Raw genomic sequence first — 104,780 nt, forward strand, 5'->3', positions numbered from 1 at the left:
CGAACACGGCCATTGGCGGCGTACCGCCGAAACAGAAGTTGCCCATCGCGGCATGACCTCTACTTCTGAACTCCGTTAAAAGCGGGGGGACTACCAAATGTCGAGCAGGTAAATACCATGCCATCGACTTGACGGTCATACCACGTCACGGGGTGTTGGCATTTCCTCAACATTGGCTGCGCAGATGTCAGGTAATAGCGGCTTTCGTGGGACGTGATTCGGACGAGTAGTCGTTCACCAGCGTCCGTTAGCATCCATCCGGAAAAGACGAGATACGCGAAGACAAAGAGCAGGAAACCGATCATTTGGCGCTTGCTAATCCGCCTGCTCGAATTTACCCGTTTTACCAACATTCGAGTCAGCATATAGATCGCGGCGACAACGAAGGTGGCGACGCCAAACCCGATCCATACAGGATCGAATCGGCCACGAAGCGCACCATTTGCAAAAGAATCAGAGACGGCGCCGGACAGGACGAAAGCGACGGGGAAAATCGAAATCAGTCCGATAAACAGGGTGTACGCGATGACCGACCGGATTTTCATTTTTTTCTCCAAGGATCGTATGCATCGCAGCGTAGTACCTGCGCTTGATGCGGACTAGATTGTTAGCGATCCATGCGTCAGTGTCGACTGTCCGAAAGTGGCCGCCCCCTGCCTGTCAATGTTCGGCGACACGCGACTCGAACCAGTCTCTCGACCGCCCCCATTGCAGACAGTCGATGGCCGCGTCACGAGCGTTGCATGGTCTTAGCGGCCAACGGGTGCTATTCTCCTTTCCGCACGAGCGTAGCTATTGAGTCAGGGAAATCAGCGACGAACGCATCACGCGCGCGTAGCCCAACTGGCTCTTGTCCCGGTAGTGCACCGTCGTCCTGTATAAGGCGCGCAAAGACGAGAGTCTTGCCGTTTCGCGACGCCCAGCCCACAAACCATCCCCAGCCGTGGGCTTCATCGTCTGAACCGTCAGCGTTTTGAGGGAACCCTGTGCCAGTCTTGCCATGAATATCCCACCCGTCGGATAGCTTGGTAACTTCGGTGATTTCGCTCGTCATGGCAAATGCATGCTCGCTAACAGGCAACTTGCGATTGACTAACTTTGTCAGAAATGCCACCTGCTCCAATGGAGAAATCTGAAGAGACGAGTCGATCCACGCATGCGTCAGTCCGTCGTGCCTGCTATCACCGCGGACATCGGCGTTGCCGAAACCAAATTCCTTTGTGTAGTTCGCAAACCGCGCCATGCCCAACGATCGTGTTACTTGTTGGGAGAACCACACGACCGAATATTTGATCCACCTGCTTGGGTCGGTCGGCTGCCGCCAAGCCTCTCCGCCCCAGTCCGGATAGCCTGCGCGGTACTGAAGGGTGGGGGTATGAGCATCTTTCAAAAAGCCTGCGTCGAAGCCCATCAGGCTTATCGCGATCTTGAATGTTGACGCGGGGGTCGTGCGCGTGGAACAGTCGCCTTCTTGCAACAATATCTTGGCATTGGCTGCGTCGGCAACGGCAACGGCAGTACATACAGTATGCGCACTGACCGACGTGCCCGCAGAGGCAATCGCCGCAGCTAACGCAAGCGTTCGCAATTTCATCACTTCTCTTTTCCTTCGTTTGGATGGAATGTAGTTGATTTGGGTGCGGACGTATTCTTACGCGATTGCGAGCTTTGGAGAACGATGTGCGGGAGTTCGAAAGTCGAGTCGCTATCGCGTGCCGTCCCGGTGTATCACGAACGTTTGCGTGCGTGAACCATGGAACTTCGTGACTTCAGCGTTGGTCATCAACGTGGATGATTTCAGGACTGGACTCACCACAACATACAGTCGATCGGGATCGGGGCCGTACATATACAAATAGCCATCATTGCCGTCAAGGTGAAATTCGGTCTCTCCGAGTTCGCCAACACCCGCTCGCTTTATCGCGTTTTCCAGCCGATGTTCCAGGACGCGAATTCGCGCGTCGTCCTTGGGGTAGTAATCGAAATGGACCATCATTACCGGTCCTGGTGGCCTCTGTGGTTCTTCCGGAGCAGCGTTGCCCGCGAACAAAGCGATGCATACAAACGTGGTGAATGCTCTTCTTCTCAACATGGGCGCGGGATTATCAGCGAAAGAAAGACCAATTGTCGACGACGTAGGCAGTCCAGTCGAGCGTCCCTTCGTGGCCGCGTGCCGCCCGACGCGACCAGCGCAAGGTGCCCCGTTCCTTACCGAATTAAACCGCGAGTCGAGCGAGCAAGAAATTCGTAGAAAGGCTTGACTTCGGCGTGAGCCGTTGCAATTTCCGCGATCTCCGGCCTCACTTCATCAAGGGTCTTGCCGCTCCGGTAGAGGAGCTTGTATGCATTTCGAATCGCTTGTATTGCTTCTTTGCTGAAGCCGCGGCGTTGTAGCCCAGTGATATTCACTCCGATCGGTGAAGCGTGATTGCCTTGGGCAATGACAAACGGTGGCACGTCTTGCGCGACGCCAGAACAGCCTCCCACCATAACGTGCGCCCCGATGACGCAGAATTGATGGACCGCGCACATACCGCCGATGATCACGTGGTCATCCACGATAACGTGACCGCCGAGCGTTGCGTTGTTTGCCAGGACGCAATGGTCGCCAATTGTGCAGTCGTGGGCAACGTGAGCGTTGACCATCAGAAGGTTGTCGCTTCCGACCTTGGTAATGCCACCGCCTTGGACCGTTCCGCGATGGATCGTGACACTCTCCCGGATTCTGTTGCGATCGCCTACTTCCACGAGAGTCGGCTCTCCGGCGTACTTCAGGTCCTGGTTGTCTTCTCCGATCGTGGCGAACGGATAGACTATGTTGTCTCGGCCAATTCGGGTGTGCCCGCTTACGACGACGTGAGACTTGAGTACGGTGCCCTCGCCAATCTCGACATCGCCGCCAACGCAGCAATACGGACCAATGCGGACGCGAGCGCCGATGGCAGCGCCTTCTTCAATAACTGCGGTCGGATGGATGACAGCCGTTTTTTCGATCACAAATGTAACCTCTCGGGAGAGACAGAATTGGACTTGTAGTTCAAATCGAATGCGAGAGCAGCAAGCCGCAATTCGCTTTTCGGGCCGATTATATGAGTCTTCGCTTTCGCTTGCCGCCGACCTTTCAGCTAGCTAGTCGGCCCTGAACAATTCGTCCTTTGTGCCGCCGGCGTCACACCATCAGGTCGGCGGCGATGCTGAAGTTAAGCAAAGCAGCAAGAATGAAGGCATAAAGAAGCCGCAGCTTCCTGAGGATCTTCCGCAGGTTGTAGCCAGCGCCGCACAGCACCGCATGGATCGCATCGCCCAAGGCGCCTTTGAGCCAGTTCCGATTGAGCTTCCCGTCCGCCTTCATGTGGCCAATGGCAGGCTCGATTGCACTTCTCCGTTTGATCATCGCGCGTAGTCCACGTGTGATGCCGCGCCGCAGGCCGGGGTGATAGACCTTCACGCCATCAATCGCGACGCCCTTGTAACCACGGTCCACAACGGCGACTTCTGGCGTGACGTCGCTGAGGATCGCCGCCTGCTCCAACGCCTCAGCCAGCGTGTGGCCGTCGTATGGGTTGCCCGGCATTGAGCGCATTCCCACCACGAGCCCTTCCTTGTGAGTCGTCGTGATCGACACCTTCACGCCGAATTCGTATGGCGTGCGCGCTTTGCCCTTGGCCAGACACTCGACTTCCGGCGCGTGCAGCGCATACAGCTTGTTCTTGTCCTTCGGCTTCTGCGACAGAATCCGCTTCGTGCGGCCAATCAGTTCCTGCAATCCCGCGCGGCTGCAATCGGCCACCGCGTCCAGTTGCCGCTCGACGTCGCGCATCACCCGGCCCACACGCGAGCGCAATGTGCGCAGGGCCTTCTTCATGCGCTTGTACTGCTTCGCATGGGCGTAGCGGCCAATCTGACGCGCCAGGTGTGGTGCCTCGCGGTTGTAGTTCTGCCGCAGCTTCAATCCGTGCCGTGCCGCTGCCTTCACCAGGTGTTCGCGACACCGCTCGAGCAGGCGTGAATCGGTCGGATGCGCAATCGCCTTCTCCATGACCGTCGTGTCGACGATTACGCGTTTCACGCTCGAGGCCTTGATCACGCCTGCACGCTTTGCTGCCTCGATCGTCTCGGCCAGCAACTCTTCAACTCCGGCTTCGCCCAGCCGCTTGCGCCAGCGTGTCAGGCTCGATGGGTCGATTGGCGGCTCCGTCTGCAGGTACGTCTCGCCGGTGAACACCTGCCAGTACGGATTTTCCACCCATTGCCAGACGACATCTTCGTCGGACAGGTCGAAGGCGTGTTGCAGGTAGAGCAGACCCGCAATCAGGCGCGGTGACGTCGCAGGGCGCCCTTTGCCGGAAACGAAGCTCTCACTCATCGAAGCGCCCAGCCGATCCCAGTTGATCAGATCGGCCAGACGTACCAGCGGGTGCTTCAGGTTGATCTGCTCGCGCAGAGGATGTCGAAACAAATCGCCTTCGCTCACCGCTGTCTTCGGACCCATCCAGACCTCGACAGAATTTGCAGGAAACTACCCGTAATCTGCCAGGTTCCTGCAAATGCATCAACCACTTTCCGCTTCAAACCCTTGTTGTACAAGGCGCTTCGAATTGTTCAAGGCCGACTAGCTATCGTCCCCTGAAATTCGGGTCGATTGTCGACGATCGTGGCGCGTTCCTCGACCTTCCGTTCCTGGCCGAAGCTCGCCTGCCACACCACATCTTTCGCTCCTAGCCGACCGCCGATTGGTTAGGTATTCGGTAGATGACGGACATGTATTTGGGTGTTTCGCGCCGCTCCACGACGACACCACCAAGAGATTCGGCGATGCGGCGACTCGGGTAATTTTGTTCAGCGACTGGGTAAGTGAAGCTCTCGATGCCAAGTGCGAAGCTTGCCCACGTCGCCACAAGACCCACAGCGTCACGACCAAAGCCTTGCTTTTGGAAGTCCTCCCGAATCCAAATGCCTAATTCCGCGCTTGCGTTCCGAACACGATGGAGTCCGGCCAATCCAAGGAAACTCCCGTCATCTCGTTGGCGGATTGCAAATACAAAGTCCGTCCCCTCGGCTATGGTCGGCAACCAACCCCGCCAGACGCGATCAAAGTCGCCTCTGCTAGCGGGTGGCTCCCATGACATGAAACGAGTAAGTGAAGGTGTGATGCAGTGGAACGTGGCGTCAGCATCGTCAGCCGAGAACGGCCGAATCGAAAGCCGCTCTGATTCAATTTGAATTTCTTCCGAGCGTAGCGGCATTTTTTCCCCTGTTTGCCTGCTGGTGCCGTCGGATTGTGGACGATCTATGTCTCTCTGTCGAATGGCTCTTGCTGGCCGACCAGCGCCCCACCGCCGAGCACGACGATCATCTCGGTTGCCCGTTCGATGCAAAAGGCATAACTCGACCCAATTCGGCCGGTCAGCAAATACCGCTGATGGGCAGCTTTCTGCGCGAGATCAGCCGTTCAGCCACGAACCAGATCGCTCCGGCCAAGGCTATTTGCGCTGGCAGTCTGCCTGTTTCGTTGAGCGCAAGCGGGGACGCACCTTTGCTTTCTAACCACTTATCGTGAAAGCGGGATTTTCCTTCACGATCTTCAGCAAGAAATCCATGACTGCCCGTACTTGCGGTGACCGGCGTAGGTCCCGATGGATGGCCAGCCAAATATCTCGCGAAAACGGTTCGCCGTCGTATGCAACACGCTGCAGCTTCGCATCGGTATCCGCCAGGAAGCCTGGTAGGCCAGCCACGCCAGCACCTGCCTGAGTTGCTGCCAGATGGCCATTAATATCGCTGATTTCGCAAGCGACCGGTCTACCGTTGGCAACGCTCATCAACCACTTTTGCTGTGGCATGTCCGCGAATCCGGCATCGTAGGAGATGAACTCCCAAGCAGACGGATTGTGCAGGTGCGGATAGTCCCTGCTGGCGTATAGGTCGAACGACATACGCCCTAGCTTGCGCACGACGCTGGTCCCTTCCTCAGGCCGAACCAGTCTCAGAGCGACATCCGCCTCCCTTCGACTGAGGGAAATCTGCCGCGCCTCGCCCGAAACAGATAACTGCACGCCGGGATGTACGCGTCGAAAGTCCGCGAGATGCTTCACCAGAAAGTTGGCCACTAGCACCGGCGGTGCGCTCAGCGAGACCTTAACGCTCAACGGAGAGCGGCTGGCATCCAGGAATCGCTCAATCGCGTACGCATCTTCTTCCATTCCCTGCGCTAGTTCGAACACACGCTGGCCAATCGGAGTGAGCTTGCACGCCCTGGGAAGGCGTTCGATCAATCGCGTCTTGATTTCGTCCTCCAGCGCGCTCACGTGTCGGCTCACCGTCGCGTGATCAACCTTCAGGCTGCGAGCGGCGCCGGACAACGTGCCGATGCGCGCGACGGCCAAGAAATGGCGAACGTTTTCCCAATCGAACATCTGTGCATTTCCTCAAGGATGGTGTGCAGGTATGTGGAATATTCACACAAAGCCAATATGCCTAACATCGGAGCTACTTCAGCCGATAGGGTTTATTCCACATGAACATGCCTATGAGCCGTGATCAACGCGGCGCTCTCGCCGCCGCAGGACTGGGCTTTGTCGTCGTTTTGCTTGATGTCAGCGTTGTGAACGTTGCGCTCGACGCCTTGCGAGCCCGCTTCGCCACCGACGTGACCGGCCTGCAATGGGTTGTCAATGCCTACACGCTCGCGTTCGCGTCGTTACTCCTCACGACGGGCGCCTTAGGCGACCGCTTCGACGCAAAGCGAATCTTCACCGCAGGATTCGCAGTCTTTACGCTGGCATCGATTGGGTGTGGAATTGCCGACTCATTGCCACTTCTCGTGGCCGCACGCGTCATACAGGGCATTGGCGCCGCGCTGCTGGTGCCCAATTCACTGGCGATGCTGCGCCAGGCGTTCCCGGATACGCAGCAAAGAAGCCGCGCTGTGGGCTGGTGGGGCGCGGCGGGAGGAATTGCGCTTGCGGCTGGACCGGTCTTGGGCGGCCTCCTGGTATCGCACGTGGGTTGGCGCAGCATTTTCCTGATTAACTTGCCGATCGGCGTCGCGGGCCTGACACTTACTCTCCGTCACGCTGCAGCCGCCGTATCTACGCATAGCCGAAGCATCGATCTTCCAGGCCAACTGGCGGCTATTGTCGCGTTGGTAGCTTTGACCGTGTGCCTTACAGAAGCCGCCCGGCTTGGATGGCGTCACCCTTTGGTCTATGGTGCGCTGCTGCTTTCACTTGTTGCCACCCTGGCTTTTCTCTGGCTAGAGTCACAAAGCACGCAGCCGATGCTCCCATTGTCGCTGTTTCGAACGGCTACGTTCTCTGTGGCATCAGCCGCCGGCGTGATCGTGAACTTTGCTTACTACGGTTTGATCTTTGTTTTCAGTCTCTTCTTTCAAATAGAGCAGAACCTATCAGCTCAATGGACCGGCCTCGCATTTTTGCCGATGACAGTTGTTCTGATGGGCGTGAACATCCTGGCAGGCCGACTGCTCAACCGAATCGGTGCAAAAAAACTCATGGTTGCCGGCATGGTGATTGCCGCGTCGGGTTATCTGCTTCTCATGCCGGTCAGCATAAACGGTTCGTACTGGATGCTGGTCCTGCCAATGCTCGTTGCCGCAAGCGGCATTGCCCTAATGGTGCCAACCGTGACAAACGTCACACTGTCATCCGTAGATGCCTCCCGCTCCGGTGTCGCGTCGGGAATACTCAACTCAGCGAGGCAGGTAGGCGGCATGTTAGGGGTAGCGGTGTTCGGTTTTTTCGTACGCGATACCAGTCATGATGGATTTATGCAAGGCATGCATCTTTCCATCATGACCGCCGCGGCGCTCCTGCTGTGCGGCAGCGTGATATGCCTGTACGGAATTAGAACGCCACGACCCACGCACATTGAGACCACTCCCAAGATTCTGGCTTCTGACAGTTAAGGCCGGAGTCTGCATGGTGGGCAGGCGCGCGGGAATGGCAGTGACTTATGTCGGCCTATAAGCGGACACGCCGGAATTTGAGTTGAACGGCTCCAATTGGCCCGACTACCGACCGACGTGGAGGACCGTAGCCGACCCACATCAGCCAGTCGCTGTTTCCCATAGCAGTCGTTCGATCCGCTGCCTCTGCATTCGACTCGCCGGAGACTTTGAACCCGCTCAGTCAGACAATCATGGCAAAATCAAGCTGACGTCTTCAAGCCTTCCAACAACTGAGCGAACAACGAATGTCCTTTCATACTTGGGTTCTTTTCGCAACGGCATATCTCGTCACTACAATTTCACCCGGTCCCAACGTTCTACTCGTCATCCGTAACACGGTCAGGTACGGAAGCCGGGGGACCGCTTCCACCATTGCCGGGAACCTGCTGGCTCAGTTGGCGGTGGTCGTGCTTGTCGCACTGGGCGTGGGCGCTGTGCTGGCTGCGATGCCGCCGCTGTTCGTCGGCATGAAAGTCGTCGGTGCGGTCTATCTCATGTACCTCGGCCTGAAGCAGTTGAGAAGTCAGGCACCTAAGCCGACTCCTTCTGCCAACGCGCAGTTTGCGCACGTATTGAACAAAGGAAAGATTTTTCGGGAAGCGATTCTGGTTTCGGGCAGCAACCCCAAGACACTTATTTTCCTTTCAGCCTTCATGCCACAGTTCATCACACATGACCGTCCGTTGCCCGAGCAGTTCATCGTCATGTATTTGACCGTGGCTGTAATCGTGGCGCTTGTGCACACGATCTACTCGGTGAGCGTCCGTGGAATTCACAACGGGCTTGGGAGCAACCGATGGGTAGGGCCAGTGAAACGCAGCAGCGGAGTGGTCTTTTTCGCTCTTGGTATCAAGCTGTTGACGGCCAAGCGCGCTTGACGCCTACTTCCGTCGAATTGAACGATCTATGTGACGAGGTCGAGTGTCCCTTCGTGGCCGGCTGCTGTCTCACGCGATGAACACAAAATGCTGTGATCAGCAGCACGCGAATCGGCCTGCGGGACAATTTATCTGAAGCCAGGCCTCGGTTGTTCAATTAGGATACGGGAGATCGATACGTCACAAAGTGCTCATCTTTTGTCGCGACGCAGAAGCCGAGATTCTGATAGAACCGCATTGCCCCTTGATTGCACAAAAAACAAGACAGCATCAATGGCCGGCCGGACTCGGATGCGCGAGACAACAACGTTTGCATCACTTGCCGACCAATCCCGCGACTGCGATATTCCGGTTGCAGAAGTAACAACGACAAATGAACTTCGTCGATCTCATCCTCTAGCGCAAGATACCCCACCATTACCGATCCTATACGAAGCGGCGGTTGCGTAACTCAACCCAAAGGCCGTTGGGCTGTCAAGCAGCGCGGCAAGCCGAATCGTCTTCAAGATTTCCCAGTCTTCTTCGGTGGTAGGCCGAATCCGGAGAGGGTTCAACTCTGTAGTCATAGGGGCACTCGGGCAAATGCAAATCGATTACACGACAATCTCACGGTTGAGATTGTCAGCGATTCGGGCGGCGGAGTCGACTGGCCGCTCATGGCCGGTTACTGCCTCGTGCAAGGAGGCCCAGGCGAGCTAATAACCTGACAGAGGCGACACTGGGGAAGACCGCGCCGTTTGCCTCCGTCGACCACTCGACCTGAAACCTAGCTGCGCTCGGACTCGATTACGAATCTCGACACCGGATTCTTTCGAATTGTTGAGATCACCAGACTGTCGCGTGCACGAGTCATGGCTACGTAGAACAGGCGACGCTCTTCGGACTCAGGACTCTTTTCGTCGGGCACCACCCCCTCTTCGGCGCGAGTGATCCATACGTGATCCCACTCCAGCCCTTTTGAACTGTGCATCGTCGTGAGAATGAGCGCGCCTTCGACAGGTTTGTTATTGTCGCGCTCAAGGAACTCGATCCGGTCGTTGAATGGTCCGTTGAGCCGCGAGATGACGTCATAGGTCGCCTGGATCGCCCGGATCGCGGTGTCACCCTTTGCGTACCCAAGCATCCATTCGAGCACACCCTCAAGCGCCAGAGAGTAGGCCTGGCGCGAAGTCAGAGCCTGCCACTCCGACAGCCGCTTCATGAACCCGCGGTATGCGGTGGCGGTGTCTTCGGACAAGCCGATCGCAACCAGTTCCTTCTTTTGCTGCTGCACCAGCGTTGCACCCATCAACCTGTGAATGGCGCTCAGGTCGCCCGTACTCATCCCACTGTGGGCGAGTACAGCATCCAGTCCGTTGTGCTTCGTACCCTGCACTATCTCGAGCAGATTGCACATTAACGCGCCCTGCGGACGGTTCAGTACCGACTGGCCCGAGGCGCGGTAATAGTTCACGCCGTGCGACCGGCAGACCGATTCAATCGGATCCAGTATGCGATTCGTGCGCGCGAGAATCGCGCACGATTGCCCCGCAGCGAGTTTCGGCTGCAGTGCCTCGACAGCGGCCACGGCGTCAGCGTACTCGTCGTCAAACCGCTGCGACTGCACGGCTCCGCCTGCACCGCGCTCGGCGACGAGACGCTTTGGGATGCGATCGACGTTATTCCGGATTACCCGATCTGCAGCGCTCAGGATCTCGTCACGGCAACGGTAGTTGCTGCCCAATACCACCCTGCGAGCTTCAAACGACGAGGCGAAGTTTTCCATCCCACGGAAGCCAAGTGCCGCCCGGAAGCCGTAGATGCTCTGATCATCGTCGCCTACCACCGTGACGTGGGCACCCGACATCGCGTGCAACTCTACCCAGCGGTACTGAAGAGGATCAGTGTCCTGAAACTCATCGACAATCAGATCTGTGAACGCGTAGGGCTTGATATCGCCGGATTCCATTCCCGCGACCGATAACCGGAGCATGTCCTGGAAGTCGATCTTTCCATTGCGCTCCAGCGCCTGCTGGTATGCGTTGTAGAGCACCGCCTCCTGTGTACCTGCCGTGACCCTGCCGAAGTTGGTCTTGATCTTTTCGATGACGGGCACGGCTTCTTCGACTTTCCAGTTGAAGCCGTGCTCGGCCAGCACCCGCGCGAGCAGGCCCGTTCTGTCGCCGTCCGATGCGATATCGCACTTCGCACCTCCAGGCTTCCTCAGTTGCCTGAATGCCAACGAGTGAAACGTGCCATCAACAAGGCGGCGCTTTGCGTCCGGACTGGATAGCTTCAGGATGCGGTGACGCATCTCCACGGCCGCATCCTTGCTGAACGTCACGGCACCCACCAGCGACTCTGGATCCGAAAGCAGCAGCGCGACCTTGGTCGCAATCGTCTTGGTTTTGCCCGCGCCAGGGCCGGCGACTGCCAGACAATGGCGACGGGTTTCGGCAACCTCACGTTGCTGCGGGTTCAGGCCATCGAGCATGATAGGGGCCTATCGACCGCGCACCGTTGTCATGAGGCGCAGGTGCGTCATGTATCCGCGCACGCCCACCGGGTGGAACTTACGCAGGAAGCGCGCGGTTTCCTCGTCGACGTCCGACTGGTCACGGATGCCGTTCCACACCAGAAAATCGAGGTGGTCCATTACCCGGTCGAACTTCATGACGATCGACAGCAGGCGCATCGAGAACCGCGAATACGTTTCGACCTCGATGTCGAGCGAGGGCAACGTAACCGTCGGGCTGAAGACGATTTCCCCCCGGGACTTCATTTCGATCTCTGAGCGCGTGCGGAAACCTTCAGCTACTTCAAACTGTTCGTTGACGTAGGCCTCAAGCTCGCCAACCTGCTTTTCAAACCAGTCGGTAACAGCGCCCTGGTCCTGCGCGCTGAACGTCGAACGACCGAAGCGCTGCATGTTGATGCTCATGCGGTTCAGGTACGGCCACCATTGTTCGAAAAGCGGCTTGAGTCGCGTATGGTTCAGACGCACCGCGGCAGGCACGATTGCGGCGCCAGAAAGTTGCCGGTCGAGCAGCTGACGGCCAATTCCGCGGCGGCGGCGAACGATCGCGGCGCGCTCGGCCGGCGGCAGGTCGCGGAACAGTTTGCGTGTACGTGCGACCTGCTCGCGCTTTTCCTGCGCTTCGGACTCGCTGATCATTCCTTCTTTCTGAAGGGTCGCAGCGTCGTCCTCCATCTGCTGGAGTTCACGCTCGAGCTCGCCATCATCAGCGCCATCGGTCGTGGGCGTGCCCTGCCCGCCCGGTGCCGGGGTATCCCCGTTCAATGGCGCAATGGCCGGCGCGGAAGCGCCCTTTGCGACCACCTTGGTGTCTTCTGCGACTGTCGTTTCTTCGTTGATCGTGCTCATGGATGTCCTTGTCGAAGGCGCTCGCGCGTCGGCGCGGCATGAACCTATTGTTCCGCCTTCATGATGCTCGGACAGAGCGAAACCTAGGTCATTTCAGGCGTCTTTCGCCAAGTGGCATCGTCAGCGTGCGCGAACGCAGAGCGGACGCGAACAAGAGTGCCGGGGCAGGCCCAACGCATTAAGACGTTAATCGGGAAGGGAGAACAATGACGACTGGTGGCCGGTCGCTGATCGTAACGGGGAGCTACGCGGGAGAAGATGACGACTTGCGGGCGGCTGGATCGTGCCCGTAACCGGTTACGGGCACTTTTCCGAAATGATGCTGGTTTTCGTGTAGCTTTTCGACGGAAATCCTTACTGGAAGATTCGGATCACGCAGCGGCGGTCCGGTAAGCCGCGCTCGATGCCTTGAAGCGGCTGCGGCTGGAGGAGAAGGTGCCGAAACCAAACACGGCCCCAACACTCATGAACACCGTCATCAGGTACAGCTCCCACAACTGCTGCTGCACAGATCTCGCCAACGAATCAATTGAGCGCTTCTCCAGACCCCACGTCTTGCAGGTCGTGGAAGGCAGTGCGACTGATCCTGTCAGCACCGGTTTCGGATCCTCGCAGCTGCGAACCATCAGATAGCCTGGTGGCGCAGCGGGGCGTTGCGCCGCCTCGGACGCGTACTGGAATATTTCGCGCGGGATGGTGGCAAACGAGAAGTAGCTGGTGTACGCGAGTACTGCACAGAAGACCACGCTCGGAATCACGAAAATGACGTAGAAGGCCCACTTCGCCCAGAATGCGACGTGTCGCGCTGCGCGCCAGGCGGGCAAGCCCCGCTGAAGAATACCTTGCATGACTTACCTCACTCAAAATGGTTAGCGACAATGGTCAGGCCTCAGACCCAGCCCCATGACGGTCAAAACCCGAAAGGTATTGCGGCGCGAAATCCCTGTTGCACGGTTCTGCCGACTTCGCCAGCCAGAGCTAGCGCTGAATGCAGATCGGCCGTTACCGTCGCGCAATGACCGTTCATGGCGACCATCAGGCACACGGCGGCAGCAGGAATCGCAACCATGACGGACAGAGGTCCCCGTTCGTCAATCCGAAGCGCTGCACGGCATGCCAGAAGCGCTGCGCGCGTTGCTGCGTGACAAATCCGTTCATTCAGATTCCTCCCTTGTGGTCACTGGTGATGCGAACAGATTGCAATCTACTGGTACGACGATGCGGCCCGCCACAGCAGCATCGAGAGAACCACAGACACGCCCACCCAATACTGTGCGAGGACCGCGACAGGCACGATCAGCACGGCGAACGTGACGCCGAAGATCAGCAGGATGCCGTGCGCGGCCAGATGGAATGACAGCGGACTGGCAAAGCCGGCAGCAGCAGCCTTGATCTTCCGTCGCACCGTGCCGTCGACAAATGCTGCAGCGCCGAACGCGAGGGTTCCGATCAGCCAGAGCTTCATGACCGTGAGGCGGTAGGTTGCCCGGTACACAAGCATCCAGAAGTGCTTCACCCAGGTCCGCGCGAAGTCATTTGCACCGGCGTCACCGATATCGGAGGTTGCGGTTGCCTGAAGCGTCTTGCGTACGAGTCCGGTCTCAACGAACGTGTCCTTGAACAGCGCGTTGGCATGTTCAGTCGCCTCGTCCGCGCGCGCCTGCCCGAGCGTCGCCGTCACCGATTGCACTTCGGTTTCGGGCACCTCGAAAAGCTCCGGCGATGGAATAACTGGCATGACGCACACGGCCATGATCGGCACGGTGAAGAACCACCATTTGACGTGCCCAAAGAACCGGCTACTGGCCATAAAAGTGCTCCGCGAGCCGCGTCAGCAGATAGACCGGAAACACGGCAAGACCAGACAGGCCAACGTAGAACTGCAGGGGCCGGCGCAATGCAAACATGGCCATCGCGTACACCATCGCGCCCGGCCCCGTTGCAAACTCTGCCGGTGGCGGTGCGTCTGGTTCATCCTGCGATCGCGCCGTCGAGATCGCGCGCCGCACCGTGACCGGGTCAACCCGCGTCAGCTTCGCTATCAGAAAAGCAGTGGGCGACATCGTAGTCCTCGAAGTACATGCGGAAGTTTTCGCCGGTCAGTGCGCGCGCTGCGAGCTGCATGGCGGCCGAGCGCTGCGTGATGTGTTCGGGGCACCGCTCATCGACCATCCCGGTTTCAAGCTCCGCATAGCGTGCCTCGAAGACCGGAACTGGCTCGAACATCGGTGACCACACGTGATACCGCTCGCCCTGTCGCGCGACATAGCGCTTTGCATAGAGCAGATGGGCATGCTCGAAAAGCCCCTGCATGAATGCGATGTGCGAATCGCCTGTCTTGCGCACGCGCTTGAACCCGGCGAGCGCGGACGTCAGCATCTCTTTGACAAGCGGCTCCTGCGCGCCCATGAATCTCTCGCCAACGAATTCAGCCACGCGCGAGCATGCAAGCTCGAGCTCAGGCGCGAGCGTGAACACCGGTACCAGGCGGGTGGACAGCTTGTAGTCGCGGATGACTTTCTTGAATACGGCGGACATGCGTTGGTTTTCAGCCTTGAAGGATTGGAATGCGGCCCTGATAGACAGCACCACCGGAGATGCGCATGAAATATTGCAGGTTCGGCAGTCTGTGAATCAGATCAGTTGGAATGAGCGGTACTTTCTCCAGTTGTAGCGAGCGTGAGACGCCTCCAGTGAATTCGCCTATGTGCGCCTCGCTACCCGTACTCGTTGAACTGCTCGTCACGAGGTTTCGGATCGCGGTCTCCCCTACCTTTTCGGAGAACCACTTTGCCGTGTCACTGTCCTCCAAGCGTAAGACGATCTGGTTGTTCAGATTGCCCAAAACCTGCAGCATTTTTGCGGCATTTCCGAGCCGCGCCTCAAGGTCGGCACGCGCCTGGAATGCGACGAATGCCTTGAAGCCCGCTCCGCGCCCCTTGTTGAGCACCTGGATCACCTGCTCGTTGATTGCTTCGGCGATCTCATCGATGATCAGCACCACTTCGGGCGGCGCGTCGTAGAAGTTGTAGATCGACCCGCACACGGCCGCGACGTCGGACAGGATCATTGAGGCGATCGCCTTCTGCACGATGCTGTTCGACAACGAATCGAGCCCCATGTACAGGACGGCCTTCTGCTTGATGATCTTGTCGATGTCCCAGATCTCGCGCTCGTCCTCGAAGTCGTCTACCTTCGGTGCAAGCATCAGGCCGGTCTCGCCGGTGGCCAGCATCTGCAGGAGCGGCAGCGCCGAGGCGATGATGCGCATGTAGTGCTCGCGATCGTGCACGTGCGTCGCGATCAGGCCGTCGATCGTTTCGTGTCCCTTGTCGAACACCGCGAAACGCGAGTTATAGAGCGCTACCATCCCATCGACGCGCGACGCGCCCGGCTTCTGGCCGAGCTTCGTCAGCTCGGTTGCAACCTGCGTTTCCCAGTCCTCAAGACCGTTCAGCCGGAAATAGCGGTCGAGCGCCTTGTCCAGCAACGTGGTGATGCCTGACTGTGCGTACTTGAGGATCGAGCGCAACGTCGGCTTGTCACCGATATACAGCTCGCCCTTCACGGCGCGGTCGATGAACAGGAACGCGAAATCGCGGAACGGCCCCTCCTCCATCAGCTGTGCAATACGGCTCGGAATTTCCGAAGGCTGCGACCAGTTCTCGATCGGGTTCAGACGGATCGACCCGGAAGGTTTGGCCTGATTGAAATAGAGGAACTTGCGGCCCGCGCGTGCGCACTCCTTCTCGACGCGCCGCTTCCACTCGGCATCATTCCTGGGGTCGACGATGATCAGCACGTCCCCGAGATGGATCACCTGGGTTGAGATCACCTCATAAGTGCGGGTCTTGCCGGCGCCGGTCGTGCCACCCACCAGCGTGTGACCTCCCATCGCCTTGTAGTGAAACGGGACGAGTCCTTTTTTCGGCTCCAGTCCGTGGAGCCACGACGAGCCCTGCGGCATACGATCGCGGATGCTGTCATCAGGCGCAAAAATGGATTCGATCACGTCTTCAAGCTTGCGCCCGGTTCGGGTTTTCGAAAGCCATTTCGGCATGCCGGGAATGTCCGTCGACGGCATGCGCATGATGTCGTGCGCAATCTGGCTGTGCTTCTGCGTCCACTCATAGCCAATGCCAAGATACATCGAGTTGACTTCGGTGCGCATGCGCTGCTGGATCGACAGCAGCTTTTGCACGTCGAGCGTTGTCAGCCATTTGGTGGAAATGGCCATGCGAAACTTGAGCGCCCGCCATACCTGGGTGCTGCGCAGTAACAATGCGAGAAGCGCGACGAGGACAAACGCCCACCAGTACGGCATGCCCGAGAACGGCAAGACGGCAATCGCGGCGAGCCAGAGCGCGGCGGCACGAACCTCGAAGATCGGGCGGAAGTGGTTGATATAGCTGTTCATGAGCTACCCCTGGCGAGAATGAGTTCACCGGCGCGCGGCCCAAAAATGATTTCCCCGTTGCCGTTCGAGACCAGCAGGCTGCGCTTGCGAAGGTGTTCAACGAGCGTGTCGCTCGCTACACCGTAAGAGCCAACGAGACGCTTGGAAACCACGAGCCCCTGCTCATCCCACCTGACCGCTGCCTTGCCGGCCGCTACGTCCTCGCGCAGCACCCTGAACAGTTCGCGGATCATGTTCGGCACGTCCTTGAGCACCGTGGCGAAATCGTCTGAATCGGCCTGACGTTCGCGTGTGGCGGTCGGAACATCAGCAGGATTGATCGAGGCCGGTCGTGCCGCGGCGAGCTTGGCCGGATCGTCGGAGAGAAACGGTAGCCCCAGCTGGTCGACGCCCGGCGCGGCTTCCGCCAGATCCGGTGCGACAACGGGCGAGCGGGGCGTCGTGTCGATGTCTCCCACCGGTTGACTCTGAACGGAACCGGCGATCTCCACCGAAACGGTACCATCTGCTACGGGCGGCGAACTGGGCAAGGCCTGCGCCGTGCTTGCGGGAGGCGTTGCGACATGGGGGTGCGTCGCCGCCGCTCCGGCTGACGGCGCCACGCTTGCGCCAGTCGAAGGCGTCACAGGTGCAGGTGCAATCGGCGCCGTGGCTGGCTGTACGGCGGCCGCGACATGAACTGCGGACGGTACCGAAAACGCGACGGGCTCAAACACCTGTCGCTGCGCCTTACGGTCAAAGTCTGCCGCCACCTCGATGGCGTGCCGCACCACCTTATGGATGAGCGACTCGGCGCCGTCCGGCCGGGGACTGGGATTGATCGCGCCAAGCATCTCCGAGAGCACGGCCGCATCCAGGCCAGCCAGTAATTCCTGTCCGATCAGCATCTGCGCGAGCATCGCCGTTCTCATCCGCTCGATTGCGAAAGGCGCGGCGCGCCGACGTACGACGTAGGGGGACCCTCCCAGCCATGCGGCCGCACCGCCATGCGCCGACGGATTCCACTCAGCCTGATCGCGCTCGCGAACGATTTCGAAGTGCCGGTACGGTTCGTCCAGACCCGAGCACACCGCAGCCAGAAATACTGCGTGGTTGTATTGCGGTTCGATCCGGCGACGCTGCTCCGAGGACAGGGTCGCACCGAATTTCTGGCCGCCGGCGAGGCGCATCGCATAGAACGCCGTCTCCACCGTGAAGCGGAACGCCCCGCCGGGCTCGCGGTAGAGGTCCGCGTTTAGCGGGACGGTCGAAAACCACTGCGCGCAGCGCTCGAGCACTGCCAGCCACCGGCGCTCAAATTCGCTCTCGCGGGCCTCGTTCGCACACTGGCGGATCAGGTCAATACGCCGCTGGTTCTGTGTCTGCGCGAGCAGCTCCGCGGCCGGCAGCGGCTGATGCAGGGTCACGCCACTCACAGCAGCCCCCCGCTTACGATCTTCGCCACCTTGCCAAGGGCCGAGCCAGAAGCATTGGCGCCACCGCCGAACATCCCGGCGATCTTCGGGATCTCGAAGGAGAGCAGGAACACAAAGATCGACAGATCCATAACATAGGTCGCACCCTCGGGCGTACTGAGCCCAACCCCGGTACCCGCCGCAATCGCTTTCAAAAGCGATCCGGATACCAGTTTCATGAGGATCGCGGCCACTACGGTGTACATGCTCGCACTGACCATGTAGTCGAGCCACGATTTGAAATAGCCCCGCGTGAAGGGTGAGAAACCCAGCGCAACCGCAATCTGCCCCATCACGATCCCGGCGGCCGCCTGAAGCTGGCCAATGCTGGAGAAATACGCGAAGACCAGCGACGTGATCATCAGGACCACGTACGCAATCAACAAAGGACCGACCATCAACAATGCCTTGATGTATTCGTACCAGGCCGCACCGTTCAGAGACTTCACAATGGCGTCGTACAGCTCACTCGCGGCGGCCCCGAGTCCGGATGCTCCGTTTGCGACATCCGCCCCGGCAATATCGTTGGCGAGCGTTCCGAACCAGCCATAGAAGCCTGGCGCAAACGTCGCATAGCCAACATAGATCGAGGCAAAAATGCCCAGCATCCCGAGGTCCTCGAAGACGCCGAGCCATGCCATCGTAGGATGCGGCGTCGCGGCATACCTCGCGAAGGCCAGCACGAGCGTGATGACAGCCAGACCCCCTGCGAGTTTGTCGGCTTCGGGCTTCACAAGCTGGCTCGCGGTGACGGCCGTCGCAATGACGGCGTTGAACATCGACGTGATGGCGGACAGCGCCCTGGTACTACCCGCGCCGATTTCCCCCGGGGTGTACGAGGTGCCGGTGGTTCCCGTCGGAGTGGTCGGCGCAGTCGGAGCACCCGCTGGAGTACCTGCTGGCAGCGCCGGATACGTCGAGCTTTGTGCGAGGGCGATTCCCGGCGAAACCACGACAAACAGGACGGCCAGCATTGCGACTGCGGTACGAATGAATCTGGATAGGGTTGTCATGCTGATATTCAGTTTGAGGGCAGCGCGTTGAACTGTGCGCGCTCGACTTCCTGCTGGGTCGTGAAGCTCTGCATCGCCTGCATTTTTGCCTGCTGCTGGGTGTTCGCAAGCGACCGGTCCTGCGCATCGGCCTGCTGTCTGGCGGCGGTCATCTGGATCAGATCGGCGTTCTGGCTCGACACGATGTCCAGATAGTGCGTGGTGAGCGTCGCGGTAGCCTGCGCGGTTGGCGTCAGGGCAAGCTGCGACTGCAGATCAGCGCGGCGTTGCGCCAACTGCTGTGAATGGGTAAAGACGTTATTACCTGTCTGGAAAAGATTGGTGGCGACCGAATTGCCCTGGTTGTACAGCGCGTTCATGTCCGAATACCACTGCGTGGGTGTTTTGCCCGACGACGATATCAACGTCTGCGCCTGCCCGAGCCAGGTGCTGCCCTGCTGGAGACTGCCGTACAGTTGCGTGAGCGTGTCCCTGTACTGGTTGAGCTGTGAGATATCGCCCGTAATCTCGGTGTACTGCGCTTTCATCGCCGTCGGATTAAGACCCGTCGACTGCAACAGCTGGTTCGCCTCCATCTGATACTGATAGATGATGTTGGTATCCTGGTAAATCTCACCCTTCACAGCCTTCGCCGCAGTGACCACGTTCTGCGCGTAGTTCGATGGATCGAACACGACGTCCCACGCATAGGTGGATTGAGTCGTTAGCGTGGCCATGGCGACGAGCGTCGCGATACGCAGGCATTTCATTCTCATCGTTGCACTCCTCATCAGTCGGCCGTCATGATTTCGTTGATATAACCCTCGCGCCAGTCTGTGCGGCCTGACGCAAAATGCCTGTCGAGCACCGCCTGCGCGCGCCCGTCTGCGCGTAGCATCGCAAGCGTTTCCTTCGGAAAGGACGCCTGCAGCATGCGGCAATGGTCCGGCGACACCCACAGGTAGTCGCGATTCGGTACCGCGTCAGAAATCATGTTGACCTGATCGCGTGTGAGCCCGAACACGTCGCAGTAAAGCGCAAGGTTGTTGCGCGCATCGCGGTTGGGCAGATAGAAGAAATTCGGAATGTTGTCTTTCAGAATTTCGAAATTCTTGATGCGCGCCAGCTGTCCCAGCGATTGGGTCGCCAGCACCACGGTTCCGTTAAGTCCGCGGATGGTGACAATCCAGATTTCGAGGCGCCTGTAGAAGCGTTCATACTGGAAGAAGAAGCCGCATTCTTCGACCTCAATGATCGTGTAGCGCTTGCCGTCAAGCCATTGGGCTATCCGGTAAAACGCATAGTCGATGAACAGGGCCGCTGCGACCGGATAGTTTTCGAACAGGTCGCCCATCTCGATGGCGATGTCGTCGGTAAGCGAAAAGGCGTCTTCGGCGTGGTCGAAGAAGTGTCCGTTCTTGCCGCCCTTCGTCCAGAGTCCGAAGCGCTCCCGCAGCTCAACGGGCAGCAACGTGTTCAGGTTGGAAAGCGTCCAGAATTCCGCGCCGTAGCCGGTACCCAGCGTTTCGACCGCCTCGAAAAGCTGGGTCTGTTGCTGTGGCGAGCAGCTGAAGTCGTCATCCTCAATGGCCATCTGCACCCACTGGGCAACGTAGGCAAAGTGGCGCCTGTCATGCAGGAGCGACAACGGATTGACATGGGTGGCCGCTGCGAACCGGCCCGTCACGTCGACAAACTTGCCGTTGGACAGCACCGTCGGAATTCGCGTGGACCGGTTCTTGTCGAACTTGATCCGACGCGCACCGTACCGCCCGGACTGCGACATCAGGAAATTCAGCATGATCGTCTTGCCGGCGCCGATCGGACCGATCACCATGGCGTGCGACTTGCCGCCCGGCTGATGGAGGGTGACCCGCTGCAGGGTTTTGTACCGCGTGGGCAAGAGGCTAAGCGGCCCGGTTTTATGGCCCGACTGCTGCGTCAGCCATTCGTTGACGTCGGAGCCTTCGGCCACGCTGCGTAGCGGAGCGATATCGGATACAGCCGGCGTTTCAACAAATTGCAGACGCTTTTGCTGGTCCCAGCGCCCCGGCAGCGTGGACGCCCAGGAGGCCGCCAGGTTGTCGCGCTCGAGGATGACGCCAAACCCTGCATTGCCAATCAGACCGATAACCTCACTGGTCGCGTCATCACATTCCTGGGCGGTCGCGCCGTAGACAACAACGGAGATATTCGCGAAGCCGTACTGCTGGCCGTCCGCAACCAGCTTCGCCAGCGCCTTTTCAGCTTCCTTGGCCAGCTGCTCGCGCCCTTCGTCGTTCTTCGGGTCTTCCTTCGTGAAGTAGGCCTTGAGCATCGCGACAGGGTTGAAGGCGGCGACCTTGTAGAACTTCCGGATCTTCTCGATGTAACTGGTCGCCTTGTTGCGGTCGAGGAACCTGAACATCACACAGATGTCGAGTTCCGCGTCCACTTCGGCGAGGACGTCGAGCGCCGCCTCCTGGAAGCCCATCCACTCTTTTACGCCGATGATCTTTGCGTATCGGTTGCCGTGGGCTGATTCGAACAGCAGGTGCTCCGCGCCGACAGTCATGTACGACTCCGTGAGGTGCGTATCGAGCATCGTCACGGGATACCGGACCCGGCGCGGCGGCACCGACGGATTGGCGCTCTGATGCAGGAACGCGAGCGCGCGCTGCAGTTCCAGACGCTTCGCCTTCAGGCGCGTAACACCACCCTTGAAGGCGTCGAGAACCGATTCGAACCGCCTGATGTCGGACGTCAGCTTCTGCACGTCGAAGGCGAACGCGCTACGGGCGAGTATCTGGTCCTTGATCGTTTCGTAGATTGCAACGAGGACGGATTTGCCGCCCACCGACATGTGATACGCGACTTTTTCGAAGACCTTGTTGATCCCCGTTTCTGGCGTGTAGGCGAGCGCGAGCGAATGCGAGTTGCGAAAGTGCCTGCCGCTCGTCGCGACCTGCTGGTTAATACGGTCTATCCGCTCGTCGACGGGCGCGGCGAACGCCCCTTCGATGCTGCTGCGCACGCGCCGGTGCGACAGACGCCACCACGCGGTGATCCGGTGATCGAAGTTTTTGCACGCATGGTCGAGGTTATCGCGCGCAGCCGAGATATCGGCCGCGTTCGGCGAATCCGCGTCCACGCCTTCGAACGTGAAGACGGTCAGCAGTGAACCGTCCTTGTCGAGGACAAGCTCCGGTGTGACCATCGTTGCCCACGGCGCAATCTCCTGGATCGGCCGGCGGGACAGTTTCCACTTCAGCATGGCAGGTCCTGATCAAATCCGTAGGGTCGTTTGAACCTCGCCGCAAAGCGCGTCGACGGGCCCGGTTCGTAGATATCGGCGTAGCGGTTGTAGACCTTCGAAACCTCCCGCCACCACGGATCCTTTGAACTCTTCCAGCGCAGCAGCCAGTGGAGCCCGATGCCCACGGGGAGAAATGCGGGCGTCATGCTGCTGTAGCAGAGCAGCAGCGTGATGGTTCCATTGGCGATGGCTAGGCTGCGATCGGCACCACCCATCTGACGGGGCTGCGATAGCGAGCGACTGACTTTCCTGGGTTCACGCACGGGTTGATGGCACCGTCAGAGGGTTGATGACTTACGAACAGGTGTAGTTGATCATCAGGTGATTCTTGACGATCGGAATGGCAACAGAGGCGAGACCAAGACCAACAAAGACCGTGGAAATCATCTTGCCGATGGTGCTCTCGGAATTACCGATTGCCACCGCACCGACGATGATCAGCACAACGCCGATCGCGTAAAGCCACGGACCGCTGATGTAGGCGGAGATGAGACAGACGATGCCGGTGGCCGAGCCAAGGTCGGACATGTCGACCGCCGAGGCCATTGGTGCGACCGATGCAAGCGCGACGGCGACGAGCGTCGAACGGATTTCCTTGCGACCGAAGAGGAACTTCGCGGCGCTGAACGCCCGCGTATGCAGTCTGACGGACAGGTTTTTGAGTGTGGACTTCAATGGGTGCTCCAGTGGTTAAAAGACGCGTTTGAGGATGTAGTCCCCGTCACTGAAACCCTTGATTTCAAGGATTTCCGAAACGTGGCGAAGCTCGCCTGTGCGACGCAGATGCACGACGTAGTGAAAGCAGCTCGCGATGTTCTTGCGCAGATCGGCGAGATCCCACCGGGTGCCGGAGGGAACGCCAAGCATCGCGAGACTCTCGAGACGATCTAGCGCGCCGCGCGCGTCGTTCGAGTGGACGGTTCCGAGGCCCCCGTCGTGGCCCGTGTTCAATGCCTGGATGAAGTCATAGGCTTCGCCCCCGCGCACTTCGCCCACGATGATCCGGTCGGGCCTGAAGCGCAGGCACAGTGCGACCAGCAGGCGGGTCGACACTCCCTTTTCCTCGTTGGAAAGAAAGCGCACGCGGTTGGGCACCTGAAGCTTCAGTTCCATCGTGTCCTCGATCGAGATCACGCGGTCCTCGTGCGGAATCTCCGCGACGCACGCGTTCAGAAACGTCGTCTTGCCGGTCGAGGTACCCCCTGCAACCAGGATGTTCTTTCGGGCAACGATGAGTTGGCGCAATGCCTCGGCCACTCCGTCGTTCTCGATCCCCTGTGGGAACTCGATATCGCGCGCACTCTCGTCAAGCGCGTTGACTCGCGAGAAAGCGCCCATCGACACGTAGTCGGCGAATGAAAGCGTGCTGTCGCGGTGTTTGCGGATCGACATGGCGTGTCCGTCGATCGCAGTCGGCCGCATGACGGCCGCGATACGCAGGTTCGAATGCCCCGCGTTGATGATCCCCTGGGCAGTACCCGCACGCGCCGACTTCTCTACCGAGGTCGCGAGCGACAGGATGGCGCCGTTGAGCGTGGACTGGTTCAGCTCGAGGTCCAGGCGATGCATCTTGCCGCGGCTTTCGATGAACACGTTCCGAAAATCGTTAATCATGATTTCAGCCACGTCGGGCGCTTCGAAGTATTCGCGCAGCGGTCGCACGGATTCAAAGAACATTTTGACCGCGCTCTCTTCGAGAGGGCGCAGCTTGAGCAGGGAGTTTTCGGCAGCGTCGGACATGCAGTTATTGTTCCGGCTGTCCGGTACGAGCGACGAGCGAAAGCGACGCTAATTCGGGCAGCTTTCGACGAAGTGCCTGACCCGTAGTCGAGCGACGATGACGACATGGGCAACGGAAAAGTCAGAAGTGCCTATAACCGGTTACAGCCTGTTTTCCGGAAAGCTCCAGAAAATCGTGTAGCTTTTGAATGTTTTCCCGCTGGATAATTGTGCGATGGGTTTTGAACACAACGAGGCGAGCGTATGCGCGTAGGCCGACCGGTCAAGGCATTACCGCAACCAGTTTGCGATTACTGCGACGCGAAAGCGGTGCTTGCGCGTGCCGGAGAAGAGACTTACCCCTATCGGGAAGATCACGGACCAATCTGGATCTGTACGGCATGCCAGGCGTGGATTGGCACCCACTCACGCAGCACGCGCAACGTGCCGCTAGGCCGGCTTGCTGACGCTGCATTGCGTGAAGCCAAAAGCCAGTTGCACGATGCGCTGGAACCGTTGATCGCCGCCAAGGTGCGTCGCGATGCGGTCAATCCGTTTTCGGCACGAGCCAAAGCGCTTCACTGGCTCTCGACTGAGCTCGGTTTCGATCCCGCCCCCGCCTCCATCCACGACATGTCGCTTGACAACTGCCAGCAGGCAATACGCTATGTCGAAGCGTTCGTGCAGGCTCGCCGGCAGCGGGGCCAGGAATCGACTTGATAAAACGTCGCCGCGCGCCGATATAGCCCGCGCGATCAACACACACCTCTACTACCGCAATTGACCGATGGCAAAAGCAATCCCGTTCCGGCAAAGCCCACAGGCTGCACGAGCACGAAAAAACCGCACCCTGCTGCTGCCCATGCCGCTGGCGACCTGCGACGATCTCGCGCTGCGCGTGCATATCGCGCTTGATGCGATGCGCCGGCGGCAAGGCAATGTTCATGCAGCACAGACGCTCACACAGACCATGATCCTGACCGGGTTTCTCGCGGAAGCCGGTTATGGCGAAGCGACGTTCGAGCAGATGCGGCAGGCCGAGGCCGACGTTTCTGCAGCGTTTGACCGTGGGCGCGACACCGGCGAATGGCGTCTGGACAACGATGCCGTGGACCGGTTTGCTGTCATCGTCTCGACCTACGACGGACAGTTGCGACAGGCGCCGCTTCGGGCGGTAGCCGAAGCGAGCGATCGCCTGGAGCGCTTTCGCGCGGGCGAACCGCCAGCATCGATGGCGAGAAGACGGGCCTGATGGCGAATCCGCCACGATGCACTTGCCAAAATCGGTTAAGGGTTTATACTTAGCCCGTCTCCTCCATGTCTCCTCCGATATGGATTCAGCCCGCCACCGCGCGGGCTTTTTCTTTTCCTGCGCAAGCTTCCCGCGATTCTGCCGGGCAAAAAAAAGCCCGACTGCAATAGCCGGGCTTGGGTCAAGGAAACGGGCGAACATCCTGCCCCACTAACAGATCACTTCGACTACCTCACCGAACGGCGCCTGTCTGGCGCGCCGCAGCGGCGTCGTTGACGCCCACAGCACCGGATAGGACGGCTCCTCATCGGGAAACCGGCCGTCCATGTCGGTCAGATAGACCAGGAACGCAGGGTGAATGCCGTCGTCCGCGAGCCGCCTGAACGGATCGACGAACGATGTTCCCCCACCACCAAGAACCGGCTGCAGGTCAATGGCTTCACCGCGTTCGAACGTCTGGATCTGCGTGACCCGCGTATCGCAGTCCATCACGATCAACCGGCGCGGCCGCACGGCGTCGTTCACAGCAAGGATTTCCGCTGCGAACTGCGCCTGGGTCTCATCCCAGACCGAACCGCTCGAGTCCCGCACGAACACCGCGTCGCCAACCGCCGGTTCATGCAGCGACGGCAGGTACAGGCGCATATGCAGATAGCGACGGTTCGGGATCGCGAAGCTGTAATCCGTCGGCGACGAATCCTGCGCAAAGCGATGCAGGATCGGCCGCCAGTCGACAGCAGGTTCGACCGCCTGCGCGATCATCCCCTGCAGACCACCTGGCATGCCGCCGCGCATCTTGGCCGCTTTCGCGGCCTGATGCACGGCAACTTTCCATTCCGCTTCCTGCTTCGCGCGGTCGTCGGCTACGTACTGACGGACCTCGCCACAGGCTGGAGCGGCATCGGAAGACGCAGCCGCAGCCGCAGCCGGATCTGGACTTGCGGACGGTGTGTTCGCGCCGTTCGCGGATTGCGGCGGGCTACTGCCCCCGGTCGGATCGTCTGGCTGCTGGCCAGACTGCCCTCCCGGTTTGCCACCATCCTGTTGCCCTTTCCCCTGCTGCTGTTGCTGCTGTTGCTGTTGCTGTTGCTTCTGCCGCTTCTCCTGCGCAAGGATGCCGTAGATTTCCTCGGCCGACTTGCCGCGAAAGCGCGCGTCGATCAGCGAACCCTTGGGTAGCAACATGCCGTCATCAATAACGATCGGATTGATCGCGTAGTCGCAGGCACGATTCCACAACTCGGGATCGCGATCGCCGCGGCGCCAGCAATGGCCGTTAGCCACATGCAGGACCTCATGCGCCAGCGAGCCGCGCGTTTCGAGATCGTTCAGCCCCGCGAGGAACGCCGGGTTGTAGCCGATCGATACCGAGTCCGTCCAGAACGTCTTGCAGGACGGATCCTCGACCACTTTCAGGCGCAGGGACAGCGCGCCAAAAAACGGCTGGTCCAGCACAAGCGCAGTACGCTGCTTCGAGATACGCGGATCCATGGCCACCTCAGGCGACGAGTCGCAGAAGCGGTGTCTGTTCCTGCGACACCGGCGCCTGGTCGATCATCGGCTCTGGTGTACTGCCCATGAACGCCGCCATCAGCCCCTCGATTTCCTGGGCTTTGGACGCGACCTGCGAGCGCAGCACACGCGATTCTTTCAGATCCGCACCGGTATGAACCGCAAGGTGCTTTCTGGCCTGATCGAGAATGTGTGTGAGCTTCGGGTCGTTGCTGAAATTCAGCTTCGGCAGCAACTCGCACAGTTCGCGCACCTGGTTGGTGACGTCGAGCCGCACATTACCGACCGCGTACAGCCGGTCAGCCAGCTTCGAGGTGGCCTCGTACAGACGGCCGACCAGGTCGCTATTGGCCGTCGAGATCGAAGCCACTACATGCTGGTCGATTTCAGAGCGCAGATCGGCGAGAACGTCGTCGGGCAGATCGATACCAAACTGGCTTGCGTCCGGAAACGGCAGCACGGCCATCTTGATGCCAAACTTCCCGGACATCTGCGCGAGGCTCGGATAATCCGCCTCGTTGAACAGCCCGTTCAGCTCCGCGCGCGCCTTTTCCTTCAGGTCAAGATAGTCCGTCAGGAAGACCGACACGGCCAGATCAAACTCGTCTTTCAGCTTGCGCATCTGGTCGGCGAAGTCCATGTAGATCATCGTCGGCAGCAGGCGCACGCCAAGCTGGTCGTACTTCAGCGAGTGGTCGTAGTAGTACGAGCGGATTCGGTTGCCGATCGACACCACTTCCTTGTAGCTCGGCGCATGCTCGGGCATCAGACGCTTGTTGAAGCGTCCAATTCCCTTGGTTTCATGCGACTTCTCGACTTCCTCCGTCGCCTTTTCGTCGAAGCAGCGGGCCTGCCACATGGAGATGGTGACGGACGCGAGCATGACTTTCGATTTGATATCGGTAATGTTCATGGAAAAACTCCTGAATAGAAAAATAGGATGGATGCAGCGGAAAGAAAAAAGCCACGGCGCGCGCAAGCGGGCCGTGGCAAAAAAAAGCACCGATGAAGCGGGAAAGACCTGCCGGTCAGCCCCGGATGATTTCTCCGAGGGAACCGGTTTGCGCACGGATGAATGCGTGCGTGTTCTGCAGGGTCGGCGTGCGCCGGATGGCATCACGCGCGAGGAGCGCGCCGAATTCGCGGTGTCCCGCGTCGATCAGCCGGTCGTTGTAGGTCAGCACGCGGTCGAAGTTGCCTTCGGTCGCGTGTGCCGCCAACGCTGTCGTTGTCGCATAGAGCGCCGCGGACGTTTCCGGAATGATCGCCGTCTCGGGAGACAGCAGGATCGCATCGGGCGATGGCAACTCGCGATAGATGCCGAGGAAGGCGAGCAACTCGGTCGCGGCGCCCTCTCCTACCGAACCTGCATAGGAGGTCAGTTCGAGCGACTTCGGCACCACGTTCATCGATTTGCCGACGAAGCCCCAGCTGCGCGGGCTTGGCGAGTTCTCGATGTCCCGGCTGGTTTTCTGGACAGACAGCAGATCTGGCCGGAAGCGCAGGAACGCGATCAGCTCGGGCGGCACGTTGTTACGTACTGCCCACGTCGACCAGTCCTGAATCGTCGGGATCAGCTGAACAACAGTCGCAAACCGCGAGATGACGGGATCCAGAATCCCCGTCACCCCCGCGTTGTCGGTGCGCCGGTTGGTGGCCGCAATGAAGGTGACGTGATCGGGCAACACGTGGTTGCCGATTCGCCGCGCGAGCAACAGTTGCATCTTCGCGGCCTGAACAGCCGGAGAGGCCTGTCCGAGGTCATCGAGAAACCAGATCAGAGGCAAGGCGCTGTGCACCGCCCGTTCAAGGTCGCCAAACGGCAGGTGGGAGGCCGTGCTGCCGTCGGGCGACGGAAATGGCAGACCCTTTGAATCCGTCGGGTCTTCCACCACCGGATGGCTGATGAGCAGTTCGTGGTCGGTTGCTCGCGCAACCTGTTCCACGATATCGCTCTTGCCAATACCCGGACGGCCGGTAATGAGCACCGGCAAACGCGCCGGAACATAGGCGGTAAGCAGTTCGACCAACTGGGATGAAGTCACCTGGTTTGCAGGTGCCTGATTGGCGGTGTTCGCCACAGTGGCTTTTACGGATGCATTCATGGGGTTCTCGCAAAGGAAAACCCGCAAGGACATCCCACAGGGACGTGTCCCCGCGGGAAAGGTTGAGTGCCGGAAGCCGGCGGATCGATGCGTCGTTCGACGCTGGGAAAAGGTCGAGGCTTATGCCTCAGCGGCGGCCAGGGCGTCCCGCTGGGTCTGCGAGAGCGCAGCCAGCGGAACGCTTGTCCATCCGTTGTAGATCATCTGGCCGTACAGGTCGGCAAGACACCGGCTCTCACTGTCGAGCACGAGTATTTCGCCTGCTTCTGGAACGGTGAACTGCGCATCGCGCCAGACGTTGATTGCCGCTTCGAGACGTGCAATCGAAACGCGACTGGCGTCTGCGGGGTTTGACGGGTTCAGGGGTTCCTCGCTAAAAGGTGCCCAATTGAACGACGCCCCGGGGACGTGGTCCCAACGGGCAAAATGATGCCGGAAACCGGCGGATCGATGCGTCAGGGACGCGGGTGATAACCACCAGTCTAGGAGGTCCCGTTTGCTGCATTGACTGGAAAGGTTGCGATTTCGATCCAGCTTAAATCCAGCGTCTCAAATCGCAAGCGAAAAAAATCTATGGTCACCCCCGTTTTTGCAACCTTGATTTTTGACGTTGTGGTTGGCTTGCTTAAATCTATCCGGCGTCGTTGTGCGGATATCTCCCCGCGCCACGATGAGAGTCGCGCCTGACGATCCTGAAAAGCCCATCGGCTTCGAGAGCCAATTTTTTTGGCAGGTTGTTCGTCAGGCCGGTGTGCCGTTCACGTCATCAAATTTCAGCGATCGCAAAACCAGATGGGTAGACTTCGGTAAAGCCGGAAGCGGGGGCGGCAGATCCGGCATCGAATGTCGAGTGACGGGTCGCCAGCGCCCACGCGGTGCGCGCCAGCTTGTTCGCCAAGGCGCAGGCCACCACGTTCGGGTGTCGGCGCGTCAGCATCGCGCGGACCCAGTCTGCCAGACGGCCCGACTGCGTATCGAGCCGCTGCATTTACGATCGTGCGCCCTGGACCAGCAATCTGCGCAGGTTCTTGTCGCCTCTCTTGCTGATCCCCAGCAGGTTGGCCTTGCCGCCGGTGCTGTACTGGCGAGGTACCAACCCGATCGACGCGGCGAAGTCCCGGCTGCAGCCGTATTGCTTGCCATCGCCCATTTCGGCGGCTAGCACGCTCGCCGTGATGGGACCGACACCCGGGATGGACGGGTACGACCGACGCGATCAAGTCCGAACGTTGCCAGGCCGTGGCCGTGGTTGGCAAGCCCGGTTTCCTGATCACCACTTCCTGACCCTCGTCGTCGCGTCGAGGATAGAGAGCGGGGTCCGAGCGCACCTTTGTTCCCACCGCACCTTTCGTCTCCGATCCGAGAGTGCGCAGCCCCTGCCATACATCATGGTACGTGTGAGCGCGCGTCGCACCCTGTCGACGCGCCACCTCGCTCTTGAAGTTGAACGCGAATGCTCCTATGACCGAGTGCGGGGTTGCAGCGACGTACGTGGAAAAATTCAGGCTGGCAAAAGGACCGAGGTCTCTTTTTGATGAGGACGCGTGGCAGGTACTTCATCGGGCGTTCGCAGCGCGCCCCGCTCTTCGAACAGATGGTCTTTCTCCGACCATGGCCAACAACAGCAATCACACGCTCGCACGGGATGCGACTCCAGCACTAACCGCGGCGGATTTGGGGTCCATATCACTCCCTGTGCTGCACCGAGAGGTACTGGCATTGCTTCGCGGATAATCAGCCGGTATAGCGACAATCCATCTTGGACGGTAGTAAGGAGTCGGATGCGGTGTAGGTTGGCAAGGCAAGCCCTAATCAGGGTTCAGAGGCGAGCAGTCCTTGTCGCAATGCAGCGCTAATCGCCGCGGCACGATTTTCAACCCCTAGCTTCTGAAAAATCTGCTTGAGGTGAAACTTTACGGTATTTCCGGAGATATCAAGCGCCAGTGCGATCGCCTTATTCGATTGGCCTCTGCAAAGTAGCACCAGGACTTGAGTTTCCTTGCCGCTGAATTGAGCTCGCGGTCGTACTGGGTGCGCCTGCCACCCCCGCAGCTGGGTTATCGCCGTAGATACAGCCACAGGCAGTCCGCCTTCCATCCGCTGTACGATCGGCAGGATGGAAGGGCCCACCTCAAGAAGGAGGCCAGGGACGTTATGGGTAATCACCAGCGAAAGGCCTTCGCTGACCTCCATCTGTGCAATTTCGCCTCCTTGTACTTTTCGTTTGGCAACCAGCATCAGCATCCGCAGGCGGAGCGCTGGCAACCGCAATCCTGCTTGCTCCATCAATTCTGCATTGCGTTGCAGACGTGAGAGCACAGCGGTTGCTGCTCCCGTCGCCAGTTGCATGCGCCCCAGTGCTAGTGCGCTGGCCTCTCGAATACGCCAATCGAAGCCGGACTCGAAAGAGGATGGCCACGTAGCATCAAGATTCGCGGCTCGAGCCTCATGCTGCGCTTCGGATGCGAGTCCGCATTGAGACAGGAGGTCCACGCGCCACGCATGTACTAAGCTCGTAAGCCGGCGCAGATGACGGTCTCTGGCTATCTGAGCCGTATGATCCAGCACCGACAACGCATGTTGCATTCCGTGGTGTCGAACACCCACACGCCATGAAACTTCAGCGGCAGCGGCAAAAACATCAAACCATCCGTCAGTATTTTCAAGCGTGTCTTGTCCCTCCTGTATCAATCGCGACGCCTCCGTCCACGAGCCTCCCCAGTAAAGATGCTGAGCCTTGAAAGCGCCGACAATCGATTTCAAGGAACTCTCGGTGCCAAAGTTCGCCTCTGCCATTGTCAGGGCCTCATCGATTAATTGCCTTGAGGCCGTAATTTGTCCAGTCATGGTGAGCGCCAAGGCACTATGCATGAGGCAATAGTTTTCGCCCAAGGGACTCCCGACCAGACGCATCTGCGCGCGCGCCTCACTGGACGCCTGGATTGCTAGGTCCATTCGGCCTCGCGCCAACGAACCTACCGCGCCGACGGATAGCAAGGTGCCTTGAGCGAGGGGATCGTCGGGCATACGGTTGCTTGCCTCGGTTCCAGTCAGCGGCCAGGACGCCGGGTCTTCAAAGTTATCAAAATAGAGATCCGCCAACGCTCGTATGATTTCAAAGTCGCGCTCCAGACGCGCGTCACCTTTCACGGCAACCTGCGCTAGACGGAGAAGTTCCGAAACCAACGCCTCGTTGCCTAGCTTGGCCTGCAGATAAGCCTGCATGAGGATGAGGTGGGGTTCGCTGCGCCGGGCAAGGTCATCGAACTGCTGAAGCAAACCCTGCGCATAGCCGATTCCTTTCTTTAGCACAACCTCCCATCCCCCGGCATGAAGGACAAGTCTTACGCCAAGTTGTGTGTCATTCGCTCGTAGCGCATGTGAGACCGCCATCACCCAATCGCCCTGCTCCGCCAGCCACCCGGCAGCTGCACGGTGGATTTGCTGCGCCCGGGGCATGTCCAGCCGCGGCCGTAAGAAATCTTCCAACAACAGGTGATAACGAAACCAGCTATGATCAGCATTCAAAGGAACAAGCAAGGCGTGGAATTGCGTCAGACGCATCAGCACGCCAGCGCTGTTTGTTCGGCCCCGGGCGACATCCGCAAGCTCAGCATTGAAGCGCTCCAGTAGCGATGTTTCTAACAGGAATTCGCGACAATCTTCCGGCATGTTGTCGAAGATCTGCTCGGCTAAATATTCCGCCATCTCCGCCACGCGCCCAGAAAATGACGGAAATCCGAATGCCGACCCGCTGCCGCGCGCCAGCCAGAGACGCGCCAATTGCACAGCCACAGCCCAACCTTCCGTCTTCGCATGAACCGTGGCAAGCGCCGACGGGCCCAATTCCGGGCCGAGAATCTGAGACGCCTCAGGAAGCGAAAGCACTAGATCGCTGGCCTCCACCTCGTACACCAATCCACGAGCCTTTAGCGTGGCAATGGGCCATGAAGGGCGAGAACGGCTGCCCACGACCAGATGCAGCCACTTGCTACCGCGCTCGAGCAGTGTCAGCAAGATTCCGTCGATTGCGTCGCACTCCGCTCGCTGATAGTCATCAAGCATTAACGTGATGCGACGCCCTTCACCTGCAAGGGCTTGCAGCAACGCAGTCACGGTGCGTTGAGGGCTAGCATCCAGGGCCCGCGAGTGAGCCTTCGGGGATAGCCCCCCCAGATTTATTCCGGCACCTTCGAGCGCCAGCAAAAGATAGGTAAGAAAGCGGTTCGCATCAGCGTCAGCCTCGTCCAGCGACAACCAGGCGACGGGTAGACGGTCTTTGCCCAGGAGTAGCTCCGAGCGAAACTGTGCCAGCAATGTCGTTTTGCCGAAGCCGGGCGCCGATACGACCAACGTCAACGGCCTAACCAAATGGTGCCGAAGTTTGCAGAGCAAGTCGTGGCGCGGCACCGCTTCCAGTTGCGTCTCGGGCGGTGCGAGCTTGCCCACCCACATCCAGGTGTTAGGTGATTTCGATTCTTGCGCTTGCTGGTTCATGCCAAGGTCCATGCTAGAACGCTAGGGTTAAGATTTTCCTACGCTGTGCGTGTTGTGTTGACGTGGCTCACGCCCTGCACCAACCCCAAACAAGCACAATATCGTCGCGATCACGCCGCACACGATTAGCATTCCGCCAAGCGCTTGGGTCGACGCGGCTAACATCATTCCCACGCCGATCGCCAGGTAGTACATCAAACCGAACAGCGCGCCCGCGGAGCCCAGCCTGTCCTTGTAGGCGACAAGCGCGTGGCCGAGCACATTGGGGATGGCGACACCGAACGCCACTACAACTAGCAGCATTGGTGCGAGGAACCACGCGCTGTCCTGCAAGACAGCGACGCCAAGCGCGCTTCCCAGCATCAACACGCTTGCCATTCGCAGCATGCTTTCGGCCTGACTGCCCGCCTTGAGCCTGTGCCGATTGATCCACGCACCCAGCGCTGAGCCTAGCGCCAGCAAGGCTCCGCTGTACCCGTACATCTCGGTGCCAAGATGGAGTCGCTGGAAAACGAATGGGCCGAGATCGTAATAGCTATAAAGCGCGACGTTGAATACAGCAACCAGCAGGGCGGCACGCCAGATGAGCGGATCCCGAAGCATCAGGTTCAACGTTGCGGAAAGCGGCTCGGTCGTACGACGCGGCGGGCGAGTTTCGGGCAGCGCGGTCACGGTCCAGACAATCAGCACGCACGAGAGTACGAATAGAGCGGCCACCACACCTTCGTAGCCGAAGCTGCGCACCAGCGCCGCGCCCGCGAACAGCCCGATGGCGGGACCAGCGGAGAGCACCATGCCCGCCATCGAGAAAATTCTGGCTAGCTCTGCCCCTGCGTAGCGGTCCCTGAGCACCGTCTGCGTGACAACCGAGCCGACGGCCGCGCCGAAAGCAGCAGCGGCCTGAGATACCAGCAAACCATCGAACGTGGTGACAACAAACGCGGCACAACAGGCGATTGCATAGACGAACAAGCCACCCAACATCGCCAGCTTGCGGCCGATCCGGTCGCATGCGCGTCCCCAGACCAGTACGCCGAAAGCAAACGCGACAAAGTAAACCGCAAGGGCTTGGCTCGCCGCTTCAGGAGGAACCGAAAATGCCCGTGAAAAGTCGGCTAGAGCCGGGCTGAACAGGGTCTGGGCGATTTGCGGAAACATCAACAACGCGATGGATAATGGGAGCAGACCTCTCGCTTGCATGACACCGTCCTCCTGACGAAAGACGCTATGGTCGATCATTCTCACCAGTCCGGTTACAGGTTTTTGGACAAAAAATATCTGAAATGGGACAATGGCTTGCATGCCCTATCTCGACGCAACTGACGCAACTGACACGTTCGACCCCGACACCTTCGATGCCGAGGTCATTGGTCTTGCGACCTCGCTGGGCGATCACGATTCAGGCTCGCATCTGCACCAGCGGGGGCAATTGCTATACGCGCGGCGTGGCTGCATCCGGATCACCCTGACTGACCGGTTGTGCCTGCTTCCGCCATCGCGCGCCGTCTGGATTCCACCGCACACGGCACATCGCGCGGTGATGCAGCAAACGGTCGATTATCGGTCGCTCTGGTTCAGGCCAGACCTGAGCACGTCGCTACCGGACGTTGTTCGCGTGATCGACGTCCGCCCATTGCTGCGCGCGGTCCTTGAGTCAATCGCACTGGCGGATTTTCATGAAGACTGGCGCCATGGTCGGCATGCGCACCTGCTCGGACTCTGTATTCACGAAATAAGCGATGCGCCGCAGGAGGCAATGTTGCTGCCGTTACCCTCCGATCGCCGCCTCGTGAAGCTGACCTCCCAGCCGGATCGCATGCCACCGGAATTGCAGGTGCTGGAAGAAGCGGTCGGGGCAAGTGGGAAGACCATTACCCGCATTTTCCAGAGAGAGACCGGGATGGGGTATCAACAGTGGCGTCAGCAATGGCGTCTGATGCGATCGATAGAACTCCTGGCCACCGGGCACAGTATTTCGTACACGGCGGGGGAACTGGAGTTCTCCAGCGACAGCATTTTCATTTCCTTCTTTCGAAAAATGCTCGGCGACACCCCCAGGTCATATATCGATCGATCGCAGCAAATCTAGCCACCTTTCACTTCGGTGCGTCGCTTTTAGCGCCTGAGCGGATCCGGAAACATCCCCTTACCCGGCAGGCCTGGCTGACTTTACCTGGTTGCCGGGTCAGTCCGGGCATACCGACCTTGGCGCGGACGACCTTCTGTTCCCGAGTCGTGATGGACTCCTTGCGGTTAGCCGCGCGCATTCCCGCTTCGGTCTATGTCCTCCGCGCCACCGCGCAACAGCACGAGAAGCCGACCACCGTCAGATTTAGCCCAGGCCATTGCAGATCAGAGTTCGAACAATGCGCCCCTGGCCTTCAAACTATTGGCTAACGCCTAATCGATTTTTGACAGCCTTTACGCCCGGCACAATTGCCGCTGCTGCGGAAGCCGCCTGAACCTGATCGGCGTCGGGCACCGAGCCTCGAAGCGTCACGACACCCTTATATGCGCGAACCTTGAGTTTCGAACCATCAACGCCGGCGCTGACAATAGCCGAAAAAACTTTGGCCGATGTCTGTTTGTCACTATTTTGCCGAGCGATTATTTCGGAGGCCTGTGCGGGTGAAACCGGACCTCCGCCACTCTGTGCGTAGACGCCAAACGCGGCGGCTAGAAGCAGCAATCCCATGCATCCTTTAAAAGCTTGGGCACGCATTTTTGATTCTCCTATCGATTGATTTTTCATATGCATCCGCTTGTCCATCTGAAACGTAGGGTCACCAACTAGGAACAGTAAAAAGCTTCTCAACCGAATGGCGCCCTGTGGCACGGGCAGTTTCCTCATGTTAAAGCGGTACAGCTCCTGCAAGTAACGTCGTGTCACAGAATCCATCTTCTATCCGATAGATGAAAAACGAACAGGCGCACTTGATTCGCTAACCCAGCGATCTAACACTGATAGATCAGGACTAAGCAACATTGAGGCACGGCGTCAATCCTAGATCGATGCACCGCCCCACTGTTCGGCCAAAACTGCTGTGGGGCGCATTCCGGCGCTATGCGAGATCCTTCCCCTCAGTCTCCGGCATGAACAGGGCCATCATGGCGGCCGCAGCATTGAACAGGTTAATGAAAGTGGTTGTGACGTTGAAAGAGTAACCCTGGGCAATCAGAAGGCCGATGGCCGAAGGAGCAACCATATTGGCAAGCCGCTGTGCAAACACCGCCCAGCTATAGCCGACTGTGCGTAGTTGAGTAGAGTACATTTCGGCGATCCATGTGTCCCACACTCCCCAAGCACCCAGGCTGAAGAATGCAAGCGAGAAATTGCTGGCATAAAGAGCCGTCATCGTTTGCGAGTTTGCAAATGCATACCCTGCGGCCACAGCCATTGCTATATAAGCAATCATCACTTTCTTTCGTCCAAACTTTCCCGTCAGGTACGACGCACTCATGCCACCCGGGATTGAACAGGCGGCTGAGAGTGCTATAAAACCGTAGCTTTGCGGCAAGCTTAGGCCCCGCTGCTGCAACAGCGTAGGTAACCACGTCTGCAATCCCCAGTAGCCCCAGGATAACGTAAAGTTGATGGCAATCTGAAGCAACGTCATCGGCAAAACACGGCCAGAAAAGATGTTCCGCCAAGCACCACGCGTGACCTTCTCAACATGCAGGTTCTGTTGCGGCGAAATCACTGTCGCGCCTCGGCTGAGTCGCAAAATCGAGGCTCGTGCCTGCTCTGGGCGTCCCACACCAACCAGCCAGTAAGGAGATTCGGGTACCAGCCAGGCGACCACGAGAGCCCAGAGCCCTGCGAGCGAACTCATACCAAGCACCCAGCGCCACCCCATCGGCGTCAACCAGATTGTGGCTCCGAGAGCAAAAAACACGCCGACTGGCCAGCCAGCTACCAGGTAGGTGGTAAAGGGGCCGCGTGAGCGAACAGGTAATAATTCAGTAAAGTAAGGAAACACCACGACGAACACGCCAGCTGCCGCCACCCCGCACATCAACCGTAGCGCGTACAGAGTCGAATAGTCCGGCGAAAATGCGCTTGCCAAGGATAAAATACCGTAAAGCATAAAACTGGAAATGATCGTCTTTTTCCGGCCTATGCGGTCCGAAATAGGGCCCCAGATGACTGAGCCTATTCCCATTCCGACAAACATCGCCCCCATCAGGTTACCGACGGCAACGGAACTGAGCTTGAACTCCCGTGCAATAAGTGGGGATGTATAAACAATGATCATCATCTCCCAGGCCTCCATCACGAAGACGAAGAACAAAGCAAAGCAGCATTTCAGATGCTCTCTCGTCAACGGAAGCGATTCGAAGATTTGACCGACAGAAAGCGAAGTGTCTCTTGGAGCACGCCCTATAGAAGTGGACGGGTGTTGCGAAGAATCAGGAGGATAGGTCAACTGTGGGATTACTTCAACGTCTTGCGAAGGGCTATTCATGAAATTGTCCTTACCGATAGGTTGTATTTGCTCAAAACACCAACGCGTTTCTAATGGGTAGCGGTCCCCTGAAAGAGCCCGAAGTCATTCGAATAAAACAAGCGCAGGTCTACGGCTTTACGCGCGACTTGATGCCCAATTAAAATGTTTTTTTAAACGTGGCGAGCGATCCGGACATTTTGAATGCCCTTATCACCAAGTCGATCGGTAGCACTCCGACTGCTTGCTGCATCCATGGAGAAGGCCAGATTCACGCGTACATCTGAGGATCATTTCCTCGGTTCGATCCCCGCCCACCGCCCATCGTGCCTACCTAATGATCCGATGGCATTTGACATCCCCTCATAGGGTTTTCGATATCGACATCGTCACTGAAATAGAGTGCTTCAGGTTAGAGGACGTGTAGTAGTCGAAGTTGACGTTTCCGGAAACATACAGTCCGTACCTGGCCAACCCGAGGTATGTGAAGCTTGGACCAATCTTGCCCTCTCGCTCCTCAGCGAAATCTGAACCTTTCCAACTATAGATGTCGTATGCGTGATGAATACCCAGGAAAAGATCGTCGCGAACTTGATAGCCGGCCGCTACGTCCATCAGCGTGAGGCTCAACCCGCCACGTAGTTTTTCCAACTGACCATTGCCGATGTCAGTCGCATTCAGATTTCGCCCCGCGTAATACAACTCAATCGGATTAAAAGTGATGCCAATCTTGCCATTCTGGAGGTAATTTCCTACGTTTAATCCATAGGAATACTGGTTGGCTCCGGCGCCGTATCCTGCACTTTTCGAACTTCCGTTCGGGAAAACGACGAAGAGCGTTGGGCTGGTCCAAAAGGTCTTGTAGCCTGGCGAACCGACTGGCTGGTCGGCATCGGGTACGAGAACATTGAAGTAATACTCGACTGCCAGATTGGGAGAGGCAAAACCAAATGCGCTTCCTCCTGGAACCCCGTGGGTATTCGAATAGCCTGGCGATCCGGCCGCCCACAATTCGAACTGGTCGCGATGTGTCTCGGTAAAACCCGTTTCCGTGAAGTACGCCGGCTCGATCGACGAATAAACCGTGTTGGAGTTAGGTCCTGTATGCTGAAATACAGGAAAAGTCTCTAGCGCCCAAGACCCTGGCGCTGCTGCTTGACCGAATCCGATAAATTCGTCCGCGTTCGCGTGCAACGGAGCCGAAATCAGCGCGACTGACGACATGACCGCGAATGCGCCATAAAGACTGCACGGTTTCACAATGTTTCGTCCTTCTAAATATAAAGGTTAACTACATCCCAGGTTTATCAATCTCAGAAGTATTGATGCCAGAATCTCTCCACTTTCCGCTTGCGTGTTCGCCGAACGATGACATTTAGTGATGACCAACTGAGACATTTCAGCGGATCATCACGCTTTTCAATTACGCAGGTGCTTTGAGTGTGCCTGGCCCCATCAGACGAGCGTCGATAACGGTGACGTACTTGATCCTCGACAGGCATTCCATCAGAATCGACGTACTCAGAAAACAGACAGTAGCTGATAAACTGATCGAAATAACGGTCTTCGTTCCGTTTGCAAATCAACGGGCGGAACTTCTCGCGAAAAATCCTTTTGCCTCTCAGCCTATACATCGTCTTTAGACGTGATTGCCGCTCTCCGCAACTGTGACGCCATAAATTTCGGCGGCCAGTTCAATGCTTAGATAGCCGTTTCGTACGTCTTCGATGACCAGGTTTCGTTCACGCTCGGCGGGATCACCATATCCACCACCACATGCAGTCCGCACGCGGATGATGTCACCCTGGTTTAACTTAAGTCCGCTAACCATAGAATGGCGTGCGTTGCCACCGTCTGCGTGGATAACTTCGATATAGTTCAGCGATCCGTCCTTCCCGCCCTCTAGCCCCCATGGCGGAATTTTCGCGCGCGTGTAGCCACAAGTCAGGAAAGCGCCGTCGGATCGCACGACGTAGTCAAGTCGAATCCCGCGGCCGCCGCGATACTTCCCGTGGCCGCCTGGCTCGTCATTCAGTTCCATCCGGTCGACGAAGAGACCATAACGAGACTCGGAGACTTCGACAGGGCAGTTGTAGGTTTCACCATGCACCCCGGAATAGACTGCACTATTTCCATCGCGGCCCCGATCAGCACCCCAGCCGCCAACAGCGGGTTCGATCAATGTGAACATGCGGCCGGTATCGGGATGGACTCCGCCAATGATAGTCGCGCAAACCGACGAGAAACTGCCAGCGGGCAGTCGATCTGGCAGATGCCGCGCAAGACAGCGCAGGATGAGATCGTAGACACGGATCACCATCTCGAAGTAGAACCCTTCAGCGGCCGAGTTACCCGCTTCGAACACGCTTCCGGGACGAGTCAAAACCGTAAGTGGGCGAAAGCTCCCGCCATTGGTGAAGGCCTGAGGCGCGGTCACTGCCTTAAAGGCCATTTGCGCCGCGATGACTGCGCCGTCGCGACTTAAATTGTGTGGGCCTGCCGCCTGGTCCGGGTTATCGCGCAGGTCGATAACCATTGCGCTGTCCGTGACTTCAACCTGCACCTTGAATGTCTGGCCATCGTCTTGAGGCTCCTGCATGACAAAGCGCCCGTGCACTCCATCCTTCAAGGCTTTCAGCGAAACTTTCTCGCCAACATCCATAAAGTCATCCACAGCCCTGAGGAAAATTTCAGTCCCATATTTTTCTGTCAGTTCAACGAGGCGATTTGCACCGCTTCGTACGGCCGCGATGCCCGCCCACAGGTCGCCTTCCATGAAGTCCGGCATGCGCGTATTCGAACGCAAAATCTGCATGACGGAACGGATTGGCCGTCCCTTCGAGACAAGCTTTACGCACGCGAGTCTCAAGCCTTCCTGGTACATATCGCGGGCGTCTGTCGACATGGAACCGGGTACCATTCCACCCATGTCGTTCCAGTGGGCAATGTTGGCGGTCCAAGCGACAAGTGTTTCGCCTGAAAATACGGGCATTGCGAGCACTACGTCGTTAAGATGCGTTACACCGCCGCCATTGTGCGGATCATTCGTAATGAAGATATCGCCTGGCTCGATTTCGCCTGGTTGCGCATGTTGTTCCAGAATCTTTTTCACTGCCTTGTCGAGCACACCAACAAACAGCGGCATACCGGCACCGGAGCTAGCGAGATTGCCTCTGGCATCGGTGATTCCCGTTCCCATATCAAGAACTTCATAAATGATAGGGCTCATTGCCGTCTTGCGCATTGCCGCGAACATCTCGTCGGTAGTCGCCTGCAACGCGTTTTGGATGATCTCGAGGGTGAAAATATCGATCTGACTCATTTCGGTTTTCCGTCTTTCTCAGATGGTGATATGGATGTTACCGAGGCGATCAACGCTGACATCGTTGTTCGGATGAACAACGATAGTCGTGCCGGAGTCTTCGATAATTGCAGGGCCGACGAAGGTCATACCAGGTTCGAGCATTGCATTGTCATAGATAACTGCTTTGTGAACTCCCTGCAGAGCGTAATCAACGGATCGACGTCCCTTAATCGCCGATTCCAACATCACGCCTGTTACCGGCATCTCGTCCAGATCCAACTTTCCTATCTCAGCCGTCGTGACAATATGAAACCCCACGATTTCGAGCGGGGCGTCCAATCGATAGGTATATTGCTGCTCGTAAGCCGCGTGGAATCGTTTGACGATCTCATCCCAATGCGTTGCAACTTGCTCGCCCATCCGCAAGGGAATCTCGACTGAGTGTTCCTGGTTCTGATAGCGCAGCTTGCAATTGATTGTGAGCTTCACACGGTCGGGAGCAATATCTTCGGCTGCGAATTGTTCGACCGCCGACGCCTTCAGATCATCAAGCAGAACCTGCACTTCGGCGATCGCTCCCTCGCGATCAGCCTCGAAGAACCGATTCACGAACAAGTCACGTCGCAGGTCGGACATAGTCATTCCCCATGCGGAAAATACCGAGGCGCCGCGGGGGATGACAACCTTCTTTACACCCAGCTCTTGTGCTAGTGCGACGGCATGCATCGCGCCACCACCGCCAAACGCGACAAGCGTAAAGTCGCGTGGATCATGGCCACGACTCAGGGACACCATCTTCAACGCGTTGACCATGTTGTCATTGGCGAGACGTACGATTCCGCGGGCAATCTCTTCGCGTGACATGCCAAGAGAAGCCGCCAGCGGATCCAGCGCCCTGTCGACGGCATCCATATCAGCGACGAGTTCACCACCGCAGAAGTAGTCCCTATTGATGCGACCAAGCGCAAGATTCGCATCCGTGGTCGTCGCGTCCGTGCCGCCGTGTCCATATGCAGCCGGCCCAGGAACCGCGCCCGCAGACTGCGGACCGACATGCAGCTTACTGAATTCATCGACCCACGCGATCGATCCACCGCCGTTGCCGATTTCTACCAGGTCCACGACCGGCACCATGATCGGATAACCCGCATTGAGTCGATCTCTCTCAATCCAATAGTCAGTTTTGAGAGCTACTTGGCCATTTTTTATAAGCGAGCATTTAGCAGTGGTGCCGCCGATATCCAGCGCCAACACGTTTGGCTCACCAATTAGACGGCCAAGTTCCGCTGCGCCCCAAAAGCCGCTCGCCGGACCGGATTCGACCATCGTAATCGGAATTTCCCGCGCATGAGATACAGTGTCGACGCCGCAGTTCGACTGCATCACGTATAACGGCGCCTTGTAGCCACCCGCGCGCAGCCCGTGTTCCAGACTATCCAGGTAGCGAGATGCGAGCGGTTGAACATACGCGGAAAGCACCGCCGTGCTCGACCGTTCATATTCCCGCCATTCACGAGTAATTTGATGGGACGCTACGACTGATACTTCGGGCCAGTGCCGTTTTGTCTCGGCAAGCACCGCCTGTTCATGCGCGGGGTTTGCATACGCATGCAAAAGGCAAATTGCGACTGCTTCGACACCCTCGCGCCGGAAATCATCAAGAGTCTCGGCAAGTCCACGCAAATCGAGCGGCTCACGTTCCTGGCCATCAAAGTGCATGCGTCCGGCCACTTCACGCCGCAAATGGCGCGGTACGAACGGAATCGGTTTGATCCACTGCAGGTTAAAAAAATCTGGTCGATTCGCACGAGCAATTTCCAGCACGTCCCGAAATCCGGTCGTAGTTATCAAACCGGTTCGAGCTCCCCGTCGCTCCGTCAACGCATTGATGACAACCGTCGTGCCGTGTGCAAGAAAGCTGACGTCTTCGAGGCGAACGTCTGCCTTTCGCAACACATTCAGAATTCCCTGTTCGAAATTAGGCGGTGTCGTATCGGACTTCGCCGTTCGTATCGTCTGCTTCCCGCTGACAGGGTCGATCTCGAAGTACACAAGATCAGTGAACGTTCCGCCGACGTCCGTTGCCACACGTACGGTCTTTGCATTTCTGGTCACAACACTTCTCCTTGCGTCACTGTCCCAAGCCGATGGCCTGATTCGCGAGTTGAAAATTCCATCGAGCTCTTCTAAAGCCTACGCAGCGATAGACTGTTCGTCGGCTCTTCCTACAACGTTCGGAATCCTATTTTTCAAAGTTTTCTCCGAGGCTCATTTCTTCGCCCATAACTCAATCACGCGGCCGGCGAAGGTACCGACCTGCATACGCTTATCTCCAGAGAGAACGCATACGATTTACCAATGCGAGACACCCAATCTATTAACATGTCGGGTACGTTTACTGCCGGAGATAGATTATCGAATCTATATCTTAATATCCGATAGTCTGACGTTGAACAGCGTAACCCGTCCTGATTCTTGGACAGACCGCGTTCACATTGCGCCCCACAATTTCATGCCAATCGAACCGCTGTTGGAGCGAACTTTATGGAGACAATAATTACGGTTCAACGCCGGCGATGGGTAGGGAATGGTACAAGGAGGGAAAATCCTACCCAAACAGGTAGTTTGATCGGGGTGCGCCCTACGCCTAACGTTCAGCGCCGCACGCTTCCTCGAAAGGCTCCAGTGCTTTCCCTGCCCGCTTTACGGCGTTGTCTGTCTCGACATATCCGTTCCATTGCCTCCAGAACGGCAACAGGTCCCGAAGGGTCTTGCGCGCTTGCTGAGGCTCCTTTGCGGGCTCCTCGGTCGGGAGGAGGCCCTCGGGAATCATGGGCTCAGGCGGCGAATCGACAGGTTCGTCATGGCTTGTTTGTGCTACTGCCTCCATAGCCCTGACTATAGTTCGCGTGATGCGCTGAAGTGCTAAACGCCGCTACGTCGTGTTCCAATCCACGCGAATGGACAGGGGTGTACAAATGAAGTCTACGAACTCACGGGTGTATCTGAACTCCCCTCGCGCTGCCGCTGCTTTCCACGCGTGGACCTGTTGCAGCGTGTTGACAGTCCATGCGGACGGAAGCGCGAGTGTGGTCACAAGTGTGCTGTGCAAGCCGAGCAACCCACACTTCTCGGCAAACAGCCTCCGGCCCGTGACGACACACGTCGAAGCAGCCTCGCGAAACGCACGCCAAGCGCCCGTTTGCTTAAGACAGATATAGGTCACGCCGCAACCCTCATACGAACATTATCGTTGCACCTAGAATTCCAAGCATCGTAGCGGCAATGCGATCAACCCACTTCCTGAAGGTCAAATAGAGTGATTGAAGACGAGGATTTGAAAAACAAATTGCTACTGTTGAATACCACGCGACCTCCAAGAAAAGAACAAGAGGCAGCAATAGTGCGTGAGCGAAGAATGAGCGTTTGCTTGCCATGAACACAGATAGCGCGCTTACATAAAATAACAGCGCCTTCGGATTTAGCAAATGAGCGGTCAGCCCGATCCAGAACGACTGCAATAGTGTACCTCTTCGTTCGATTCCGTCTTTACCGGTTAAGCCGATCTGAACCGATGCGGTCTTCCATGTCTTGAATGCAAGATACAGCAGGTAAATCCCGCCCAACGCCTTGAGCCACTGCAGTGAGTTGAGCACAGCGGCAAAACCAAGAATGGCAACAACGTTGAAGACTACCGCGGCCGCTCCCATACCGAGCGCCATTGCGACACCATCCCGTCTGCAGAACATAACCGACCGTTGTGCTACCAAGAGAAAACTGGCACCGGGGCTCATCGCACCAACCAACATGATTGGAAGGGTCTCCGCCAGCACTTGCGCATCACTCATTTGAATATCCTTTGCATAACCTTAATTGGCACTAACGACGAGGCTAAACCGAGAGCCGATAGCCCGTCGTATGGATGCTCACGGCGTCCTTCAGGCGAGCGTTCCCGAGCTAATGATGACCGGGAGATGCGATACTAAAGATGTCAAAGGATCGTGGTGGACTCTTCGGGTCAAACGCGACGGGCATACCCCGCGGATCAAACTGCGAAAACGTACGCTCGACGACTGTTCGACGCCTTGCACTTGAACATCCGGGGAGTTCGGCATGGAGTTCGACCACATCGATCTTCTTCATATGTTTTTGTGTTTCCGGGGTGGTGAAAGGGGCCATCCAAAGCAAAGCGAGACGGGGATTGGGGTATCTAATATTACATTTTGTAATGCCAATGCGGATTGGACGGACATGGGAAGGAACAGTTCCGCAAATTCTCGCGGCATACCGTGTCGCGCAAGCAAATTGGAATACCGGTTGTTGGCTTAGACAGCGGGGTTGCCGCCACTCTCGGCGAAGTCAGTGCAGACGCCGGACGTGACGTCGCAACTGACGATGCCCAACGTGACGCCAAGGATGCAGGCGAGTCTCAGGGCACGAAGGACTTCACCGCGGCGCTCGACGATGCGGCCGGCGGTGACTGGGCTGCGCGCTTCTCATCTATAGCCCGGTGCCACGCCGCGTAGATGGGCTTCACCCATTGTCGTAGCGCATCTCGCAGAGATGAACCCACTCTGTGACTGCTGCGATGCCCCCTTTCTGGACGCGCTGAGTGAGCGAAGTGTTCTCGACTGGTTGCGCGCGGCCGGTAGCAAAGTGGGCTTACTTGGCGTTGCCGGTCTAGGTGGTAAGGAGTGCCTGACGATGATCGATTCCGTGGCCAGAAATAGCTCCTTTCCCAGTCCTTTCCGTGGCATATCCTGGACCACGTCAAGCGCATCGATAAAGCAGGTTTCGGGAATCTTCAGGGTTTTGAACGGAGCATGCAATCCACGAATACTGTCCCAGGAGCACATGCTCCAGCCGGTCGGCTCGAAGTCGTATAACGGGCCACAAATCAATCCACCGATCACACGATCGTACCGAGTGCTGTCAATCAGAACGTGGGAGTGTTCAATTCTGCGTAGCACAAGAAATCGGGCGAGAAAATCGCGATGGTGCAAACCGAGTTCATTGTTTGCGACTGCAGCTCTATACGGACCGGTCATGCATACACGCTCAACGAGATCGTCAGTGTGTTCAGAGTCTGCTTTGACGAATTCGTACGTGTTGATACCCTTCGACAAATGGATTGAACACCCCCACCTAGAGGATGGAAAACGCTAAAGTAGTACTCAATCGTTCATCCGTCCATCGACAAAGCCCCTGCACGGTGTGTGATCAGGTGGCCTGTGATAGAAAATCCTCGAAGCCAGCGTATCGTCCGTATGAAAGGCGTTCGGGCACTCGTCCTTCAGCATTTGTATCGCTCCATTGATCCCGCGAATTCCGCACTTCACCGCATTCATCAAAGCGGCTCGCTGAAATGGGTCTAGCATCATGTACTCTCCGTAACGGTTGTGGATGGTTCCGGAATTCAATGTACCGCTCCCGAGTTAGATTTTAATTAGCTCCCGCTCGCCACCCCACTTTTCTTCCTCGCATTTACATACTTCGGATAACGATTCAAAGTCGTTTGCGATCTTCGTATACCCGCATACAATGTCGTCTTCCAATCCCAGCGCAATTTGGCGCCAATCCCACTGCACAGTCGGCATGGCCAAGACCACCGCCGAGGAGTGCTCGCAAGGACAAACCGTGGCAATCTACAAACTTGGTGAAGCGTCACCCATCATTCACGAAAGCGTGCTTGTCGCCGACTCTGCAACGATAATCGGTAGTGCGGTGATTGAGGAGAACGTAAGTATCTGGTCCGGCGCGTCCATTCGCGCCGACAACGAACCGATCACCATTGGCGCGTGCAGCAATGTGCAGGAAAGCGCGGTATTGCATACGGACCCGGGCTATCCGTTGACGATTGAACAGGGCGTCACGATCGGTCATCAGGCAATGCTGCATGGCTGCACAATCAAGGAAGGGGCGTTGATCGGCATTCAGGCCGTGGTATTGAATGGGGCCGTCATCGGCCGCAATTGTCTGGTCGGCGCCGGTGCCGTCGTCACCGAAGGAAAGCTGTTCCCGGACAACTCGCTGATCCTGGGTGCGCCCGCCAAAGTCGTGCGAGAACTCACCGAAGAACAGATCGCCGGATTGAAGAGAGCGGCGCAAAGCTATGTCGACCGCCGCGAGCGCTACAAGACAAGTCTCGTACGCATCGGGTAATTTCCGTCGTCGCGGGTCGGTGGCCCGGCACGACAAACGACAGTTCGTCTGCCGTGCTCGATCTGTACATGAGTCAGATTGTTTCGGGCGCACCGCGCCCGAAACATCGCTATATCTCACCGGTTGCTCAATTTCTCGCGCGCAGCCCAAGCATCGCACGTGCCTCGGCAGCCGATGCCACCTCGCCGCCAAGCAACTCAAGAATGTTCACGCACTTCTCGACCAGTTGCGCGTTGTCGCGGGCGAGCTTCCCCTTCGAGATATAGACGTTGTCCTCGAAACCGACGCGCACGTGCCCACCGAGGAGAAACGCCTGCGCGACCATCGGAAACTCCATGCGCCCAAGACCGAACGCCGACCATTGGCAAATGGCGGGCAGCAGCGACTTCAGATAAAGCAAGGTCGAGCCGGTCGACGAAGCGCCATATTTGACCCCCGTGACCAGTTGGAAAAGATGAGGGCCGACGAGCGAGCCTTCGTCAATCAGGTCGCGGGCCATATGAATGTCGCCGCTATCGAACACCTCGATCTCCGGCATCACGCCGGCCTCGACAATCGCTCTCGCCATCTTGCGCACGTTAGTCGGCGTGTTGATCACCACATTCGCACCCGAGTTCATCGTGTTGAAATCGAGCGAACAAATGTCTGGCTTGATCGCCACAACGTGCGCCACGCGATTCTCAGGCTGCGTGAGCGTGCTACCCGGGGCCGCCACTTTCGGGTCGTCCTCGCTCGGTGTGAACCGTCCGCCCTCGCCCGTCGTCAGATTGATGATCAGGTCGCGGTTCTGCGCGCGAATACGCTCGACCACCTCCGCATACAGATCGACGCGCATACTGGGCTTTCCCGTCATAGGATCACGCACGTGAATGTGAGCGATCGCCGCGCCAGCAGATGCTGCATCGAGCGCGGCCTGCGCGATTTGCGCCGGGGTAATTGGCAAGTCGGGGTGATTCTCGCGCGTGACGAGGTTACCCGTCACGGCGCACGAGATGATCGTCTTGGATGTCATCGTAGATTTTCAGCAAAGAGGTGCCAGTCAAAGCTAACCGGCGTTGTTGTAGCGCGTCCCCGGCTATCGTCCGAGATAGGCGTCCCTGACGCGTGGATCGTGCTTCAGTTCGTCGGCCGGCCCGTGCATAATGATGTGTCCACCGTCCAGCACATAACCGCGCGCCGCGACATTGAGCGCCAGCACCGTGTTCTGCTCGACGAGCAGCACCGTCATGCCTGTGTCCTTGAAGGTGGCAATGCGTGCGTAGACCTCCTCCGCGAGCCGCGGCGCGAGTCCGAGCGAGGGTTCATCAAGCAAAAGCATCTTCGGTCTGCCCATCAGCGCGCGGCCAATCGCAAGCATTTGTTGCTCGCCACCCGATAGCGACCAGCCCAGTTGCTTGTGCCGTTCCTTGAGGCGCGGAAACATCTGGAAGACCTCCTCCAGATCATCCTTGCGCCCCGCGGTTCGCCGACGCACGTAGGCCCCGATTTCGAGGTTCTCCCTGACAGTTAGCCCCGGGAAAATCCGGCGGCCTTCCGGCACGTGTCCGATGCCAATCCCCGCGCGCCGCTCAGGTGAATTGCCACGCAGACTTGTCTTGTCGAACAGGATGTCGCCCTCGATCGGCAACAGACCAGAGATCGCTCGCAACAAGGTGGACTTGCCTGCGCCGTTCACGCCGATCAGCGCGACAGTCTCGCCGGCCGCGACATTCAGGTCGACGCCGTGCAGCGCCTCGATGTCGCCATAGGAGACCCTCAGGTTCTTGCAGCTCAACATGTTTCGTAACCCTCCCCAAGGTAGGCGCGCAGCACATCTGGATTCGTTTGGACCTCCGCTGGCGTTCCCTCGGCAATCTTCGAACCGAAATTGAGTACGACCACGCGTTCGGCGAGACGCATCACCATTCCCATGTTGTGTTCGATCAGTACGACGGCGAGGCGGTGCGCATCGCGCAGGCGTCGCAAACGCTCCATCAGCGCCTCAACCTCGCCCAGGTTGAGACCGGCTGCCGGCTCGTCGAGCAAAAGCAGCTTCGGCCTGGCCACCATGACCCGAGCCAGTTCGACGAGCCGGCGGTTGCCGTACGAGAGTGAATCGATCGTCCGGTTCGCCAGATGCTCCAGACCGAACTCACCAAGCATCGCCGCACTACGTTCGCAAAGCTCGCTCTCCTGCTGAGCGCTGCCGCCGCCGGGCAAGATCGTCGAAAGAAGGCTCGGACTTCCCATCAGGGCGGCGCCCAACATGACGTTTTCGATGACGGTGAGACGTGTGAAAAGGCGGCCGTTCTGGAAAATTCGGCCGATGCCAAGGCGGATGATGCGATCCGTCGGCAACGCGCCGATGTCAGCGCCTTCGAGCGTAATGGTGCCAGCCGAAAGCGGCGTCAACCGCGTCATCACGTTGAGCAGCGTGCTCTTGCCAGCGCCGTTGGGGCCGATCACGGCCAGGAATGCGCCCGCCGAAATGTCAAGATCGATATCCGACAGGGCCTGCACCCCTCCGTAGCGCTTAGACACTCCACGCATTGATAGCAGAGTCATGCGTCTTCCCTCCTCGAAACCGGTGCCCTCAGGGAGGCCCGGCGTGGCCAGCGCGGCCGTAAGAGTAATCCCGCCAGCCCGCCCGGGAAGAAAGTCAACACGAGCAGGACCAGCACGCCGAACACAAGCAGATAGGCAGTGCCAACGAATCGGAGCAGTTCAGGCAAGAGCGTCAGCGCCGTCGCCCCCAGTATTGACCCGACGATCGAACCGCTGCCGCCGACCACCAGCATCGAGAGAAACACGATCGATTTGTCGAAGCTGAAATCGTCAGGCGACACGAACTGCATGTGCGTCGCGAACAGACAACCCGCTATCGCGGCGTAAAGGCCGCTCAACGCAAACGCCGTCAATTTCACGCGCGGCACCGACATACCGGTCATCGCCGTCGAGATTTCGTCGTCACAGACAGCGATCATCGTGCGGCCGCTGTGCGATTCCTTGATCCGCACCGCGAGGCCAGCAAGCACCATCAGCACCACGATGCCGAACCAGTAGAACGCATGCTCGCCTGCTATGGGAATCGTGCCGATCGTGAGCGGCGGAATCGAGCCGATGCCGTTCGAACCGCCCGTCACTTCCACCCAGTTCAGCATGATGATGGTCAGGCTCACATTCAGACCGAGCGTCCCCAGGGCCAGGTAGTGACCACGCAGCTTCAGCAGAACCCGGCCCGCAGCGATCACGAAAACCGTCGTCACCAGGACCGCCACCAGCACAGCCAGCCACACGTTCATGCCGCAGCGCGTCGTCAGGATCGCCAGCAGATAGGCACTGATACCCATGAAGGACGCCTGGGACATCGACATCAGCCCGGAATAACCGAATGCGAAGTTCAACCCCATTACGGCAATAGCCGCGATGATCGCGCCATTGAGCACGCGTACCGTATATTCGTCCAGGATCGCGGGACACATCGCGAGCAACGCGAGGATGACGAGACATCCAATCAAACGTTTCGGCATATCACCCTCTCTCCGCCACGCGCTCGCCGAACAGACCCTGCGGACGCCAAAGCAGGAACGCGATCATCAGCGCAAAGGCCAGCAGATCCTTGTAGGTCGACGACAGATACGACGCGCCGAGGATCTCGATGATGCCCACCGAGAGCCCACCGACAATCGCACCGGGCAGGCTTCCGAAGCCGCCGATGATGGTCGCAGCAAACGCCTTCAGCGCAATGGGGTCCCCCATGTTGACGTCCGCAAACCACATCGGCGAAACCAGCAGCCCCGCAAACGATGCCAGCACAGCCGCGATTGCCCAGGACAGTCCGAGCAGCCGGAACACCGGCAGGCCCATGAGCCGTGCCGCGTCCGCATCCTGCGCGACCGCGCGCATGGCCCGGCCCGCATCGGTTCGGAACAACATTCCGTACAGCAATCCGATCAGCAAAACCGTGATGCCGATAGTAGCGAGCGCGTGTACTGTGATGGTGCTCGAACCGAGCTGGATCACGCCGCTACCGAACGGCGAAGGCAACCGGAATGGCCAGGCACCCCATATCAGCAGCGCACCGTTCTGGATCGCGATGCCCGCCGCAACGGTTCCGATCACGATGGACACGACAGGTCGCTTGCGCAACGGTAGATGGACAAGCGCGAAGAATGCGAATCCGAACACCCCCATCATGACAATCGCGGCCAGAGCACCAGCCCATACGGGCATATGGGCCTGGACGATCGTGGTCACGCCGAAAAAGGTGCCGAGCATGACAAACTGCCCGACTGCGAAGTTTACGATATTGGTGGTCGAATAGACGAGCACGAAGCCCAGCGCCGCCAACGCGTAAACGCTGCCCAAGGCTGCCCCATTGACCAGCAGTTGAAGAAAGTCTTGCACGCCAGGCTCCGTGAAGAGTAAAAAAAACGGTTCAGAGACGCTCAGTCAGACGAAATCTGCTGGACAAACTCAATCTGCTTAGTACCCGGCTTCATCTTGACGACGGCCACGTCATGCACGAGATTGCCTTGCGCGTCGGCCTTGTATTTGTGCGCCACGCCCTGGAAATCGGAGACCTTCCCAAGGTAATCGCGTAGCTTCGCCGGATCTTCGCCCACCGCGGCGAGCGCCTTGGCGAGCAGCATCGCGCCGTCGTAGTAAGCCGCGCCATACGGATCGCTGTCCACGCCAAACTTGTCCTTGTAGCGCTTCAGGTATTCACGACCCTTCGTTGTCTGGTCCAGACCGGCGTCGGTGACGCCCCAAACATTGACGAAATCCGAAGGATCGAGCAGTTGCGTCCCAGCGGGAACAAAACCGGACGACGACGTGATGACCGGCTGCTGAATGCCGAGCGCCTTCATTTGATGCAGCAGCAGCGCACCGTCCTGTGGATACACAAACGCAATGAAGCCATCAGCGCCCTTGTTCTTCAGATTGAGAATCTGCGCCGACATGTCTTTATCGGTCTGGCCGTATGCCTCCTGCCCGACGACGTTGACACCTTCCTCGGCCAGCAGTTTGGTGACGGCATTCGCGCCACCCTGACCGAAGTCGTTTTGCACGTACAGGATGCCGGGATGCTTGAGCTTGAGCGTGTTCTTGGCAAACTGCGCCATGCCCATTGCAACGAGACCGTCACGCGGCCGAATGCGGAACATCCACGGATTGCGCGGATCCGAGAGCACATCCGCGCCGCCGGCGTACATCACAGGAATCTGCGCCTTCGCCACCTCCGGCGAGACGGCGGCGTTCTGCGTGCTATAGCTCGTCACCATCGCAAACGGCGGCTTATATTGCTGCACGACCTTGACGAACGCGTTGACAGCGGCGCTATTCGATCCCATTGCGTCTTCGAAGACGAAATTCACCTTTCTGCCGTTGATACCACCGGCACTGTTGATGTCGTCCTCGGCCAGTTTCATGGCGTTGGCACTTTGCTGCCCCGTGAGGGACAGGGCGCTTGTGAGCGGCACCGTCGCTCCGATTTCGATGGGATCCGCAGCGAAGGCGGTCGACGGGATCAGGACGCCGGTCATCGCAAGCAGTGCAGTCACCCGCTTGTACTTCGAAAATACCTCAAGCATTGTTTGCTCCCAGGTAAAATTCCATCGTTAAATAGTATTCCTACATGATAGCCATGAGGATCGTTTCCCAAATTACGACATACTCCGTGCGGTCAGACCGGCACGAGCTCGCGGATTAGTGCCGCGTGCTTGTCAACAAACTTCGCAACGGTTTCTTTCAGTCTCGAAAAATGCCGATCTTGCATCGGCAGCGAGACGAAAATGTCGCCCCGGTTAGCCATCAGGAGTCCGGATAACAAAGCTTCCATGTGAAACAGTGCAGTCAGGCTGGAACTGATCACAGGAATATCGCTCGGACGGCGGGGCGTCTTGCGAACGAAATGCGCGCTGAACATCGAACCGTGACCAATCATGCGCATAGGAACGTCGGCGACCTCCAGATGCGAGTTGAGTGCGATTCTCAGCGCTTCGCATTCGGCATTGAACGTATCCGCACGCTCAGCCGTGAACAGACGGCTCAGGCCAGCTACGCCCGCGGCCATGCTGCAAGCATTGTTATTGAAGGTTCCGGCATGACGCAAAGACCTGGGCGATGCCGGGTCGAAGCGGGACATGATGTCGGCACGTCCGCCAAACACGCCGCAGGACATGCCGCCGCAGATGTACTTGCCAAGCGACGTCAGGTCGGGACGTACGTCCACCTGCTTCTGCATGCCGCCGGCCCCGCAACGGGACGTCTTGACCTCGTCGAAAATGAGCAGCGCGCCGATTTCGGTGGTTGCCGCGCGCAGCGCACGCAGAAACGCCGCATCGGCTGGCAGGTTGCCAGCCGCGCCGAGGATGGGTTCGACAATGACGGCGGCCAGATTCTCGCGGTGCTCATGGATGACTTCTCGCGCACGCTCAATATCGTTGTACGGCGCAAAGACGACGTCGAGCGGGATATTTAGCGGGTTGGGCGGCGTGGAGAACGCGAGTACGCCACCGTGATAGGCACCCTCGAACACGAGGATCTTTCTGCGTCCGGTGAATAAGGTCGCTGCCATCAGGGCCAGGATGTTGGCTTCGGTGCCCGAGTTGCAAAAGCGCAGCTTTTCGATTGACGGGAAACGCGAACACACTATCTCGGCCAGTTCGACCTCGCGCTCGGTCGGCGCGGCCATAACAATGCCAGTTTCGAGCGCCTCGGTAATGGCGTCGCGAATGACGGGCTCCGAGTGACCGTAAAGACCGGCGGAGAACTCGCCGACGAAATCGACGTAATGATGCCCGTCGATGTCCCAGACATCCGAGCCCTTGCCGGACTTCATCGTGAGTGGAAACGGACGGAAGTGCAGCACGGTGCGCGTGTTGCCACCCGGCAGCACCGAAGCGGCACGCTGGTGGGCTTCGAGACTCAGCGGATTCTGGTACTCGTAATCAGCGTGCAGGCGCTTCATTTCCTCAAGAAGTGCAGAATTGGAAGCAGTGGAATTCATATTGGGTCGAGAGTTGGATAGGTTCAAACCGATGCGCGCAGCCGCTCGGTGGCGCTGCGATCAATGGCGCGCAAATCGTTCGACAGCACCACGCCGTAGACGGTGCGGGCGGTATCCACCGACACCACGCCGTCGCGCACGTCACGCAGCACCCGTTCCGGCTCGCGGTCGAACGCACGCCCCCAGCCGCCCCCCCCAGGCGAAGCCGCAGTGACTGATGCATCGGCGTAGTGACGGATGCCGTATTTGGGCGCGGGGATCGTCTCTCCAGACGGCAGGGTGATCGTCATCTCGCCTGCGGCGCCGGCAGCGCCGCCATGCACGCCATAGCTGCTGACGTAGCGCAGACCTTCGCCGCGGAACGAGTAGCTCGCGTCGCCATACACGGTCACCTGGTAGTCGACGCCCGTGCCGCCGCGGTACTTGCCGGGACCACCCGTATCTACGCGGAACTCCTGCTTGCCATAAAGCACCGGGAATTGCGCTTCGTAGATTTCGATGTTCGGAAGCACGAAGCCGCCCAGTGAGGCAAGGTGGCCAATCGAATTGAACCCGTCGCGCCCGTCCACTGCACCGGCCCCACATGCAGCATTCGCGTGGTACAGCACGTATCGCTCGCCTTCCGCGACACCGCTTGTAACCCCGAAAATGTTCTTGCCCCACCCCGCACAGGCCCGCGACGGATCGGCCTTCGCCAGTGCCTGCCACACCGCGTGGATAATTTCGTGCGCGCAGAACGTCGTGCACATCGTCAAGGGTGCGGGCTCGACCGGATTCACGATCGTGCCTGCGGGCGCGACGATCTTGATGCTGCGGAAGCGCCCTTCGTTGTTCGGCATTTCCGGGTCGAAGAACGACGCAATCGCCACGGAAACCGCCGACGTCGTGTTCGCGAGTGACGAGTTTTTGAACCCCTTCACCTGCGGCGAGCTGCCGGTGAAATCCACCACCGCGGAACCGGCGCCGCCGATCGTGAGCTTCACCTTGACCCAGACATCGGCGGGGCCAAAGCAATCGTTGTCGCTATAGTCCTGACCGGTATACTCGCCGGCGGGCAGATGCGCGAAAGCCTTGCGCTGGGCGCGGTCGGCGCTGTCAAGCACGCCTTCGAAAATCACCCGCGTCATGTCCAGCCCATGTTGACTCGCGACGCTCTCGATCCCCTCGAGGCCAATGCGAGTGGACCCAAGCATCGCGCTCAGATCGCCGTCAAGGGCCTCCGACGCGCGGCTGTTGGCGAGCAACATGCTCCACAGATCCTCACGAACCTGCCCCTTCTCCACCAGCCTCATCGGAGGAATGCGGATACCCTCGTGATAGATCTCCGTGGCCTCCGGGTTGTAGGTGCCCGCAGCGCCGCCGCCGATATCGGCCTGGTGAGCGCGGTTGCAGGCGAAACCGACCAGTTGCCCATCATGGAACGCGGGCCGCGCGATCACCCAGTCCGGCAGGTGATTGCCGCCTGCGAGGTAGGGGTCGTTCAACAGGAAGACATCTTCCGGCGAAATCGTGGCGCCGAACGTCTTGCGCAACGCACGGATCGCGAAGCCACCCGATCCCGTATGGATTGGAATGCCATCGGCCTGGGCAATGACTTCACCATCTGCGGTCGCGATGAAGCACGAGAAATCATGCGACTGGCTGAAGATGGGACTGCGAGCGGTACGCAGCATCACCCAGCCCATTTGCTGGGTGATGTGGTCAAGGCGATTTTGCGTGACCGCTAACGTTACTGGATCAATGGTCATTGCGCCCCCGAGATATCAACGATGTATTCACCAAAGCGATTCAGCCGGACGACGTCGTAGCCAGTCACAACGATGGTCGTTGTTGCTTCTTCAATAATGGCCGGCCCGACGATGCACGCGCCCGGCAACAGTGCGGGACCATCGTAGACCGGCAGGTCGACGAAACCACGCTCCTCATTCGCGAAAACACGCCGCGTGCCAGTCGGCTTCGGTTCATGCCGCTTCGCTTCGCTCGCGCGCGGCTCGATACGCTGCAGCCGGCCGCAGCCGATCACGCGTGCGCCACGGATCTCGATCGAGCCGTTACGCGGTACGTGACCAAACAGACGCTCATATTCGCGCTCGAAACTCTCGCGCAGCGCGGCCGGCGACTCCGTCGCGCTCGCCAGCGTGATCGGGATGTCCGACTGCTGGCCGCTAAAGCGCATGTCGACCTGATAGATGAGACTCGCGGACGACCCTTCGAAACCCTCTTTCGCGAGGAACGCGCGCGCCCGCTCGGCCAGTTCCACATACGCGATGCCCAGCGTGGCGGGCGGTTCGTCGCCGAGCCGGACCACGAGCGAGCGATGGAACTCCTTGCGGATATCCGAGTTCAGCATGCCCATTGCGCAGTACGCGCCCGATTGACGCGGCACGCTCAGCTTCGACATGTTCAGCGAACGCGCGACCGACACGCCGTGCATCGGCCCCGCGCCGCCGCAGGCGACGAGCGTGAAGCCGCGCACGTCGATGCCGCGCTGGATGCTGATGCGCTCGACGGCCTGGTGCATTTGCTGGTCGGCGAGACGGATGATGCCGATCGCCGCGGTTTCAACCGAAACGCCGAGCGGCTTCGCAAGGTGCGTTTCGATCGCTTTGCGCGCCAGCGCTTCGTCGAGCATGACGCTGCCACCTGCAAACGTGCCGGCCTTGAGGCGGCCGAGCGCCAGTTGCGCGTCCGTCACGGTCGGCAACGTGCCGCCACGGCTATATGCAGCGGGACCCGGCACTGCGCCCGCGCCCTGCGGCCCAAGCCTGATCATGTTGCCGCCGTCCAGCCAGGCGACGGTGCCGCCGCCCGCGCCGACCGTATGAATGTCGACGGTAGGCACGCAGACAGGATAACCGGCCATGTCCGTTTCGGTCGTGGTCGAAACGCGGCCGCCGTCCATCACCATGACGTCGGTGGACGTGCCGCCGACTTCCATCGCGATCAGGTCGTCGCTCTCGATGACCCTCGTGTAGTAGGACAAGGCGCCGACACCTGCTGCCGGACCCGACAACACCAGATTTACGGGACTACCCACGGCCTCGTCGATCGAGATGGCCCCGCCGTTCGAGCGCTGGATCAGCAACGGGCGCGCGAGGCCATGGCCGCGTAGCCGCTCGTCCAGCTCGCGCAGGTACTTCGACATGCGCGGCGCGAGGCTCGCATTGATGACCGTACCCGACGTACGCTCGTACTCGCCGATGATCGGAATAATTTCGCTCGAGGCAGAAATCCACTGCACAGCAGGACTGCCCGCCGCATGGTCCTTCAGGAGCGCGACAGCGCGGCGCTCATGCTTCGGATTCACATAGGCGTGCAAAAGACAGATGGCGATTGCCTCGACGCCTTCATCCGCGAAAAAGCGCGCGGCCGTCTCCACATCAGCCTCGTCGAGCGCTTCCAGCTCGGTGCCGTCCGCGGCGATGCGACCGCGCACGCCAAGCCTGAGATAGCGGGGCACGAGTACAGGCGCAAAGGGCTTGCGATGATCCCAGATGTCCGGCCGCAGTCCGCGGCGAATCTCGAGGCTGTCACGAAAACCGTCGGTGCAAAGCAGCCCCACACGGGCCCCCTTGCCTTCCAGCATGAGATTGGTGGCGACCGTGGTGCCATGGATCACGCGCTCGCAGCGCGAAAGCAACTGCTCGAGCGTCATGCCGAAATGCGCCGCACCTGCCTCCAATACGCCCAAAACGCCGTTAGCCGGGTTACTGGGCACCGACGGCCGCTTGAAGACCCAGCGCCGACTTTCGGCGTCGATCAGCACCATATCGGTAAACGTGCCGCCAGAGTCGATACCGACCCTGCAGCGACCACTAAACAAACTATCTTCCATGAAGCCGACCCTTTGCCAAAGTCTTACCAGTGGAACAAGAAGGCGGGGAGAGCCCCTCCGACGCCGCAAATCAGGAATCGACAGTCTACATCCGTGATTTGATATTTGCGATAGCAAAAGAAAAATCTCAAGCGTTTTTCCGGTCGCTTTAGGGATTCCACCAGGAACCAAAGTACTACCAATCAGGGAAGAAGCTTGCACGCGCGGTCGGAGGTGGCGCCAATCGGACGGATATTGCTATCTGGTGTACCATTCTCGCTATCGCAAAAGGACATTACCAACGTGCAACTTTCCAATTCCTCTTCGAGTCCGCTGACAGACCTCGGCCCGGTTGAAAAAGCCCCGACAGTAGGGGACAAGGTCTACGCCCGCCTCGAGCAGGCGCTGATGATCGGCGAATTCGCTCCTGGACAACGTCTCGTCACACGGACTGTCGCCGCGTCAATGAATGTAAGCCCGACGCCCGTGCGCGAAGCGCTCAACAGGCTCGTGTCGAGCCACGCGCTGCAAATGGACGACAACCGCGTCTACTGCGTGCACAGGCTTTCGCCGCAACAGCTAGACGAGCTTTACCGGATCCGTTTTGCCCTGGAGGGCCTGGCCGCCTCCGAGGCGGCGAGGCGCATGGATGAAGTCACGCTGGCGAAGCTTCATGCAATCCACGCACAGATGTCCGAATGCATCGAGCGGGAGGATCACAAAGCAGCGCTGCATTACAACCGCGCCTTTCATTTCGCGTTGTATGAAACGGCTCAGATGCCGATGTTGAACGCGAAGATCCGCGAATGTTGGGTGCTTATCGGCCCCTACTTCAATCTGCTTTATCCCGAACAGGCCCGCCAGCGAACCGGTGTAAACAATCACCAGAAAATTCTCGAAGCGGCAGCTGCGAGGGACCCTGTGGCACTGCGCGCTGCGCTGGAAGCGGACCTGCAGCAAAGCCTTGCAAGACTTCACACCGTACTTCAGCGCGACAAGGCACCGACGCCGAACGCTCTGTCCGACCTCCTCTCCCTTTCGTAACAACGAACGCGCGGCACCATCGGGTGACCCACACCGCCGGCGCCGCTGCGGTTCTCTCGCGCTGACGGCTCCACTTACCTTACCTTAGCTTGAACTGCCCGACGGCATGCGCGAGGTTATTCGCCTGGCCCTGCAGAGCCGACGCGGCAGCGGCAGACTCTTCAACCAGTGCCGCGTTTTGCTGCACCATCTGGTCGAGCACCGTCACCGCACGGTTCACCTCTTCAATACCGCGTGTCTGTTCGGCCGCCGCGTGATTGATTTCGCTCATGATGATCGTCACGCCGGAGATACTGGCGACGATTTCCGCCATCGTCTGCCCGGCGCGGTCGACCTGCTGGGAGCCAGTTGACACCTGCTCTACCGTCGATTCGATCAGGGTCTTGATCTCCTTGGCGGCCTGAGCACTGCGTTGGGCAAGGCTGCGCACCTCGCTCGCCACGACCGCGAAGCCGCGCCCCTGTTCGCCCGCACGTGCCGCCTCGACGGCCGCGTTGAGCGCCAGGATGTTGGTCTGGAACGCGATGCCGTCGATCACGCCGATGATGTCGCCGATCTTGCCGGAAGCGGCTTCGATGTCCTTCATCGTGCTCACGACCTCGGCGACCGCTTTGCCGCCTCGAGCGGCGATTCCTGAGGCGTTCATCGCCGTTTGCCCGGCCTCGCGTGCAGCACTTGCCGACTGGGTGACCGTCGACGTGATCTCCTCCATCGAAGCTGCGGTCTGCTCGAGGCTGGCGGCCGCGGCCTCGGTGCGGCCAGAAAGATCGTGATTGCCTGCAGCGATTTCCTGTGCGGCGTGGTACACCGATCCGCTCGCATCGCGAATCTGTAGCATGACGGCATTTAGCTTCTCGACGAAGTGATTGAACGAACCGGCGATCTGGGCCACTTCGTCCTTGCCGTCGGCCGGCAAACGCTGGGTCAGATCGCCCGTGCCCGCGCTGATCGCCTCCATCGCGTCGCGCACGAGCGAGAGGCGCTTGAGCGTCGCCGCCGTGATGGCGCCGACCACCAGCGCCGCTATGGCCACCACGATCACGAGCGCGAGCAGTGACGTGCCGAGCAGCGAGCGCATGCCGGTCGTAGCTTCGGCCTTGTCCAGCGCGACGACAATCAGCCAGTTCGTTCCGGGTACAGCCTTGGCGCGCAGCAGTTTCGTGCTGCCGCCGATCTTCACCTCAACCGGAGGTTGGCTGCTATCGCTCGACGTGGCAATGAGCGAAGCCATGTCGAGATCAGGCGCAAGCGCGCCGACCGGCTTAAGCGAAAGCTTGGCGTCCGGGTGAGCCACGATGATGCCGCGGTCCGTCACTAGCATCCCGAAGCTCGCCGGTGTCGGACGGATCGATGTGACGTTCGCGATGACGCTGTCCAACGGTTGCGCAGCCGCAATCGCTCCCTTGAGTACGCCATCGCGGATAATAGGCGCCGTGAACGAGACGATCAGCTTGCCCGTAATCGCATCGACATAGGGTGCAGTGACAATAGGCTTCTCGGCCTGCGCCACTTGCTTGTACCACGGGCGAGCGGTGGGATCGTAGTTGGGCGGAGCAATCCGGGGATCGGAGAATTTCGAGCTTTTGTCAGGAAACCCGACGACCACCTCATCGAAGGAGCCCGCCGCCGAGAGCGCCTTGAGCGAGGGAAAAGGATCCGCTTGCAGCATGGCGTCCTCATACGAGGCGACCATGTGCGTCCTCGATGCCACCCAGTCGCTGACGCCTGCTTCGTGTCCGGCAAGCACCGCGATCAGATTGGCGTTAATCGAGTCGTCGTTGTAGCTTTTTGCGACAAGATAATTCAGGCTCGTATTGATGACAAGAGCAAGCGCCACGAGCGCTGTACACGATGCAAGAATGCGGGCGCGGATTGAGGTGAGCATGGCAATCTGGTGTGGGAAGTGAGTCGGCCTGGCGCTCGATTACGGCAGACACCTGCGGCGACGTCCTTGAATCAAGGACGCGCCGCAGGTGTGCCGCGTTTTTATCAAACCACCGGTCAGAATTTCTGCCGGATGCCGATTCGAACCGTGCTTTGATTGTTGCCGTTCGAGGCGGTCAGCAGGTTGATCGATGCCCGCGCCGCGTCGCCGGTTGAATCGGTGCCGTTCGCGTGCTGATAGATGCCGACCAGATAGACGTCCGTGCGCTTGGACAGGAAGTAATCGACGCCAAGGGAACCCTGGTAGTACTTCGCGCCTGCGTTGGTTGGGCCATTTGTGCGGGAAACGCTACTGCCGTCCGTGTAGTCGAATGCCGCACCCACGAGCAAGGCGGGGGTGATCTGATACTTGAAGTTGAGTTCGGCGTTGTTGAACGTGGCCGTACCCGTGTAGTGAGGCGTGCCGGTGACGGCGACCGTACCCAGATTCATGAACTTGATGTTCGAATAGGTCGCACCGAAGGTAGCCGCGCCAAAAGTATAGGCCCCGCCCGCGCCGATGACCTGATATGTGTTCGCCGAGGCATAGCCGCCATAAACCGGCGTGGAAGCAAGCGCGTTGCCCGGCGACGCCACCACCGTGCCGCTGTTGTTCAGCATTCCGCCAGGCGCTGCCGGCGTCCGGGCGTTCAAATAGGCCGCACCCAACGTGAGAGGACCATTGTTGTAACCCGTGCCAAGCGACCAGATCTGGTTGCCCGTGAAGTTGCCGGCCTGTCCGCCAAAGCTGTACGTGCCACCGAAGGTCAGCCCGTTGTAGTTCGCGCTGGCGAATTTCACGGTGTTGTTGGATCGGTACGAGTTGTTGAAGTTGTCCAGATCTCCCGGGTGCGCTGCGATATAACCACCCCACTGATCGCCGGCCTCGAGCGGGCCGACATAGTCCACCACCGACTCATATTGGCGGCCCAACGTCACTGTGCCGAATCGGTCGCCAAGGCCCACGTATGCCTGACGGCCGAACATCAGGCCGCCTTGACCAAAACCACCGTTGCTGGGATTGAAGCCGTTTTCCAGCACGAAGACCGCCTTCATTCCGCCGCCGAGATCTTCCGAGCCGCGCAGGCCCCAACGGCTGCCCGACATCACGCCGCCCAGCATGCTCCAGGACGTATGGCCCGCCGCGTTGGATTGATAGTCGACCCCCTCATCGATGATGCCGTACAACGTAACGCTGCTTTGCGCATGAGCTGTGCTTGCCAGCGCACAAAGCGTTGCCAGCGCGAGATGATGCTTCTTCATTGAGTTATCTCCAGGATATTACATCATTTTGTACAACTAAATTACACGCGAGAACCTTCGGTAACGTAGTGACTTTTATTCATGGAGCGGCGCCTCCTGCTGATCCGCCCTGGTATCGGCATCGAGCGTGCCGTTATGTACGTACGTGTTTGAGCGCGAAATCGAGCGCGTCAGCCGCGACCGATACGACGTCGTCGAGCTGGTTGTCCGTGATGATGTACGGCGGTGCAAAAAGGATATGGTCGCCCCGTTCTCCGTCCGCGGTACCGCTCGCCGGATAGCACAGCATCCCGCCCGCCTGGGCGGCTTCCTTGATGTGATGGCTCAGTCTGGCAGCTGGATCGAAGGTCGCTTTCGTTTCGCGATCGGCCACCAGTTCGATCGCCCAGAACAGACCTCGCCCGCGGATGTCGCCGACGTGAGAGTGCGAAGCGAACGCGGAGCGTAGCTTGTTGCCAAAGCTCGATCCGAGTGTGCGCACCCGCGCGAGCAGGTCTTCTTTCTCAATGGTCTTCTGGACCGCAAGCGCGGCCGCACATGCCGCTGCGTGCCCCATATAGGTGTGACCGTTCGCCAGCACCTTGCTGCCAAGCGCGATCGCATCGTGAACCGGCTGACTCAGCAACACACCCGCGATGGGCTGATACCCACCGCCGAGCCCCTTAGCCACGGTGATCAGATCGGGGATCACCTCCTCCTGCTCGCACGCGAACAATGTGCCGGTACGCCCCATCCCGCACATGATCTCGTCGAGTACCAGCAGTACGCCGTATTGGTTGCATATTTCACGCACGCGCCTGAAGTAGTGCGGCGCTGCTTCCACGCAGCCAGCCGTTGCGCCCACCACGGTCTCCGCGAAGAACGCGCCGACGTTCTCCGGGCCGAGCCGCACGATCTCCTCTTCGAGCAGGTTGGCAGCGCGCACGCCATATTCGGCGAGTGTTTCGTCCGGGCGCTGGTGGCGATAGGCAAAACACGGGTCAATATGCGTAACGGAGCTGTTCAATAGCGGTGCATAAGGCGCGCGACGTTGCTCATTGCCGCTTACGGACAGTGCCCCGAGTGTGTTGCCGTGGTAACTCTGCTTGCGGGAGATCACATACCTTCGCTGAGGCTGCCCACACTCGAGCCAGTACTGCCTAACAAGCTTGAGCGCAGTCTCGACTGCCACGGATCCGTCGCTCACCGCAACAAAGTGGGAGATTCCCCGCGGCGCACGCTCGACGAGAAAGTCCGCAAGCTCCTCGCACGGCCGGGTCGTGAAGAATGAGGTATGGACCGATGGCAACGTTCGCAGTTGCGCGATTACCGCTTCGATTACAGCGGGGTGGCTATGCCCGAGACAGGCGACGGCAGCTCCACCCGACGCATCGAGGTAGCGTTTGCCAGCCGCATCGAACAGGTAAACACCCTCGCCTCGCAGCGCGATGGTGGGTGGAGCGGAAACTCTGCGGTGCAGAAATGACGTCATATGAGAATTCGCCGGCGCAATAGCGTCAACCAATGTCGGCCTGTCGGCCGATGTTCGTTGTACGTGGTTCGGAGCTCGCGGAACCGCTACGCACTCTTGAAGAAGCTCCTGTTCGTGGTCATGTCCGTCGAGACATTGTCAATCGCAATTTGATATTTGCGATATCAAAAAGTCTACTCGAAAAAATTTTGGCTCGTCAAAAATTTTTGGCTTTCCGAGCAGATGCCTTATTGATATTGACTTTCGTTGTCGCCTTGTAACAACCATCAGGTCATCCTTCAGATATTTATCTTGAAATTTGCTATTTCATGTATCATTCCAATCAAGGGCAGCGCATCGCCAACGCCGCCGTGCGACTCTTAACTTCCTCAAGACACCCATGACAGGACTTGGTCCGGTTGAGAAGAACCCGACAATAGGAGACAAGGTCTTCGCGCAACTCGAACACGCGCTGATCATTGGCGAGTTCGTGCCTGGACAGCGCCTCGTCACACGAACGGTCGCGGCGTCAATGAACGTAAGCCCAACGCCCGTGCGAGAGGCACTCAACAGGCTTGTTTCGAGCCTCGCATTGCAGATGGATGACAATCGTGTTTATTGCGTCAGCCGGTTGAATCCGCAGCAACTCGACGAGCTGTACAAGATTCGCCTCGCTCTGGAAGGGATGGCAGCCGAAGAGGCGACACGGCGCATGGATGACGAAACACTGGCGGAGTTGCACAGCATCCACTCAGAGATGTCGGAATGCGTTGAGAGAAAGGATCACAGGACTGCGTTGGATTACAACCGCGCGTTTCATTTTTCGCTCTATGAAGCGGCGCACTTGCCCATGCTTTACGCCAAGATCCGCGAGTGCTGGGTGCTGATCGGTTCGCATTTCAATCTGCTCTATCCCGAACAAGGACGCAGACGCACCGGTTTGCACAACCACCAGATCATCCTCGACGCCGTGGTCGCGAGAGATCCGCAAGCTGTCCGGGCCGCTCTCGAATTCGATCTCAGGCACAGCCTTGCTCGATTGCATGCCTCGTTGACTGCGATGGCCGCATCGGCGCAGCATCATATGTAACCCTCCCACACATCGGAGACTTTTAAATGAAGGACAAGGTTGCACTCGTAACAGGAAGCTCTTCCGGCATCGGCCGCGAAGTTGCCGGGGCGCTCGCTGCACAGGGCGCACGTGTTGCCGTTGTTGCGAGCAGCGAGCGCGCGAAAGCAGAGGCAGTGGTCAATGAAATAGAGGCCGCTGGTGGTATTGCACGCCCGTTCGTCGCCGACATCTCGTCGGCGAATGGGGCGACCGCGCTCGTGCGTGAGGTCGAAGCCGAACTGGGTCCGATCGATTTGCTTGTCAATTCGGCGGGCGTCTACTTCCCGACTCCCGCGGGAGAAGTGACTGAAGATGCATTCGACCGTATGGTCGCCATCAACCTGAAGGGCAGCTTCTTCACCCTCAATGCGGTGGCTCCAGGCATGAAAGCGCGTAGCGCGGGCCGAATCGTCAACATTGCGTCGGTGGCCGGCATTGCCCCCAACCCCGAGTACAGCCTCTACGCCGCAACGAAGGCGGGCATCATTGCGCTCACCCGCGCCATCGCGCTCGAACTCGCACCCTATGGCATCAACGTCAACGCGATCGCGCCAGGCAACACCGAGACGCCTATCAACGCAGATATCCGTACGGCCCCGGAATTTGCCGCACAACGCGCGCGTATTGACGCGATTACGCCGAGCCGCAGACTCTTCACGCCACCTGCCGAAATTGCTGCGGCGATTGTCTTTTTGTTGTCTGATGCGGCACGCGGCATGTATGGCAGCGTTATGGTCGTCGACGAAGGTAAATCAGTAGGCGCCCCGCTGCGCAAATTCAGCATGCCCACCGCGTGAAACATTTCGCGGTCTCACGGCCTGTCGCCTGCAACCCAAGGCGACACTTGACCGGCCTCGAATTGCTGGCCCGAATACCGACACATATCGGACCGGCGCACGAATGAGGCGCCACTGGAGCGTGCTCCGACTCCAGCTTTGCGCCCCTTCCACCGGCTGGGGCGTCTTTTTTGTTCAGGCTTGGCATACATCGACGCGGTCAATGGCATCGGCTCCGCTCCGCGCGTAGACTCCCCTCTCCATTTGTGAGAGTCCCCACTATTTCTCGGCTTTGATGAATATGACTCAGGGGAGAGTGCGGCGCGCTCCGCGTGCATCGAAGACACAGGTCCAGAAGATTCAAGTGGGCCAGTCTACTGATAAGCCATATCACCACGGTCCTCTGCCACAGGCGCTCGTGGATGCAGCCGAAATCATTCTGCGCAGGAATGGAATACGCGGGTTGACTGAGGTGGTTGGTCTCCGAGTCGAGGACTGCCACCCTGACGCCCCCGTGCCCTAAAGACTATCGCCAAACGCTACTACGCGATCGATGCCCGTGCCGTGCGCACTCGCCCCCCAGGGAACGTGGTCGAACGCCCGCGAACTATTGGCCGCCGAGTACATGACGACGCTCTCGGCTATCCCCTCGCGTCGAAGACTCTTGTTACACACCGAATACGACTCGACCTACGATTGACCCGTATAAAAAAGCGCCTGCCAATGGTATTTTTGTCCTGCACGTCATTCGCCGGGCAGGCGATAATACCAGCCGGTGACCGGATCGGTCGCCCATACATAGCGGGTATCAAGACGAAACGGATCGTTGGAGGTGCGGTAATAACAGCGCACATACGTAGATGTTCGCTGCGCCCGTTCACGCGCCAAACCCGAGTCCGCGTTCACGCGCACAACGCTCGCAGGGTTCCCGCGTTGATCACCGTTGTCGGTCGAAGTCGCTGCTTCGCCATTCGCGACGCCAATGAACGTGGCAAGCGCTATCACGCCAACTAGCCAGATCAACCGAAGCCTGATCAATGTACCTCTTCGTGTTTCCTGGATGCAGCCAATCCGGCGATTACATAGAACTGCCAATCTAATTGATCGAGACGAACAAGCGCACTGATCGTCCTATTCGTTCGGCAGCTCCTTCGCCTTCGACGCACTCTACTTTCCAGCAGGCAGATTCCGACGGTCATGGTCGGCGGAGTCAAGCGTCTTTTCTCCAGCCTGAATGCCCCAGTTCTTTCCGGGCCAAAGCAGCCTTCGGATTTCCAGCTTGTGTTTGTCAACGTTGTCGTCGCTGTTTAGGGAATCCGTGACGTCCGGCAATGGTTGAATCGAAATAATTTGTGTGGCGAACATGATTCCTCAATCGTACCCATGACCCATTTTTCTGATCAATTCGCCGCTCAGTGAGCGAACCAGACCCATGTCAGCGAATACCCGGAAACGCATTGTGTGCTCGGAAGCGGTGATCAAGCTACGCAGGTATTCCGAGCCACTGACGATCTCACGGAGCGTGTCAGCCTGGACGGAGAAAGCAATGCCTGGGCGCTCGACTTCAAATCGGCAGGGACCGCCAATTTCGGCATTCATGAATTCGCCTAGTGGTGTCATCCCAGAGTGACAAATTTGGGCAATGGCCTTGTCTTCATTCGAAGATCGGGCATACACCGCAATCGTGGCCCCCGCGGGAAAATACACATCACGAAGCGCGCCGCCCTGGCGGGGAAGACGTTGCTCGCTCAACAGGTACGCAACTTCGAGTTCGCCTGCTAATGCGGACCAGACTGCCCCGGGCAGCTCGCTCGAGAACGCGTCGATGAGATCGTTTTGAAACAGGCGGGAAAGATATGGCGGCATTAAGTGTTCCTTTTCGGTGCAGTTACCTCTTCTGCAGAACAACCGTTCCGCCCGCCTATTGTGACAATCCATTCTGAGAATACTATGAGCGACGCGGCAAATCTGCGCGCTTCCTCTGCGCAAGGAAGTTGGCACGATTCGCGTCGCGAAAAAAACGCCCCGACACTACAGGAGCGTTTCCAAGGGGCGGGCGTAATTGCGGCTATCGACGAAGTCACTCGACGCCCACCGTCATGCGGCACTTTCATTCGACAACTTTACAACCCGAAAAAATCTCATTCATCCAGCCGCAGCATTCCTGCGCGAGCCGCAAACGACCATTGATCTGCACGTGGCCATCGGCGCCCGTCGCGGCGTCAAGGCGAACCAGCGCCTTACGCTCTGAGCGGATCTCGCTGTGCCATGTCTCGGCTTGCCTAACAAACACGGGCGAGTCTCCATTGCCGAGAATCGATAGAAAGGGCACCGTCACGCCCGCCGCGTCCGCCCGCATACCTGAGGTGCGCGACAGAAACTCTGATGCGCTCGAGGCACCGGCTTTCCATAACGCGTTCTGACGAGTACGTGTCGCCGCCGCCGATGGTGGTTCGGCGTGCTCTGCCTGCTCCATCGAACGCACCGACAACTCGAACAACTGTGCTGGGTCGGGAAACGGCGTACTTGCCATCACAGTCGCGAGCCTCGTTTCATGCCCTGCCGCGCGTGCCACGAAGTAGCCGCCCAAACTCAGTCCGAGCAATGCAATCCGCCCGGGCTTCGCCTCAAACTGCTCGACGAGGATGTCGATGACTGCCGTAATCGGCCTCTCCGCTTCGACCTCCCAGTGCAGTCCATCGGCCTGCGTGATGCCTTGCCCCGGCAAATCGACCAGCGCCACCGAATAACCTCGCTCAAAGAGGTTGCGCCCAACGGTCAGAAACAAATCCTCGAAGCAAGTATCCGCTCCACCGATCACCAGTACGACCGGCGCCTCCGGTCGCGCGTGGCGGAGAAAGACGCCAGGCAACTGCTTGCCCCGATGCGGCGTGAGAAACCACGTCGCCGGCATTTCGAGTTCTTCCATCGCTGTGGCGAAGGCCACCTTGTGCTGCGCATAGAGCGTGTGGAACGATTCTCCCGGCAAAGCGAATTGCCATGCCGAACGATAGCTGGCAAATGCCTTTAGTCGCATCTCGCCAGCTTGCTGTTTCCAGCCACGTGTCTTCCAGACGTCTGCCTGCGCGTTCATCGCCGCGCCGTAGTTCGCAAACGCCTGCACCCAACTGTCCGGATCACCGTCGGTAATACCCGATGCCACGTAGAAAACCTGGCCGATGTCGAGTCCACCCGCTGGGCCCCAACCAAGCGCAGCCATGAAGAACAGGTCCATATCGGCGTCGTCGAAGCAATAGCGCTTTGCGAGACGCTGGTCAGGTTGGGTACCGCGCGCGATGGATTCACCCGCCTGATTGTTGGTCGCGGTGGCTGCCGCCACGCCCGAGGAAGCTCGTATTTGCATTGATATGTTTCCTTGGTCTAATGATTCGTCGATGGGTACTACCGCGCTGACCTCTGTGCCGACCATCGCACCACGACGACGCCGATTATCCCGCAACCACGGGTTTTAATCTGTCCTCCTTCCAGGAGACATACAACCGTTTTCGATCGATCTACAATGCGCTGCAAATCCGCTTCGACGTTCACACCCAACGACGCCCGATGCGAACAGGCGCTCGCCATGGAGCATAGACCTTCCGATCCACGCACGCGCACACCGCCCCATCGACAGCAGGATCCAACACTTTCATTCGTGGAGATATCGACTTGGTTAAGAAACTGATCACGGCGATTGCCGCATTGATTCTTGTGGCCGCGACGGCCTCGGCGTTTGCTGGTGACCTGGCACGTCACCCTAACATTACGGCTGCCGACAATGCGGCCCAGGAAGCGATCGCCCGAATGCGCGACGCGCAGCACGCTAACGGCTACGACATGCAGGGCCATGCCTCCCGCGCAATCGATCTGCTGCAACAGGCGCGCGCCGAAATGCGCGCCGCGGCCATCGATGCGGCGCGCTAATTCCACGCGAGTGTGCTAGCACACCACATCATGCGATTGTTACTGGTTGAAGATGATCTTCCGATCGGTCAGAGTTTGTTACGCGCCCTGACCGACGCCGGTTATGGCGTCGAATGGGTGCGCGACGGCGTGTCCGGCCGCGCTGCAATCGACGCCGGCGAATACACTGCAGTTCTACTAGATCTCAGTCTGCCGGGTATGAACGGTCTCGAGGTACTCAGGTCCGCACGCGCGAGTGGCAAGGAAGTTCCCTTATTAATATTGACCGCGCGCGATGACGTGGAATCCCGAGTTTGCGGGCTGGATCTCGGTGCCGACGACTATGTTCTCAAACCGTTTGAGGTTTCAGAACTCCTCGCCCGACTCCGCGCCGTAACGCGGCGAAAAGCTGGCTATGCGGCATCGCGGCTCGGTGACGACGCCCTCTGTCTCGATCTCGACAAACGCACGCTCAGTTGCAACGGCATCCAGTTGACCTTGACCGCACGAGAGTTCGCCCTCATGCTGGCGTTCTTCGAGCGCCCCGGTACGATTCTGTCGCGCAATCGGCTGGAAGATCGACTCTACGGCTGGCGCAAAGAGATCGAAGGCAACGCGATCGACGTGCTGGTCTATTCCATCCGCAAGAAGTTTGGCCAATCCGTCATACGCACTGTCCGTGGCATTGGCTGGACTGTCACTTTGAATGAAGGCGGCAACTGAATTGCGCCGCGCACGCTTTCGTAACGGAAGATGAGACTCGCAGGCTGACTGACGCGCGCATGATTAGCGGGCGAAGCACGCTACCAAACGCGGTGCGAGTGCCAGCACGCCCGTAACTTCAATTCGACATTCACGCACCCTCAAAGGCAATGAGTCATGCGTATTGTCGCCATGACCCGCTTCGTGCCGGCTCGGACACGGTCACCAGCGGCCAGCTCTCAGTCGAACTCCCGTTGTTCGCGATATAGCCGGCGCGCATGTAGCGGCTCGTGCGCTTCGAGATGAAATGGTCGTTGCTGGCCTGGAAGTCCAACTCGTTTTCGTGTACGCCACGCACGTCGCGCTCGGTCGCAGCGGTCTCAATGGTGTCTGACGCCGTTGCAAGGATCGTAGCGCCAGGCTCCATCACACCAAACGAGTTAGCGGTGCCAAGCAGGGTGGCCGACGACCTGTCCGATGCGGCGCAAACCTGGCTGTATCCGTAGTTGAACTGTAGGTTTACGACGCCGATTCGATATGCGAGCGCGCCCAATTAGCACTTCGTGTCCAGCTGCGCCATCTGCACCGGGCTCGGCACGTTGGGGAACGCGTAACGCCGTGCCCGGATGCTTGCTCGTGTACGCAAACGCCGGCGTAGAGGCCATACAACTGCAAGCCTGCCAGTTGATCCGGCACGCATAAAGGCCGCACGACTGCGCCCACCGGCGTCAATCCATCGTCCGCTCGAAAGCGATAAATTTTTACAATGGAAAGATAGCTTGACCACCGGTCGCCTTCTCGTCATAATTTTTCCATTGGAAAGATTAATGCATTCGATCGCCCTCTAACCGCTGCCTGTTCTGACTCGAGCAATTAGCACCTTCGGGCCGGGAAAACGGGGTATAGCCGACGACCTGCATGTAGCCGGCGCTGCGTTCAAGCGCGCCGTCGTAGACGTGCACCATCGATTGACCAACAAAGGAGTTCTGATGAATTTGTTATGGGCATTTTCCCCATTTGCCGCGTTTGTGATTATCGAACGCCTGTTCGGCGTGCCGTTTGGCCTCGGCGCCGGCGAAGCGGTGGCTGCACTCATGCTGTTGCACGACGCGGTCAGCCCGAACCGGAAAGTGAAACTTCTAGATATCGGCACTACACTGCTCTTCGCATCACTTACCGCTTACGCACTGGTCAACGATGTGCAATGGTCCATCGCGGCTGTGCGCCTGCGCGTCGACGCAGGCCTGGCGTTAGTCGTGCTGACATCGATCGCCTTGCGGCAACCGTTCACGCTGCAGTACGCGCGCGAATCGGTTAGTCGTGAGCAATGGGATACCCCGCGCTTTCTTCGCGTCAACTATGTCATCAGCGTTGCATGGGCGGTTGCATTTGCCACATTGGCGCTCGCAGATGTGTTGATGGCTTATGTCCCGACGCTGCCTCACGGTGCCGGCATCGCGTTGACCGTGATAGCCATCGTCGCAGCGATGAAGTTTACGACGTGGTTCCCGGCACAGACCGTGGCGCTACGCACATGAACCCGCTGGCGTGCAGCCGCTTTGCCGAAAATCTGCGAGCAGCAGGATCTGACGGTTTCCTCAGCGTGTTGCTTTCGACCGTGAATGAGTCTGTCTCCGTCGATCATTGCCTTCTCGTGGAGGTCGCTCGAAGCGGCACGCTGGTGTGGGGTTCCTCGTCACAACTCGTGTGTCAGACGCTCGACGACGCGATCGAGGCGTCTTGCTGCACCGATCGGCTCGCAGCATTGAAGGGATGTGAACACGCGCCGCCCACCGGCCTCGCGCGGGACACGCCGGTGGCGTTGCTCGATTCGACTGGCATGTGTGCAGAAAGAACCATTGGCGGCGCTCATCGGATGGCGGAGCGGCTTTTTGTCGTGTCCTCGCGCGGCGAAAGCACCGTGATGCTCGGCCTTTACAGAAGCGCAGAAAGCCGACGATTCGCCGCTGCCGACAAGTACGCGATATCCAGCATTGCAGAGGTACTTGCGGCGCTCGCCGAGATTCATATCCGGCTATACGCCAATCGAACCGCGCCGCAATATGTCGAGCATGCATGGAAGACGGTTCTATCTGCCCGCGAGCGGGCTGTGGCCAGATTGCTCGCCCGCGGAGAGACAGCGCGCACAATCGCTGCCCTCCTCGGCGTGGCTCCGACCAGCGTGATAACGTACAAAAAGCGTGCGTTCGTCAAGCTGGGGATCAGCAGACAGTGTGAACTGGCGGCGCTCGTCGGCTCCATGGCGTGACATGGATCCGACGCGCCTCGAATCGCGGGTAGACGAAGACATTGCGTTTGCACCCCGCGCGACAGATCGCGACTCAACGCGCCCACTGGCCCTCGATGTAGTTCCAGCCCGTAGGCGAATGAGCCCATCGACCGGGAATCCAGCGCCAGCCAGGACGCGCAACGACCCAGCGCCCCGGTGTCCAGACATAGGCGCTGTTGCGCCACCGCCAGTGACCATCGTGCCACGCGTAATCATGCCGTGCAGGCGGAGGTGGCCGGTGTTCATGGCGAGGCGGCGGAGGTGGACGCTGCGGACGGCTCGCGGGCGGTGGCGGTAGAGCGCCAAGACGCATGGCAGGCGGCGGAACATCCGGACCCGGGGCAGGCGGCGGCATAGCACCGAGACGCGTGGCAGGCCGCTCGCCCGGCCCCGGTGCGGAAGGCAACGCTGCCCTGTCGGCTGGCGTGCCGGAGGAAACAACCGGCGCGGGTTGAGCATACGATGCGGGCGCGGCAACATAGGCTACGGTGCCTGCGAGCGCGACGAAGAGAATCCGTATTGAAGCTTTCTGACGCAAAGCGCTTTCTCCAGTTTTTCGAAGGTGAACGTAAAGAAACAGCGACTCACATACGCCGTCGGTACGCTACGAAGTTTGGGCGTGATGTCCCGTTCGTCGTTGTTTCGGTGTCGGGTCAAAGCGATTGGGGTGCTTTCGGGATTCATCATGGCCCATCAAAATTAGCAATTTCTGAGGACAGGAACGAGCGACCATCAAGGATGGCTCGCGCGTTGTTCATGGGCCATATCGGCCCCACCAATGCTTTTACAATTTACCAATGGAAAAATTAGAGTTGCCGAGCGCGCCGTTCACCCTCTCTGAATAGAGCGCGGCAATCGGATACTCCTGCAATACGAGGCTTCATATGAATTCGCTTAGCAACGAACGCTTGACTACATTGACCGAAATTGCCAACGACTGCTTCGGTATCGAATCGTTTTCTCACATCACGACACAGCCAGAACTGCGGTATTCCGTCTGCGTAGAAGACATTTTTCGAGCGCTCGAAAGCGCATATGACATCGGGTTGATCGTCGGAAGCCGGCTGAATCAGGCGCTCCGGGTAAAACCCTGAATTCGTGAAGAGCGATCTCCCATGGACCATTCAAACACCTCGCGACAAACCATCGTCATCGATTGCGATCCAGGCCAGGATGACGCCATCGCCATCCTCCTCGCACTGGGCGCACACGAAGCGCTCGACGTACGGGCCATTACCACCGTGTCCGGGAATGTGCCCGTCGAGATCACGCAGCGAAACGCGTGCATCGTGCGGGACTGGGCCGGCAAGACGGCAACGCTTCCCGTCTACGCTGGCTGCTCGCGCCCGCTGGCTCGCGAACCGTTCACTGCTGCCGACGTACACGGCGAAAGCGGCCTGGAAGGGCTCGAGTTGCATGAGCCGCTGGCACCGGTAGCTGGCCAACATGCAGTGGACTGGCTAGTCGAAATGCTCAGTGCGGCGGTGCCCGCGAGCGTGACGATCTGTGCAATCGGCCCACTCACGAATATCGCCACCGCGCTTTTACAAGCACCGCAGATCTGCGCCAGCGTTCGCGAAATCGTGCTGATGGGCGGAGCCTACTTTCAGCGCGGCAATGCTACGCCCGTGGCCGAGTTCAACCTGTATGTCGATCCTGACGCCGCGGAGATCGTCTTTTCGAGTGATGTGCCGATTGTCGTTCTCCCGCGCGACGCCGCGGTGAACGCCCCCATCACGCCCGCCCGGATCGCGCCGATCCGGGCAATCGGCAATCGTTGTGGCAACGTGGTTGCGGACCTCATGGAGGCGATTCTGGCATTCAATGTACGGCGGCGGGGCCTCGCTGAGGCGCCGATGTACGACCCACTCACTATCGGTTATCTGATAGATCCCTCGCTATTTGGAGGCCGTGCAGTCAACGTCGTTATCGAAACGGCAGGTAAATGGACACTGGGTGAAACCGTCGTGGACTGGACTGGCCGCACCGGACGCACGATCAACGCAAAGTGGATCAACGAGGTTGATGCGGATTCCTTCTACACGATGCTGTGCGAGAAGATAAGGAACTTGCCGTAGTGGCGGTTCGTTGAGAGTCGTCCCCAGCGCCCCCCGTCGCGTGCAAATAGGAGAGTCTGGCGTGCGTCAGGTTGTTGATCTGGTCTCTGCGCGGCTCGAACGTGTCGATCCGGGTACCGATTGACGGGTGAAAGGGTAGCGCGCCTGAAATTACACCGATGTCCAGGCGCAACAGCAGTCCGGCCAGCGCGGCCATCACGCGGACAAAGAGCCCGTACCGCTGGGAAGATGGGCATTCAAGGTGGTAGCGTTCATTGCGTCTCCTGTCGCTATCATCCGGACAACCGGCAGCCCAGCGGCGCTTCGAGCAGCTTGATCTGTCCGCTTAGCGTCTGGGGTATCACAAGCAGGCACTGTCCGGCGTGAATGACGCTACCACCTGTGCGCGCGGTCGTCCAGAAGCAATAAAGGTGTTTTAGAATTCACTAAGCGTTGCATATCTGGATCACGAGCCGCGAGGAAGCCAGGCACTGAGGCGTTACTCTGTGCGGTCAGCCTCAACGCGGAAAGCCGCCAAGATAACGTATCGAAATCTTGTGCGTTTCCAGTTCGAACATGCGCCGCTCGAGGTCACACACGCCCGCGTCGTGGCGACGGCGGCCCAACAGGAAGCGGGCCGGGATTGCGCGTATCCGTCTGAGCAATTGGCCTGATGCGCAGGCCAAGCTTCGTGCGGTTTCGTGAAACGGCATCGTTGCGGCCAATTCGTGAGCGCCGGTGCGACGCCCCGGTTTCACTGGGCGAGAGGTGGTTCGGAATGTTGGGTCGATTTTCATCATGGTTTCTTTGAGCCGCTGAGAGCACGTCAATTCACTTGATCTAGGTGGGATAGCCGTTTCTTTCCGTAGAGCGCATGCGTCGCTCGAGTTCCTGGAGGTCGGACGATGTCGCAAGATAGCTATCGAGACTGCGCTGCTGGGCGCGCTCAAACCAGTTGTCAAGCTTTCCCAGTAGGTATGCAAACATGAGGTTTCTCCCGTGACTCGTGAGTGTGGCGCTGCGCACCAAGAAGGGTGTCGCAACGGCAGCGTCGACGGGCACCAAGAAGCCGGCTTCACGCTGTCAGTCGGATCCTGAAGAAACGTGGCTCGTCGATGGAATAAATGGTAAAGGCAAAGAATGAGCCAAGAATGAGGACCGCGAACCCGTTCGCGCACGTCGATGCGCATGCGGGAGATCGCACGGAGCCGCGTCGCACCGGATCCGCCTGTTCGGCCATCTCGTTGTCTGCAGCCTGAGCGATGTGGCCCCATCCGCAACTCCGGGCAGGTGACCGCAGTGGGTCGATTTGGTGCGTTTGCCATCGGCCCGGTCTCGGCCACGAACGGCCAGTCGGCAGACCTCCGTGAATTGCTGACAACCTCTGCCCGAAGCGTTGCCAGTCGCAAATCGGCCGTGTGCGGCGTCCACTATTGAAACGTCGGCCTCTGGAGCCGTGCATCTAAACGGCGACAAAAATGTTGAGGTAGCATCATCGCACTCAACAGGGGGAAGGCAGTGTTTCGCGGAATGAAAGTTCGTGTGTGCTCAATCGGCGTCCCTCTTGCCAGTCTGCTTCTCAGCGATCTGATGAGGATCCTGGCAGAAATGGTTGGCTATATCACGCTCCCTTGGTGGATCGTTCACCGGGGCGGCGCACATGACTTGGCGGTATACAGCGCAAGCATTGCCATCACCACGATATTCGCAATGCCACTACTTTCGCCACTCGGGGATCGCTACTCAAAGAGACTGCAGATTACATGGGGTTTATGCACCCTGATGGTTGTCGCCTTTACCCTCGCGACGCTCGCCTCGTTGTCCGGCTACCCACTTATGCTCGTCATCTGCATAGGCATGGTCACTGTTATAGCGAAAGCTTTCATCGATCCGGCCAGCTCCACCATTTCGGCCGAACTCGTTCCGGCGAATCGTTTGGCCGAAGCGCTTCGTCTTCGTAAATCGACGCAAGCGGCCGGCCGTGCCTTAGGTCCAGCACTGGCTGGCGCGACACTGGCTGTGGGTGGTATCGCTGCAACATTTTGGATGAACGGCATACTGCTCGGCGTCGCTGCTTACGTGACCTTGCAGCTTCCATCCCAATTTCAGCATCGCGAACACCATCGAGGTTTAGCCCGTTGGTGGAAGGACCTGCGCGCCGGGCTGAATGCCAAATGGATAGTCCCGTTGGAGCGCGGCTGGACGCTTGTAAACTTCCTCGTTTGGATATTCCAAGGCCCCGCAGTCGGCATGCTGATCCCGCTCAAAGTTCAATCGCTCGGGCTGTCGGGTCTCTGGCTAGGTGTTTGCGAAGCAGCCTTATCCGTAGGTTTACTACTCGGAAGCTTTCGTGGTTCCGATGTACTAGTCCGTCGTTTCGGTCGATTCAACGTCCGGGTGGGGGCCGCTATGTGTGAAGGGCTAGCACTGGCCGCTTCGGGCTGGGCCCACTCACCCATCGTTCTCGCATTAACGCTTACATGTGTGGGTTTCGCCAATGCATCGATGGGACTCGTTGGCGCGACTCACCGCTCTTTGGCTATCCCGCAGAATTTCCGCGTGCGCATTCTCGCTGCCAGCATGATGACCACGCAGATCGCGGGAATTCTTGGACCGATGATCGCAGGCGCGGCACTCACGCATTGGGCGGTTGGCAAGGTCTATACATGCTTCGGTCTCGCCACTTTTCTACTCGCTTTTGGTTTTGTTCTGATACCTCGATCGCGCGAATTCTTTGCGCTCAACCACGATCAGGTCAAAGATTGGTTTCGTCACGAATATCCCTATGCATTCGAATCACTCACCATGCCCGAATCGAGACAGACTACGTAGATTGAAGCTTGCGTCGGGGGACAACATCCGCCTATCGCGCTTTCTTGGCAAGTGTCCGTTGACCGTGCATCCGATGTCTCTCGGTGTGATGATACCGAGAAGGGATTGATGCTCGGCGACTGTCTTGTATGTATTAAAAATTGGGATGGAAGTCCCGCTATTTGATCAATTTGAGTATCTCGCGGAAATTCGCATGTTCGCTTGAACGTAGCCATTCAAAGGCGATCATCTCGACGGTTGGCAACTGTACCCCTGCACGATCAAATCGCTCCATCGCGGCCGCTAGATCAGTACTCCTTCGTGAACCCACCGCGTTGCGCACAACTGTCACTCCGATGCCTCTTTCGAGCAGGCCAAACGCTGTCTGAAGAACACAAACATGCGACTCACATCCTGCGAGCACCACATTCCGTGAACCGGTTGGCAACATTTCAACCAGTCCTCCGCCGCAGGCGTCGAATGTGTTTTTTACGAGCGTTCGCGAGCATAGATTTTTCACGTCAAGTAGGTTCGGTCCGAGATGTCGCGGATTTTGCTCCGTTCCGAATACTGGAACCGTGAGTATCCGCGCAATATGGGCGAGCCGGATGGCCTCCCTGACCATCTCGTCGCCCCGGTCGATTGCCGGTATCAAACGCTCCTGAAAGTCAACCAGGACGACGACAGTACCATCAACGTTCATCAGCATCAAAGCCCTCTTTATCCGAAGGTGATTGATCGCTTTCACTAGTCTATGAGCAATCCTTTGCATCATCAGACTTGCTATTGCGTCCGCACGACTTACGCATTTACGTAAGTATGCGACTATTCCCCGCCTTGACGCCAACTCGTTGCAGCCCTGTGTATCGGGTCGATGCCGGCGCTGCATGCGACGAAACCTAACCCCCTGAGTTCAAGGCGAGGCTGTTCACCTCCTCGTCGTCGTCCTCGTAGCCGTTTTCGTGTCCGCACGGATCGCAGCGGCGCAGATCGCAATTGCCCCAAGGTTTGCACTTGTCACAACTGCAGCCGTTGCCGCATCCGCAATCGCCCCAGATCGTCGCTGCCAGCAGCTCGATCACTTTCACCGGTTGCGTCGGATCGTCGCTGGTAATGATCAGCTCGCACGGCCGCGGATAACGCTCCGTCGCCTTGTATCGGATCACCAGCGCCAAGCACGACCCCGGACGCAGCGTCGCCGGGAACGGATTGTTGATCAGCTTCCAGTGCTTGTTCTTGTGCTTGAAGGACACGCCCGAAACGAACAGCTCGCAATCGCCGGTGTTGCAAATCGAAAGTGTCCGCTCTTCGGTGCAGCAAGCCTTCACCGCCCCGAAATAGTTCGATCCAGTAACCACCAGCTTGCCCGCCGGCGCGTTCCCGGACACCTCAATGGCTTGTGCTCCCGCGTTACTCAGCACCGTGATCGTGCCCGCAGCAGCCCCCAGCGCCGTCGGCTGGAACCGGATCGGAAGATTTACCGACGCCCCCGCCGCAACCATGATCGGATACGACAAAATCTGCGGCGGAAGAAAATCCGCCGACGAAGAAGTGATGTTGTTGATCAATAGCGGGCACGGCCCTGCGTTGTTCAACACCAGCGGCTCGTCCCGGAATGAGCCCCGGCAAACGTCGCCGAGATTTCCCGAATCGGCGATACCCACCACCAGTCGCGGTACCGTTCCCGTCCCGCTGACGATGACCGTCTCCGGGCTGAACAAATCATTGCTGAAAATCGTGATGGTCGCAGTCGCCAAGCCGCCTGCGGTCGATTTGAACCGGATCGGAACCTCGATAGACTCACCCGGCGCCACCGCCAGCGGGTACAACGCGACGTTCGGAATTGCGAATTCCCCGTTCGATGAAGTAATGCTCCAGATCAGCAGCTCCGCGAATCCCGAATTGTTGATCGTCAGCACCCGGTCCGCGCTCTTGCCCACGCACACATCACCGAATTCGCCGTTGTCCTCCACCATCGTCACCACGATCGCCGCCGGAGCGATGCCTGCCAGCAACCGCCGCCCGTTGATGCTGCCCCATCCCGTGACCGCATCCCAGCCCACCGCCGCCGTGTAGAACGGCGAATCTGGCACGCGGCCCGAATCGTTGTTGCCAAAGCGGATGTCGTAACAGATCCGCGGTCCGTACGTGTACAGCGTCGGATTCAGGAGTCCCGTGTTCCGACCCAGAAGCGCATTGATCGTCGCGATGAGGCCCGCATACAGCGGCGCGACCGCACTGGTTCCGTATCCACTCTGAGGCCCGACACCGTTAATAAAAAACCCCGTCATCGCCACCATGCCGGCCACGTCGGGAACGCCCCGCCGGACTCCGCCGTCGTTCTTTGAGATCGGCAGAACCCCCGCATGAACCTGATATGGAGGACGCGGAAATTGATCGCTCACTCCGCCGCCAGTCGCCTCGTAGTAGACACTGTTTGGCGGCTTTGACCAGCCCTGGAACGGTGAAGTCAGAACATTGCCATCGCTCCAGGTGTATTCGTACAACGCCGGAGGCGGCGCTGGATTAGCGGAGCCCAAAATCGTTCCGCCGCAGGCTGTCACGAACGGATCACCGTTCGGGTAGCTGATGTGGCACTTCCCGTCGACCACCGTGTTGTCCGACCCCCAGTCGCCGATCGCCATAAACACCGTAATGCCGCGAGCGGCCGCGGTTTTCAGCTTCGCGTGCAAATTGTTTGAAAAAGTGCCCGCGATGGTGTGATCACCAATCGAACCCTTGTCGTCACTCGCTTGGGGTACCCAGCTCGCCGTCAATACCGAAGGCGGATGATCGCCTACCGGTGGGAAAGTCGCCCGGTCGAAGAACGTGTCCCATCCCAGTTCGCTGTCGTCGGTGAAATAAACGTTAATGTTCGCCCCCCGACCAGCGGCCGCGGCAATCGAAACATCAATGTTGCACTCGAATCCGCCGCCGCTGATCAGGTTTGCGTGCGTCGGGTTATTGGTATAACCCAATAGCCCGATATCGGTAAGGACCGGCGCCGGCAACCCTCCCAGTCCGGCCAGGAACGAAGTGACATCGCTTGCCAGATACGCCGCATTGTTGGACGCATCCTCGAAAATTCCGATCGTCTGACCCGCAGCACTGTTGGTCGGAAAAGTGTAATCCCGCGCGATCTGCAAAGGTGTCAAGTAAGCCGCTCCGGGAGGATCCCCCGTGCCCGTCCCCGCCGGCTTTCCCAACTTGCGATTGTCCAGGCCGATCACCGCTTCCACCAGTTCCACCAGATTGGCAGGCAGATGCACGAGCCCCTCGAACCCACGATACTCCTGCGCGCCCATCTCGCGATGGTCACCAAATGGACGCCCCTCTCCTTCCTTGCGCGGCGGATGCGCGGGCTCCTCCGTCCTCTCCGGCGCCCGGTACCGGTTCAGCGTCACGCCGAAAGCCCCGTTCATTTGCTCTGTCGTGCCGTCCGCGACAATGCGCCGCCGCCCGGCGTGCTGCTCCACGATCCGCAGGCCCCGCTCTTTCAAATAGTCCGCAACCCGATCGACCTCTTCCTTAACAGCCCCATGCCGCTCAAAAAATTCTTCTTGCGACAAGTAGACTCGCTTGTCCGGCGGAGTACTCTGCCAGTGCTCAAGATCAGGCACCTCGGCGCTGCCCGGCTTCTGTCGGACAATCACGGCAACCGTCATATGTTCGTCCGCTTCTACGCCGCCAACCAGCGTGGAACCCTTAATTTGGGGACGTTCACTGCCTGGTAAGGGGTGAGCTTCATTTGGGCGAGCCATCGTGTACCTCCATAGCGCAACGCTGTCGGATGTTTAAAGTGGACCCATCGGTCAGGACACTTTACTGGGTGCCGTAAGCTGCAATCCCGCCCGATTGCGCAGCTGCACGGCGCTGCCCCGTCCTGCTTTCCTTTACCGTCCCTTAGCCGTGTATCCATATTTATCGACGATCAGCGCACGGCCACCGATACCGGGACGATAGATCTGATCCGGCGTTGCGTATTCCAGCGACTGGTGCGACCGTTAGCACCTGTCAGGTCCCGCTTAAGCAACTGCGTTGGCGGCCAAAAAACTCCCCTTCACGAGGATGACGAACCGCGCTTCCGTTTTTTGCAACGTGACGGTGAATCAAGCGTACGTCGGCAATGCGGACGTCGCTCCATCAACGCTTTACGTCTTCGCCGACGACCACTTGGACGGAAGACTTATCGTGAGCAAATGTCCGTTGGACTTTGCAAGCGACCGTCGCACCAGCGGTAGCCGCGTATGACCGGAGAGAGTCGGCAAGCCCCTCCCACCCTCTCTCAACAAATCGTCATCGGCACATTGCCGGGAGTCAACTGCGCCGCGCGGCAGTCGTTCGATTTCCGCGCTTTCCCGGCAGTCCAGTTAATTCCGTGCTTTCGAGTTCAGCTGATCGCGCGCCAGTCCCACGAATTCCATTTCGCGACACATCAGTTGCGCACCGCGCAAGATCAGCGGCTTCTCATGCCGCCTGCGCAGGCTCGTCCATCCCGCACATTGCGAAAATTGCACGCATTCTGGCTGCTGCCTTCAGACCACGCAATTTCACACCGGGGAACTCGTGGACGACCGGTTTGGAATTTAATTTTCAGTCGTCCGGCGAATCGAGAATGGAGAGCAAGGCCGCCACGTCGCGAGTCCGAACCATTCGAACGTCTCACGACCATGCGATAGCAACGCCGTCGCGCGGTCCAGCGCATGCCGCCGATGACCAACGCGGCCTTCAGCCAGATCCAAATCAGCGCGAGTGAGCGCTTTTTCCCGGCGTGTGTCCGCATTCAGTTGCCGCAGGCGCAGCAAACGACGAGACGGGCGCGCCGACGTCAACGGGCTTCTCGTACGACGCCGGCAACGGTAACGGACCAAGCAGTCCGGCCGCAAAAAAGCGCGTCGTCGACCTTTGCAAACGTCGCATCATCGGGCACCGCTTCTAGCGCCGCGATGACGCCGTCGACGCTCTCCGCGCTTGGCAGGCTCTTCCCGAGGTGCGAGACTGATGTGAGCGTGCGCAATTTCTTCACGGCCATGCTGCCGCGAAGCGCCAAGCACTCCAGTAGCGCCTCCGCCCATTGCAGGTCAAAGCGAAACGGATTCGCACGCTCGTGATAGTCCGCGAGCACGGTGTCACGCACCCCGTTGTAGCGCGTCACATTTAATTCGACACCGTCGCGTAACAAGCGCACGTCGATCGTCGCGTGTGCACTGAGCCGGGCATCGTGCCGGAAGAGCTGCTGGAATACTTCGATGAGCGCCGTCAGTTCGACGGCATCGCCAGGTAAGGAAAGGGTGTACATGAATAATTGCCTCAATTGAAAACGGGGCAACCGCCCATCGGGGCGATTGCCCCATAAGGGAAAGGAAATACTGTTTAATCGATATCCAGCAGACGCGACACCACGGCAGCTACCGCCCACGCCTGCGAGCGGGACAACGTCTTGATCCGCAGAAGGGGGACGCTTTTCCAGAATCCGGCATCGTCGTTACAGACCAACTCTATCGAGTCGACACGGATAATCCAGCCTTCCGAATTTCCTCGCTCGACCGACAGGCCCAAACGGCGGTTTGATTGCTCGTCGGGCCAGGGTGCAGAAGGCCCCAGACCGAACCGGTCGGGACAATCTGCATCGATGAAGTTCGCGTGCGTCACCCACTCCGGTTCGCTTTCCGTCTTGCGAAGGACGCGGGACACGTGATCGACGACTTCGGCGACCGTCTTGCCTTCCGGGTGAAACGGCGCAGCCGACAGGGCCGCCGGTAGATCAATAGTTTCAGACATGAGAGGTTTCAGACATGAGAAGTTCCAGAAATAAAAAAGCCGCACCCGAAGGTGCGGCTTAGTGTGAGAGTGCTGGTCGTTTGACCGGCTGTGCAATATCCGACTTACGAAATCCTGCGACGGGCGCGATCGGCTTTCCGACCATTGCGGTCCATCACCAGCCCGAGAGCGGACAGGACAATTGCCACGCCCAATGCGAAGAAACTGAAGCCCATGCTGCCACCTAGCGCGAAACGCGAGTATGACGGCGCTCGCGATCAGCCTTGCGACCGAGGTTGCTCATGTAGCTACCATACCCGCAAACGACCACGCCGATCGCCAGAACAAAAAGTCCGAAACCCATGCTCATTCTCCGTTCATGGAATCCATGCCTGCTAAAAATAGTATCACGAAGAAGACAACCAGCATGGCTATGTTGAACACCGTTGTTGCGGTCCAGACTTGCGTAGAGTGCCAGTAGCCAACCGCACCTACGATCGATGCCGCGGATAACGTGTGGGCATATCGCCCAAACTGCTGCCGCTGATCCTCCGTCCATTCATGGCCGATCAGTCTCAGCAGGAAGCCAGGACGCTGTTTGGGCTGCTCATCCGTCGAAAATTCGACCGAAAAGCACTCATCGGTACGCTGATGAAGCACGACCGGTACGCCTTCTATCGTCGCCGTGACCTCGGGCGGCGCTTCGGTGACGCTGAACTCCCGCAACACCGCAGCCAGACGCTCGGAGATGCAAACCTGATTGAAGCCGCGCGCATACGACGCGGAATCGGAGATGCTCATGCCACTCGGATACTCGACAAACACATCGACGATTTCCATGGCGGCTCCTAGCGGCGATCGCTATTCAGACCTGCGGCAAGCCGCAGACCGTTTAGCAGTGAGTCATAGCCATCGCACGACCCAAGCTGCTCGAGCGCCACTGCGTTGTCACGGCCACCCGACATGTCGGAACGGCCGCGACGCTTACGGAAGGTCACGGCAACAGCCCGACGTGTGGATGAATCGGCCACCTCCAGCATGACTTCCGGGGTACGCAGCGTAATCGACACAAGCTTGCGATCAAACGACTTCCCAACCTTGTTGAAGAACGACATGGAACAGCTCCGAATAGAAATGGGAGCCGTTCCCTGGTGGGAAGAGCTCCCAACAGGGGTAGAAATAAAAGGCTGTGAATTCGTTACGCCGGTTGGCGCAGGAGATGATGCAGCTCGACGCTTCCGCTACGAACGAGGTGCTTCTCGGCTTCGAAGGGCAGATCGAAATCCCACTTGATGTCTGCCGTGCTGTTACTCCAGACGCAGCTGATTGTGCCGGGGTAACTTTGCGGAGGACTTGCTTCGACGTCCTGCGCGAAAACACGCTGAATCGCTTTAAAGCCGTTCAACTCTGAAACCTTGACAACAATGGACTTGACCGCGTTGGTCATGGGACGACTCCAAAAAAATAGGGAGCCGTTTCCCGTTGGGAAGTGGCTCCCAACAGGGTAAAAAAACAGACGATGACCTGTCTGACATAGGGCCGATCATGAATCGGCTGAGAATATCGGCACACCAGCAGAGCCGGTGAGCGTAGGTCGATGCGCCTGAGGCGCAGGGAATAGGGAAAGTCTACTGACGATGCCGCGGCAACTTCGCTGGAATGCTCGAGGAATTGCTACGTGTTTCCCTCGGTACCTCCGACGCAACCCGGTTTCGGGCAAGATCATGCGACCGGATTACAATCTAATTCCCACAGTCTGAACCATTCATCAGCATGATCACCGAAGAGGAACTTGCCATCCGACGCGGCCACGCCATATTCCGGGCCGACGTCGAGCGCGTAGTGCGCGTCATTGCCGAGCGGCACCACGCGTCCCATGCGCTGCTGACCCGGCAGCTAATGCGCGAAATCCTGGAAGAAACACTTGCGGACATTGGGCTTGCCGCCCGATGGCCTGCGCAGCTCCTCACCGCGCTTTCGGTCGAGGCGAAGATACCTCCGAATGATGACTTGCTGACATCTGACGACGCCATTGCGGCCGGAGATTTCGGAAGGCTGGTCGCCAGGGTATTCGCCGACGAGGATACTGCACGATAACGGCGTGGAATCCGCGGGCAAAAAAACGCCGCCCGTTTGAGGGGCGGCGCTGGATCAAATGAACACGGCAATGGCCGCAACCACAAAGCGACTATCCGCATGGCAACGTCAGATAAAGCGCCGTCAACACACGACGGCGCCGCTACCTTTTACGACTCGCTCGACTTCAGCGGGTGCAGGGACCAGAAAGAAAGCACAAGTCCCATGGCAAAGACCACCATATAAAGGCGCAGGTCATCCACCACAAGGCCATCGATAAAGGCCAGTGCCGAAAAGAACGGCTTGAGGGTGTAGGTGATAACTCCTTCACGCACGCGGGGTATGAAAGCCGGTTCCGCGTGGCGAGCGAATTCACGAGCCACCCGCTCGATACCGCAAAAGAGCGAACCAGCGGCCACAAGGCTAAACCAGAGCACAACCCACTTTGCTCCGCCGAGCCACCACATCGGGTAGCGATAGGCGCACTCGTTTTTCAACGCAGTAACGACTTCCGGATGCCGTGCAATGCTGGCGAGCAGCCAGCCAAAGGCGAACATCGGCAAGACGCCGTACAGCAAGGTCAACACGGCCAGTAACGCAAGCTTCGCGACACGGTCAAACCACTTCTTCGACATTTGAATCTCGAGGTAAGACGCCGAACCGATTTCCGTTCGACAAACAAAAACGCCGCTCCCTGCTATAGGAAGCGGCGCGGTCATGCTGCAGCCGTGGATTTCCGACTCTTGCGAGTGCTCTTTTCCTTTGGTGGTGGCGCTTCGTATCCGAAGCGCTTCCATGCAGCAGGGTCAACCGGAATCGGGTTCGTTCGTCCCGTAGTGAGATTCACGAACACGCCCGAATACTTCAGCGTGCCAGTCCGGTATAGCGTCCAGAGCAGATTGAACGCCTGCACCGAAATGGCAGAGTTAATGACGAGCGACTGCTTGCGCAGCGCATCGGCCATGGAGCAGGAAGGCGTCTCGTCAGCCGCGTCGAGCGACGTGTCAACGAGCTCCGGGAACAGATCGGCGACGTGAGGCAACCTCCCGCGACTTTTTTGGCGGGAACCCGGGGGCATCATCTGCCCGAGGATGACCTGCCCGCGGTCGGTGTCATTTCCGCAATCGAGGTAGTAAGTGCTGCCATTCCCGATTGCATCGACGATCGCCTTGCGCGCTGCACGAGTGTCAACGCAGCCGATAACCAGGTCGACGTTGAACAGCGCCGTGCGGCCGTTAAGACGCTGCGTGTTCGCCCGCCAGTTGGTGCCCATGAGCATGTTTAACCGGTTGACGATTAGCGAGGCCTTGAAGCTGCCAACATCGTTGGGGTAAAACCCCTGCCGCCCCACGTTCGTCTGACTGACCACGTCATCGTCATAAACAGTGCACTCGATGCCGCCCGGATGCCCAAGTTCGATCATCGCGTGGTGCAGGCGGGCGAGAGCCGGCAATACAGCACTGCCGGTACCGCCCGCCCCTACCACGATCACGCGCCATGGTCTGAGCACCATGTGCTCGGGAAGCTTGTGAACAATGATTTCGTTCATTTCGCCCCCGCTGCCCAGATTGCCTCGTACCATGCTTGCGGCACGCGTTCCGTTTCCTCAAACAGGCCTTTGGCACACAGGCGCGCCGCGATGCTCGGACTCGAGCGGTCACAGTTGCCAATGACCAACGCCATCTTCACGTCGTGCCGGTCGTCCTGGTTATCCGTAGACGAGAAGTACGCCGGATGCCTCCCATGGGAATGGCAATCCATCACCAGTTCTTCGTCACCGGCAAGCGCCGGCGGCTCATACTTTAACGAGCCGCTGTCATGCGTGATGATGGCAACAGGTGCGAGACGGAACGCCTGCGTCGTGGAACTCCAGACAATCCACGCCCCTGTTTCGTTGGGACAGGCCTGCCGTGCCATCGACGCAAACTGGCCGATCAGGTCGACTGGAATGCGATCAGACGTCAGGCGCGTCGACTCAACCACCCGGCCATAGGGCACGGCAGTGCGCACGTGAAACTGTGCGATCTGCCGCACGAGGCTGATCCAGTTGCGCCGGATCTCGAGAAATACACCGTTCTCAGCCATCAGAAGCCGCTCTCCAGCCGCCTGCATTTCTGCAACCGGCTCCTTGCGCGGCACCATCACGGTCGGAAACGACTGTTGCAACGTCGTATCAAGAACATTCATCTTGCAGATTCCTTAGCGCCCCGCGATCAGATCGCCGAGACTGCGGTTCATGGGTACGAGGCATTCCAGGGGAAATTGCTCGCCGTACTTGCCGGCCAGCATCTCCTTCCAGAACGCGTACTCGCCTCGAGGGTGATTGACGCGCCTGTCACCCGCATTGGGGTGGGTGAACGCGGAATCAAAAAAGCCGCTCTCCCAGCCATTCATCGACGCAACATCGATGCGCTCAGGAACGCGGGCGGAACCGATGCAGATGCTGCCCCGGTCCCACGTGTTGAAGTAAGGCGGCTCGTACAGCACCGTCTCAGGCGTCGGCCGCACAACCGTGTCCAGTGCGAACACGTAAAACCCCGTGCTTCGCGCCTGAAAGACAAGGCCCGGATGCGGAACAACGGCACTGACGCGACCCAGCTCCACACAGTCAAAGAAGACACGACGCATTGCAGGCCGGCACCACCAGGTGATAGCAGTCTGATCAACCGACAGAACCGTTTCAGGAAGAAACTGGCCACCGGTTGCACAGCGCTCGGCAAGCGCGTCCATTGCTGCGAACAGGGCCTTGCGTTCGACCGGTCGACCCGCACCGATAACTGGGCGCTTCCCGTTGTTCTCGACGGGATGAACCGTCGCGTACACCGGATTGCCCCCCGCCTTTGAGTAAAGAAGAATCGCCGCCGTCGCCGATATTTCCTCGGTGTGGCCAGTGGACAGGTGAACGTGTTTCATTGGGAACGCTCCTGGGGATCGTAGGAAATGAGCGCAGCAACGCGATCGACCTGACGAAGAATGGAAAAGCCCAACGACAGGTCCGCGTACTGCTTGCGGATGTCGGCGGGAGAATCGGCAAGAGCCATGAATCCGTGGAACAGGGATCCATCGCCACCGTTGTTGAAATACTCGTAATGCGTATCCAGCACGTCTGTGACGTGCGGGTCGTCGTTCGCCGCAATGGATGCGGCCGCATAGATCGTTTCTGGCCGGAATGACCAGTCGAACAGGTGCCGTTTGCCGGCACTGGCCAGAAGTAACGCAAGCTGCTCGAGCTCCGCACACAACCCGCGTACCCACCCCGTTTGCGTCCAGCCGATCCGACGCAGTGCCGGGATACCGAGGCCCGCGAACGGGCGCCACTGATGTCGTCGAACGTCGTACCGGCCGATTTCCATGCTCGGAGGACACAACGCGTCCCGAACAACGGACGGAAGAAAGTGCTCGTAGTCATTCGACTCGTCACCGAAGCGCTCTTTCAGATGATCAACTGCCTCATCGTCGGTGCACCACGGATCGCCGTCCCAATGCCACTGGGAAAACAATCCGATGAAGTCATCGGGCGTCCGGATGGTCAGCGTGCGAAACGCTGCCCGGTTGATCAGGATCAGCGCCGTTGCGAGTAGCCGCGGATGGGCCTGGCGCAACGCGATCGCCCGCTCCTCGATGACGTATACAAAGTCTTCGGCCGTCTCGATGCCCAGATACAGCGGCGAGGTGATCTCGAAGTCGGCGGCGTCGGTCTGATACATGACCTGTTCCTGCACGGCAGGCGCATCGAAGAGCACCGGGTAGAAGCTCAGGCGTTTGAAGGTCCCACATTGCCGGGCGACCCACGCAAACAGTGCCTGCGCGAGCGCGTCTCCTGCACCGGTAAATTGAGACACGTCAGCCGCCCTGAGATACCCGGCGTCGAAATGTCTGCCGACAAGCTCTGCCATTGACACGTCAGTTCGCCGCGTCAGCTTCGCCCGCCCCGGAATGTCAGCACCGACATCAGGAAGCGTCAGAAAACCATTGGCAGGTCCACGTCTGGCAGCGGCATGACGCGCCGGTTGCCATTGCGTCCCGTATGAAGCGACTTCTGGATCAGTTGCCCGAGGATCAAAGAGCATTGCTCGATCTCCTTGTCATGAAAAAAAACCGCCCTTTCGGGCGGTTCCGTCGACGTCTGCGTCGCCTCATCGGCGACGCATTGCATGAGTGCGCGCTTACGCATCGCAGCCCTTTGCACCAGCCGCACGCCTGAACGTGTAGCGGGCCGTTTCGGCCGTGATTTCCGGACCTTCGATTGCAGCCGTGGTCAGTTCCGGGTATTGCGCCGAGTAAAGATCGCGTACCTCATCCGGGGAGAAGGTCGGACCGGGATCAACAAAGCTGACGCCGTTGTAGACAAACTCGCGCAGCAGGGTCGTGATGGAAATGGACATGGGAATCTCAGCTAATCAGGGCAAACAGATCGGTACCGGCAGGCTTCGCTTCAGCGGCGGCCTGTGACGGTGCTGTCGACGTGGCAGGGCTTTCGCCCAACTCGTCGTCATCCTCGCTTTCACCTTCCTCTGACGCAGTTGCCTGTGGCTTCGCCGTGCCCTTTCCACCCTTTGCGAGGGAGGCCTGGGCTTTGGTCACCTGAGTCTTTTCCGCTGCCTGCAGGATCGCCGTAGTTGCGGCGACCTGCTCAACCAGCGAACTGTGCGCGCCCGAGTAGCTCCCGACCGCAGCGACAAAGCCTTCATCAAGCTCCGCCGGCGTCGCCGTCAGGATCAGCGGCTGACGCAGCACGGCCTCTTTCGAGTCACCCTGCGGCATCAGCACGACCACCATCTTGTCGCCGTCGATCTTCAACGTCAGTGCGAGCTTGCCCGCCGAGCGGACCAGCGATTCAATTGCCTGGAACATGGAAACTCCTGAGAAAAAAAGAAACGCCGCGCGGTGGCGGCGTGAACAAATGCAAGAGGCAGGACCGGAGTCCCGCCGTGTATCAGAATTTCAGGACCTTCGGCAGCTTGCCCTCGTAGTCGAATCCTTCGACCGCGAGGAGCGCCTCAATCACTTCCGGCTTCGATTTCCCGAAGACCTTTTTAAACCCGTCTCCGAGCGCGGCCCGCAGGCCCAGCTCGTCGGCGATCACCATCATTTCCGACTTGGTTATCAGCTCCAGAAACTCCTTTGAGAGTTTCCAGTGCTTTTTCAGGTCGAGTTTGTGGTGTTTGCACAGTTGCGTCAGATAGCTGACGTCGATGCCTTCGATCGCGGAAAACAGCATGGCGAGCATGAGGTTCGATTGCACGTCTGTGCTCGTCGCCTGCACGGCAGCCGCGGCCTTGCCAACATCGGTCACGGGCGGCTTCTCCTCGGTCAGACGCTCCCACATACCGCGGAACGTCGTGTCGCTGATCTGCCGCGCGTGACCAGCCAGCACGATTGCGATCAGGTACTGACGCGCGAGATCGTGGTTGGCGCCGATGTCCTTGCGAAGTGCCTTGCGCCAGAGTGCGACGCGGTAGGTTTTGATCTTCTCGGACTCAGCGACGACCGTGACCGACGGGTTGGTTCCCCCGGTCTGTCCCGCAGTGCTCGACGCTGGCTTGCCAGCCGCCTTATCTGCGGACGCTGAGGAAGCGACCGCCTTGGCAGGTGCCGTTGCGGCTTTTTCGGCCTGGAGGCGCTCCGCGACCTTCTTCATGTTGCAGACGGTATCGAAGCACTGACCGCGATAGACCTTGCCCAACGAGTCGGGCAAGCCGCTCACGGCGACGCCGAAGTTCTGGCACGAGTGACAGGCCTTCTGCTGCTCAACACCGACGCCATGCGGGCCGTCAACGGTGAGCTGGATGCGCGTGTGATTGTCGCCGGCGCGCACGATGCGCACGACCGGAAACTCTTCACGCAAAGTCCCTGCAGTGGCTTCGAGTGCGACTTCCGTCTTCTCGTTGAAACAGCTTCTGTTCGTGCAGTTGCCGGTGCCAATTGCCTCACCGAACATCTGCGCCTGTGTTGACGAGTTGTGCGGGCAGCCCGCGCAATCCGACTTGTCAAAGATCGCAGAACCGAGCGAACACGACACGCTTTCGACGAGTTTTCGAACATCAGCGACCGAGCGCTTTTCCGCAACAACCACGGGGAGCACCTTGTCCTGATTCTCTTTGGAGAGCGCAGCAAGCAACTCGGCATGACCGAGGTTGATCTGCCGCGTGTTCAGCGCATCGAGAACCGCCGGTGAGCAGTTCATCAATGCGAGACGGCTGTCGAGCGTCGAGCGTGACCAGCCCAGTACTTTCGCAACAACGTCGCGATTGCCACCGTGCAGGCCCAGCATTTCCGCCGCGTCAATTGCTTCCTCTGACGGCGAAAGATCGTCACGCTGGCTGTTTTCGGTCAACGCGATAATCCGCGCTTCGACATCGTCAACCTCCCGGATCGAGACCGGCATCGGATAGTCTTCACCGTGTGCCTCCATGGCCGCGCGATAGCGACGGCCACCTGCGATGAGTTCGAAATCGACGTCACCGAGCGGACGAACAATCACGGGGGTATCGACACCGCGCTCCCGGATGGACTCAGTGAGTTCCGCGAGCTTCTTCGGATCGAAGTAGGTACGCGGATTGCGGCCGAGCCTGATGTGCTTCAGGGCGATGGTAGGTTGTTGCATTTGCAGGTTCTCCAGAGAGGGAACCTGCCCTGTCGGGAGAGGTTCCCGATGGCGTTTAAAAACAGATTGCCGGATAGATCCGGCGGTTTCGATGCGTCGTTGACGCGAGAGATACTGGAACAATACCGCCTCGAAACCCGGTCATTGAGCGGAAAGCTGTAAAAATCCGGGGCGCTTATGACAAAAAAAAGCGCACAGGTAAGGGTGGGCTTGTTGCAGTAGCCTGGCCGCCCAGCCGGTTAAGCCTTAGAAAAGCGCCAGCTGCTCGATCTTCGTGAAAATCGCAGACGCATTCGATGCGTTTGCGGACTCTTCGAACATCTCCAGCAACGATGACGCTGCAGGCGATACGACATTTGTTGCGGCCTGCAATGTCGGACGCTCGACAACGGTTGCAAAATCGACACCAGATGGTTCAGATCTTTGTGCAAGCAGATCAGCAGCCATTTCCTCCACATCGTGGACTACCTCCGGCGCAGTCGGCTGGTTCACCGCTCGCTGGACGAGGCGGCGTTCCAGCTTCCAGCGCCAGCCGCCCAGTACATGAGCGGGTGTGTACCACAAGCCCCACACGTCCAGCGAGAGCGCATTGCCATGTACCACGATCGCGGGAATATGCAGAAGTGACAACTGCACGTAGGCCATGTGAACGCAACACGGGTCAATGTCAATGCAGGTTGCGTGCATAACCTGCTGATAGTTGCGACCCGCATCAGCGAGAGCATGCGCGGTTGCGATCACCATTCCACCGGCACCGCATGCCGGCTCCTGGACACGCATGAACCCACTATTGCCCACGTCTTCGCCACCATCGCCAACGGTCATCATCGCCATCATGTGCGAAACAGAATATGGCGTGAAGAACTGGCCGGCGCGGTCATTGCCCAGCTCCAGCATCATATAGATCTGGCCCAGGACGTCGGTCAGGCCCGCAGAATGTGCAGACGCACCAACCTCTCCCGCCTTGCGCGTGACCTGCACACGCAGTTCGAATGACAGGGTCAGCAGACCGAGCATCTGTGGAAAGCGCTGTACCTCGTCTTTCGTGTACTTGCCGACGATATCGAGATAACGCTTTTCTCGCGCTTCGAACTGTGTGCGATCGACACTGTTGCTGATCGCCAGCGCACTCAGTTCGACAAAGTCCGAAAAGACTGAGTGAAGGTGGTGACCATGAGAAAACGACCGGATCAACTTCACCAGCTCCCGCTGATGATCGTCAGCCGTCGCGTCGTGTTTCCGCTCCGCGCTTTTTCGGCTCATTGCCCTGCTCCTGTGGGAGCGCCGATCGTGCCCAACTGCGCTTCGATGGTGAGCCACAAACGGTCAAAGTCAGGTACATCGCCACGAGCAAGCGATCGCTCGATGTCGAAATCTGCCTTCTCTGCCATGCTGGCCAGATTGACTACAGGCCGGGCGCTACCGCTGGCGAACTGGCTACGGGCGCGCTCGACCATGCGCAGAGCGAGCCCCCCGTACACGCGGCGCAATTCGGCCGTGATCTCGTTGGTCGTTGGCACACGAATCGCCGTTGCGACACTCTCACCGAACAGACTTTTCTCAGCAGCCGCCACCGCGCTGTACTGCCGCCATGCTGCTGTCTGCGCATCGATAAACGTATTGATCGAGTGCGCGTCAAACCCGTCCCTTCAGGGGCGGGAAGGATAGCGCGGACGCCAGAGGCGTCCTTCCAGGGCGCTAGTGTGGCGTCTTCTGCTGTTCTATGTACTGCCTCACAACCGCGATGGGCGCACCGCTGCAGCTACCGGCGAAATATGACGGCGACCATAGCGCACCGCCCCACAACTTGCGCCGGATCGTCGGGTAGTTTTTCTGGCGGATCATCCGGCTCGAAACGCCCTTCAGGCTGTTCACCAGCGCCGACACGGCGATCTTTGGCGGGTAGTTCACCAGCAGGTGTACGTGGTCATCTTCGCCGTCGAACTCCACCAGCTCGGCTTCGAAGTCGCGACATACGCTCGCGAACACGACCCGAAGGTCATCGATGATCTCTTTCGTGAAGACGCCGCGCCGGTACCTGGTTACAAAGACCAAATGCACGTGCATCAAAAATACGCAGTGCCTTCCATGCCTCAAATCAGGGTCTGTACTACGTGGACGGCCCATAAATACCCCTTGCGCTGGTTTTGAAGGCCAAATTATACTACGGCCACTATGCAACGTCTCCAAGCCTTCAAATTCGAACTCATGCCGACCGGCGAACAAGCGCTCAGGATGCGCCAGTTCGCAGGCGCGTGCCGGTTCGTCTACAACAAGGCGCTGGCGTTGCAGCAGGAGAATCACAAGGCTGGCGAGAAGTTTATTGGCTATGTGCCGATGGCGAAGCGCCTCACGGAATGGCGCAATGGGGCCGATACGCCGTGGCTGAAGGATGGCCCGGTACACACGCAGCAATGCGCCCTGAAGGCGATTGAGCGCGCATACGTCAACTTCTTCGAAAAGCGCGCTGACTTCCCCCGCTTCAAGCGCAAGGGGATGGGTGATGGCTTCACGTACCCGGACAAAAAGCAGATCAAGCTCGACCGCGAAAACGGCCGGGTCTTTCTGCCGAAGCTCGGATACATGCGTTTCCGCAAGAGCCGCGACGTTGTCGGCGAAGTCCGCAGCGCGACTGTGTCGCTGCGCGCTGGCAAGTGGTACGTGTCGATCCTCGCGGCGCGCGAAGTAGAAACGCCGGTTCCGCACGGCCCCGCCGTCGGTATCGACGTGGGCGTTGCCCGCTTCGCCACCATGTCGGACGGTAGCTTCATCGCGCCGCTGGCGTCGTTCCGTAAGCATGAAAAGCGGCTGGCGAAGTATCAGCGCCGCATGGCCCGCAAGGTCAAAGGCAGCAGCAACTGGAAGAAGGCGAAGTCCCGCATTCAGCGCATCCATGCGCGTATCGCGGACGCTCGCGCTGATTTTCTCCACAAGGCTTCGGGCACGATCAGCAAAAACCACGCAATGGTTGCGGTCGAAGACCTGAAAATCAGCAATATGTCGAAGTCCGCGAAAGGTACGGCAGACGCACCAGGGCGCAATGTCCGCGCGAAGTGCGGCCTTAACAAGTCGATTCTCGACCAGGGCTGGGGCGAATTCCGTCGCCAGTTAGAGTACAAAACGGCGTGGCGCGGCGGCTATTTCGTCGCCGTAGACCCGAAGAATACGAGCCGCACATGCCCATGCTGCGGACACGTATCAGCCGGGAACAGAAAGACCCAGGCGCTGTTTGCCTGCGTCAGGTGCGGACACGAAGCGAACGCCGATCACGTCGGCGCGCTCAATGTCTTAGCGGCAGGACATGCCGTTATTGCCTGTGGAGGGATGGCGCAGTCGGGCCGCCCGTCGAAGCAGGAACCCGCCGAAGCGACTCAGGCTCTCGCAGCCTAAGCGCAGTAGAAATCATCCCCGTTCACGGGGAGGAGGATGTCAAGAACTGGTTGTACATCGAAGCCTCACATAGGAAATGGAGGCTCGCCCTTGGGGGCGTGCCCCCGAAGGAAGAAATCAGGTATGGGTTACTGACTGGCTAGACGCCGTAATGGCGACGCACCAGACGGCGACGTTCGGCGACGGGACGCCCACCAGTCACCGACAGCGGAGCGTTCATCACAACGTGGCGAAGGGCGGCCGCGCGGTAGTGGGTCGAATACCGTCGCCTCGCCTTCACGACGCCAATGAGCGCGTCATGAGACAGAAACGACGTGTGATAGACCTGCAGTGCAAAACGGAGCATGCGTTGGCGATTCATGTGCATTCCTCGTTCAGGTAGACGTGAAGCACGCCCCGGTGGGGAGTGATCCCGTCGGGGTGAAAGAAAGCCCTCATCGTGCAGGGCTGTTGTCGATGCGCCAGTGGCGCGGAAGATGACCCATCGTAGCGTGGCATTCGGCAATGCAGGATCTCAAATGCGTACGGATTCATAGCCGCTTTCCGCTCTCGCGCCGTGCAAGGTCGCGTGATTGTTATCCACAGATTCTGTGCACAAACCTGGGGATAAGCCTCTACCCGCCGACGCCAATGGGCCTGTCTCACACCCCGCCCAGATTTCCGTCATCAGGCAGTGGCTGTAACCGGTTATAGCCACTTTTTCGAAATGCTCCAGAAAACCATATAGCTTTCGAGCGAACTTGTAACAGACCCTGCGCTCTGCGTTCTCGCTAAAGCTCTCCATTTCTGGCGCGCTTTCGGTGCGGCCCAACACCGTTAGAGAGCCAGAATGAGATGCACGCGCGCGACTCGCCGGCTAACTACAGCCGCTGCGGAGCGACCAACGAATCCTGCCGTTTCACGTGACCTCCACATGTCCCTAGATCTGCTCATTGGCCCGCTCGTCATCATCACGGCGCTGCTCGCGTTTGCCTGGCGCATTCTTTCCGCGATAGCCCGCGCGCATCACTGGCCCTTGTGGTACGCCGCTGCTGCGATCGCGGTCATCGCGCTGCGGATCATCGTCGTCGGGCTGCTTTTAGAACTTGCGGCTGAGCTACAACGGCGCCGATATCGCCGCGACCAGACCATGATGCAGCACCGCTATCCGTTCTGCCATGTAAAGCGCCTTTCGACTGGACAGTGGTTTCTCACGGACAGGGCAACGGGAAGGGAGTATCGGCCAGAGGGACAAATCGGGCACTACGCGAAGATCGGCAAAACCCGCGATGTCGCAGACCTGTTGCCGTCTTTCGGACCAGAACCGCAAACCGCAGGTATTGAACACGACGGCCGGCACTGAAAGCCGGTTTTCCACTGCTGAACTGCATGGCCGCCTTCGCGGCCATTTTCTATGGAGGACAACATTCATGCCTAAAATTTTGTTCGACGGTGGCGCGTTCGAGCTCGAGAACGTGCAGGAAAATCCTGCCCGCTATGTCGCGCGCCTCGAACGCGCAAAAATCACCCCCGGATTCGCGTTGTGTCTTTGCGTGACCCCACCGCGGCAACTCGTCGTGCGTAGATATGGGCGGCTATTGCATCTTGCCGGATGGCCGGAAGATGGCCACACGCATCGGAGTTCGTGTCCGTTCCACAAGGACGCCGACGCGCTGAAGGCTTCGGGCGGCGACAGCCACGCTGCTATCGTCGCATCGGCCATCGGTCTTAACGCCAGGCTCGATATCGCACTGACCCAACGTGATGTCGTTTCGGGCCCGCGCCACGCCGGGAAGCCCACAGGTGCGCCGCGCACGTCGCGCAGGGCCGCGAGTCTCCTCGCCTTTCTGCAGGCACTGTGGATGAACGCGGGCCTCAACCGCTGGCACGGCAGAAGCCAGCAACGTCACTGGGGCGTCTGCAACGCGATGCTACTTGCCGCCCTGGGTGAGACTACGGTAATCAACGGCACCAACGCACAGCAGGTGCTGCACGTTATGCGACGGTACGAGGAAGCAGAACGCGCCGCCATTAATGATGAATTCGATGCGTTCCTTTCGACCCTCACCAACGAAGACGGAAAGGTGCAGCGCGGTCTGATCATCGGAGAAATTAACGAGGTTGCCGATACGCAATACGGCAAATCGCTAAGCCTGCGACAAAGCCCAAAAAAGTACTTCACGAATACTGCGCTGATTGAGCATGCGGCAAAGACCTTTGCTCACGCATGGAGAGCGCTCGGCGATCGCGAGGCGCGCGTCATTGCATTGCTGTTCGTTGAACGCACACCGAAGGGTCATCTGAAACTGGTGGATCTGGGTGTCATGCTTTGCTCGGCCGCGTTCCTACCCTGCGACTCGATACACGAGGTCGCGATGGCAAACCGGCTCACCCGCGAGCAGCGCGATTTCATTAAGCCGCTGCGCATGGGCGGCGATGAAGAAGTCATACCGGACTTTGTCCTGACGGATACGTCGCAGCCGGTTCACGTGGAGGTCTATGGGATGAACGGTCTGCCCGCATATGAGGCACGCAAGCTGGAAAAGGCCGCGGCGCGCAGACGCAACGGGATTCCGGCGGTCGAGTGGAATGTTGACCGCGACCCGCTCTCACAGATCACGCTGCCCTACCCGGCCCGCGTCACAGCAACTTGACTTTGCGGGCACCGCGATAGATTGGAAACCGGTCTTCCGCATTCGGGCGCGCCGCTAGCCACTCTACTGACGGCGCGCCAATTCCCTACCTGGAGCAAGCATTCGATGATTACCCTCGCCAGCCGTATCCTGCGGAAAATGTTAGATGTGAACCGCTACGCAGCACTACCGTTTGTCGAAGTGGGCAAGCACAACGATACCCGCCCCTGGCTTCTCGATTTACGGGAAAGGCTTATCAGCGTACTCGCGGACATCGATCGCGCCGTCTGCGAGTTGCCGAACCTCCAGACCGGCGAGGCAGAACATTGGTCCCAGCCCGAGCAGCTGGCATTCGGCGAATGGCTGTCGCGCAAGTATCCGAACGAACACAGCGCCGGCACCATTGCGCTGGGCGACGCATGGCAGGAAGGCAAGCGGTTCGGGATCGCCGCTGCATCGATGCAGTTATTGGACGATCACCTCGCGGCGACGGCCGCCCACGAGTTGGTGGGCGTCGGTGGCCAGCTCACGCGCTCCGGCAAGGTCCTGGCAGAGGCTATCGCGGCCACCATGGTGAGTGCCTCTGCGCAGGATCGAACCCTCGCTTGACATCGCCATCGGCACGGCAAGATGGACTCATCGGGCGCGAAATGGCGCCCACGTCAAACCCACTGGAGATCACATGCTAGGCAAGACGTTTTTTCTCGATCGTGCGAAATCCCGCTCGCTCGACTGGATCGGCCGCTATCCGGCACTCGAATGCTCGAGTCGCGATCCACAGTCTCTTTCAGGTGGCCGCCAGATCGTCGTTGCCGCCGCAGACGACGTCGGCGTGCGTTGCGTCTTCTTTAGCAGCATTGGTTCGGTCCGGGATTTTTCCGCGACGTGGGCGGAACTAGGTGGCGCCCGGCAGTGGTGGCACTTCGTCGGACGCTGGTATTACTGGGTTGCCGACTGTGAGTCGACCTTGGCGGCGATCCGGCAGAACTGTCACCAGGAAGTCGCGGGCTACGCTCACGCACCTGACGGCGTCAACCGTCACGATGATGAAACCTTCCTCGGGTGGCTCGACAGCGTTGAGCGCCGCGCTCGCCGCAATTTAGGCATCTGTGCGCCCCAGGCAATGCTCGAAAGCATCGACGAATACAGCCGCATAAGGGCGGACATACCAGAACCGGATGGTGCACTCACGCCGATGGTCCGATTCGCCCACTGAACACAACCTTCATACCGCCCACGTGCGTTCTGCACGAGGCGTTTGTGGAGGGCAGCATACCCATGTTCCGGCTCGGGACGCACACTGGCTGGCTGCTCGCGGGTAAGGTCTACCACGACGTTGCAGCCCGACTCCGACCGGTCGGACATACCAGGCCACGAATATCCTTAACTTTCTCCCGGCTATTCCCACTTTTCGGAACCGCGCAACGCGGCAATAATGCTTGCAAAAATGCGACAGAACCGAGAGAAAGATGATCGAGCAACTTTATCCATGCGACCACTGCGGTGGCCGCCCCACCCTTGGTCGCTCCCAGCGCGTAGTCGAACAGGACGGCTATCCGGCGTTCGACTTTACGGCCTTCGGCCGGTTTTCAGGGCCGCCCAAGCTCGACGACGTTCTGGCAAGGCCATTAAGCGCACCACTGACGGAAAAGCTGGTATGCATTTACTGTTCGGGCTGTGGAATGTCCACGCCCTGGGAGCCTGTCGGCGACGATGAAAACACCGCTCGGGACCAGGTCGCCACGATCTGGAACCAGCGAGTGAACCGTCCGAAAGTGACTGCAGGCGACATACGCGACCTGATTGAAAAGGAACTCGGCGCCGTTGACGCGCAGCTCGTCATCGGCATGCTTGCCCGTAACGACACCGACTGGGCTGAGCGTGGCCCCATTTTTGCGATGCTCGCCCAGCGCATTGTCGACGCCACCGTAGTCACGCTCGATTCGTGGCCGATTGATCCGGTGCTAAAAGACGCAGCGCGTTATCGCAAGCTGCTGCAGCTGGCCCGCTGGGTCGAGATCGATGGGGAGCGGGCTGTACAGTTCCCCAAGGCCCCCTCCCCTCGCGAACATGAGGACATGCCTTTCGAGGACTGCGTTGCGCTGGCTGTCGACACGATGCCTGATCGCAATCGCTGGTAGGAAGTGCGACCGCACTCGGCCCAGATTGTGTCAAAACGCATTTTGGAGCGCTAAAATTTGCCATCCGATAGCGATGGGATGAGCAAGATGAAGCGGTTTGTTCAAGGCGACAATCGTACGCAAAGCTTTCTCCTCCCTGAAGCGCTCGATGACTACGTGACGGACACCAATCCCGTGCGCGTAGTTGACGTCTTTGTCGATGAGCTTGATCTTCATAAGCTAGGGTTTGAAGGCGTCGAACCAGCGTTGACCGGTCGGCCGTCATATCACCCTGAGGTGATGCTCAAGATCTATATCTACGGTTACCTGAACCGTATTCAGTCGAGCCGCCGCCTTGAACGCGAGGCCCAGCGCAACGTCGAACTGATGTGGCTCACGGGCCACCTGGCACCGGACTTCAAGACCATTGCGCGGTTCCGTAAAGACAACGGCAAAGCGATCCGTAGCGTCTGCCGTCAGTTCGTCGTGCTGTGCCAGCGTCTGGACCTCTTCGCCGAAGCGATCGTTGCGATTGACGGCAGCAAGTTCAAGGCGGTGAACCACCGCGACCGTAACTTCACGAGCGCGAAACTTGAACGACGCATGCGCGACATCGAGTCAAGTATCGCTCGCTATCTCGAGGCGATGGACACAGCGGATCGTCAGGAGCCTGCAATCGCGAAGGTCAGGACGGAGCGACTGCAGGACAAGATTGCGGCCTTGAAGGAGCAGATGCGAGGCCTCAAGGAGATCGAGGTTCAACTCAACGCAGCACCCGACAAACAGATATCGCTCACGGATCCAGATGCTCGTTCGATGAAGACACGAGGAACGGGGGTTGTCGGGTACAACGTGCAAACTGCGGTTGACACAAAGCACCACCTGATCGTCGCGCACGTCGTTACCAATGATGGCATCGATCGTGATCAGTTGACGTCGATGGCGAAGCTTGCCCGTACAGAGATGGTCGTCGACAAGCTCACTGCAGTTGCGGATCGGGGCTACTACAAGAGCGAAGAAATACTCGCATGCCATGAGGCCGGAATAAGCGTGTTCGTTCCGAGGACGGTGACATCGAGCGCAACGGCTAATGGCCGCTTCGGCAAGGATGACTTCATTTACGACGCACAGACGAACGAATATCGGTGCCCGGCGGGCCAGCGGTTAATCTGGCGATTCTCAACTGTTGAGCGCGGTCTGAAGATCAGTAAATACTGGAGTTCAAATTGCCAGCAATGCTCGCTAAAGGGGGGCTGCACTCCAGGCCCTCAACGTCGCGTGACACGCTGGGAACACGAAGCTGTTCTCGATGAGATGCAGGCGCGACTTGATCATGCGCCTGAAATGATGCGCATCCGGCGACAGACTGTCGAGCATCCGTTCGGAACGATCAAGGCATGGATGGGCGCCACTCATTTCCTGACACGGACCATCGAGCGCGTAAGTACGGAAATGAGCTTGCACGTGCTGGCGTACAACATGAAGCGCGTGATCAAGCTACTCGGTTCAGAAGCAGTGATGACGGCGATGCGGGCGTGAGGCCCGTTGGGAGGCGCTGCGCCTTCGCGATACCGTCGGCTGTGATTTGACGCTCAGGTCGCCGCAATCGAAAAGTCACGACCTGCGGCAAGACAGGTTTCGCCAATTCCGAGTGACTCAGCGTTTTGACACGCTCTGGGCCAGCTCCGGACAGTCGGCGAAGTTATAGGAATTGTGGACGATTTTTGAATTAACCTATCCTCTCGACACCGCCTTACCTACCAGCCGAATATCTTGACATGCCGCCATCGCTCGACGAACTCCTTGCGCTTGATTTACTTACGTTACGTACACACACAGAACTCGCTGGCGACGTCTTTCAGGTAGATCAGCAGCGCGAGCGCTTGCAGCAGTCTTTGAATGACAGCGAGGTGTGCTCAGTGCGACGGCAAGGCGAGTTGGTCGCATACGCAATGCTTCGACCTGAGTCGAACGCTTGCTGGTTCGTGGGCGCATTCAGTACGCATCCTCTGCACCGAACTTCTACAGTTGTGTCTGAACTGCTTGCGAAGGTGATCAGCCTCGCGCGTAAACGGGAAATCTCAGAGCTAAAAAGTCATGTCTATAAGACCAACCGTCTGTCTATCGCTTTCCACCGTAAACTCGGATTTCACATTACGCGTGAAAACGAGAAGGCCATCGAGTTCTTTGCTTCGATAACCACGCTTAGCGAACGACCTGCGGTTCAGCGTGCAACTTGGCGCGCAGATCAGCTTTGAGGGAGATTTTCCCGAAAGTTTGCTTGGTCTGCTGGGGGTGAGACCTATAGGCCGAACGGCTGCTTTAGAGAAATCGTTCAGTGCACCGCGGGCCGAAAGGTGCGGATCGCGTAAGACGCCGATCGGCCAACAGCATATGTGATTGGGCGGTCACGAAGGTGGTCGGGCACTCCTGAAATCGCATAACCAACTGTGCGAAGGAGGTTGTGATGACTTACTACACTGGGCTGGATGTATCGCTACGTTCCGTCTCGATTTGTATCGTTGATGACCAGGGCCAGGTAAAGCATGAAGCAAAGGTCGCAGCAGAGGTGAGCGCGATAGCAAAGGCGCTTCGATCGTTCAGCGCCGACGTTCCGATGGTTGGATTCGAAGCCGGCACATTGACGCAATACCTGACGTATGGACTGCAGCAGGCAGGATTCGACGTAGTCTGTCTGGAAGCCCGTCAGGTCAACGCAGCGTTAAGCGCGATGCGCAATAAAGCGGATCGTAACGACGCCCGAGGCATTGCAAGGATCCTGCGCACTGGCTGGTATAGCCGCGTCCATGTGAAAAGTATCGAGAGTCACCATATCCGCGCACTGCTCTCAAGCCGCAAGGCCGTTCTGAACAAATGTGTGGATCTTGAGAACGAGTTGCGCGGTTTGCTCAAGGTCTTCGGCATCAGGCTCGCCATAAAGGTCCCGCATGGCGCGTATGACGGCGTGGTCCGCCCGCTCATAGAGGCTGACGCATTGCTGGTCAGGGCGCTCCTTCCCCTGCCTGAAGCGCGTCAGGTGCTTTACAGGACGTTCCTGAAGCTCGATAACGAAGTGAAGGCCATCGTCAGGACGGATCCGGTGTGTCAGCGCCTCATGACCGTACCTGGTGTCGGCGTCATTACAGCGCTAACCTTCAAGGCTGCAGTTGATGACCCAACCCGTTTCAAGTCTTCACGAACGGTCGCTGCCCATTTCGGGTTGACGCCACGACGCTACCAGTCCGGAGAAATGGACAATCCGGGGCGAATCTCGAAGGCAGGTGACCCCGATGTGCGCTGCGCGCTCTACATCGCCGCGCATGCGCTAGTTTCCCGAAGCGCCTCGTGGTGTACGCTCAAGGCCTGGGGCAAGCGACTGGAAAAGAGTCGTGGGCATCGCCGGGCCGTTGTTGCCGTCGCGCGCAAACTTGCCGTCATTCTGCATAGGATGTGGATCGACGGAACTGACTTCCGCTGGGGCTCAATGGAGGCGACGGCATGATGCAAACCGTATACCAACACTGATCCCACTGGGAGCGTCCGAAGCGTGGACGATGGTCTGGAAGAAGCCGCAACTGACTGCTGCGCCTCGAGCGCGCCCAAGAGCGAGGCTCTCCATGCCTGTCCGACCAATGCGTGCAGCGTGCCGTGATTGATGAGCCGACTGCGGAAAGAAGCGTGACCCGCGCAAACGACGTTTCCAACACAAAACCATCGGAGATCAACCCTTGACATCACCGCCCAATTAAAGAAGCGGTTGTTCGATGTCGGTTGGCGAACGTCTGTTGACGAGCGACGACCCGCCATTTGGCAAAGCTACGACCGATGATTCGGCAGATTGACCTACGCCCGACGGTGATTTCCGTTTGAGCGATCCGTTCCCGTGCGTCTCGCTAATACAGGGCCTCTGTCATCACAGCCAGCAATGTGATTGTGTTTTCTTATGACCAGCCTGTATGTGATAGAGCAGATTATCACTTATATCAGCGCCCCATGCGGCAGGGCGGACGGGTTCAGGAAACGGGCTGCTGCCGTTAAGCCGGGTGTCACCGATCTGCCAGCCATCGCCCGTGCCCGTTTCTACGCGACACCCACACCCTGCTCTCAGGTCCCGACCGTATTTTTGCCTTTGGAAAGGTCGGGGCTTTTCCCGGCCGGTTCCGCCCGGGACCGGTCTTTTTTCTGCCCGTCAACTCCCGACGCGAACGCACTGACCGCAACGGCGGCCTCCCGGTGGCCGCGTTGCCCGACCTCCTGGGCGAGCAGCTCAAGGAAGACATCCAGTGCGTGCAGGCCGTGCGCCTGACAGAAGCCTTCCAGCACTTCGGTGATGGCCCGCTTCAGGGTCTCCGGGGTCCGTGTGCTGGCGATATGGGAACTGCCCCTAGCCAGTTCCAGCATGTAAATCACCCGTGCCTGCGCCATCGTGGCACCGGGAATATTTTTCTTCGGCATTCCGGCCCTTTCTCTCTGCTTTTTATCAATCGTTTTCGCCGGCACAAGGTGCCTTCTGCGAATCTCAGTCTACCTCATGATCGCACCCGCAAGCGTGGCGGCTAAAGATGGACCCTCAGTTGCCGGACGCGGCTATCGCACTTTCGAAAGGCGGGGAGCGGTAGGGTCATGCCCTGAGTAGGTCTGTCAAGCATTCGTTCAACATCTACGCTCGCTACGGCGATTATCCCGCGCCCGCCCGTGGACAGCCGCCTGACGGC

Annotated in this window: 99 protein-coding genes and 2 pseudogenes; 26 read left to right on the plus strand and 75 right to left on the minus strand. The window is 58.8% G+C overall.

What is annotated here, in order from left to right; translation table 11 throughout:
• Positions 1-59: 59 nt before the first annotated feature.
• The 7 genes from P3T43_RS30325 to P3T43_RS30355 form a co-directional block, all read right to left on the minus strand.
• Positions 60-545 carry a hypothetical protein gene (locus P3T43_RS30325; RefSeq protein WP_429284686.1) on the minus strand — a complete coding sequence of 162 codons (486 nt, stop codon included), beginning with the start codon at positions 543-545 and terminating at the stop codon, positions 60-62.
• A gap of 221 nt (positions 546-766) precedes the next feature.
• Positions 767-1,594 (minus strand): class D beta-lactamase, encoded by an 828-nt coding sequence (blaOXA, locus tag P3T43_RS30330; protein WP_429284687.1) that lies wholly within the window; start codon positions 1,592-1,594, stop codon positions 767-769.
• Positions 1,595-1,705: 111 nt separating this feature from the next.
• Complete coding sequence (locus P3T43_RS30335; protein WP_429284688.1) at positions 1,706-1,996, minus strand: hypothetical protein; 291 nt, start codon at positions 1,994-1,996, stop codon at positions 1,706-1,708.
• A 212-nt stretch (positions 1,997-2,208) separates the two neighbouring features.
• Positions 2,209-2,997: an acyl-ACP--UDP-N-acetylglucosamine O-acyltransferase gene (gene lpxA, locus P3T43_RS30340; protein WP_429284689.1), complete on the minus strand. Its 789-nt coding sequence runs from the start codon at positions 2,995-2,997 to the stop codon at positions 2,209-2,211.
• Between the two features lie 172 nt (positions 2,998-3,169).
• The gene (locus tag P3T43_RS30345) at positions 3,170-4,492 is read right to left on the minus strand and encodes an IS5 family transposase (RefSeq protein ID WP_429284690.1); all 1,323 of its coding nucleotides are present in this window, start codon (positions 4,490-4,492) and stop codon (positions 3,170-3,172) included.
• A gap of 226 nt (positions 4,493-4,718) precedes the next feature.
• Positions 4,719-5,246, minus strand: coding sequence for a GNAT family N-acetyltransferase (locus P3T43_RS30350; RefSeq protein WP_429284691.1), 528 nt, complete (start codon positions 5,244-5,246; stop codon positions 4,719-4,721).
• 297 nt (positions 5,247-5,543) lie between these two features.
• Positions 5,544-6,416 (minus strand): LysR family transcriptional regulator, encoded by an 873-nt coding sequence (locus tag P3T43_RS30355; RefSeq protein WP_429284692.1) that lies wholly within the window; start codon positions 6,414-6,416, stop codon positions 5,544-5,546.
• A 113-nt stretch (positions 6,417-6,529) separates the two neighbouring features.
• Between P3T43_RS30355 and P3T43_RS30360 the strand changes: the two genes are divergently transcribed.
• Positions 6,530-7,927, plus strand: coding sequence for an MFS transporter (locus P3T43_RS30360; RefSeq protein ID WP_429284693.1), 1,398 nt, complete (start codon positions 6,530-6,532; stop codon positions 7,925-7,927).
• 287 nt (positions 7,928-8,214) lie between these two features.
• Positions 8,215-8,847 (plus strand): LysE family translocator, encoded by a 633-nt coding sequence (locus P3T43_RS30365; RefSeq protein ID WP_429284694.1) that lies wholly within the window; start codon positions 8,215-8,217, stop codon positions 8,845-8,847.
• A gap of 157 nt (positions 8,848-9,004) precedes the next feature.
• Here P3T43_RS30365 and P3T43_RS30370 read toward each other — a convergent pair whose 3' ends face one another.
• The 15 genes from P3T43_RS30370 to P3T43_RS30440 form a co-directional block, all read right to left on the minus strand.
• Positions 9,005-9,265, minus strand: a complete 261-nt coding sequence (locus P3T43_RS30370; protein WP_429284695.1) for a GNAT family N-acetyltransferase — start codon at positions 9,263-9,265, stop codon at positions 9,005-9,007.
• A gap of 348 nt (positions 9,266-9,613) precedes the next feature.
• Positions 9,614-11,320: an ATP-dependent helicase gene (locus P3T43_RS30375; protein WP_429284696.1), complete on the minus strand. Its 1,707-nt coding sequence runs from the start codon at positions 11,318-11,320 to the stop codon at positions 9,614-9,616.
• 9 nt (positions 11,321-11,329) lie between these two features.
• Positions 11,330-12,211 (minus strand): ATPase, encoded by an 882-nt coding sequence (locus P3T43_RS30380; protein WP_429284697.1) that lies wholly within the window; start codon positions 12,209-12,211, stop codon positions 11,330-11,332.
• A 371-nt stretch (positions 12,212-12,582) separates the two neighbouring features.
• Positions 12,583-13,059, minus strand: a complete 477-nt coding sequence (locus tag P3T43_RS30385) for a hypothetical protein (protein ID WP_429284698.1) — start codon at positions 13,057-13,059, stop codon at positions 12,583-12,585.
• Between the two features lie 356 nt (positions 13,060-13,415).
• A complete protein-coding gene (locus P3T43_RS30390; protein WP_429284699.1) occupies positions 13,416-14,021 on the minus strand; it encodes a DUF4400 domain-containing protein in 606 nt (201 codons plus the stop codon).
• Positions 14,011-14,274, minus strand: coding sequence for a hypothetical protein (locus tag P3T43_RS30395; RefSeq protein WP_429284700.1), 264 nt, complete (start codon positions 14,272-14,274; stop codon positions 14,011-14,013). The genes P3T43_RS30390 and P3T43_RS30395 overlap by 11 nt, the downstream gene beginning before the upstream one ends.
• Positions 14,231-14,749, minus strand: a complete 519-nt coding sequence (locus P3T43_RS30400; RefSeq protein WP_429284701.1) for a hypothetical protein — start codon at positions 14,747-14,749, stop codon at positions 14,231-14,233. The genes P3T43_RS30395 and P3T43_RS30400 overlap by 44 nt, the downstream gene beginning before the upstream one ends.
• Positions 14,750-14,759: 10 nt before the next feature.
• Positions 14,760-16,628, minus strand: a complete 1,869-nt coding sequence (gene traD, locus P3T43_RS30405) for a conjugative transfer system coupling protein TraD (protein ID WP_429284702.1) — start codon at positions 16,626-16,628, stop codon at positions 14,760-14,762.
• Complete coding sequence (locus P3T43_RS30410; RefSeq protein WP_429284703.1) at positions 16,625-18,043, minus strand: TraI domain-containing protein; 1,419 nt, start codon at positions 18,041-18,043, stop codon at positions 16,625-16,627. The genes traD and P3T43_RS30410 overlap by 4 nt, the downstream gene beginning before the upstream one ends.
• Positions 18,040-19,095, minus strand: a complete 1,056-nt coding sequence (locus tag P3T43_RS30415; RefSeq protein ID WP_429284704.1) for a type IV secretion system protein — start codon at positions 19,093-19,095, stop codon at positions 18,040-18,042. Before P3T43_RS30415 ends, P3T43_RS30410 begins: the two co-directional genes overlap by 4 nt.
• An 8-nt stretch (positions 19,096-19,103) precedes the next feature.
• Entirely contained in the window at positions 19,104-19,850 is a 747-nt protein-coding gene (locus tag P3T43_RS30420; protein WP_429284705.1) for a type VI secretion protein, read from the minus strand.
• A gap of 14 nt (positions 19,851-19,864) precedes the next feature.
• Positions 19,865-22,327 carry a VirB4 family type IV secretion system protein gene (locus P3T43_RS30425; RefSeq protein WP_429284706.1) on the minus strand — a complete coding sequence of 821 codons (2,463 nt, stop codon included), beginning with the start codon at positions 22,325-22,327 and terminating at the stop codon, positions 19,865-19,867.
• The gene (locus P3T43_RS30430; protein ID WP_429284707.1) at positions 22,321-22,584 is read right to left on the minus strand and encodes a conjugal transfer protein; all 264 of its coding nucleotides are present in this window, start codon (positions 22,582-22,584) and stop codon (positions 22,321-22,323) included. The genes P3T43_RS30425 and P3T43_RS30430 overlap by 7 nt, the downstream gene beginning before the upstream one ends.
• Positions 22,585-22,663: 79 nt before the next feature.
• Complete coding sequence (locus P3T43_RS30435) at positions 22,664-23,044, minus strand: conjugal transfer protein TrbC (protein ID WP_429284708.1); 381 nt, start codon at positions 23,042-23,044, stop codon at positions 22,664-22,666.
• A gap of 15 nt (positions 23,045-23,059) precedes the next feature.
• Positions 23,060-24,109, minus strand: a complete 1,050-nt coding sequence (locus tag P3T43_RS30440) for a CpaF family protein (protein ID WP_429284709.1) — start codon at positions 24,107-24,109, stop codon at positions 23,060-23,062.
• A 243-nt stretch (positions 24,110-24,352) separates the two neighbouring features.
• On the opposite strand from P3T43_RS30440, the gene P3T43_RS30445 reads away from it, so the two are divergent.
• Together P3T43_RS30445 and P3T43_RS30450 are read left to right on the plus strand one after the other, a co-directional pair.
• On the plus strand, positions 24,353-24,808 hold the full coding sequence (locus tag P3T43_RS30445) for a zinc-finger-containing protein (RefSeq protein ID WP_429284710.1): 456 nt from the start codon (positions 24,353-24,355) through the stop codon (positions 24,806-24,808).
• Between the two features lie 67 nt (positions 24,809-24,875).
• Positions 24,876-25,340: a hypothetical protein gene (locus P3T43_RS30450; protein WP_429284711.1), complete on the plus strand. Its 465-nt coding sequence runs from the start codon at positions 24,876-24,878 to the stop codon at positions 25,338-25,340.
• Positions 25,341-25,550: 210 nt separating this feature from the next.
• On the opposite strand, the gene P3T43_RS30455 is transcribed toward P3T43_RS30450, so the two are convergent.
• The 7 genes and pseudogenes from P3T43_RS30455 to P3T43_RS30485 form a co-directional block, all read right to left on the minus strand.
• Positions 25,551-26,831: a vWA domain-containing protein gene (locus P3T43_RS30455; protein ID WP_429284712.1), complete on the minus strand. Its 1,281-nt coding sequence runs from the start codon at positions 26,829-26,831 to the stop codon at positions 25,551-25,553.
• Between the two features lie 7 nt (positions 26,832-26,838).
• Complete coding sequence (locus tag P3T43_RS30460) at positions 26,839-27,765, minus strand: hypothetical protein (RefSeq protein ID WP_429284713.1); 927 nt, start codon at positions 27,763-27,765, stop codon at positions 26,839-26,841.
• Positions 27,766-27,880: 115 nt separating this feature from the next.
• Positions 27,881-28,957: an ATP-binding protein gene (locus tag P3T43_RS30465; RefSeq protein ID WP_429284714.1), complete on the minus strand. Its 1,077-nt coding sequence runs from the start codon at positions 28,955-28,957 to the stop codon at positions 27,881-27,883.
• 120 nt (positions 28,958-29,077) lie between these two features.
• Positions 29,078-29,491, minus strand: coding sequence for a DUF3717 domain-containing protein (locus P3T43_RS30470; protein WP_429284781.1), 414 nt, complete (start codon positions 29,489-29,491; stop codon positions 29,078-29,080).
• A 232-nt stretch (positions 29,492-29,723) separates the two neighbouring features.
• Positions 29,724-30,155, minus strand: a pseudogene (locus P3T43_RS30475) (transposase); the annotation flags it as partial.
• Between the two features lie 614 nt (positions 30,156-30,769).
• Positions 30,770-33,454 (minus strand): LuxR C-terminal-related transcriptional regulator, encoded by a 2,685-nt coding sequence (locus P3T43_RS30480; RefSeq protein ID WP_429284715.1) that lies wholly within the window; start codon positions 33,452-33,454, stop codon positions 30,770-30,772.
• A 27-nt stretch (positions 33,455-33,481) separates the two neighbouring features.
• On the minus strand, positions 33,482-34,756 hold the full coding sequence (locus tag P3T43_RS30485) for an MFS transporter (RefSeq protein ID WP_429284716.1): 1,275 nt from the start codon (positions 34,754-34,756) through the stop codon (positions 33,482-33,484).
• On the opposite strand from P3T43_RS30485, the gene P3T43_RS30490 reads away from it, so the two are divergent.
• On the plus strand, positions 34,755-35,543 hold the full coding sequence (locus P3T43_RS30490; RefSeq protein WP_429284717.1) for an AraC family transcriptional regulator: 789 nt from the start codon (positions 34,755-34,757) through the stop codon (positions 35,541-35,543). The genes P3T43_RS30485 and P3T43_RS30490 overlap by 2 nt on opposite strands.
• A 297-nt stretch (positions 35,544-35,840) precedes the next feature.
• Here the strand turns inward: P3T43_RS30490 and P3T43_RS30495 are convergent, their stop codons facing one another.
• The 6 genes from P3T43_RS30495 to P3T43_RS30520 all read right to left on the minus strand — a co-directional run bounded on the left by P3T43_RS30495 (position 35,841) and on the right by P3T43_RS30520 (position 45,051).
• Positions 35,841-36,353: a BON domain-containing protein gene (locus tag P3T43_RS30495; RefSeq protein WP_429284718.1), complete on the minus strand. Its 513-nt coding sequence runs from the start codon at positions 36,351-36,353 to the stop codon at positions 35,841-35,843.
• A gap of 163 nt (positions 36,354-36,516) precedes the next feature.
• Positions 36,517-37,920: an MFS transporter gene (locus P3T43_RS30500; RefSeq protein WP_429284719.1), complete on the minus strand. Its 1,404-nt coding sequence runs from the start codon at positions 37,918-37,920 to the stop codon at positions 36,517-36,519.
• Between the two features lie 342 nt (positions 37,921-38,262).
• Entirely contained in the window at positions 38,263-39,123 is an 861-nt protein-coding gene (locus tag P3T43_RS30505) for a hypothetical protein (RefSeq protein ID WP_429284720.1), read from the minus strand.
• 415 nt (positions 39,124-39,538) lie between these two features.
• Entirely contained in the window at positions 39,539-41,221 is a 1,683-nt protein-coding gene (locus P3T43_RS30510; RefSeq protein ID WP_429284721.1) for a hydantoinase B/oxoprolinase family protein, read from the minus strand.
• Positions 41,222-41,239: 18 nt separating this feature from the next.
• Complete coding sequence (locus P3T43_RS30515; RefSeq protein WP_429284722.1) at positions 41,240-43,318, minus strand: hydantoinase/oxoprolinase family protein; 2,079 nt, start codon at positions 43,316-43,318, stop codon at positions 41,240-41,242.
• A 1,121-nt stretch (positions 43,319-44,439) separates the two neighbouring features.
• Positions 44,440-45,051 (minus strand): LysE family translocator, encoded by a 612-nt coding sequence (locus P3T43_RS30520; protein ID WP_429284723.1) that lies wholly within the window; start codon positions 45,049-45,051, stop codon positions 44,440-44,442.
• A gap of 1,789 nt (positions 45,052-46,840) precedes the next feature.
• Here P3T43_RS30520 and P3T43_RS30525 point away from each other — a divergent pair.
• Positions 46,841-47,365 carry a gamma carbonic anhydrase family protein gene (locus P3T43_RS30525; RefSeq protein ID WP_429284782.1) on the plus strand — a complete coding sequence of 175 codons (525 nt, stop codon included), beginning with the start codon at positions 46,841-46,843 and terminating at the stop codon, positions 47,363-47,365.
• Between the two features lie 127 nt (positions 47,366-47,492).
• Here the strand turns inward: P3T43_RS30525 and P3T43_RS30530 are convergent, their stop codons facing one another.
• From P3T43_RS30530 to P3T43_RS30570, 9 genes are all read right to left on the minus strand, one after another.
• Complete coding sequence (locus P3T43_RS30530; RefSeq protein ID WP_429284724.1) at positions 47,493-48,377, minus strand: 3-keto-5-aminohexanoate cleavage protein; 885 nt, start codon at positions 48,375-48,377, stop codon at positions 47,493-47,495.
• A gap of 63 nt (positions 48,378-48,440) precedes the next feature.
• The gene (locus tag P3T43_RS30535; RefSeq protein ID WP_429284725.1) at positions 48,441-49,142 is read right to left on the minus strand and encodes an ABC transporter ATP-binding protein; all 702 of its coding nucleotides are present in this window, start codon (positions 49,140-49,142) and stop codon (positions 48,441-48,443) included.
• Complete coding sequence (locus P3T43_RS30540) at positions 49,136-49,909, minus strand: ABC transporter ATP-binding protein (protein ID WP_429284726.1); 774 nt, start codon at positions 49,907-49,909, stop codon at positions 49,136-49,138. The genes P3T43_RS30535 and P3T43_RS30540 overlap by 7 nt, the downstream gene beginning before the upstream one ends.
• A complete protein-coding gene (locus P3T43_RS30545) occupies positions 49,906-50,874 on the minus strand; it encodes a branched-chain amino acid ABC transporter permease (RefSeq protein ID WP_429284727.1) in 969 nt (322 codons plus the stop codon). Before P3T43_RS30545 ends, P3T43_RS30540 begins: the two co-directional genes overlap by 4 nt.
• A gap of 1 nt (position 50,875) precedes the next feature.
• On the minus strand, positions 50,876-51,751 hold the full coding sequence (locus P3T43_RS30550) for a branched-chain amino acid ABC transporter permease (RefSeq protein WP_429284728.1): 876 nt from the start codon (positions 51,749-51,751) through the stop codon (positions 50,876-50,878).
• A gap of 41 nt (positions 51,752-51,792) precedes the next feature.
• Complete coding sequence (locus P3T43_RS30555; protein ID WP_429284729.1) at positions 51,793-52,938, minus strand: ABC transporter substrate-binding protein; 1,146 nt, start codon at positions 52,936-52,938, stop codon at positions 51,793-51,795.
• A gap of 92 nt (positions 52,939-53,030) precedes the next feature.
• A complete protein-coding gene (locus P3T43_RS30560) occupies positions 53,031-54,317 on the minus strand; it encodes an aspartate aminotransferase family protein (protein ID WP_429284730.1) in 1,287 nt (428 codons plus the stop codon).
• A 62-nt stretch (positions 54,318-54,379) separates the two neighbouring features.
• Positions 54,380-56,104, minus strand: coding sequence for a hydantoinase B/oxoprolinase family protein (locus P3T43_RS30565; RefSeq protein WP_429284731.1), 1,725 nt, complete (start codon positions 56,102-56,104; stop codon positions 54,380-54,382).
• Positions 56,101-58,191: a hydantoinase/oxoprolinase family protein gene (locus P3T43_RS30570; RefSeq protein ID WP_429284732.1), complete on the minus strand. Its 2,091-nt coding sequence runs from the start codon at positions 58,189-58,191 to the stop codon at positions 56,101-56,103. Before P3T43_RS30570 ends, P3T43_RS30565 begins: the two co-directional genes overlap by 4 nt.
• Before the next feature lie 282 nt (positions 58,192-58,473).
• Between P3T43_RS30570 and P3T43_RS30575 the strand changes: the two genes are divergently transcribed.
• Positions 58,474-59,214, plus strand: coding sequence for a GntR family transcriptional regulator (locus tag P3T43_RS30575; RefSeq protein ID WP_429284733.1), 741 nt, complete (start codon positions 58,474-58,476; stop codon positions 59,212-59,214).
• Between the two features lie 79 nt (positions 59,215-59,293).
• Here P3T43_RS30575 and P3T43_RS30580 read toward each other — a convergent pair whose 3' ends face one another.
• From P3T43_RS30580 to P3T43_RS30590, 3 genes are all read right to left on the minus strand, one after another.
• Positions 59,294-61,099: a methyl-accepting chemotaxis protein gene (locus P3T43_RS30580; protein ID WP_429284734.1), complete on the minus strand. Its 1,806-nt coding sequence runs from the start codon at positions 61,097-61,099 to the stop codon at positions 59,294-59,296.
• Between the two features lie 116 nt (positions 61,100-61,215).
• Positions 61,216-62,400 (minus strand): porin, encoded by a 1,185-nt coding sequence (locus tag P3T43_RS30585; protein WP_429284735.1) that lies wholly within the window; start codon positions 62,398-62,400, stop codon positions 61,216-61,218.
• A gap of 133 nt (positions 62,401-62,533) precedes the next feature.
• Positions 62,534-63,871: an aspartate aminotransferase family protein gene (locus P3T43_RS30590; protein WP_429284736.1), complete on the minus strand. Its 1,338-nt coding sequence runs from the start codon at positions 63,869-63,871 to the stop codon at positions 62,534-62,536.
• 379 nt (positions 63,872-64,250) lie between these two features.
• On the opposite strand from P3T43_RS30590, the gene P3T43_RS30595 reads away from it, so the two are divergent.
• The gene (locus tag P3T43_RS30595) at positions 64,251-64,940 is read left to right on the plus strand and encodes a GntR family transcriptional regulator (RefSeq protein ID WP_429284737.1); all 690 of its coding nucleotides are present in this window, start codon (positions 64,251-64,253) and stop codon (positions 64,938-64,940) included.
• A 26-nt stretch (positions 64,941-64,966) separates the two neighbouring features.
• Positions 64,967-65,758 (plus strand): SDR family NAD(P)-dependent oxidoreductase, encoded by a 792-nt coding sequence (locus P3T43_RS30600; protein WP_429284738.1) that lies wholly within the window; start codon positions 64,967-64,969, stop codon positions 65,756-65,758.
• Between the two features lie 723 nt (positions 65,759-66,481).
• Here the strand turns inward: P3T43_RS30600 and P3T43_RS30605 are convergent.
• The 4 genes from P3T43_RS30605 to P3T43_RS30620 all read right to left on the minus strand — a co-directional run bounded on the left by P3T43_RS30605 (position 66,482) and on the right by P3T43_RS30620 (position 69,101).
• Positions 66,482-66,775, minus strand: a complete 294-nt coding sequence (locus tag P3T43_RS30605; protein WP_429284739.1) for a hypothetical protein — start codon at positions 66,773-66,775, stop codon at positions 66,482-66,484.
• A 129-nt stretch (positions 66,776-66,904) separates the two neighbouring features.
• Positions 66,905-67,102: a hypothetical protein gene (locus tag P3T43_RS30610; protein WP_429284740.1), complete on the minus strand. Its 198-nt coding sequence runs from the start codon at positions 67,100-67,102 to the stop codon at positions 66,905-66,907.
• Between the two features lie 6 nt (positions 67,103-67,108).
• Complete coding sequence (locus P3T43_RS30615; RefSeq protein WP_429284741.1) at positions 67,109-67,603, minus strand: hypothetical protein; 495 nt, start codon at positions 67,601-67,603, stop codon at positions 67,109-67,111.
• 244 nt (positions 67,604-67,847) lie between these two features.
• On the minus strand, positions 67,848-69,101 hold the full coding sequence (locus tag P3T43_RS30620; protein ID WP_429284742.1) for an alpha/beta hydrolase family protein: 1,254 nt from the start codon (positions 69,099-69,101) through the stop codon (positions 67,848-67,850).
• 305 nt (positions 69,102-69,406) lie between these two features.
• On the opposite strand from P3T43_RS30620, the gene P3T43_RS30625 reads away from it, so the two are divergent.
• Both P3T43_RS30625 and P3T43_RS30630 read left to right on the plus strand, forming a co-directional pair.
• Positions 69,407-69,661 (plus strand): hypothetical protein, encoded by a 255-nt coding sequence (locus P3T43_RS30625; RefSeq protein ID WP_429284743.1) that lies wholly within the window; start codon positions 69,407-69,409, stop codon positions 69,659-69,661.
• A gap of 30 nt (positions 69,662-69,691) precedes the next feature.
• Complete coding sequence (locus tag P3T43_RS30630; protein ID WP_429284744.1) at positions 69,692-70,363, plus strand: response regulator transcription factor; 672 nt, start codon at positions 69,692-69,694, stop codon at positions 70,361-70,363.
• A gap of 154 nt (positions 70,364-70,517) precedes the next feature.
• On the opposite strand, the gene P3T43_RS30635 is transcribed toward P3T43_RS30630, so the two are convergent.
• A complete protein-coding gene (locus P3T43_RS30635) occupies positions 70,518-70,895 on the minus strand; it encodes a hypothetical protein (protein WP_429284745.1) in 378 nt (125 codons plus the stop codon).
• A gap of 436 nt (positions 70,896-71,331) precedes the next feature.
• On the opposite strand from P3T43_RS30635, the gene P3T43_RS30640 reads away from it, so the two are divergent.
• Together P3T43_RS30640 and P3T43_RS30645 are read left to right on the plus strand one after the other, a co-directional pair.
• The gene (locus P3T43_RS30640; protein ID WP_429284746.1) at positions 71,332-71,880 is read left to right on the plus strand and encodes a hypothetical protein; all 549 of its coding nucleotides are present in this window, start codon (positions 71,332-71,334) and stop codon (positions 71,878-71,880) included.
• 278 nt (positions 71,881-72,158) lie between these two features.
• Positions 72,159-72,611, plus strand: a complete 453-nt coding sequence (locus P3T43_RS30645; protein WP_429284747.1) for a helix-turn-helix transcriptional regulator — start codon at positions 72,159-72,161, stop codon at positions 72,609-72,611.
• Positions 72,612-72,684: 73 nt separating this feature from the next.
• Here the strand turns inward: P3T43_RS30645 and P3T43_RS30650 are convergent, their stop codons facing one another.
• Positions 72,685-72,987: a hypothetical protein gene (locus P3T43_RS30650; RefSeq protein WP_429284783.1), complete on the minus strand. Its 303-nt coding sequence runs from the start codon at positions 72,985-72,987 to the stop codon at positions 72,685-72,687.
• Between the two features lie 529 nt (positions 72,988-73,516).
• Between P3T43_RS30650 and P3T43_RS30655 the strand changes: the two genes are divergently transcribed.
• Both P3T43_RS30655 and P3T43_RS30660 read left to right on the plus strand, forming a co-directional pair.
• The gene (locus P3T43_RS30655) at positions 73,517-73,726 is read left to right on the plus strand and encodes a DUF6900 domain-containing protein (RefSeq protein ID WP_429284748.1); all 210 of its coding nucleotides are present in this window, start codon (positions 73,517-73,519) and stop codon (positions 73,724-73,726) included.
• Between the two features lie 21 nt (positions 73,727-73,747).
• Entirely contained in the window at positions 73,748-74,710 is a 963-nt protein-coding gene (locus P3T43_RS30660) for a nucleoside hydrolase (protein WP_429284749.1), read from the plus strand.
• A 281-nt stretch (positions 74,711-74,991) separates the two neighbouring features.
• Here P3T43_RS30660 and P3T43_RS30665 read toward each other — a convergent pair.
• Positions 74,992-75,132, minus strand: a pseudogene (locus P3T43_RS30665) (LysR family transcriptional regulator); the annotation flags it as partial.
• A gap of 397 nt (positions 75,133-75,529) precedes the next feature.
• On the minus strand, positions 75,530-75,676 hold the full coding sequence (locus tag P3T43_RS30670) for a DUF3563 family protein (RefSeq protein ID WP_429284750.1): 147 nt from the start codon (positions 75,674-75,676) through the stop codon (positions 75,530-75,532).
• A gap of 543 nt (positions 75,677-76,219) precedes the next feature.
• On the opposite strand from P3T43_RS30670, the gene P3T43_RS30675 reads away from it, so the two are divergent.
• Positions 76,220-77,521, plus strand: coding sequence for an MFS transporter (locus P3T43_RS30675; protein WP_429284751.1), 1,302 nt, complete (start codon positions 76,220-76,222; stop codon positions 77,519-77,521).
• A 157-nt stretch (positions 77,522-77,678) separates the two neighbouring features.
• Here the strand turns inward: P3T43_RS30675 and P3T43_RS30680 are convergent, their stop codons facing one another.
• The 7 genes from P3T43_RS30680 to P3T43_RS30710 all read right to left on the minus strand — a co-directional run bounded on the left by P3T43_RS30680 (position 77,679) and on the right by P3T43_RS30710 (position 84,707).
• Positions 77,679-78,209 carry an isochorismatase family protein gene (locus tag P3T43_RS30680; protein ID WP_429284752.1) on the minus strand — a complete coding sequence of 177 codons (531 nt, stop codon included), beginning with the start codon at positions 78,207-78,209 and terminating at the stop codon, positions 77,679-77,681.
• 190 nt (positions 78,210-78,399) lie between these two features.
• Complete coding sequence (locus tag P3T43_RS30685) at positions 78,400-81,261, minus strand: choice-of-anchor D domain-containing protein (protein WP_429284753.1); 2,862 nt, start codon at positions 81,259-81,261, stop codon at positions 78,400-78,402.
• A 1,067-nt stretch (positions 81,262-82,328) separates the two neighbouring features.
• Positions 82,329-82,829 (minus strand): hypothetical protein, encoded by a 501-nt coding sequence (locus P3T43_RS30690; RefSeq protein WP_429284754.1) that lies wholly within the window; start codon positions 82,827-82,829, stop codon positions 82,329-82,331.
• A gap of 44 nt (positions 82,830-82,873) precedes the next feature.
• Entirely contained in the window at positions 82,874-83,281 is a 408-nt protein-coding gene (locus P3T43_RS30695) for a hypothetical protein (protein WP_429284755.1), read from the minus strand.
• Positions 83,282-83,626: 345 nt separating this feature from the next.
• Positions 83,627-84,100 carry a hypothetical protein gene (locus P3T43_RS30700; RefSeq protein ID WP_429284756.1) on the minus strand — a complete coding sequence of 158 codons (474 nt, stop codon included), beginning with the start codon at positions 84,098-84,100 and terminating at the stop codon, positions 83,627-83,629.
• An 8-nt stretch (positions 84,101-84,108) separates the two neighbouring features.
• Positions 84,109-84,375, minus strand: coding sequence for a hypothetical protein (locus P3T43_RS30705; RefSeq protein ID WP_429284757.1), 267 nt, complete (start codon positions 84,373-84,375; stop codon positions 84,109-84,111).
• A gap of 83 nt (positions 84,376-84,458) precedes the next feature.
• The gene (locus P3T43_RS30710; RefSeq protein WP_429284758.1) at positions 84,459-84,707 is read right to left on the minus strand and encodes a hypothetical protein; all 249 of its coding nucleotides are present in this window, start codon (positions 84,705-84,707) and stop codon (positions 84,459-84,461) included.
• Positions 84,708-85,033: 326 nt separating this feature from the next.
• Here P3T43_RS30710 and P3T43_RS30715 point away from each other — a divergent pair, with 326 nt between their 5' ends.
• The gene (locus P3T43_RS30715) at positions 85,034-85,357 is read left to right on the plus strand and encodes a DUF2471 family protein (RefSeq protein ID WP_429284759.1); all 324 of its coding nucleotides are present in this window, start codon (positions 85,034-85,036) and stop codon (positions 85,355-85,357) included.
• Between the two features lie 149 nt (positions 85,358-85,506).
• Here the strand turns inward: P3T43_RS30715 and P3T43_RS30720 are convergent, their stop codons facing one another.
• The 11 genes from P3T43_RS30720 to tnpA form a co-directional block, all read right to left on the minus strand.
• Positions 85,507-85,971 (minus strand): hypothetical protein, encoded by a 465-nt coding sequence (locus P3T43_RS30720; RefSeq protein WP_429284760.1) that lies wholly within the window; start codon positions 85,969-85,971, stop codon positions 85,507-85,509.
• Between the two features lie 80 nt (positions 85,972-86,051).
• A complete protein-coding gene (locus P3T43_RS30725) occupies positions 86,052-86,885 on the minus strand; it encodes a PRTRC system ThiF family protein (protein ID WP_429284761.1) in 834 nt (277 codons plus the stop codon).
• Positions 86,882-87,523 (minus strand): PRTRC system protein A, encoded by a 642-nt coding sequence (locus P3T43_RS30730; protein WP_429284762.1) that lies wholly within the window; start codon positions 87,521-87,523, stop codon positions 86,882-86,884. The genes P3T43_RS30725 and P3T43_RS30730 overlap by 4 nt, the downstream gene beginning before the upstream one ends.
• A gap of 12 nt (positions 87,524-87,535) precedes the next feature.
• Positions 87,536-88,249, minus strand: a complete 714-nt coding sequence (locus P3T43_RS30735; RefSeq protein ID WP_429284763.1) for a PRTRC system protein B — start codon at positions 88,247-88,249, stop codon at positions 87,536-87,538.
• Positions 88,246-89,406, minus strand: coding sequence for a PRTRC system protein F (locus P3T43_RS30740; protein WP_429284764.1), 1,161 nt, complete (start codon positions 89,404-89,406; stop codon positions 88,246-88,248). The genes P3T43_RS30735 and P3T43_RS30740 overlap by 4 nt, the downstream gene beginning before the upstream one ends.
• A 96-nt stretch (positions 89,407-89,502) precedes the next feature.
• Positions 89,503-89,721 carry a PRTRC system protein C gene (locus P3T43_RS30745; protein ID WP_429284765.1) on the minus strand — a complete coding sequence of 73 codons (219 nt, stop codon included), beginning with the start codon at positions 89,719-89,721 and terminating at the stop codon, positions 89,503-89,505.
• Between the two features lie 7 nt (positions 89,722-89,728).
• Positions 89,729-90,190, minus strand: a complete 462-nt coding sequence (locus P3T43_RS30750; RefSeq protein WP_429284766.1) for a PRTRC system protein E — start codon at positions 90,188-90,190, stop codon at positions 89,729-89,731.
• A gap of 82 nt (positions 90,191-90,272) precedes the next feature.
• Positions 90,273-91,943 (minus strand): PRTRC system ParB family protein, encoded by a 1,671-nt coding sequence (locus tag P3T43_RS30755; RefSeq protein WP_429284767.1) that lies wholly within the window; start codon positions 91,941-91,943, stop codon positions 90,273-90,275.
• Positions 91,944-92,189: 246 nt separating this feature from the next.
• Positions 92,190-93,206 carry an N-6 DNA methylase gene (locus P3T43_RS30760; protein ID WP_429284768.1) on the minus strand — a complete coding sequence of 339 codons (1,017 nt, stop codon included), beginning with the start codon at positions 93,204-93,206 and terminating at the stop codon, positions 92,190-92,192.
• Positions 93,203-93,463: a hypothetical protein gene (locus tag P3T43_RS30765; protein WP_429284769.1), complete on the minus strand. Its 261-nt coding sequence runs from the start codon at positions 93,461-93,463 to the stop codon at positions 93,203-93,205. The genes P3T43_RS30760 and P3T43_RS30765 overlap by 4 nt, the downstream gene beginning before the upstream one ends.
• A 178-nt stretch (positions 93,464-93,641) precedes the next feature.
• On the minus strand, positions 93,642-94,070 hold the full coding sequence (gene tnpA / locus P3T43_RS30770; protein ID WP_429284770.1) for an IS200/IS605 family transposase: 429 nt from the start codon (positions 94,068-94,070) through the stop codon (positions 93,642-93,644).
• 48 nt (positions 94,071-94,118) lie between these two features.
• Between tnpA and P3T43_RS30775 the strand changes: the two genes are divergently transcribed.
• Entirely contained in the window at positions 94,119-95,333 is a 1,215-nt protein-coding gene (locus tag P3T43_RS30775) for an RNA-guided endonuclease InsQ/TnpB family protein (protein ID WP_429284771.1), read from the plus strand.
• Positions 95,334-95,472: 139 nt separating this feature from the next.
• On the opposite strand, the gene P3T43_RS30780 is transcribed toward P3T43_RS30775, so the two are convergent.
• Complete coding sequence (locus P3T43_RS30780) at positions 95,473-95,694, minus strand: hypothetical protein (RefSeq protein ID WP_429284772.1); 222 nt, start codon at positions 95,692-95,694, stop codon at positions 95,473-95,475.
• A gap of 552 nt (positions 95,695-96,246) precedes the next feature.
• Between P3T43_RS30780 and P3T43_RS30785 the strand changes: the two genes are divergently transcribed.
• The 8 genes from P3T43_RS30785 to P3T43_RS30820 all read left to right on the plus strand — a co-directional run bounded on the left by P3T43_RS30785 (position 96,247) and on the right by P3T43_RS30820 (position 103,567).
• Positions 96,247-96,675: a hypothetical protein gene (locus P3T43_RS30785; RefSeq protein ID WP_429284773.1), complete on the plus strand. Its 429-nt coding sequence runs from the start codon at positions 96,247-96,249 to the stop codon at positions 96,673-96,675.
• The gene (locus P3T43_RS30790) at positions 96,653-97,966 is read left to right on the plus strand and encodes a DUF1173 family protein (protein ID WP_429284774.1); all 1,314 of its coding nucleotides are present in this window, start codon (positions 96,653-96,655) and stop codon (positions 97,964-97,966) included. The genes P3T43_RS30785 and P3T43_RS30790 overlap by 23 nt, the downstream gene beginning before the upstream one ends.
• Before the next feature lie 105 nt (positions 97,967-98,071).
• Positions 98,072-98,554 (plus strand): hypothetical protein, encoded by a 483-nt coding sequence (locus P3T43_RS30795; protein ID WP_429284775.1) that lies wholly within the window; start codon positions 98,072-98,074, stop codon positions 98,552-98,554.
• A 73-nt stretch (positions 98,555-98,627) separates the two neighbouring features.
• Complete coding sequence (locus P3T43_RS30800; protein WP_429284776.1) at positions 98,628-99,161, plus strand: hypothetical protein; 534 nt, start codon at positions 98,628-98,630, stop codon at positions 99,159-99,161.
• 253 nt (positions 99,162-99,414) lie between these two features.
• The gene (locus P3T43_RS30805; protein WP_429284777.1) at positions 99,415-100,086 is read left to right on the plus strand and encodes a Lar family restriction alleviation protein; all 672 of its coding nucleotides are present in this window, start codon (positions 99,415-99,417) and stop codon (positions 100,084-100,086) included.
• A gap of 87 nt (positions 100,087-100,173) precedes the next feature.
• Positions 100,174-101,604, plus strand: a complete 1,431-nt coding sequence (locus tag P3T43_RS30810; protein ID WP_429284784.1) for an IS1182 family transposase — start codon at positions 100,174-100,176, stop codon at positions 101,602-101,604.
• 239 nt (positions 101,605-101,843) lie between these two features.
• Complete coding sequence (locus P3T43_RS30815; RefSeq protein WP_429284778.1) at positions 101,844-102,323, plus strand: GNAT family N-acetyltransferase; 480 nt, start codon at positions 101,844-101,846, stop codon at positions 102,321-102,323.
• Between the two features lie 209 nt (positions 102,324-102,532).
• Positions 102,533-103,567 (plus strand): IS110 family transposase, encoded by a 1,035-nt coding sequence (locus P3T43_RS30820; protein WP_429284779.1) that lies wholly within the window; start codon positions 102,533-102,535, stop codon positions 103,565-103,567.
• 602 nt (positions 103,568-104,169) lie between these two features.
• Here P3T43_RS30820 and P3T43_RS30825 read toward each other — a convergent pair.
• Positions 104,170-104,520, minus strand: a complete 351-nt coding sequence (locus P3T43_RS30825; protein WP_429284780.1) for a hypothetical protein — start codon at positions 104,518-104,520, stop codon at positions 104,170-104,172.
• Positions 104,521-104,780 lie beyond the last annotated feature (260 nt).

The sequence above is a fragment of the Paraburkholderia sp. GAS41 genome (assembly GCF_050436545.1).
Classification (GTDB): Bacteria; Pseudomonadota; Gammaproteobacteria; order Burkholderiales; family Burkholderiaceae; genus Paraburkholderia.

Bases quoted from the DNA above. Each gene is read 5' to 3' on its own strand.
- P3T43_RS30325 (WP_429284686.1), bottom strand. From the start codon at position 545: ATGAAAATCCGGTCGGTCATCGCGTACACCCTGTTTATCGGACTGATT.
- blaOXA (WP_429284687.1), bottom strand. From the start codon at position 1,594: ATGAAATTGCGAACGCTTGCGTTAGCTGCGGCGATTGCCTCTGCGGGC.
- P3T43_RS30335 (WP_429284688.1), bottom strand. From the start codon at position 1,996: ATGATGGTCCATTTCGATTACTACCCCAAGGACGACGCGCGAATTCGC.
- P3T43_RS30345 (WP_429284690.1), bottom strand. From the start codon at position 4,492: ATGGGTCCGAAGACAGCGGTGAGCGAAGGCGATTTGTTTCGACATCCT.
- P3T43_RS30350 (WP_429284691.1), bottom strand. From the start codon at position 5,246: ATGCCGCTACGCTCGGAAGAAATTCAAATTGAATCAGAGCGGCTTTCG.
- P3T43_RS30355 (WP_429284692.1), bottom strand. From the start codon at position 6,416: ATGTTCGATTGGGAAAACGTTCGCCATTTCTTGGCCGTCGCGCGCATC.
- P3T43_RS30360 (WP_429284693.1), top strand. From the start codon at position 6,530: ATGAGCCGTGATCAACGCGGCGCTCTCGCCGCCGCAGGACTGGGCTTT.
- P3T43_RS30365 (WP_429284694.1), top strand. From the start codon at position 8,215: ATGTCCTTTCATACTTGGGTTCTTTTCGCAACGGCATATCTCGTCACT.
- P3T43_RS30370 (WP_429284695.1), bottom strand. From the start codon at position 9,265: ATGGTGGGGTATCTTGCGCTAGAGGATGAGATCGACGAAGTTCATTTG.
- P3T43_RS30375 (WP_429284696.1), bottom strand. From the start codon at position 11,320: ATGCTCGATGGCCTGAACCCGCAGCAACGTGAGGTTGCCGAAACCCGT.
- P3T43_RS30380 (WP_429284697.1), bottom strand. From the start codon at position 12,211: ATGAGCACGATCAACGAAGAAACGACAGTCGCAGAAGACACCAAGGTG.
- P3T43_RS30385 (WP_429284698.1), bottom strand. From the start codon at position 13,059: ATGCAAGGTATTCTTCAGCGGGGCTTGCCCGCCTGGCGCGCAGCGCGA.
- P3T43_RS30390 (WP_429284699.1), bottom strand. From the start codon at position 14,021: ATGGCCAGTAGCCGGTTCTTTGGGCACGTCAAATGGTGGTTCTTCACC.
- P3T43_RS30395 (WP_429284700.1), bottom strand. From the start codon at position 14,274: ATGTCGCCCACTGCTTTTCTGATAGCGAAGCTGACGCGGGTTGACCCG.
- P3T43_RS30400 (WP_429284701.1), bottom strand. From the start codon at position 14,749: ATGTCCGCCGTATTCAAGAAAGTCATCCGCGACTACAAGCTGTCCACC.
- traD (WP_429284702.1), bottom strand. From the start codon at position 16,628: ATGAACAGCTATATCAACCACTTCCGCCCGATCTTCGAGGTTCGTGCC.
- P3T43_RS30415 (WP_429284704.1), bottom strand. From the start codon at position 19,095: ATGACAACCCTATCCAGATTCATTCGTACCGCAGTCGCAATGCTGGCC.
- P3T43_RS30420 (WP_429284705.1), bottom strand. From the start codon at position 19,850: ATGAGAATGAAATGCCTGCGTATCGCGACGCTCGTCGCCATGGCCACG.
- P3T43_RS30425 (WP_429284706.1), bottom strand. From the start codon at position 22,327: ATGCTGAAGTGGAAACTGTCCCGCCGGCCGATCCAGGAGATTGCGCCG.
- P3T43_RS30430 (WP_429284707.1), bottom strand. From the start codon at position 22,584: ATGGGTGGTGCCGATCGCAGCCTAGCCATCGCCAATGGAACCATCACG.
- P3T43_RS30440 (WP_429284709.1), bottom strand. From the start codon at position 24,109: ATGTCCGACGCTGCCGAAAACTCCCTGCTCAAGCTGCGCCCTCTCGAA.
- P3T43_RS30445 (WP_429284710.1), top strand. From the start codon at position 24,353: ATGCGCGTAGGCCGACCGGTCAAGGCATTACCGCAACCAGTTTGCGAT.
- P3T43_RS30450 (WP_429284711.1), top strand. From the start codon at position 24,876: ATGGCAAAAGCAATCCCGTTCCGGCAAAGCCCACAGGCTGCACGAGCA.
- P3T43_RS30455 (WP_429284712.1), bottom strand. From the start codon at position 26,831: ATGGATCCGCGTATCTCGAAGCAGCGTACTGCGCTTGTGCTGGACCAG.
- P3T43_RS30460 (WP_429284713.1), bottom strand. From the start codon at position 27,765: ATGAACATTACCGATATCAAATCGAAAGTCATGCTCGCGTCCGTCACC.
- P3T43_RS30465 (WP_429284714.1), bottom strand. From the start codon at position 28,957: ATGAATGCATCCGTAAAAGCCACTGTGGCGAACACCGCCAATCAGGCA.
- P3T43_RS30480 (WP_429284715.1), bottom strand. From the start codon at position 33,454: ATGAACCAGCAAGCGCAAGAATCGAAATCACCTAACACCTGGATGTGG.
- P3T43_RS30490 (WP_429284717.1), top strand. From the start codon at position 34,755: ATGCCCTATCTCGACGCAACTGACGCAACTGACACGTTCGACCCCGAC.
- P3T43_RS30485 (WP_429284716.1), bottom strand. From the start codon at position 34,756: ATGCAAGCCATTGTCCCATTTCAGATATTTTTTGTCCAAAAACCTGTA.
- P3T43_RS30495 (WP_429284718.1), bottom strand. From the start codon at position 36,353: ATGGATTCTGTGACACGACGTTACTTGCAGGAGCTGTACCGCTTTAAC.
- P3T43_RS30500 (WP_429284719.1), bottom strand. From the start codon at position 37,920: ATGAATAGCCCTTCGCAAGACGTTGAAGTAATCCCACAGTTGACCTAT.
- P3T43_RS30505 (WP_429284720.1), bottom strand. From the start codon at position 39,123: ATGTCGTCAGTCGCGCTGATTTCGGCTCCGTTGCACGCGAACGCGGAC.
- P3T43_RS30510 (WP_429284721.1), bottom strand. From the start codon at position 41,221: ATGAGTCAGATCGATATTTTCACCCTCGAGATCATCCAAAACGCGTTG.
- P3T43_RS30520 (WP_429284723.1), bottom strand. From the start codon at position 45,051: ATGAGTGATGCGCAAGTGCTGGCGGAGACCCTTCCAATCATGTTGGTT.
- P3T43_RS30530 (WP_429284724.1), bottom strand. From the start codon at position 48,377: ATGACATCCAAGACGATCATCTCGTGCGCCGTGACGGGTAACCTCGTC.
- P3T43_RS30535 (WP_429284725.1), bottom strand. From the start codon at position 49,142: ATGTTGAGCTGCAAGAACCTGAGGGTCTCCTATGGCGACATCGAGGCG.
- P3T43_RS30540 (WP_429284726.1), bottom strand. From the start codon at position 49,909: ATGACTCTGCTATCAATGCGTGGAGTGTCTAAGCGCTACGGAGGGGTG.
- P3T43_RS30545 (WP_429284727.1), bottom strand. From the start codon at position 50,874: ATGCCGAAACGTTTGATTGGATGTCTCGTCATCCTCGCGTTGCTCGCG.
- P3T43_RS30555 (WP_429284729.1), bottom strand. From the start codon at position 52,938: ATGCTTGAGGTATTTTCGAAGTACAAGCGGGTGACTGCACTGCTTGCG.
- P3T43_RS30560 (WP_429284730.1), bottom strand. From the start codon at position 54,317: ATGAAGCGCCTGCACGCTGATTACGAGTACCAGAATCCGCTGAGTCTC.
- P3T43_RS30565 (WP_429284731.1), bottom strand. From the start codon at position 56,104: ATGACCATTGATCCAGTAACGTTAGCGGTCACGCAAAATCGCCTTGAC.
- P3T43_RS30570 (WP_429284732.1), bottom strand. From the start codon at position 58,191: ATGGAAGATAGTTTGTTTAGTGGTCGCTGCAGGGTCGGTATCGACTCT.
- P3T43_RS30580 (WP_429284734.1), bottom strand. From the start codon at position 61,099: ATGCTCACCTCAATCCGCGCCCGCATTCTTGCATCGTGTACAGCGCTC.
- P3T43_RS30585 (WP_429284735.1), bottom strand. From the start codon at position 62,400: ATGAAGAAGCATCATCTCGCGCTGGCAACGCTTTGTGCGCTGGCAAGC.
- P3T43_RS30590 (WP_429284736.1), bottom strand. From the start codon at position 63,871: ATGACGTCATTTCTGCACCGCAGAGTTTCCGCTCCACCCACCATCGCG.
- P3T43_RS30595 (WP_429284737.1), top strand. From the start codon at position 64,251: ATGACAGGACTTGGTCCGGTTGAGAAGAACCCGACAATAGGAGACAAG.
- P3T43_RS30600 (WP_429284738.1), top strand. From the start codon at position 64,967: ATGAAGGACAAGGTTGCACTCGTAACAGGAAGCTCTTCCGGCATCGGC.
- P3T43_RS30610 (WP_429284740.1), bottom strand. From the start codon at position 67,102: ATGTTCGCCACACAAATTATTTCGATTCAACCATTGCCGGACGTCACG.
- P3T43_RS30615 (WP_429284741.1), bottom strand. From the start codon at position 67,603: ATGCCGCCATATCTTTCCCGCCTGTTTCAAAACGATCTCATCGACGCG.
- P3T43_RS30620 (WP_429284742.1), bottom strand. From the start codon at position 69,101: ATGCAAATACGAGCTTCCTCGGGCGTGGCGGCAGCCACCGCGACCAAC.
- P3T43_RS30630 (WP_429284744.1), top strand. From the start codon at position 69,692: ATGCGATTGTTACTGGTTGAAGATGATCTTCCGATCGGTCAGAGTTTG.
- P3T43_RS30640 (WP_429284746.1), top strand. From the start codon at position 71,332: ATGAATTTGTTATGGGCATTTTCCCCATTTGCCGCGTTTGTGATTATC.
- P3T43_RS30650 (WP_429284783.1), bottom strand. From the start codon at position 72,987: ATGCCGCCGCCTGCCCCGGGTCCGGATGTTCCGCCGCCTGCCATGCGT.
- P3T43_RS30655 (WP_429284748.1), top strand. From the start codon at position 73,517: ATGAATTCGCTTAGCAACGAACGCTTGACTACATTGACCGAAATTGCC.
- P3T43_RS30660 (WP_429284749.1), top strand. From the start codon at position 73,748: ATGGACCATTCAAACACCTCGCGACAAACCATCGTCATCGATTGCGAT.
- P3T43_RS30670 (WP_429284750.1), bottom strand. From the start codon at position 75,676: ATGTTTGCATACCTACTGGGAAAGCTTGACAACTGGTTTGAGCGCGCC.
- P3T43_RS30675 (WP_429284751.1), top strand. From the start codon at position 76,220: ATGAAAGTTCGTGTGTGCTCAATCGGCGTCCCTCTTGCCAGTCTGCTT.
- P3T43_RS30680 (WP_429284752.1), bottom strand. From the start codon at position 78,209: ATGCTGATGAACGTTGATGGTACTGTCGTCGTCCTGGTTGACTTTCAG.
- P3T43_RS30685 (WP_429284753.1), bottom strand. From the start codon at position 81,261: ATGGCTCGCCCAAATGAAGCTCACCCCTTACCAGGCAGTGAACGTCCC.
- P3T43_RS30695 (WP_429284755.1), bottom strand. From the start codon at position 83,281: ATGTCTGAAACTATTGATCTACCGGCGGCCCTGTCGGCTGCGCCGTTT.
- P3T43_RS30700 (WP_429284756.1), bottom strand. From the start codon at position 84,100: ATGGAAATCGTCGATGTGTTTGTCGAGTATCCGAGTGGCATGAGCATC.
- P3T43_RS30705 (WP_429284757.1), bottom strand. From the start codon at position 84,375: ATGTCGTTCTTCAACAAGGTTGGGAAGTCGTTTGATCGCAAGCTTGTG.
- P3T43_RS30710 (WP_429284758.1), bottom strand. From the start codon at position 84,707: ATGACCAACGCGGTCAAGTCCATTGTTGTCAAGGTTTCAGAGTTGAAC.
- P3T43_RS30715 (WP_429284759.1), top strand. From the start codon at position 85,034: ATGATCACCGAAGAGGAACTTGCCATCCGACGCGGCCACGCCATATTC.
- P3T43_RS30720 (WP_429284760.1), bottom strand. From the start codon at position 85,971: ATGTCGAAGAAGTGGTTTGACCGTGTCGCGAAGCTTGCGTTACTGGCC.
- P3T43_RS30725 (WP_429284761.1), bottom strand. From the start codon at position 86,885: ATGAACGAAATCATTGTTCACAAGCTTCCCGAGCACATGGTGCTCAGA.
- P3T43_RS30730 (WP_429284762.1), bottom strand. From the start codon at position 87,523: ATGAATGTTCTTGATACGACGTTGCAACAGTCGTTTCCGACCGTGATG.
- P3T43_RS30735 (WP_429284763.1), bottom strand. From the start codon at position 88,249: ATGAAACACGTTCACCTGTCCACTGGCCACACCGAGGAAATATCGGCG.
- P3T43_RS30740 (WP_429284764.1), bottom strand. From the start codon at position 89,406: ATGCTCTTTGATCCTCGGGCAACTGATCCAGAAGTCGCTTCATACGGG.
- P3T43_RS30745 (WP_429284765.1), bottom strand. From the start codon at position 89,721: ATGTCCATTTCCATCACGACCCTGCTGCGCGAGTTTGTCTACAACGGC.
- P3T43_RS30750 (WP_429284766.1), bottom strand. From the start codon at position 90,190: ATGTTCCAGGCAATTGAATCGCTGGTCCGCTCGGCGGGCAAGCTCGCA.
- P3T43_RS30755 (WP_429284767.1), bottom strand. From the start codon at position 91,943: ATGCAACAACCTACCATCGCCCTGAAGCACATCAGGCTCGGCCGCAAT.
- P3T43_RS30760 (WP_429284768.1), bottom strand. From the start codon at position 93,206: ATGAGCCGAAAAAGCGCGGAGCGGAAACACGACGCGACGGCTGACGAT.
- tnpA (WP_429284770.1), bottom strand. From the start codon at position 94,070: ATGGGCCGTCCACGTAGTACAGACCCTGATTTGAGGCATGGAAGGCAC.
- P3T43_RS30775 (WP_429284771.1), top strand. From the start codon at position 94,119: ATGCAACGTCTCCAAGCCTTCAAATTCGAACTCATGCCGACCGGCGAA.
- P3T43_RS30780 (WP_429284772.1), bottom strand. From the start codon at position 95,694: ATGAATCGCCAACGCATGCTCCGTTTTGCACTGCAGGTCTATCACACG.
- P3T43_RS30785 (WP_429284773.1), top strand. From the start codon at position 96,247: ATGTCCCTAGATCTGCTCATTGGCCCGCTCGTCATCATCACGGCGCTG.
- P3T43_RS30795 (WP_429284775.1), top strand. From the start codon at position 98,072: ATGATTACCCTCGCCAGCCGTATCCTGCGGAAAATGTTAGATGTGAAC.
- P3T43_RS30800 (WP_429284776.1), top strand. From the start codon at position 98,628: ATGCTAGGCAAGACGTTTTTTCTCGATCGTGCGAAATCCCGCTCGCTC.
- P3T43_RS30805 (WP_429284777.1), top strand. From the start codon at position 99,415: ATGATCGAGCAACTTTATCCATGCGACCACTGCGGTGGCCGCCCCACC.
- P3T43_RS30810 (WP_429284784.1), top strand. From the start codon at position 100,174: ATGAAGCGGTTTGTTCAAGGCGACAATCGTACGCAAAGCTTTCTCCTC.
- P3T43_RS30815 (WP_429284778.1), top strand. From the start codon at position 101,844: ATGCCGCCATCGCTCGACGAACTCCTTGCGCTTGATTTACTTACGTTA.
- P3T43_RS30820 (WP_429284779.1), top strand. From the start codon at position 102,533: ATGACTTACTACACTGGGCTGGATGTATCGCTACGTTCCGTCTCGATT.
- P3T43_RS30825 (WP_429284780.1), bottom strand. From the start codon at position 104,520: ATGCCGAAGAAAAATATTCCCGGTGCCACGATGGCGCAGGCACGGGTG.